Below are 109,677 nucleotides of genomic sequence, written 5' to 3'. Positions count from 1 at the left end.
CCGCGTGGGTGGATGCGCTGCAGGCCCGGGGCCTTCCGGCCCAGCCGCTGGCGCTGATGGCCATAGGCCCCTGCCGCGATGCGGCCACGCAACAGGCCTTGCAGGCCGCCCGCAACGCGCTGCGCGAAGGCCCGGGCTACCGCGCCGTGATGTTCGTCAGCGGCAACGCCGTCCAGCATTTCTTCGGCACCGACCCCGCACGGCTTCCGGCCTCCACCCGCGCCTGGACGCCCGGCCCCGGCACCGCCCAGGCGCTGCTGGCCCTGGGCATTGCGCCAGCACAGATCGACGGCCCGCCACCGGACGCCGCCCAGTTCGAATCCGAAACGCTATGGCAGCGCGTGCATGACCAGATCCATGCGGGCGACCGCGTGCTCATCGTGCGTGGCGACAGCCAGGCAGGAGCGCCCAGGACCGTGCCGGCCACGGCAGGCGCCGGCCGCGATTGGCTGGCCGCCCGACTGCGCGAGGCAGGTGCCCAGGTCGAAATGCTGGCCGTCTACCAGCGCGAACTGCCTGCCTGGGATGCAGCCCAGACGGCACTGGCACGCCTGGCGGCCGAAGATGGCACGCTGTGGCTGCTCAGCAGCGCCGAATCCGTTGCCAACCTGCAACAGCTCCTGCCGGGCCAATCGTGGCAAAAAGCGCGAGCGCTCGCTACGCACGAGCGAATCGCTGCCCAGGCAAGACACATGGGATTCGGAGATGTCAAGCAATGCCGGCCCGCTCTGGAGGACGTGGTTGCGTCGATAGAATCGTCGCCATGAGTTCCGACGCAGCGCAAGACCGCCCCACCCCGCAGGACCTAACGCCCGCATCCTCCGCAGCAGCCTTCGCAGCCGGCTCCGCCCAAAGCAGCCCCGCTGCAGACCTGCGCGGCGGCTCCTCGGCCCTGGTCTACGGCGTGGGCGCCGTGGCCGTCGCGGCGCTCATTGCCTGCGGCATGCTGTGGCAGCGCCTGGGCAATATCCAGGAACAGCTGGCGCGCCAGTCCGCGCAGTCCGGCTCCCAGTCGGTCGAGGCCCGCACCCTGGCGCGCGATGCCCAGGACCTGGCCCGCGATAGCGCGGCGCGCACCTCGGTCATGGAGGCGCGCATTGCCGAGCTGTCTCTGCAGCGCACCCAGCTCGACGAACTCCTGCAAAGCATGTCGCGCTCGCGCGACGAAAACCTGGTGGTGGACATCGAATCCTCCATCCGCCTGGCACAGCAGCAGGCCGAGCTGTCCGGCAGCCTGCAGCCGCTGGTGGCCACGCTCAAGAACGCCCGCCAGCGCATTGAACGCGCCGCCCAGCCCCGGCTGGCCCCGGTCATGCGCGCGCTGGACCGCGACCTGGAACGGCTGGCCCGCATGAGCGTGACCGACACCGCCGGCCTGCTCACGCGCATCGAGGACCTGGTGCGCCTGGTCGACGAAATGCCCCTGCTCAACGCCGTGGCCCAGCCCCGCGCCAGCCGCCATCGCGGCGTGGCCGGCCAGGCGGCCCGCCAGCCCGAGCCCGCCCCCATCGAGGGCAGCCCCACCGAATGGCGCTGGTGGCAATCCTGGGGCGAGCGCGGCTGGACGGCCGTGCGCGAAGAAGCCCAGGACCTGCTGCGCGTCAGCCGCATAGACCACCCGGACGCCATCCTGCTGGCGCCGGAACAGGCCTATTTCCTGCGCGAGAACCTCAAGCTCAAGCTGCTGAACTCGCGCCTGGCCCTGCTGTCGCGCCAGTGGGATGCGGCGCGGGCCGACCTGGCCGCTTCCGGGATGGCCGTGAACAAGTACTTTGATCCTGCCGCGCGGCGCACCCAGATCGTGCAGGCCCAGCTGCAGCAGATCCAGGCCAATCTGCGCACCACCGAACAGCCTGCGCTGCAGGAAACCCTGGCGGCGCTGGCAACAGCGGCCGCAGGCCGCTGAGCAGCCGGGAGACAGACGAATGCGCGCTGCACTGTGGTTGATCGGTTTGTTCGGCATGGCCGTTGCGGCCGCCTTGTTCGCGGGCTCCAACCAGGGCACGGTGACCCTGTTCTGGGCGCCCTACCGCCTGGACCTGTCACTGAACCTGGCCATTGCCATCATCGTGCTGGCCTTCGTGCTGCTGTATGCCGCGCTGCGCGCGCTGGCCGCGCTGCTGCAGATGCCGCACCAGGCGCGGCGCTGGCGCAGCCAGCAGAAAGAGCGCGCCATGCACCACAGCCTGCTGGAAGCCCTGTCGCACCAGCAGGCCGGCCGCTTCCTGCGCGCACGCAAGTCCGCGCTGGCGGCCCTGGCCATGGAAGAGTCCCTGGCCGAGACCCATGCCGCCGTGCCGCACGGCATGCGGCTGCGCGCCGCCGCCCACATGGTGGCCGCCGATGCCTCCCATGCACTGCAGGACCGCCAGCAGCGCGACCACCATTGGCGTGAGGTCCTGGCCAACGCACCGGCCCAGGGCAACGCCCAGGAGCAGGAAATGCGCGAAGGCGCACAGATGCGCGCCGCGCGCTGGGCCCTGGACGACCGCGACGCATCCGACGCACTGCGCCGCCTGGCCGAACTGCCCCAGGGCGCGGCACGCCGCACGATCGCGCTGCGCATCCGCCTGAAGGCCTCGCGCCTGGCAGGCCAGACATCGACGGCGCTGGACACGGCACGCCTGCTGGCCAAGCACCGCGCCTTCTCGCCCGCGGCCGCCGCCAGCGTGGTGCGCGGCCTGGTACTGGAGAGCATCAACGAGGCACGCGACACCACGCAGCTGCAGCACTTCTGGCTGTCGCTGGACACGGAAGAGCGCGCCATGCCCGAGATTGCGCTGCCGGCCGCATCGCGCCTCATGGCCCTGGGCGGCGAGGCCGCGCAGGCCCGTGCCTGGCTGCTGCCCGTGTGGGAGCGCCTGCTGTCCCACGCAGGCCCGCGCAGCGAATCCCACCTGCCGCGCCTGGTCCAGGTGCTGGAGCCCTGCCTGGACGGCCTGGACGGCGCCTGGCTGGCTCGCATCGAGGCGGCCAGCAACGCCCATCCGCGCGAAGCCCGCCTGCAATACCTGGCCGGCATGGCATGCGTGCAGCGCCAGCTCTGGGGCAAGGCCCAGCAGCTGTTGCTGCGCGCAGCCCCCCACCTGCAGGAAAGCGCACTGCGCACCCGCGCCTGGCAGCGCCTGGCCCTGATGGCCGAGCACCGCGGCGATGCCGATGCAGCGGCTGCCGCCTGGAAGCAGGCAGCGCAGGCCGTGGTCGTGCTGCCCGCCGATCCGACCCGGCCCTGAGCCCTCCGCGCGGCACGGCGAGCCTTCATCTTTTTTGAATCGAGCCGTCAATACCGCTGAACTCTTTTGGATTTGCCGCTTCCTACACTGCACGTTGTCCGCAGTGCACGAAGTCCACGCAGAGCGCACCGCACCCTTTCTTGCCATCCAGGGCCCCTTTGCAGGGGCCCTGAACGGTTCCAAAGCCTGCCGCCATCCATGACAGAGTCCTCAGCCCGCGCCAACGCGCCAGCAAAATCCTCCTCCAAAGCCACGCGCTACAACGGCGTGGCCATGGCTGCCCACTGGCTGCTGGCACTGGGCCTGATCGCCGCCCTGGCCCTGGGCTGGTACATGACAGGCCTGCCGTTCTCGCCCTCGCGCCTGAAGCTCTACAACTGGCACAAGTGGCTGGGCGTCACGCTGTTGACGCTGAGCCTGCTGCGCCTGGTCTGGCGCATCACCCATCGCCCGCCCGAGCTGCCCGCCGCCGTGGCCCGCGCCATGCCCCAATGGCAGCACTGGGCCCACAACGGCACCCACCACGCCATGTACCTGCTGTTCTTTGCCGTGCCCCTGCTGGGCTGGGCCTACAGCTCGGCGGCCGGCTTTCCCATCGTCTTCCTCGGCGTGCTGCCCCTGCCCGACTTCGTGAGCGCAAGCCCCGAGCTGGCGGAGACCCTCAAGCCCCTGCACGGCTGGGCGGCCTGGGCCCTGGTCGCGCTGATCGCCATGCATGTGGGCGCCGCCCTCAAGCACCAGTTCATCGACCGCGACGGCCTCATCTCCCGCATGCTGCCGGGCCGCGCCTGAGTTTTCTCCCCCAGCCAGGGCCTGCGCACCGCGCTGCGCGCGCCCCAGCCATCCCCGATCGAATGTTTCCCGACCCCCAAAGGAGTCCTGCCATGCGCTTTTCCGCCACGCTGACCACCATTGCCCTGGCCGCTGCGGCCCTGACCTCCCAGGCGGCCCTGGCCGAGCAAAAGCTCGTTCCCGCCCAGAGCGCCGTGAACTTCACGGCCAAGCAGATGGGCGTGCCCCTGCAGGGCCACTTCAAGAAATTCGACGCCCAGGTCCAGTTCGACACGGCCAAGCCCGACACCAGCAAGATCCGCTTCACCGTGGACACCGGCAGCGCCACCATGGGCGCCAAGGAAACCGACGCCGAGCTGCCCAAGGCCGATTGGTTCAATGTCGCCAAATTCCCCCAGGCCGTCTTCGACTCCACCGCCGTCAAGGCGCTGGGCGGCGGCAAGTACCAGGTGGACGGCAAGCTCAGCATCAAGGGCCAGGTCCAGAACGTGAGCATTCCCGTGCAACTGGCACAGTCCGGCACCACGACCACGGCCACCGGCACGCTGCCGCTCAAGCGCCTGCAGTTCAAGATCGGCGAAGGCGAATGGGGCGATACCTCCATGGTGGCCGACGAGGTCCAGGTGCAATTCAAGCTGGCCCTGACCGGCGTGGGCAAGCTGTAAGCGGCACTCTTGCCCAGGATTGGCCGTTTTCTTTTCCGTTTCGTGCAACCCCAACCTAGGAGTTCTTTCATGCGCACTTCCGTGTTTGCCCTGGCCATTGCCGGCCTGTTCGCCACCGCTGCCCAGGCGGCTCCCGCAACCTACGCCATCGACCCGACGCACACCTTCGCCACGTTCGAGATCGACCACAACGGTGCCTCGACCAACCGCGTGCGCTTCGACAAGAAGAGCGGCACCGTGGAATTCGACCGTGACGCCAAGGCCGGCAAGGTCGAAGTCGTGCTGGAAATGGACTCGCTGAGCTCGGGCACCGCCGCCTTCGACAAGCATCTCAAGAGCGCCGACATCTTCAACGTGGCCAAGTTCCCCCAGGCCAAGTTCGTCTCCGACAAGTTCGTCTTCGACGGCGACAAGCTCAAGGAAGTCACCGGCCAGCTGACCATCCTGGACAAGACCCAGCCCGTGACCATCAAGGCCAACAAGTTCACCTGCTACCCCAACGCCATGCTGCAAAAGCGCGAGACCTGCGGCGGCGACTTCGAGGCCGTGATCGACCGCACCGCCTTCGGCGTGAACTACGGCGTGGACTACGGCTTCCCCAAGCAAGTGCGCCTGGTGATGTCCATCGAAGCGGTCAAGCAGCAGTAAAACGGTATTCGCCGCAGTGCCTTTCGGGGCGATGCGACCCAAAGCCCGTGATCCGGAAGCCGGTCACGGGCTTTTTTGCGTGGCGGGCCGGGCCTGCCACCTCCTGACCACGCCCGCCAGCCTGCGCACCCCTTGCTCGATGGCCTGCGGCTGCAGGCTCGCATAGCCCAGGACCAGCCCGGCGCAGGACTGGCGGCGATGGGCGTCACCGGCCGCATAGAGCGGCGAGATGGGGCGCACGCCCACGCCGCGCTCTCGCGCCAGACGCACCAGGGCAATCTCATCGCGCTGGTGCACGGCAGGCACCCAGGCCACCACATGCAGGCCCGAGGCCGAACCTTCGACCTGCACCGCGCCCGGCAGGTGCCGCTCCAGCGCCTGCAGCAATGCCGCCCGCCGGCCTTCGTTGCGGCGGCGGGCGGCGCGCACATGGCGCTCGTAGCTGCCGTCCTCGATCAGCGCGGCCAGCACCAGCTGGTCCAGGCGCGGCGCATGCCGGTCGGCCAGCCGCCGGGCTTCCCGGAACACGGGCACCAGGGACGGCGGCAGCACCAGGTAGCCCATGCGCATTTGTGGGGACAAGGCCTTGGAGAAAGTGCCGACATGGATGACGCAACCCACCTCGTCAATGGACTGCAGGGCGTCGATGGGGCGCAGCCCGTAGCGGAATTCGCCGTCGTAGTCGTCCTCCAGAATCCAGGCACCCGTGGCGCGCGCCCAGGCCAGCAGTTGCTGCCTGCGGCCTATGGGCAGCACGCCGCCCAGCGGAAACTGGTGCGAGGGCGTGACATAGGCCAGCCGCGCCTGGCGCCCGGCCAGCGCCGAGGTATCCAGGCCCTGTTCATCGACGGCCATTTCCTGCAGGCATGCGCCCTGGGCCTCGAACACGCGGCGCGCCATCAGGTAGCAGGGCTCTTCCATCAGCACGGTCTCGCCCGGATCGACCAGCACGCGCGCGCACAGGTCGATGGCCTGCTGCGAGCCCTGCACCACCACTATCTGATCGGCCGAACAGACAAGCCCCCGCGCCCTTCGCAGATAGCCTTGCAGCGCCATGCGCAGCGCCGGCTCGCCTTCGGGCGCGTCGTAGGACAGGGAAGACTGGCGCTGCACGATGGCGCGGTTGTAGGCGCGCCGCCAGGCCAGCGTGGGAAAGTCGTCAAAGGCCAGGGCGCCGTAGAGAAAGTCGATCACGGCAGGCCCTTCATCCCAGGCGCGAGCGGGCTGGGCCTGCGCCAGCGCATCCACGCGCCGTCCATAGGAAGACAGGCGGGATCGGCAATCCTGCGCCGCAGCCGCAATGCGGGGCGCGCGGCTGCGCTGCTCCGCGCCAGCTGCCACGCGCGCCCGGGCGCCCTGTGCAGTCTCCAGATAGCCCTCGGCCGCAAGCTGCTCGTAGGCCGCCGTGACGGTGGTGCGCGACACACCCAGGTCCAGCGCCAGCGCGCGGGTGGAAGGCAGGCGCGCGCCCACGGCCAGGCTGCCGTCGGCCATCTGGGATTTCAGCCATTCGTGGATGCGGCGGGCGCTGGGCGCAGCCCCGGTATCGGCGGCGAAATGGGACTTCAACTGGTCTTCCAAAAAATCACGAAACTGGATTTTTCATTGTGCCAGGGATGGTGGATAGTCCTGTTTCCCCCGATGCCGGTCCACCGTTGCACCAAGCTCCATGTACACGCCCGCCCATTTCTCCCTCATCGATTCCGGCAGCCTGCACGGCCTGATCCGCAGCCACCCCCTGGGCACGCTCGTCACCCAGGCCAACGGCGTGCTGGACGCCAACCACCTGCCGTTCCTGCTGGATGCGGACCCAGGGGAGATGGGCACGCTGAGCGCCCATGTGGCCCGCGCCAATCCCATCTGGCAGCAGTGCCGCGACGGCGCCGAGGTGCTGGTCGTCTTCCGTGGTGCCGAAGGCTATATCTCGCCCAGCTGGTATCCAAGCAAGCACGAGACGCACCGCCTGGTGCCCACCTGGAACTACGAGGCCGTGCATGTGCACGGGCAAATCAGCATCCATGACGACGAGAGATTCGTGCGCGGCCTGGTCGGCCGGCTCACCCGGGTCCATGAGGCATCGCAGGCCCAGCCCTGGAAGATGTCCGACTCGCCGCGTGAATTCATCGACGGCATGCTGCAGGCCATCCTCGGCCTGCAGATCCGCATCACCCGCCTGGAGGGCAAGGCCAAGCTCAGCCAGAACCGGCAGGCCCGCGACCTGGAAGGCGCCATCGGCGCGCTGCGCGAGCGCGGACAGGAGCCGCTGGCCGGCGCCATGGATGCGGCGCCGCGCATCTAGCGCCAGCCACCCTCACACAGGTTGCCAACCATCGATGTACACCTCCACCTTCACCTTCGCGCCGGGCGCATACGACGCGCAGTTCCATGCCCTTGACGGCCGGATCGCCGAGATCGCCCGCGCCATCCCCGGCTACCTGGGCGAAGAGGCCTGGGAGAACCCCGCCACAGGCCTGGTCTCCAACGTCTACTACTGGCAGACCTGGGAGGCGCTGCAAGAGCTGATGCGCCACCCTGCGCATATCGAGGCCAAGCGGCAGCAGGCGCGCTGGCTCAAGGGCTACCAGGTGGTGATCGCCCAGGTGGTGGGCAGCTACGGCGATGGCGGGATAGCGCACCCGCTGGCCACCGCTGCGCAAGGCACTGCGCACCCGGCTCGCTGACCGGACCCGCTTTTGGCCCGATGATGGCGGCCATGCGATGGCGTTTTGATCCTGTTTCCCTGGTGTGGGCGGTGGCCCTGTTTGTCCTGCTCGTGCTGCTGGCCACCGTCGGCGCACGCTGGGGCTGGGTGCGCAGCTTCTTCGGCGACGTGTTGGCCGTGGCCTGGGTCTATGCCGTGTTCAAGACCGTGATCGCCGCGCGCGTGCTGACGCTGGCATCGGCCGCACTGTGCGTGGGCCTGCTGGTGGAGCTGGGCCAGTTCCTGGCATCGACCTTCCAGTTGCACATTCCCAACCGAGCGCTGCGCATCGTGCTGGGCAGCACGGCCGACTGGTGGGATGTGCTGGCCTATGCGATGGGTTTTGCAGCCGTGCTGGCGGTGGAGGCTGCGTTCCGTGGCCGCAGAGCCAGGCCTGTGCTCTGATCAGGCCCTTACAGCGCAGCCGCCGGCCTTGAGCACCCGCTTCGTCGAGGCCGGATACCGCTCCAGCTTGTCCGCCGGCCGGCGCGGCCTGGCCACCAGCTCGCCACCGCAGTTGGGGCAGGCGCCGTGCAGCACATGATCCGCACAGCCGGCACAGAACGTGCACTCGAAGGTGCAGATGCGGGCCTCGGCAGACTCTGGCGGCAGGTCCTTGTCGCAGCATTCGCAGTTGGGTCGAAGCTCAAGCATCGGTGCACTCCGGGTGTGGTCCATGAAGACTGGCATCCTAGTGGATGTGCTCTGCCGGGGAGCGGTCCTCGCGCTCCATCTGCAGCGTCGTATGGTGCAGGTCGAAGCCGGCCTGCAGCCTGTCCTCGATATCGCGACGCACCTGCTCGCCGTCCGCGCCGGGCAGCAGCACCACATGGCCGGTCAGCATGGGCTTGCTCTGCGTGACCGCCCACAGGTGGACATCGTGGATCGCTGCCACGCCCGCCGTGCCCGCAATCGTCTCGCGCACCGCCTGCAGGCTCATCCCCGAGGGCACGCCTTCCAGCAGGATGTTGATGCACTCGCGCAACAGGGTCCAGGTCCGCGGGAACACCATGAAGCCGATGCCCACGGCCACCGCCGAGTCGATCCACCGCCAGCCCGTCAGCCAGATCAGCGCAGCACCGGCGAGCACGCCGACCGAGCCCAGCATGTCAGCCCACACCTCCAGGTACGCGCCCTTCACGTTCAGGCTCTCGTCCTTGCCGCCCGACAGCAGGCGCATGGAGATCAGATTGATCACCAGGCCCGCGGCCGCCACCGCCATCATGCCCAGGGACTGGATTTCCGCAGGTGCCGACAGCCGGCGGTAGGCCTCATACAGGATGTAGAAGGCCACGCCCAGCAGCACCAGCGCATTGACGGCGGCGGCCAGGATCTCGAAGCGCGCATAGCCGTAGGTGCGCAGCAGGTCGGCTGCCTTGCGGCCGGCGCGTATGGCCACCAGGGCCAGCAGCAGCGCCATCGCGTCGGTCAGCATGTGCATGGCGTCGGAGATCAGGGCCAGGCTGCCCGTGACCATGCCGCCGATGATCTCCACCACCATGAAGGTGCCGGTCAATCCGAAGGCAAACCAGAGACGGGATTCCGGCAGGGCGCGCACGTCGCCGTGCTGATGGCTGTCGCTCATGAGATTCCTTGACTTGAAAACGGTTGTGAACAGAGGGCCGCCGCATCCATGGCGACCATGGCAAGCGGGGGATCGGACCTCGATGAGAAAGCGTGAAGTGACTTGAAGGTCAAGTGCTGGCGGCAACTCGGCACCGCAGGTGGCCCGGACACCGCAGCGCGCATATCCCTGCATCCATCGCAACATTTCATTTAGGTAAATTGATTACGAATAGTAGAATCAAGATATCCACCAAGGAGACATTCGATGAACACAAGCGCCCGTCCCGACCTGTCCACACTGCCACCGCCCGCCGCCGTGCAGCAGCTGCACCACTACGCCTACAAGGCCCGCGATGCCGAGGAGACCCGCCACTTCTACGAGGACATCCTGGGCCTGCCGCTCTACCACATCATCCAGAGCGACTACGTGCCCAGCACGGGCGAGTACTGCCCCTACACGCACTTCTTCTTCCGCCTGAAGGATGGGTCGTTCATCGCCTTCTTCGACATCGGCGACGACGAAAAGGCCCTGCCCTCGCCCAACACGCCGCTGTGGATCAACCACATCGCCTTCCGCGTGGACACCGTCGAGGAACTGGAGAACACCAAGGCCCGCCTGGTGGCGCATGGCATCGAGGTGCTGGGCGTGACCGACCACCACATCTTCAAGAGCATCTATTTCTTCGATCCCAACGGCATCCGCCTGGAGCTGTCGGCCCAGCTGGCCGACGAAGTGCAGATGGCGCGCGAAAGCACCACCGCCCACGCCCGCCTGAACGAGTGGACGGCACGCAAGGAGCAATGGCGCAAGGAACGCGCCGAAGGCAAGGCCGCCCAGCCGCTCAAGCCCCAGAGCAACGACCGGCCCGAGTTCGTCCCCGACGCAGCGGCCTGAATAAGACCCGGCGAACAGGCAGGCGGACGGGGTCGGTAGAATCCCCGTCAAACCGTCATCCATTTCGCATATGCAGACGGCATCCCTTCAACGGATGCCGTTTTCATTTGCCAAACGCCATTCGCACAATTCCCCGCAAGCAAGCCATGAGCGACACCATTGCCCAGCCAGGCCTCGACAGCCTGTCCAAATCGTTTGAACCCGCAGCCATCGAGGCCCAATGGGGCCCCGAATGGGAAAAGCGCGGCTACGGCGCAGCCGGCGTGCGCGGCACGGGCCAGGCAGATGCATCCCAGCCCTCGTTCTCCATCCAGCTGCCGCCGCCCAATGTGACGGGCACGCTGCACATGGGCCATGCGTTCAACCAGACCATCATGGACAGCCTCACGCGCTACCACCGCATGAAGGGCCACAACACGGTCTGGGTGCCCGGCACCGACCACGCGGGCATCGCCACCCAGATCGTGGTGGAGCGCCAGCTGCAGGAGCAGGGCATCGCCAGCCGCCACGACATGGGCGCGACGCCTCCCGAGGCGCGCAAGAACTTCGTGAGCAAGGTCTGGGAATGGAAGAACCAGAGCGGCAACACCATCACCGGCCAGATGCGCCGCATGGGCGACAGCGTGGACTGGAGCCGCGAGTACTTCACCATGGACGACAAGCTGTCGTCCATCGTCAACGAGACCTTCGTGCGCCTGTACCAGCAGGGCCTGATCTACCGTGGCAAGCGCCTGGTGAACTGGGACCCCAAGCTGATGTCCGCCGTCTCCGACCTCGAGGTCGAGAACGAGGAAAAGGACGGCTCGCTGTGGCACATCGCCTATCCGCTGGCCGACGGCTCGGGCCAGCTCGTGGTGGCCACCACGCGCCCGGAAACCATGCTGGGCGACGCAGCCCTGATGGTGCACCCCGAGGACGAGCGCTACCAGGCGCTGATCGGCAAGACCGTGATCCTGCCCCTGGTGGGCCGCGAGATCCCCATCATTGCCGACGACTACGTGGACCGCGAGTTCGGCACGGGCGTGGTCAAGGTCACGCCTGCGCATGACAACAACGACTACGCCGTGGGCCAGCGCCACGGCCTGCCGATGATCTGCGTGCTGACGCTCACGGCCACCATCAACGACGAGGCGCCCGAGAAGTACCGCGGCATGGACCGCTTCGTGGCGCGCAAGGCCATCGTGGCCGACCTGGACGCGGCCGGCCTGCTGGTCGAGACCAAGAAGCACAAGCTCATGGTGCCCATCTGCACGCGCACGGGCCAGGTGATCGAGCCCATGCTGACCGACCAGTGGTTCGTGGCCATGAACAAGGTCGGCGAAGGCGATGCCACGGGCAAGTCCATCGCGCAGAAGGCCATCGATGCCGTCTCCAGCGGCCAGGTGCAGTTCGTGCCCGAGAACTGGGTCAACACCTACAACCAGTGGATGAACAACATCCAGGACTGGTGCATCTCGCGCCAGCTGTGGTGGGGCCACCAGATTCCCGCCTGGTACGACGAGGACGGCAAGGTCTACGTGGCCCGCACCGAGGAAGAAGCCCAGGCCCAGGCCCCCGGCAAGACGCTCACGCGCGACGAGGACGTGCTGGACACCTGGTACTCCTCGGCCCTGGTGCCGTTCTCCACCATGGGCTGGCCGAACCAGACCGAGGCGGCCGACGATGACTACAACCTCTACCTGCCCAGCTCGGTGCTGGTCACGGGCTACGACATCATCTTCTTCTGGGTCGCCCGGATGATCATGATGACCACGCACTTCACGGGCCGCGTGCCCTTCCGCCATGTCTACATGCATGGCCTGGTGCGTGACGCCCAGGGCAAGAAGATGAGCAAGTCCGAGGGCAACGTGCTCGACCCCGTGGACCTGATCGACGGCATCGACCTGGACACCCTGCTGGACAAGCGCACCCAGGGCCTGCGCCGCCCCGAGACCGCCCCCCAGGTGCGCAAGAACACGCAAAAGGAATTCCCCGAGGGCATTCCCGCCTACGGCGCCGATGCGCTGCGCTTCACCTTCGCGGCCCTGGCCTCGCTGGGCCGCTCCATCAACTTCGACAGCAAGCGCTGCGAGGGCTACCGCAACTTCTGCAACAAGCTGTGGAACGCCAGCCGCTTCGTGCTGATGAACTGCGAAGGCCATGACTGCGGCCTGCTGCCCCACACCAAGGAGCAATGCCAGGCCGGCGGCGAGTTCGCGGGCTACATGCAGTTCAGCCAGCCCGACCGCTGGATCACCTCGCAGCTGCAGAAGGTCGAGGCCGAAGTGGCCAAGGGCTTTGCCGAATTCCGCCTGGACAACGTGGCCAACGCGCTGTACGACTTCGTCTGGAACGAGTTCTGCGACTGGTACCTGGAAATCGCCAAGGTGCAGATCCAGACCGGCAGCGAGGCCCAGCAGCGCGCCACGCGCCGCACGCTGATCCGCACGCTGGAGGCCATCCTGCGCCTGGCCCACCCCATCATCCCGTTCGTGACCGAAGCCCTGTGGCAGAAGGTCGCCCCGGTCGCCGGCCTGCCCGGCGAGTCCGTGGCCGTGGCCCGCTACCCCGAGGCCCAGCCCGAGAAGATCGACGAAGCCGCCATCGCCTACGTGGGCCGCATCAAGCAGATGATCGACGCCTGCCGCACGCTGCGCGGCGAGATGGGCGTGTCGCCCGCACAGCGCCTGCCGCTGCTGGCCGTGGCCAGCTCGGACGACGAGGCGCAGTTCCTGCGCACCAACGCCGCCGTGCTTCAGAACCTGGCCAAGCTCAGCGAAGTCAAGGTGTTCGACGACGAAGCCGCCTGGGCCGAGGCCGCCCAGGCCGCGCCCGTCTGCGTGGTGGGCGAGGCGCGCCTGGCGCTGTTCGTGGAGATCGACGTGGCGGCCGAAAAGGCCCGCCTGTCCAAGGAAGCCGCACGCCTGGAAGGCGAAATCACCAAGGCCAATGCCAAGCTGGGCAACGAGGCCTTCGTGGCCAAGGCGCCCCCGGCTGTCATCGACCAGGAAAAGAAGCGCGTGGCCGACTTCGGCGCAACGCTGATCCGCATCCAGGAACAACTCGCCCGCCTGGGTTGAAAGATCCGTTTATGAGCACCCAGACCCGTGTCCGCAAAGCCGTGTTTCCCGTTGCCGGGCTCGGCACGCGCTTTCTGCCCGCCACCAAGGCCTCTCCCAAGGAGATGCTGCCCGTGGTGGACAAGCCGCTGATCCAGTACGCAGTGGAAGAGGCCTACGAGGCCGGCATCCGCGACATGATCTTCGTCACCGGCCGCAGCAAGCGCGCCATCGAGGACCATTTCGACACCGCCTACGAGCTGGAAAACGAACTGGAGAACGCCGGCAAGCAGGCCATGCTGGAGCTGGTGCGCAGCATCAGCCCCGCCGACATGAACTGCCTGTTCGTGCGCCAGCCGCGCTCCCTGGGCCTGGGCCACGCCGTGCTGTGCGCCGAGCCGCTGGTGGGCAATGAGCCCTTTGCCGTGCTGCTGGCCGACGACCTGATGGTGGGCGAGTCCGGCGGCCCGGGCGTGATGGCCCAGATGACCTCGGCTTTCCAGAAACAGGGCCGCTCCCTGCTGGCCGTGCAGGAAGTGCCGCTGGAGCAGACCAAGCGCTACGGCATCGTGGCCGGCGAGCCGGCCGGCGGCGCGCTGATGCGCATCGAGAAGATCGTCGAAAAGCCCGCGCCCGAGAAGGCGCCCTCGCGCATGGGCGTGGCCGGCCGCTATGTGCTGACACCGGCCATCTTCGAGGAGATCCGCAACCAGCCCAAGGGCGTGGGCGGCGAGATCCAGCTGACCGACGCCATCGAACGCCTGATGGCCCATGAAGCCGTCTACGCCTTCCAGTACCAGGGCAAGCGCTACGACTGCGGCAGCAAGGAAGGCTTTTTGCAGGCCACGGTGGAGCTGGCGCTGCAGCATGAGGACGTGGGCGCGAGCTTCCGCGAATACCTGCAGGGCCTGAGCATCTGAGGCCGGGCCCCAGGGCCGCCCCTGCCCCATGCAAAAGGCCTGCGAAAGCAGGCCTTTTTCTTTGGAGCGAGCCGCGTGCAGCCGCTCAGCGCCGGCGCAGGATGTGGATGAACTCCGCGCCCACGGTCTGCTGCTCCACCAGCTCATTGCCGGTCTGCTTGGCGAAGGCCTGGAAGTCGCGCAGCGATCCGGTATCCGTGGCCACCACCTTGAGCAGCTGGCCGCTGTCCAGTTCGGCCAGCGCCTTCTTGGCCTTGAGAATGGGCAGCGGGCAGTTGAGCCCGCGCGTGTCGATTTCCTTGTGAATTTCCATCGGATGCACCTCTTGAGCCTGGGATTCTAGGCGGCATCGCGGCTGAGGCCGGCAGCAGTGTCTTGATCGGCGCGACTCGCTTCAGCCTCCTGGGCCTGCTCGGCACGCTTCCAGAAGTCACGGATCACAGGATCATGCCCCCGGCTGCGCAGCCACTTGGCCAGCGCCATGCCGGTGCCCGAAGGCCAGGCCTGGACTTTCTCGGGCTCCAGCAGGCGGTATTCCAGCAGCTCGGGCGACAGCCGCACCTGGCCGCTGGCGCGCACATGGAAGGCGATGATCACCTGGTTCATGCGCAGGAACTCATGCACGCTGATCAGCTCCAGCGACTCGGCCTTCAGGCCGGTTTCCTCCTCCACCTCGCGCGCCACGCCCTCCTCGGGCGACTCGCCGGCTTCCATGAAGCCCGTGATCAGGCCGAAGACCTTCTCGGGCCAGGCCGCATTGCGCGCCAGCAGCACCTTGCCGTCCAGCTCCACGATGGCGGCCAGCACGGGCGTGGGATTGTTCCAGTGCGTCCAGCCGCACTCGGGGCAGCGCAGGCGCGATACATCGCCGCCGTCCTCGGCCTGGATCACCCACTGCAGGGGGGTGGCGCAGTGCGTGCAATAGCGGGTTTCATAGTGCATGGGGCTGTTCCTGGTTTTTTGCTGTCCTGGCTCAATGCAAACAGGAAGGCCCGCCGGAAGGCGGGCCTGTCGCTGTATCAGGCGGGGAAGACGCCCGTGGACAGATAGCGGTCGCCGCGGTCGCAGACCACGAAGACGATGGTGGCGTTGTTCTCGCGCTCGGCAATCTGCTGGGCCACCCAGCAGGCGCCCGCAGCCGAGATGCCGGCAAAGATGCCTTCCTCGCGCGCCAGGCGGCGCGCCATGTCCTCGGCATCGTCCTGGCCCACGAGCACGGTCTCGTCGATCAGCGAGGCGTCGTAGATCTTGGGCATGTATTCCTCGGGCCACTTGCGGATGCCGGGGATGCGCGAGCCTTCGGCCGGCTGGGCGCCCACGATGCGGATGGCAGGGTTCTTTTCCTTGAGGAACTTCGCCACGCCGGTGATCGTGCCCGTGGTGCCCATGGCGCTCACGAAATGGGTGATCTCGCCGCCGGTCTGCTCCCACAGCTCGGGGCCGGTGGTCTCGTAGTGGATACGCGGGTTGTCGGGGTTGCCGAACTGGTCGAGCACCACGCCCTTGCCCTGGGCCACCATCTGGTCGGCCAGGTCGCGCGCATATTCCATGCCGCCGCTCTTGGGCGTGAGGATCAGCTCGGCGCCATAGGCCTTCATCGTCTGGGCACGCTCGATGGACAGGTCCTCGGGCATGATCAGCACCATCCGGTAGCCCTTGATCGTGGCGGCCATGGCCAGCGCAATGCCGGTATTGCCCGAGGTGGCCTCGATCAGCGTGTCGCCGGGCTTGATGTCGCCGCGCTCTTCGGCGCGGCGGATCATCGACAGGGCCGGCCTGTCCTTGACAGAACCGGCCGGGTTGTTGCCTTCCAGCTTGCCCAGCACCACGTTGCCACGTTCCTGGCGAGACTGCGCACCGATGCGCTGCAATGCCACCAGGGGCGTGCGGCCGATGGCGTCTTCGATGGTCGGATAAATTTTCATAGCCTCACACTGTGCCATAATTCGCCCCTGCGCTAAGTAGCCCGGGTGGTGAAATTGGTAGACGCAGGGGACTCAAAATCCCCCGCCGCAAGGCGTGCCGGTTCGATTCCGGCCCCGGGCACCAGAGATTACGTAGCCGAAAAAGCAGTCCGCTGCTTTTTCGGCTATTTCTTTTCCGGCCGCTGTCTTCACAGTGTCCGCACACCCCTCCTTCCTGCACCAGCCCTTTTCAGCGGCTGCACTGCAATTCAAGGCCTCCAGCCTGACCAGATCCTGCGTCCTCATGCCTTGGGCGGGATAGCCCCTGCGCGCTTTCACCCGCACACCGCCCAACCTGTGTACAACTTTGGCATCAAGTCACCTCCAAGGCGGAAACGGACTGCAATCAGGCGCATGTCCAGCCCGCCCCGAATCGCCCCCACCGCGGCCTGCCCCCTAGCCTTGCCCAGTGCGCGAAATCCGGCACCTTCCCTCTGAAAACCGGTATCTGCACCATCGCCATGCAGCCAATTTCCGGCGCGGGCACCAGCCCGGTGCGCCCGCTGCAAAAGCCTGGTGATGCCCATGAAAAAAGCCACCCTGGGGTGGCTTTATTTCTCCACAGAACCCTTGAACAACCCTGTGGATATTCAGTGAACAGCAAGTGAACGAGGCGTCCAAGTGCTTGCATTCACTGGCCGCAAGCTAGGCTGCCTGCAAATCAGGCAGCCCCTGAATCCAAGGGAAAACCCTTGAAACCGGGGTCACCTGCCGCGCCGCGCCTCAGGCATCGGAGCGGCGGATCTGGGCGCGGCCCGCCGCCGTGATGTGCCATTGATGGCTGCTGTCCACTTCGACCAGTCCACGCTCGCGCAGCCTCTTGGACAGATGCTCGCGCGCCGCGCTTTCCAGCGACACGGGCTCGCCCATTTCCAGCTTCTTGAGCACTTCGAGTTCATCCACCGTCGGCTCGTACACGGGTGCGTGATATATGGTTTCGGCCATCGCTACTCCTTCGCTATTCAAAGTCTCATGCCCCGGCACTGCCCAAGGCATGGGTCCCAACATAGCGTTGGCCGGGACGCCACGCAATCGGTGTCCGCACCTTTTTTCGCGATGTGGGCGATGATGGCACGCTTTGCGGCGGCGTCCCACAGGTGCCAGGGCACTGCCCTGTCCGGGAAACGGGCAGCCCGCTCTCTTGCCGCCGCCCTCTGCTCTCCGCTCTTGCCATCTGCTCCAGGGATTCAGGTTTTCATGTTGTACGCCATCACCGCCTTGTTCGCCTTCCAGTTGCTGGGAGAGGCCATCGTCCAGCTCACGGGGCTGCCGCTTCCGGGAGCGCTTATGGGCACGCTGCTGCTGCTGGCGGCGCTGCTGCTGCACGGCCGCCTGCCCGAGTCGCTGGAGAAGGCCGCCGGCGTGCTGCTGCAGAACATGATGCTGCTGTTCATTCCCGTCATTGCAGGCGTGATGCTGGAGTTCGACCGGCTGTCGCGCGAATGGCAGCCCTTCGTGATCGCCTGCGTGGCGGGTGCAGCCATTACCTTCCTGGCCACGGCCTTCACCTTCCGCTGGTGCCTGGAGCGCCAGCGCGCCCGCGAGGCGGCCGCCAGCCAGGGAGACAAGGCATGAACGCGCTCACCACCCACTGGCACAGCGCCTGGCAGTCGCTGTCCGGCAATGCCTCCACCGCCCACCTGCCCTGGCTGGTGCTGACCATGGCCGTCTACCTGGCGGCCATGGCGCTGTACCGCCGAAGCGGCAACCATCCGCTCCTGATTCCCGTGTTCACGGCCGTCGTCGTCATCGTGGGCGTGCTGCTGGCCACGGGCACCTCCTATGCCAGCTACCGCAGCGGCGTCTCGCTGCTGGGACTGCTGATCGGCCCGGCCACCGTCGCGCTGGCAATTCCGCTGTACGCCCAGCGCGAGCGCATCCGCGCGCTGTGGCTGCCCATCAGCGTGGCGCTGGCCGTGGGCTGCGTGGTGGCGTTGCTGTCGGCACTGCTGATCGGCTGGAGCCTGGGAGCGACGGTGCAGACGCTGGTGGCGCTGGCGCCCAAGTCGGCCACCATTCCCATCGCCCTACCCATGGCCGAGCGCTTTGGCGGGCCGGCCTCGCTGGCGGCCGTGGCCGTGGCCATCACCGGCATTGCGGGCACGATGATGGCGCCGCTGCTGATCCGCCTGGTGCGCAGCGATGACCCGGCCGTGCAGGGTTTTGCCCTGGGACTTACGGCCCACGCCATCGGCACGGCACGCGCGCTGCAGGTGAATCCGACCATGGGCGCCTTCTCGGCCCTGGCCATGGGCCTGAACGGCGTGGCCACGGCCGTGGTCATGCCGCTGTGCCTGGCCGTGCTGCCCTGGTTTTGAGCGCGATTGCGGGTTTTCCCCAGAGACACCCCCACAAGCCTGTGGACAAGCGCCGCCAGCAGCAAGGATAAGTCAGTTAAGTGACTGTCATCGTTGAACAATCCAAGGCCTGCTTAATTTTCAGGCAGGCCGGTGCTCCCTGGCGCGCTGCTGCAGCCATGAAGAGAACACGCGCAGGGCGGGCGCGGGCTGGGCATCGGGCGCCAGGGCCGGGGTGACCAGGTAGTAGGCACGGTTGCCGCGCAGCGGCTGGGGGCAGGCAATGATGAGGTCGCCGCGCGCCAGTTCCTGCTCGATCAGCATGGGTGGCATCAGCGCCACGCCCAGGCCCTGGCTGGCCGCCACGGCCAGCATGGAGAAGAGCTCCAGCCGCATGCCGTCCAGCGCGCGCGGCGCGGCCACGCCCATGGCATCGAACCACTGCTGCCAGCCGTAGGGCCGCGTGCTTTGCTGCAGCAGCGGCATCCGGGCCACGATGTCCGCCCCCACAGGCAGCCAGGCCCGGCCCGGCTCGCGCGCCTGGGCCGTGGCCAGCAGTTGCGGGCTGCACACGGGCACCACCTCTTCGTCCATCAGCCATTGCGCCTGCACACCGGGCCAGCGTGCCACCTGCTCGGGCGTGCCTGCATAGAGCGCAGCGTCGAACACGGTATCGGCAAACAGGAAGGGCCGCGTCTGCACATCGATGTGCACGGTGACCTCGGGATGCTCGCGCGCCAGCTGCGGCAGGCGCGGCAGCAGCCAGCGCGTGGCGAAGGTGGGCACGGCCGCCAGGTTGAGCGGGCCTCCCTCGCCCTGGTGGGCCATGATGTCCAGCGTGTCGCGCTCCAGGCCGTGCAGCCAGCGCGAGACCTGCTGGGCGTACTGCGTGCCGGCCTCCGTCAGCAGCACGCCGTGGCGCGTGCGCCGGAACAGCTGCACGCCCAGGAACTCCTCCAGCGCAATGATCTGGCGCGATACCGCGCTTTGCGTGAGCGACAGCTCCTGCGCCGCACGCGTGTAGCTGATGTGGCGGGCGGCCGACTCGAAGCAGGCAAGGGCTTGGGTGGATGGCAGGGCTCTACGCATATCTCATGAATTCAATGCACTTCAGAGCCTCACATCATAGGGAATAACCCGCAACAACCCATTCATACATGCGTTTTGCGCATTCATGGATGAACAAACATCGTTTGCGCCACGCGCAGGCCCGCTTCTAAGATGCGTCGCAACAACGCTCCATGGCCACAGCCTGCCCGGCTTTGGCATATGGCAGCGACCCGCCCTTGACCTCTTTGTTTTTTGGAGAAACCACGCCATGGCCCGCAACAGCTTCCAATGGGATGACCCCTTCCAGCTCGACCAGCAACTGAGCGAAGACGAGCGCATGATCCGCGACGCGGCCCATGCCTACTGCCAGGAGAAGCTGGCACCCCGCGTGCTGGAAATGTTCCGCCATGAAAAGACCGACGTGAGCATCTTCCGCGAGATGGGCGAGCTGGGCCTGCTGGGCCCCACCATCCCCACGCAGTACGGCGGCGCGGGCCTGAACTATGTCAGCTACGGCCTGGTGGCGCGCGAGATCGAGCGCGTGGACTCGGGCTACCGCTCCATGGCCAGCGTGCAAAGCTCGCTGGTGATGGTGCCCATCAATGAATTCGGCACCGAAGACCAGAAGAACAGGTACCTGCCCAAGCTGGCCAGCGGCGAGTTCATCGGCTGCTTCGGCCTGACCGAACCCGACCACGGCTCCGACCCCGGCAGCATGTCCAGCCGCGCCTACAAGGTGGACGGCGGCTACCGCCTCAAGGGCAACAAGATGTGGATCACCAACAGCCCCGTGGCCGACGTGTTCGTGGTCTGGGCCAAGGAAGTGACCGAGGACGGCCATGTGGGCGAGATCCGCGGCTTCATCCTGGACAAGGGCATGAAGGGCCTGTCGGCCCCGGCCATCCACGGCAAGGTGGGCCTGCGCGCCTCCATCACGGGCGAGATCGTGATGGACGATGTCTTCGTTCCCGAGGAAAACGCCTTCCCCGAGGTGCGCGGCCTCAAGGGCCCCTTCACCTGCCTGAACAGCGCACGCTTCGGCATTGCCTGGGGCGCCCTGGGCGCAGCCGAGTTCTGCTGGCACACGGCGCGCCAGTACACGCTGGACCGCAAGCAGTTCGGCCGCCCCCTGGCCGCCAACCAGCTGGTGCAGAAGAAGCTGGCCGACATGCAGACCGAGATCACCCTGGGCCTGCAGGCCGCGCTGCGCGTGGGCCGCATGAAGGACGAGCACCAGAACGTGATCGAGATCACCTCGCTGATCAAGCGCAACAACTGCGGCAAGTCGCTGGACATTGCCCGCATGGCGCGCGACATGATGGGCGGCAACGGCATCAGCGACGAGTTCGGCGTGGCCCGCCACCTGGTCAACCTGGAAGTGGTCAACACCTACGAAGGCACGCACGATGTGCATGCGCTGATCCTGGGCCGGGCTCAGACCGGCATCGCAGCTTTTGCCAACTGACCCCCTGAGGCGCTTCGCGCCTTCCCCCTTCTCGCTTCGTGGAGGGGGACGACGCCCTCGCCGCGAGGCGGCTCTTGCTCGGCGTCCCTGGCCTGTTCCACGCCCATGTCACACGCTATGGGTGACGGAAGCTCAAGCCCTGAGCTGAACTACCAGCGGCATCGGGCGCGCTCATATTTCTTCCCTCTCATGTCCTCCACATCCTCCGCGCCGGCCGCATTGGCTGGCATCAAGGTGCTTGATCTTTCCCGCGTGCTGGCCGGGCCCTGGTGCACGCAGACACTGGCCGACCTGGGCGCCGATGTGATCAAGGTCGAGCGGCCCGTGGCCGGCGATGACACGCGCCACTGGGGGCCTCCGTTCCTGCCGCGCGACGATGGGCAGGCCACGCAGGAGGCCAGTTATTTCACGGCCTGCAACCGCAACAAGCGCTCGGTCACCATCGACATGTCCACCCCCGATGGGCAGCAGCTGATTCGCCAGATGGCGGCCGGGGCCGACGTGCTGGTGGAGAACTTCAAGGTCGGTGGCCTGGCCCAGTACGGGCTGGACTACGAAAGCCTCAAGACACTTAATCCGCGCCTGGTCTATTGCTCGGTCACGGGTTTCGGCCAGACCGGCCCGTATGCCGAGCGCGCGGGCTACGACCTCATGGTGCAGGCCATGTGCGGGCTGATGAGCATCACCGGCCATGCCGACGAGGCGCCCGGAGGCGGCCCGCTGAAGGTGGGCGTGGCCGTGATCGACGTGTTCACGGGCCTGTATGCCAGCAATGCCATCCTGGCCGCGCTGCATGCGCGCCAGGCCTCGGGCCGGGGCCAGCACATCGACATGGCCCTGCTCGACGTGGGCATGGCCGTGCTGGCCAACCAGGCCGCCGGCTTTCTGGCCACGGGCGAATCGCCGGGCCGCGCCGGCAACATCCACCCCAGCCTGGCGCCCTACCAGGACTTCGCCACGGCCAACGGCAACGTGCTGCTGGCCATTGGCAATGACGGGCAGTTCGCGCGCTTTTGCGCCGCCGTCGGCGAAGCCGGCTGGGCGCAGGACGAGCGCTTTGCCACCAACACCGCGCGCGTGCGCAACCGCCAGGCGCTGCTGGAGCGGATGGTGCCCCTCATGAAGACACGCGGCACGGCCGAATGGATTGCGCTGCTGGAAGACAAGGCCGTGCCCTGCGGCCCCATCAACACCATCGCCCAGGCCTTCGACGACCCGCAGGTGCGCGCACGCGGCATACGCGTCGAGCTGCCGCGCGAGGCCGGCGACGGCATCTCGCGCATCGCCGGCGTGGCCAGCCCCATGCGCCTGAGCGATACCCCGCCCGTGCTGCGCAGCGCACCGCCCTCCCTGGGCCAGCACACCGATGAAGTACTGGGCGAGCTGGGCATTGCGCCCATGGCCATCCAGGCGCTGCGCTCGCGCGGCGTGGTCTGATCGCCTGCGCCAGGCAACACCGCCTCCTCCACATCTTTTTCCTCAAGCACCGCCATACGAATGTCTTAAAAAAACCCAGCCTTCCCACCCGTCGGTGCCTCACAACAAACGCTCACAACATCCATTCAAGGAGACAACACCATGACTCACACCACTCGCATCGCGCTCGCCGGCATCCTCGGCGCCCTCGCGCTGTCGGGCGCAGCCCATGCCCAGGGCTACCCTGCCAAACCCATCAAGCTGCTCGTGCCCTTCGCGGCCGGCGGCACCACCGACCTGATCGCGCGCATCGTGGCCGAGCCGCTGGGCCGCGCCCTGGGCCAGCCCGTGGTGGTCGAGAACAAGGGCGGCGGCGGCGGCAGCATCGGCGCGGCCGAGACGGCGCGCGCCCAGCCCGACGGCTACAGCCTGGGCATCGCCACCGTGTCCACCACGGCCACCAACCCGGCGATCAATCCCAAGATCCCGTACAACGTGCTGACCGACTTCACGCCTATCGTGAACATCGCGGCCACGCCCAACATCATTGCGGCCCACCCCAAGTTCGCGGGCAAGAACTACCAGGAGTTCCTGGCCGAGGTGAAGAAGAACCCCGGCAAGTACTCCTACGCCTCGCCCGGCAACGGCAGCATCACCCATCTGATGATGGAGATGTTCAAGCTGTCCACGGGCACCGACATCACCCACGTGCCCTACCGTGGCAGCGGCCCCGCGCTGAACGACGCCGTGGCCGGCCAGGTTCCGCTGATCTTCGACAACCTGCCCTCCGCCCTGGGCTTCGTCAAGGAAAAGCGCCTGGTGCCCATCGTGGTGGCCGCGCCTCAGCGCCTGGCAGCGCTGCCCGATGTGCCCACCTTCAAGGAAGTGGGCCTGGCCCCCGTCAACCGCATGGCCTACTACGGCATCGTCGGCCCCAAGAACCTGCCGCGCGACATCGTGGACAAGGTCAATGCCGCCACGCGCAAGGTGCTGCAGGACCCCGCCATCAAGAAGCGCATCGAGGAAACCGGCTCGCTGATCGTGGCCGACACGCCCGAGCATTTCTTTGAAGAGATCAAGGCCGAACTGGCGGTCTACAAGGACGTGGTGCAAAAGCAGAACCTGACGATGGATTGAGCCAGCGCGTCACCCGCCGACCATCCCCGCCACGGCGGGGATTTTTGCTGGAGGGCTCGAAGGCGGGAGCCGCCAAGCGACATCCCAGCAACCTGCCTGCTTACCTGTCTTTTGCCCTGCGAGATACAATGTATCTCACCCATTTTTGCAGAAGCACACCATGGCAACCACCACCATGATCCACGTGCGCGTGGATGAAGAGATCAAGGCACAGGCCGCCGAAACCCTGGCCGGCATGGGCTTGACGGTGTCGGATGCCGTACGTGTCTTCCTGATGCGCGTGGTGGCCGACCAGCAATTGCCCTTCGACCTCAGGGCACCCAACGCCGAGACGCGCGCAGCCATGCAGGAGGCACGCGCCATGCGCAAGGCACGCTTTGCCACCGCGGACGATTTGCTCCATGACCTCGAAAAAGGCAGCGAGCAGTAAGCGCGCAGTCCTTCCCCGCGCATCGGACCGGACCAAGGCTTTCGCCAAGGACTGGGTCCGGCTGTCGCATTCCGGCCGCCATGACATGAAGCGGTTGAAGGAGGCCATGCTGCTGCTGATTGCCAACGACGCCCCCCTGGAGCCTCAGTGGCTTGACCATGCCCTCACCGGCGACTGGGCCGATCACAGGGAGTGCCACGTGGGGGGCGATTTCCTGCTGATCTACCGGCTCGATGGCCAGGGCGCCAACGAATCGATCATTTTCGTGCGAGCCGGCACGCACGCCGAGCTGTTCGACTAAGACACGCCCAGCAACGCCTCGCACACCTCACACAGGCGCCCGGCCAGACGCCGGCCCGGCGCCGACAACTGGGCCCGCGCATGCAGTGCCACTTCCACATCAGGCACGGGGGCGAAGCCGGCCATGCCGTCGAGCAGGCGGTGGCCGGGCCGGACCAGCCGGCGCGGAAGCAGGCTGATGCCCAGGCCCTGCTCCACGGCGGCTTCCAGGCTGGCCAGGCTGGCGCTCATATAGGCCAGGCGCCAGCGCCGGCCGGCGGCATCCAGCGCATGCGTCATCTCGCTGCGGTACAGGCCGCCCTGTGGAAACACCACCAGAGGCAAGGGATCCATCCCGTGGCAGGGATGCAGCGCACTGTCTATCCAGGCCAGCGGTTCAGGCCAGCGCGCCATGCCGGGCGTGCTGCCGCTGCGCTGCTTGACGATGGCCAGGTCCAGCTCGCCGGACTGGAACTGCTGCCATATCGCCTGCGACAGCCCGCTGGTCAGCTCCAGGCGCAACTGCGGCTGGCTGCGCGCCAGCGCGCCCAAGGCGGGCATCAAGGCATTGCCGGCAAAGTCCTCTGGTACGCCGATGCGCAGCACGGCTTCGGTGGCGTCAGCCAACTGCTCCACGGCCTCGTCCATGAGCGCGAGGATGCGCTGCGCATAGGCCAGCAGGCGCTCTCCTTCCAGCGTGCATTCCACATGGCGCCCGCTGCGGTCCAGCAGCGTGCAGCCCATTTGCTCCTCCAGCCTGCGGATCTGCTGGCTGACCGTGGACTGGGTCAGGTGCACGCCCTGCGCCGCGCGCGTGAAGCTGCCGGTTTCGGCCACGGCGCAGAAGCTGCGCAGCAGGGTGGGGTCTATGGAAGAGGGCTGCATGGGGCTTGGGCGAATTTCAGTGGCTTTGTCACTGCCTGGCATTTGATCATTTAATTTTCCAATTGATGGCCCCCGTCCTAGACTGCGGCCTCAGCTCCCGATTGCCCAGCCATCCCCATGCAAGAACAAGAACACATCCGCCTGCTGCGCCATGCCGTGCAGCTGGCGCACGACAACCGCCTGCGGGGCGGCCGGCCCTTCGGCGCCCTGCTCGCGCGCGAGGGGCAGATCCTGTCCACGGGCGTCAACGAGATCGTGCAAAGCCATGACCCCAGCGCCCACGCAGAAATGCAGGCGCTGCGCGCGGGCACGCGCGCCCAGGCCAACGCCAGCCTGGCCGGCTGCACCATCTACGCCAGCGGCCACCCCTGCCCCATGTGCCTGGCGGCGCTGGTGATGGCCGGGGCCGAGCAGGTTTTCTTCGCCTTCGACAACGCGGATGCCCAGCCGTATGGCCTGTCCAGCGAGGGCGCCTACCAGCGGCTGCGCATGCCGCTGCAGCCGCCACCGCTGCCCCTGACGCGGCTGGACACGGGCATCACGGCGGCCCAACTGTACGGCAACGCCCCCTGGGCCTGAAGCCATGTCGTCCATTGCGCCTGCGCACACCGAGACCCCTGCCGCAGCACACGCCATTCCAACGGCACTGTGGCTGGCCACCGTCGTGCTGGTCACGCTGAACCTGCGCCCGTTTCTCACGGCCATCGGCCCGCTGGGACCGCAGATCCAGTCCGCCACCGGCATGGCTCTGTCCACGCTGTCCTGGCTGACCCTGCTGCCCATGGCGTTGATGGGCCTGGGCGCCTGGCTGGCCCCGGCCGCGCTTCAGCGCCTGGGTCCGCGCCGCGCCGTGGTCGGCTCCTTGGCGGTGATTGCGCTGGGCTGTGCGCTGCGCGTGGCGGGCTCCAGTGCGGCCACCCTGCTGGCCACGGCCGCGCTGTGCGGCGCTGGCGTCGCCCTGGTGCAAGGCGTGCTGCCGGGCCTGATCAAGCGCCAGTCGCCCGCACGCATGGCCCAGATGATGGGGCTGTACTCGGCCGCGCTCATGGGCGGCGGCGCCCTGGGCGCCCAGATTTCGCCGCTGGCCGTGCAATGGGGACTGGACTGGCGCCTTGCGCTGGCGCTGTGGACTGCGCCCGCCCTGCTGGCATTGGCGCTGGCGCGGCATGCGCTGCGTGCGTTGCCGGCTCCGGCGCCCATGGCAGGGGCCAACGCCACGCAAGACACCGGCTGGCTGCGCCGGCGCCCACGCACCTGGATGCTGATGGCCTGCTTCGGCCTCATCAACGGCGGCTATGCGGCCATGGTGGCCTGGCTTGCACCCTTCTACCAGACGCACGGCTGGAGCCCCGCGCAAAGCGGCGGCCTGGTCGCCCTGCTGTCGGTGGCACAGGCCGGCGCCGCGCTGGGACTGCCCGTGCTGGCCGCGCGCCATGCCGACCGGCGGCCATGGCTGGGGTTCACGCTGCTGTGCCAGATCATCGGCCTGGCCGCGCTGGCCTGGTGGCCTGATGCGGCGCCGCTGCTCAACATCGTCATCCTCGGCATCGGCCTGGGTGGCTGCTTCGCGCTGATGATGGTGGTGGCGCTCGACCATCTTCCCCACCCCACGCAGGCCGGGGCGCTCAATGCGCTGATGCAGGGCGGCGGCTTTCTGATTGCGGCGCTGGCGCCCTATGTGATCGCCCGGCTGCACCAGTTCACGGGCGGATTCGGCGCCGGCTGGCTGGCACAGATGGCCGCCGTGCTCGTGGTCTGCGTACTGGTGTCCCGCCTGGCACCGCAGCGCTACGCCCAGGCCATGCGGGCACCCGGCGGCTGACCCGCTTCAGTGCGCCGTTGCCTGGAAGCCGGCAGACCAGCGCACGAAGGCCCAGACGCACCAGGCCAGGCCCAGCGCCACCAGGCCGCCGCCGATCCAGCCGATGTTCTGCATGCCCGCATGCATGCTGACCTGGCTGCCCAGCAGCGCGCCGCCGCCAATGCCGATGTTGAAGATGCCCGAGAACATGGACATGCCCACATCGGTGGCGTCGGCTGCCAGCTTGAGCACCTGGGACTGCATGGCCAGGGCGAAGCAGATCATGGCGACACCCCAGACCGAGCTCATCACATAGAGCGAGGCCTCATGGCCCGAGGCCGGCACCAGCATCAGCAGGCTGGCCGACAGCACGCCAATGGCAGCCAGCAGAAAGCCGCGCGGATGGCGCAGGCCCCACCAGCTGAACATCACGCTGCCCACGATGCCCATGCCGCCGTACAGCAGCAGCACGGCCGTGGTCACCTTGCCCTCGAAGCCCGCGATGTCCTGCACGAAGGGCTCGATATAGCTGTAGGCCGTGAACTGCCCGGTGATCACGACCACCAGCAGGATGTAGATGGACAGCAGCGCCGGACGGCGCAGCAGCATGGGCACGCTGGCCAGGTTGCCCGCGTTCTCGCTGGGCAGGCGCGGCAGCAGCCGGGCCAGGGCCACCATGACGATGGCGGCCACCCCGCCCACGGCCAGGAACGTCGTGCGCCAGCCCAGCCATTCGCCCACGATGCGGCCCAGCGGAATGCCCAGCACCATGGCCATGGAGGTGCCGGTGGCCAGCAGGCTCAGCGCCACGGCCTTCCTTCCGGGCGGCGCCACGCGCACGGCCAGCGAGGCCGTGATGGACCAGAACACCGCATGCGACAGCGCGATGCCGATGCGGCTGACCATGAGCGAGGCAAAGCTCCAGGCCACGCCCGACAGCACATGGCTGGCCACGAACAGCGCGAACACGCCCATCAGCAGCTTGCGCCGCTCCACATTGCGCGTGAGCAGCATGAAGGGCAGCGAGGCCAGGGCCACGATCCAGGCATAGATGGTCAGCATCAGCCCGACCTGCTCGGTGGGCATGCCAAAGCTCGCGCCAATGCTGCTGAGCAGGCCCACGGGCACGAACTCGGTGGTATTGAAGACGAAGGCGCCCAGCGCCAGCGCGATCACGCTGAGCCAGGCCTGGGCGGCCGTGGGTGTGGATGACGCGGAAACGGAGCCGGCCGCAGCGGAGACGGAAGGGGGCATGGGGAACGTGGGGCCTTTTTTGTTGCAGCGCAATATTGTGCTGCGCCATGCGACCGCCTGATGTCAGCTGCCGCGCAGGCCCCAGTGCCGCCAGGGGGACTCAGGCCGGAGGCAGGTGGCAGACGGCCTCGATGTTGTGGCCGTCGGGGTCGAGCACGAAGGCCGCGTAATAGTCGTCATGGTAGTGCGGTCGCAGGCCGGGCTCGCCATTGCAGCGCCCGCCTGCGGCCAGGGCGGCCGCGTGGAAATCATCGACCATGTTGCGGTTGTCCACGCGAAAGGCCACATGGATGGGCGGCTGGTTGGGCTCGCCGCCGGTGATCCAGAAATCAGGCTTGGGCGGCTCGCCAAAGCCGGCCGTGTCGCCGTGGCCGGTGAGCTCGGCGGACAGCTCCATCAGGATCTCGTAGCCCAGGGGAGCCAGCGCCCGCGCATAAAACTCCCGGCTGCGGTCGAAGTCCGATACGAGGATTCCCGTGTGGTCGATCATGGCGGCGCTCCTGCCTGTTCGTGACAGGCACCAGCATGCCATGGAGGCCGCCTGCGCACCAGCCGGGAGCCCCCGGTGCTCAGTAAGCGACGGTAAAGCGCTCGCGCAGGTGCAGGCCCTTGTCCAGCGCATCCACCAGGGCCACGGCCAGATCGGCGGCCGAGATGGTGCCGGGCTGGCCGTCGGCCTGCATCAACGGCTCATCCTTGCCCGTGCGGTACTGGCCCGTGCGCTCGCCATGGTCACCCAGGTGCAGGGCAATCGGCGGGCTCAGCATCGTCCAGTCCAGGCCCTGCTCCTTTTGCAGATCGTTGAGGGCATCGCGCGCAGCCGAGGCGCCGGGCTTGATGGCGGCCGGGAACTCGGGCGTGTCCACCAGTTGCCTGCCGGGCGCGATGTAGAGGCTGCCCGCACCGCCCACCACCAGATAGCGCTTGACGCCAGCCGCCTTGGTGCCCGCCACGATGGCGCGCGAGCCGCGCATGAAATCCTCATAGATGTCGGGATTGCCCCAGCCCGCGTTGTAGGCGCTGACCACGGCGTCCGCGCCTGCCACGGCCCGCTGCACGGCGGCGGCATCCAGCACATCGGCCTGCACGGCGTGCAGATGCGGCTGGGCCGCCAGCCTGGCGGGGTCGCGCACCAGGGCCACGACCTCGTGGCCGCGCTGCAGCAGCTCCTTCAATACCGCCGAACCCACAAAGCCGGTTGCGCCAATGAGTGCCACTTTCATCTTCATTCCTTTGCGGCGCCTGGGCGCCTGTTCACGATGGCATTGAGATTACGCCGTTCACAATCACTGCGGAAGACAGCAGTTTTCACCAACAGCTTGAAGCACCACTTCACAATACAGCCCATGGACGACTACAAACGCATGGCCGTTTTCGCCGCCGTGGTGCAGCACGGATCGATGAGCGCCGCCGCGCGCGCCCTGGGCATGAGCCCCTCGGCCGTGAGCCAGCAGGTGCGCCAGCTCGAGCGCGACGGCGGCGTCACCCTGCTGCACCGCTCCACCCGGCAGATCGCCCTCACCGACACGGGCGAGCGCTACTACCAGCAGTGCGCCGCCATGGCACAGGCCGCCAGCCAGGCGCGGGCCGAGCTGGCCGCCGCGCGCGACGAGCCCGGCGGCGAACTGCGCCTGTCGGCCACCGTGGGCTTTGCGCGCCATATCGCGCCGGCCCTGGGCAGCTGGCTGGCCCGGCATCCGGCACTGCGCCTGCACCTGGATGTGGACGATGCGCCCATCGACCTCATCCAAAGCCGCATCGACCTGGCGCTGCGCTTTGGCCGGCTGGCCGACTCGGGCTGGGCGGCCCGGCGCCTGGGCGCCATGCGCAACTGGCTGTGCGCCTCGCCCGCATGGATACAGGAGCACGGCGGCGGCGCGGCCTGGCGCCACCCGGCACCGCTGGCCAGCGCGCGCTGGCTGGGCCTTGCGCGCGAAGGCCAGGGCCAGGCCCTGCGGGCCGAGGCACGCCACCCGGCCACGGGCGAGACCTACAGCCTGCAGGTGCAGCCCCATGTGGCCAGCAACAACCAACTGTCCCTCCAGCAGATGTGCGAGGCCGGCCTGGGCCTGGCCCTGCTGGGCAGCATGGACGTTGCCGACGCGGTGGCCGAAGGACGCCTGGTGCGCCTGCTGCCCGACTGGGACTTCGGCGGCCTGGACATCTGGGCCGTCACCCCCCAGCGCCAGGCCCAGCCCGCCAAGGTGCGCCAGGCCATTGCCGCGCTGCAGGCCTATCTGGCGCAGTTGCCCGGCGTGGTCGATGCGCCGGCGCAGGCCCCGGCCGAGGTCCCGGGCCGATAAAAAAAGCCCGCACAAGGCGGGCATGAAAACGAAGGGAGGACAGGCTCTCAGTCGAGGGCCGTCTTCTGGCCGTTCTTGAACACGCTCAGCGTGTACGAAGGGTTCTTCATCTCGCCGTTCTTCTCGAAAGCGATCTTGGAGGTCACGCCCGAGTAGTCGGCCTTCTGCAGGAAGGGAATATAGACCTTGGGGTCCCAGGAGTTGGCGCGCTTCATGGCGTCGGCCAGCATCATGGTGGCGTCGTAGAAGTACGGGCTGTAGACCTGGAACTGGCCGGGGTACTTGGCGTCGTAGCGCTTCTTCCATTCCGTGCCGCCAGGCATCTTGGCCAGCGAGGCGCCGCCGTCGGCGCAGATCACGTTGTCCAGCGGCTTGGCGCCGGCGGCCACCTTGGCCAGCTCGGGCACGCACAGGCCGTCGCCGCCGAAGTACTTGGCATCGTTCATGCCCAGCTGGGCCATCTGGCGCAGCATGGGGCCGGCCTGGCCATACATGCCGCCGTAGAAGATGCCTTCGGGCTTCTTGGCCTTGATCGAGGTCAGGATGGCCATGAAGTCCGTGGCCTTGTCGTTCGTGAACTCCGAGGCCACGACCTTCACGCCCAGCTTTTCCGCATCCTTCTTGAACACATTGGCCAGGCCCTGGCCGTAGGCCGTGCGGTCATCGATGATGGCCACGGTCTTGAGCTTGAGCGTTTCGGCCGCGTACTTGGCCAGCGCCGCGCCCAGCGCGTTGTCATTGGCAATCACGCGGTAGGTGGTGTTCCAGCCGGGCTTGGTCAGGTCGGGGTTGGTGGCCGCGCCCGTGATCATGGGAATGCCGCAGTCCTGGAAGACCTTGGACGAGGGGATGGCCACGCCCGAGTTGAGGAAGGCCACGGCGCCGGCGACCTTGTCGTCGCACAGCTTCTGCGAAGCGGCCGTGCCCTGCTTGGGATCGGCCACATCGTCTTCGGCCACCAGCTGGAACTTGACCTTCTTGCCGGCGATCTCCATGCCCTTGGCATTGAGGTCGTCAATGGCCATGCGCACGCCGTTCTCGTTGTCCTTGCCGAAATTGGCCTGGGGTCCGGACACGGGGCCGATGTGGCCGATGCGGATCACCTGCTCCTGGGCCATGGCCACGCCACCCATGCCGGCCACGACGGCCGCAATACACAACTTCCGGGACATCTTCATCGCGCACTCCTCAGTTGAAACAGGCCGTCACGTTATTCCCGTCATCGCGGCTTGGCAATGGCGCGTCACGCCGCGTGACGGGACCGCGACACTCGGCCCCAACTCAGTGTTTACGAGAATCCATCCCCAACCAAAGCTGTGCTGGGAGGCTGGCCGGCTCACGCCGCGCGCGCCTGGCCCAGTGCCTGTACCTGTGCCAGCTGGTCCAGCGCCGCCAGGCAGGCATGCGCCACTTCCACGCCCTTCTTCACGAAGTGGGCACGGAAGAACTCCACATGGTCGCCATGTTCGTGGAAATCGCGCGGCGTGAGCACGGCCGAGAACACCGGCACTTCGGTATCGAGCTGCACGCGCATCAGGCCGTCGATCACGGCCGAGGACACGAACTCGTGGCGATAGATGCCGCCGTTGACCACCAGCGCGCAGGCGATGACCGCGTCGAAACGGCCGCTGTCGGCCAGCTTCTTGGCCAGCAGCGGGATCTCGAAGGCGCCGGGCACGTTGAAGTGGCTGATGTTCTGCGCGGCCACTCCCTGGGCCTGCAGCTCGGCCGCCATGGAGTCTCGCGCCTGGTGCACGACATCGGTATGCCAGCTCGCGCAGATCACGGCCACGCGGCTGCGGCCCGCGACGGCCTTCCACGGCGTGCCCGAGGCCGTGCCGTGTGCGGAGAAGTTCAAGGAGACAGGAGTCTGATTCATGGTGCTCTTTCGAGATGAGACAAATGAATCAGGGCGCGCGCCATGGCGCCGCATGGCGCGGCACAGCCCATGGGACAACCATGGGCATGGCGCCTGCCATGCAGGTGCTGCGCGATCTCTTTCATCCGGACTGTGACCGTCGGCTCTGGCATCTCACCAGATCTGCTGACCCCGGCCGGCCTTGCGGCTAGCCGGGCGCTCGCGGGCTGCTGGACACATGCCGAAAGACAGATCCAGATACCGCCGGTGGGGAATTTCACCCCGCCCTGAGAACGCTGCTTTGCGGCGCACGGACTGCGCGCCGCCAAAGACAGCGGCCATTCTAGTCCCGCGCAGATGCCATTGCGGCGATCGGGGCGACCGCAGCCATTGCGCGCTGTGCCTGCGGATTTCATCTGGAAGCACCTACAGTGCATGGACCAATTGCTATCAAAATAGAAGTCCCGCTGTCGCCGTCGTTGCCTCGTCAGGACGATCCAGGTCAACCATCGAGGCCTGTCAAACGTCATATGAAGAGATCCAGACAGGAAACACGCCTTTGCCCGGACACCACACCATGACCCGAACCAACGCCTCCCCCACGCAGCAGCGCCCGCAGCCTGGCCTGCGCCCCCTGCGCCTGCTGGCCGGCCTTGGCCTTGCAGCCCTGGTCACCGCCTGCGCCGTGCCGCCCGATGGCTATTCGGACATGGGCTCCGGCTACCCCAGCTATCCCAGCTACCCGTCCTATCCCAGCTATCCGTCGGGCGGCGTCGTCTACCCCTCGTATCCCACGCAGCCCGCCTATCCGGACAACGGCTGGTACGAGCGCCAGCGCCTGCAGCGCGAACGTGAGCGCCTGCAGTACGAGCGCGAGCGCATCCAGCAGGAACGCAACCGCGATGCCTGGCGTGACCGCCAACAACGTGAGCGTGAAATGCGCGAGCGCGACCGGGACCGTGACCGCCAGGCCCAGGACCGCGACCGCCAGTTGCGCGAGCGCATGCAGGAGCAGCAGCGCCGCGAAGCCGAGCGCCAGCAGCGGGAGCGCGAACGCGACCAGGGCCAGCAGCAGCGCGAGCGCGAACGCCAGCAACGGGACCGGGAGCAGCAGCAGCGTGACCGCGAGCAGCAGCAACGCGCCATCGAGCGCATGCAGCGCGAAAGCCAGGGCGGTGGCAACCCCTACCCCACCCAGGATCCGCGCCACTGGCGCTGAACGGCTGACCGGCGGCATTTCCAGCCCCTGGGCGCCGCACCATAATCGGCAATACACCGCATCCCTGTGCCGCTTGTGATGGGAAAGGAAACCGCCATGCACCGTACCCAAGACCTTTGCCAGCGCCCTGCGCTTGTGTCGATGCTTGTAACGCTGGTGGCGGCGCTCATCGCAGGCCCGGCCTCGGCCCAGGTCATCCGCTGCACGGACGCCAAGACCGGCCGCGTCACCTACACCAACAGCAGTTGCAAGGACGGCGAAAACCGCGTGCAGGTGCAGGAAGCCCCCAGCCCCGAAGAGCTGGAGCGCGAGCGCGCGCAGTCCGCCGCCGCCATAGAGCGCAAGAACCAGCAACTGGCCCGCGAAGAGGCCGAGCGCCGCATGCGTGCCCAGCAGCAGGAGCGCGAGGCACGCAGCCGGCGCGAGCGCGAGAACTCGGCCCAGCGCGACGGCGGCGACTCCCCGGCCTGCCAGCAGGCGCGCCGCCGCCTGGACACCATCCTGGCCGAGGCCAATCCCGATCCCGCCACCTGGGGCCCGCGCAGCCAGGCCGCCCAGCAGCAGATGGAGATGGCCTGCCTGGGCCCCAAGGCCTATGAACAGCTGCAGCAATCGCGCGCATTGCAGCCCAATGCCATCAACCGGCCGTGGATCGTCGGACGCCCCGTGCCGCCGCAGCCGCTGCCGCCTTCGGCCCCCATCTCGCACTGCAACGTGTTCCGCTGCTACGACACCAACGGCGGCATCCACCCGCGCTGATTCAGGCGCGCAGCCCCTGCTCCACGGTCGGGTAGCGCAATCTCAGGCCCAGCTCCTCCTTCAGGCGCTGGTTGCGCAGGCGGCGTGACTCCCCCATGAAGCTCAGCAGGCTGGCCGGCAGCTCGCGCTGCGCCTGCTCGCGCGTGATGCGTGCGGGGCGCGGCAGTCCATAGAGATCGGCCGCAAGGTCGAAGTAGTCGCCCATGCGCAGCTGCGTATCGTCGCTGGCGTGGTAGATGCGCTGCGGCCGGCCGAGCCACAGCGCCCGCACGCAGGCGCGGGCCAGGTCGTCGGCATGGATGTGGTTGGTATAGACATCCTCTGCGGCGCACAGCAGGGGTGTCCCTCGCAGCAGGCGCCCGCGCGGCGTGCCGTTTTCCCGGTCCGGCGCATAGATGCCCGGGATGCGCAGAATGCTGGCGCGCAGGCCGCCGCGCCCGGCAAAGCGCACGGCTCGCTCGGCGTTCACGCGGCGCTGGGCACGCGCCGTGGCCGGTGCGGGCGGGCGGCTTTCGTCGATCCAGGCGCCCTCGCAGTTGCCATAGACGCCGGAGGTCGAGCCATAGACCAGGCTGGCCGGCCGGCCGCGAAGGCGCAGCACGCGCAGCAAAGCCGTGGTGCGCGGGTCCAGCCACCAGCCATCTTCGCCGGCAGGCGGATTGGGCGGCGGCGCCAGGTGGACGACGCGCGTGGCCAGGCCGGCCAGACGGCGCAGCGTGGCAGGCGCGTCCAGATCGCCCAGCAGCGGCGTGATGCCGCGCCCGCGCAGATCCTGCAGGCGCTCGGCGCCACGCGTCAGGGCCAGCACGCGCGGGCCCCGTCGTGCGGCACCCGAACGGGCGACGGGCGCGCCCGCCAATGCACCAGCCACGCGCAGCCCCACGTCGCCGCAGCCGACGATGAGCACGCGTTCGCGTCGAAAGCGCGCCGGCAGCGCGCCCAATGGGTTTTGGTTTGAGGGCAAAATCCTGGCCTGTTGCGAGGGCGGCCACCCGCGCGCCGCCGGTCGCGGCAGCGGCATGTCCGTCCGGGAAAGAAGATCGCCGGCGCGCTCCACGCGCCGCCAGCGCCCCCGAGGATACCGAGAACATGACCGAGATAGCCAACGCTTCCCACGAAATCACCGTACAGCCCAGCGGCCGCGCCTTCGCCACGCAGGGCAGCGAGACCATCCTGGCCGCCGCCATCCGCTGCGGCGTGGGCCTGCCCTATGGCTGCAAGGACGGTGCCTGCGGCTCCTGCAAGTGCAAGAAGCTGCTCGGCGAGGTCACCCATGGCGCCCACTCGGAAAAAGCGTTGACCGCCCAGGAAGAGGCCGACGGCTATGTGCTGACCTGCTGCGCCACGCCCAGCACCTCGGTGGTGCTGGAGTCGCGCCAGGTGACCGATGCCAGCGCCTTCCCGATCAAGAAGATGCCCGTGCGCGTGGCCACGCTGGAGAAGAAGTCGCACGACGTGATGCAGGTGCGCCTGCAGCTGCCCGCTGCAGACAAGTTCCGCTACCACGCAGGCCAGTACGTGGAATTCATCCTGCGCGACGGCGCCCGCCGCGCCTACTCCATGGCCACGGCCCCCCATGTGCAGGACACGGCACCGGGGCTGGAGCTGCACATCCGCCACATGCCGGGCGGCAAGTTCACCGACCACGTGTTCGGCGCCATGAAGGAAAAGGAAATCCTGCGCGTGGAGGGCCCGTTCGGCAGCTTCTTCCTGCGCGAGGACAGCGACAAGCCCCTCATCTTCCTGGCTTCGGGAACGGGCTTCGCCCCCATCAAGGCACTGCTGGAGCACATCCGCCACAAGGGCATCACCCGCTCCGTCACCCTGTACTGGGGAGGACGCCGGCCCGACGACCTCTACCTCGACGCCTGGGTGCGCGAGCAGGCCGAGGCCATGCCCCAGCTGTGCTATGTGCCCGTGGTCTCCGACGCGCTGCCGGAAGACGGCTGGAACGGCCGCACGGGCTTCGTGCACCAGGCCGTGCTGGACGACTTTGCCAACTTGTCCGGCCATCAGGTCTATGCCTGCGGTGCGCCCATCGTGGTCGATTCGGCACGCCATGCCTATGTGGAGCAACGCGGCCTGCCGGCGGAAGAGTTCTACGCGGACGCGTTCACCTCCGAGGCCGACAAGGCTTCCTGAGTGCGCAGAAGGTGGCACGGATCAAGCAATACGCAGAAAAACTGCTTCCCATACCTGCGCGCAGCCAGGTGTCGCAATTTTTTTGCACAATAGCGCCCCTATGAACCGTAGAAACAGCCTTCTCTCGGTCATGGCGGCCGCTGCTGCCCTGGCCTCCCCGCTTGCCCTGGCGCAAGAGCCCATCCGCCTGATCGTGCCCTATGCGCCCGGCGGTCCGCTGGACATCACCGCGCGCGCGCTGGCCGAGCGGGTGCGTGACTCCCTGGGAGTGGTGATCATCGACAACAAGGCCGGCGCCGGCGGCAACATCGGCGCCGACGCCATTGCCCGCGCCACGCCGGACGGCATGACCATCGGCCTGGCCGCCACGGCCACCCATGCCGTCAATCCCTGGCTGTACACCAAGATGCCCTACGACGCGGGCAAGGACTTCGCGGGCATCACCCAGATGGTGCGCGTGCCCAACGTGCTGGTGATGAATGCGGCCCGTGCCGAGCAGCTCAAGATCCACAGCGTGGCCGACCTGATCGCCTACGCCAAGTCCCACCCCGGCAAGCTCAACTACGGCAGCGGCGGCAACGGCAGCGCAGGCCACCTGGCCGGCGAAATGCTCAAGCAAAAAGCCGGCATCTTCGCCCTGCACGTGCCCTACCGTGGCGCCAACCCGGCCCAGCTGGCCCTGCTGTCGGGCGAGGTGGACTTCAACATCGACAACCTGGCTGCCGCTGCACCCAATATCCGCTCGGGCAAGCTCAAGGCGCTGGCCGTGACCTCGCTGAACCCCACCACGCTGCTGCCCGGCGTGCCCGCGCTGTCCAAGACCTTCCCCGGCTTTGCCATCGATACCTGGTGGGGCCTGGTCGCCCCGGCCGGCACGCCCAAGCCCGTGCTGGACAAGCTGAGCCGGGCCTTTGCCGACGCACTGGCCGCGCCCGAGACCAAGACCCGCTTCGAGACCCTGATGGCCGAGCCCGTGTCCTCCACGCCCGCCGAGTTCGACAGGTTCATGGCGGCCGAGCGCGCCAAGTACCAGGCCATCGTCAAGGCCTCCGGAGCGAAGGTGGACTGAGCCGATCCACCGCGTCCCGCCTGGCAAAAAGCCGCAGCCGCCCTCAGGGCGCTGCGGCTTTTTCATTCAGGCCACTGTCGGGATTCAGGCTTGCCGGAGATGCCAGCCAGGCTTGTGCGCCAGGCAGATGCCCTGCCCCGCCACGGCCTGCAGCTGCGCGGGCGTGACGCGCTCAGGCGCGATCTCGGCCAGCGGCACGAGCACGAAGGCGCGCTCGTGCATGCGCGGGTGCGGCACGCTCAGGCGCGGCAGCGCGATGCGCTCGTCGCCCCACAGCTCGATGTCCAGGTCCAGCGTGCGCGGCGCATTGCGGTAGGGGCGCTCGCGCCCGGCCGCCAGTTCGATGGCCTGCAGCGCATCGAGCAGCGCCAGCGGCTGCAGCGTGGTGCGCACGGCGGCCACGGCGTTCAGATAGTCGGGACCGCTGGAATCGATGGGCGCCGTGCTGTAGAGCGAGGAGACGGCCAGCAGGCGCGTGCCCGTCAGGCCGCCGATGGCCTTCAAGGCCTGGCCCAGGGCCTGGCCGCAGTCACCGAGGTTGGCACCCAGGCCGATGGCGACCCAGTGGCCTGGCTCAGTCATCGCCGCCCATGCCGCCATCGCCCCCGCCCTGGGGCTTGCGGCGGCGGCGCCGCCGCTTCTTGGGCGCTGCAGCCTCCTCGCCGCCAGCCTGTGCCGGTGCGGGATCCTCAGGCTGCACGCCTTCCGCCAGGTTCACGCCATCGCGCGGCTGGCGGACCTTGGGCACGCGGTGCACCTTGGGTTCGGCGCTGCGCTGGCGGGCGCGCTGCTCGTCGCGCGCCTGGGCGATCAGGTCGTCGCGGCGCGCGTCGTCGGCATTCTGGAACTCCTGCCACCAGCTGGCCAGGCTTTCCTCGACCTCGCCGATGTCGGCGCGCAGCCGCATGAAGTCGAAGCCCGCGCGAAAGCGCGGCTGGGCCACCAGGCTGAACGGCGTGGCGCCCGTGCGCTTGTCGAAGCGCGGCTGCATGACCCAGATCTCGCGCATGTCGGCGGCCAGCTTGCCGCGTCCCGAGACATCGCCGATGCGCTGGTCGAACACTTCGTCGATGGATTCCTGCAGCGCGGGAAACGGGTGCTGGCGCTGGTTCAGGCGGCGCTCCCAGCCGGTCTTCACGTCATGCCACAGCACGCAGGCCAGCAGGAAGCTGGGCGCCACGGGCTTGCCTTCCTCGACACGGCGATCGGTATCGGTCAGAGCGGCCTGCACGAAGGGCTGCTCGGCACGCTCGACCACCACATCCAGCAGCGAGTAGATGCCGCGCGCCAGGCCCAGGCCGCGCAATTGCTCAACCGAAGCCAGCGCATGGCCGGTCTGCAGCAGCTTGAGCATTTCATCGAACAGGCGGCTTTGCGGCACATCGGCCAGCAGCGGCTCGCACTCCACCAGGGGCTTGGCCGTCTTGGGCTCGAGCTTGAAGCCCTTGCCCGCCAGCTTGGCGGCGAAGCGCACGGCGCGGATGATGCGCACCGGATCTTCACGGTAGCGCGTGGCCGGGTCGCCGATCATGCGCAGCATGCGCTTCTTGGCGTCGTCGATGCCCTTGTGATAGTCGACCACGATCTGCGTGCGCGGGTCGTAGTACATGGCGTTGATGGTGAAGTCGCGGCGCGTGGCGTCCTGGTCCTGCGGGCCCCAGACGTTGTCGCGCAGCACGCGGCCGCTGGCGTCCACCGCATGGTGCATGCCGGCGAGCTGGGCCTTGCTGGTGCGCTCGTTGCCGCTCACGGCCTCGGCCGCGCTGTTGTCCAGGAAGGCGCGGAAGGTGGAGACTTCGATGACCTCGTTCTCGCGCCCGCGGCCATACACCACGTGCACGATGCGAAAGCGCTTGCCGATGATGAAGGCGCGGCGGAACAGGCCCTTGACCTGCTCGGGCGTGGCATTGGTGGCCACGTCGAAGTCCTTGGGGCGCAGGCCCAGCAGCAGGTCGCGCACGGCGCCGCCGACGATGTAGGCCTCGTAGCCGGCGTCCTGCAGCGTCTCGACCACGTCGATGGCACGCCGGTCCACCAGGTTGGGGTCGATGCCGTGCACCTGCACGGGCACTTCCTGGCGCTTGCCGAAGGGCGACTTGCGCGCCCGTGGGGCGGCCGAGGCCTTGCCCAGCAGCTTGTCGATGATGTTCTTGATCATGGTGCTTCGCCAAACAGGTCCAGAATGCGCCAGCCACGTTCCTGGGCCAGGGCGCGCAGCCGTGCGTCGGGGTTGGTGGCCACGGGATGGTCCACGCGCTCGAGCAGGGGCACGTCGTTCCAGGAGTCGCTGTAGAAGAAGCTCTCCACGCCGCCCCAGTCCAGGCCACGCGCATCCAGCCACTGCTGCATGCGCTGGACCTTGCCGTCGCGCATGCTGGGCGTGCCACGGATCTCGCCCGTGAACCAGCCCTGGGCGTCGCGCTCCAGTTCCACGGCAATCAGCTCCTGCACGCCCAGTGCGGCGGCGATGGGGCGCGTCACGAACTCGTTGGTGGCCGTGACGATGATGATCTGGTCGCCCGCCTGCTGGTGCGTGCGCAGCAGCCCCAGTGCCTGGGGACGGATGGCGGGGGTGATCACCTCGCGCATGAAGCGCTCGTGCGCCTCGGCGGCCTGCTGCGCGCCACGGGCGCAGAAGGCCTCGGTGGCAAAGCGCACATAGTCGTGCACGTCGAGCGTGCCCGCTTGGTAGTGCGCGAAGAACTCGGCATTGCGGCGGCCGAACTCGACCGGATCGGTCCAGCCGATGCGCGTCGTGAACTCGCCCCACTCATAGTCCGAATCGAGCGGCAGCAGCGTGTGGTCCAGGTCGAACAACGCCAGCCGGGGCCGGAGTTGCTTCTGATCAGAGGTCATGCATATCCTAAAAAAATGGGTCCCGCGCTGCCCTTGCAACGCAGGCTCCGCCGGCTCCCGCAGTCCCTGCCCACAAGAAAATGCGGGCTCATTCGGTTTCCAGCATCGTCTTGAGCAACGGAATGGTGATGGCGCGCTTGTTGCGCAGCGCAAAGCCGTCGAGCATGTCGAGCAGCTGCATCAGGCTGCCCAGGTCACGCGAGAAGCGCTTGAGCATGTAGTCCATCACATCGTCGCCCAGAAAAACGCCACGGGCATCGGCCTCCTGGCGCAGCACCGCGCGGCGCGCGGTTTCGTCGAGCAGCTGCAGCTGGAACACATGGCCCCAGCCCAGCCGCGTGCGCAGATCCTCGCGCAGCTTGAGGTCTGCCGGCGGCAGCGGGCCGGCCCCCAGCACCCAGCGCGGCGAGCCCGTGGCCGGGCTCGTCGCATTCACAAACCAGTTGAAGGCCCGCGCCTGCTGCAGCGGAGTGTAGATGTCCACATCGTCCATCAGCACCGCCGCCCAGCGCTCGTCGAAGGGCGGCGGGAACAGGGTGGAGGCATCCATCCAGCCCACCATGGCACCCTGCTCGCGCAGGGCCTCGCGCACGGCCTTGAGCAGATGGGTCTTGCCCGAGCCCGATTCGCCCCAAAGATAAGTGGGCACTGGCGTGCGGGCCGTCTGCATGCGGCCATCGCCCACCCAATGGCGCAAATGATCGATCACCGCGGCATTGGGGCCGACGAAAAAGCGCGACAGCGTCGGGCTCGACGCCATGCTGATATCCAGAGCCAGCTGCTTCATCTGCGACATACGCGCAGCGCCCCCTTTCCTGTGTCCAGGCGGGTCCATGCGGCAAAAGCAGGCAAAGGAATCGGCAACGGCATTGGGTTGATAGCAAAGACAGGCCCGCCCTGCCGCAGCGCTGCGGCAAGGCGGGCGACGCCGGGGCGTTCCCGGGCGCAACAGGGATTTTAGTCTGCGCGGCGCACGGCACGGCGGCAGCCGGCCCGCTTGTGCAACGAAAGCCCCCTCGAAGCCCACTGGCGCGCGCGCCTGCCGGCGGCCGGCGCCGTAGAATCCCGGGGTTCCAGCCCGGCCTCGGGCCTACCGCACCGTACCCATCCATGAGCTCTTCTGCCCCCTCCTCTACCCCGATCTCCTACAAAGACGCCGGCGTCGACATCGTCGCTGGCGACGCGCTGGTCGAGCGCATCAAGCCGCTGGCCAAGAAGACCATGCGCGAAGGCGTGATGGCCGGCATCGGAGGCTTCGGCGCACTGTTCGAGGTGCCCAAGCGCTACAAGGAGCCCGTGCTGGTCTCGGGCACCGACGGCGTGGGCACCAAGCTCAAGCTGGCCTTCGAGTGGAACATGCACGACACCGTCGGCATCGACCTGGTGGCCATGAGCGTCAACGACGTGCTGGTCCAGGGCGCCGAGCCCCTGTTCTTCCTCGACTACTTCGCCTGCGGCAAGCTGGACGTGGACACGGCCGCTGCCGTGGTCGGCGGCATTGCGCGCGGCTGCGAGCTGTCGGGCTGCGCACTGATCGGCGGTGAAACCGCCGAAATGCCCGGCATGTACCCGGCCGGCGAATACGATCTGGCCGGCTTTGCCGTCGGCGCCGTCGAAAAGTCCAAGATCCTCACGGGCCAGAGCGTTGCTGCTGGCGACGTGGTGCTGGGACTGGCCTCGGCCGGCGTGCACTCCAACGGTTTCTCCCTGGTGCGCAAGTGCATCGAGCGCGCCGAAGCCCAGGGCAGCCTGCCCGAATCGCTGGACGGCAAGCCGTTCAAGCAGGCCATCATGGAACCCACGCGCCTGTACGTGAAGAACGTGCTGGCCGCACTGGAGCAGCACCCCATCAAGGCGCTGGCCCACATCACGGGCGGCGGCCTGCTGGAGAACATCCCCCGCGTGCTGCCCGAAGGCCTGGCCGCCCACCTGGATGCCGGCAGCTGGCCCCAGACCGAGCTGTTCGCCTGGCTGCAGAAGACGGCCGGCATCGACGCCGTGGAAATGAACCGCACCTTCAACAACGGCATCGGCATGGTCGTTGTCGTGCCCGCCGAGGCTGCCGAAGCCACGGCCGCCACGCTCGCGAAGCTGGGCGAGACGGTCCACACCATCGGACGCATCGCCGCACGCGGCGAGGGCGAGCCTGTCGAGGTCCGCTGACCACGGGCCCGCAGCGCATGACCCAGCACCTGCCCTCGCCCATCATCTCCCCGCAGCCCGCGCCCACGCGCGGCGTGACGCTGTCCAGCTATGTGCTGATGGCCGGCGCCCTGCTGCTGATCATGTGGCAGGGGCTGCTGCCGGGCATGCTGTGCGTCTGCGTGGGCTTTCTGGTCACGCGCGCGCTTGCCGGGCTGCTGTCACGCGCCCAGCCCAAGTCCCGGCGCGGCTCGCTGCCGCGCTGGACGCAACTGGTGGCAGCCACCATCGTCATTCTTGCGCCGCTGGCCCTGCTCAGCGGCGCGCTGTCGCACACGCGCACCTACATCACCGACGCGCCGCAGCAGTACCGCGAGCTGCTCGACTATCTGGCGCACACGGTGCTGGAGCTGCGTGACAAGCTTCCGGCCGACATGGCCGACCAGTTGCCGGACGGCGCACAGGAAATCCAGCACCTGCTGGCCAGCTACCTGGCCGCCAAGGCCGGCGCCCTGGCCCATGCGGGCCGCGCCTGGCTCACCGGCCTGCTCTATGCCTACGTGGGCCTGATCATCGGCGCCCTGGCCGCCGTGCGGCCCATGGTCACGCGCCGCCCGCCCCTGGTGGCAGCGCTGCGCGAGCGCATCCGGCTCATGGGACTGGCCTTCCGCCAGATCGTGGCGGCCCAGTTCTGGATTGCGGCCTTCAACACCTTCCTGACGGCCATCTTCCTTCTGGGCGTGCTGCCGCACTGGAACCTGACCCTGCCCTACACGCCAGCCCTGATCACGCTGACCTTCATTGCAGGCCTGGTGCCCATCGTGGGCAACCTGCTGTGCAATGCGGTGATCACCATCGTGGGCCTGTCGGTGTCCCCTGTGGCCGCCGCCGCCTGCCTGGGCTTTCTGATCCTGATCCACAAGGCCGAGTACGTGATCAACGCCAAGGTCGTGGGCCAGCGCACGCACATGGGCGTATGGGAGCTGCTGGCGGTGATGTTCGTGGCCGAATCGGTGTTCGGCCCTGCAGGCCTGGTGGCGGCTCCGCTGTTCTACGCCTATCTCAAGAAAGAGCTGGAAGCCGTCCGGCTGGTCTGATCAGCCCACGCGCGGGCGGCTACAGCCCTCTCAGCCGCCGGATCACCTCGCGCACGGCCACGGCCTGCGCGCCCTGCTGGGACTGCAGGAAGCGCTCCAGGTCTTCAAGCGCACGCTCGGTCACCCCCCATTGCGCATAGGCCAGCCCCCGGTCCCGCAGGATCTCGGGCATGTCGGGCCGCAGCACGGCCAGCCGGTTGAGCACGGCCACCAGCAACGGCCAGTCGCGCCGGGCATGGTGGATCTCCTGCAGGTTGCGCAGCATGCGCTCCAGAACGTCGCGCGGCGAGGCGCCCTGCAGGTACATGCCCAGCGGAGCGGCCTCTTCGGCCGACAGGCCCGCGCTCTGCCAGAAAGGCTCCAGCCGCTCGGCCAGGCTGTTGGCCGAAAAGGACTCGCCACTCAACGGGTCCATCACCACCTGCCCCTGGGGCAGGCGCATCTTGACCAGGAAATGGCCGGGAAAGCTCACGCCCTGCGCCGGCAGATCGATGGCCGCAGCCAGCTCCAGCCAGATCAGCGCCACACTGATGGGAATGCCGCGCCGCGTCTGAAGCACATGGTGGATGTAGCTGTTGGCGGGGTCGTAGTAGTCGTTGAGATTGCCGCCAAAGCCCAGCTCGCCGTAGAAGAACTGGTTGAGTCCGCGCAGGCACTGCAGCGGATCGGTTTCGCCAGCCAGGCGCTGGACCAGGCGCACCTGCAGCCGGTCCAGTTCGGCGCTGGCCGCCTGCAGGTCGAGATCGGGCACGGCATCCTGGGCGATGCTGATTGCCGCCTCCATCAGCGGCAGGTGTTCATCGCTTTGCACCAGCGCTGCAAAGTATTGCAGGGCCGTTGGCGTGTCGTCGTAGCTCCAGCTCATGATGCCTTGTGAATTTGCAGCGCCCAGGCCTGCAATTATGCGGGTTCGGGCTAGCGCCGCAGCAGTGCCCGCAGCTTGAGCCCGGCTGCCCACAGCGCGCCAAAGTACAGCAGGGCCGAGGCCGCCATCAGGCCGGCAAGCAGGCCCACGCGCTGCCATCCGTTGGCACGCAGCGCAATCCAGTCGAAATGCTGGCTTCCCCAGGTCAGCAGCACGGCCAGCAGACTGCTGGCCGCAATCACCTGCAAGGCCAGCCGCCCCCAGCCGGGCTTGGGACGGTAGACGCCCCGGCGCAGCAGCCCCCACAGCAGCCAGCCCGCATTGACCAGGGCCGCCAGGCCGATGGACAGCGCCAGACCCGTATGCGCCATGAAGGGCACCAGCACCAGGTTGAGCAGCTGGGTGATGATCAGCACCACGATGGCGATCTTGACGGGCGTGCGGATGTCCTGGCTTGCGTAGTAGCCGGGCGCCAGCACCTTGATGGCCACCAGGCCCACCAGGCCGGCGCCGTAGCCCACCAGCGCCAGCGCGATCTGGCCCACATCGCTGCCCTGCAGCGCGCCACGGTGGAACAGCGTGGCCACGAGCGGCTCGGCGAAAGTGAGCAGCCCCACCGCGCAGGGCACGGAAAACAGCACCACCAGGCGCAGCCCCCAGTCCAGCATGGCCGAGTAGCGCTCCGAGTCGTCGGCCGCCTTGGCCGCGGCCAGCTGGGGCGTGAGCACCACGCCCAGCGCCACGCCCAGCAGCGCCGTCGGAAATTCCATGAGCCGGTCGGCATAGAACAGCCAGGTCACGCTGCCCGGTTGCAGATAGGAGGCGATCTGGGTGTTGATCATCAGCGAGACCTGGGCCACGCCCACGCCCAGCAGCGCCGGCGCCATCAGCCGGAGGATGCGGCGCACGCCGGCCTCTTGCCAGGCCTGGCGCAAGGCGGCTGGAGAAAACCCGATGCGGGGCAGCAGGCCCAGGCCTGCCAGCGCCGGCAGCTGTACCGCCAGCTGCAGCACGCCGCCCAGCATCACACCGCCGGCCATGGCATAGATGGGCTCTATGCCGCGCGCCTGCAGCCAGGGTGCACCCCAGAAGGCGGCGGCAATCATGGCCAGGTTCAGCAGCACGGGCGTGGCGGCCGAGACGGCAAAGCGCCGCCAGGTATTGAGCACGCCGGACGACAGCGCCACCAGCGACATGAAGCCGATGTAGGGGAACATCCAGCGCGTCATCAGCACGGCTGCGTCATAGCCTTCGGGCGACTGGCGCAGGCCGCTGGCCAGCAGCCAGACCAGCAGCGGCGCGCCGACCACGCCCAGCACGCAGGTCACGAGCAGCACCCAGAACAGCAGCGTGGCCACATGGGAGATCAGCCTGCGCGTGGCCTCCTCCCCCTCCTTGGCCTTGCTGGCGGCCAGCACCGGCACGAAGGCCTGGCTGAAGGCGCCTTCGGCGAACAGGCGCCGAAAGAGATTGGGAATCCTGAACGCGACATTGAACGCATCGGTCAGCGCATTGGCTCCGAACATGGAGGCCATGAGCAGATCGCGCACCAGCCCGGTGATACGGGAGGCCAGCGTCAGCAGGGAAACGGTGGAGGCGGCTTTGAACAGTGACACCGTGGGGAGTGTATGCGCTGGCACGGCCACCGCAGTTGCGTGCCCGGGCGGGCCGGACGGCTCTTGCACTCCGTTGCAACAGGCCCGATTGCGCGGCCTGGGGCCCACAGGCCCTGGAGGGACTGCATGCTATACTCCCGCGCTTCGCCGACAACATCCTCAGACACTAGGAATACATATCATGGCATCCAAGCCCGTAAAGAAGAACCCCCGCCTGGCATCCGGCCGCAAGCGCGCCCGCCAGGACGTCAAGCTCAACGCAGCCAACACTTCGCTGCGCTCCAAGTACCGCACCGCCGTCAAGAAGGTCGAGAAGGCCGTTCTGACTGGCGACAAGGCCAAGGCAACCGAACTGTTTGCCGCAGCCCAATCCGTTCTGGACACGATCGCCGACAAGGGCATCTTCCACAAGAACAAGGCCGCTCGCGACAAGAGCCGCCTGTCCGCCAAGGTCAAGGCCCTGGCAGCCCCCGCCGCCTAATCCACTTAGGCAACCGCACGGATGGCCCCGGCCATCTGCCGTTTGTAACGGGTGCGCTGTCAGCGAACGAGAAAACCGCCTTCGGGCGGTTTTTTTGTGCCTGGACAAAAGCGCCGCCATCGGCAATCGCACCGAAGGAAAAGCCCGGCTCCAGCAAAGCGCAGTCGAAAAAAAACGCACCCCAGGCGCGCTTCACATCGGGCGGGAACCGACCCCGCAAAAAAAGAAGCCGGCCTCAGCGGGCCGGCTCGTCCGGTATCAGGCAGGCTTCGGCAACCTGCAGGTTGTTGTCCTTGGCGAAATTCAGGCAGAAATCCCAGGCCATGGGCTCGTAGTCGCGCAGGTCGCGATGCACGACCACGCACTTGACGCCGTTGAGCGTTGTGGGAACACACCAGGGCGAGTAGCTCAGGTGGCTGCCGCGCTGGGCACCACCGGGGCGGAACTGGCTCATGACGCCTGCCAGCCGCTCGGCCCAGTCGCTGGGCCGGAAAGTCTTGCCTTCGTGGGTGATGCCCTGGATGAACAGTTCTTTGCTGGAGGGAGAGACCATCAGGATGCGCACCAAAATACGACTTGCGCAACAAGGAGCAAAACAGGCGGCTTGCCAAGGGGCCCAGCACCTTGCCACTTCCTGTTTGCGCAAGTCCTTCAAAAAAGCCAGAGCCCGCAGACAGGATCGCTGCCGGCAGGCCAAGCGGGCATTTTATCTCTTATATAAGAGCTGGGCCGTTGTGCAGCGCACTAACCAAGTGTGGCGTAGGTTCATTGCATGGCTGTGATGCGCAAACCGCAACGGTAGGCCATTGCGCGGCCCCTAGAATCGGGCTTCGCTGTTTTTCAGGCATCTGCGGCGGCAACGCCCGGATGCCGTTTACTTTCCAGCTCAGGAGATTTTTGCAATGACCGCTTTCATCGAGGCTGCCTCGCCCCACGTGATGAACACCTATGGCCGCGTACCGATCGCTCTGGAGCGAGGCCAGGGCTGCCGCGTGTGGGACGTCAACGGCAAGCAGTACCTCGATGCGCTGGGCGGCATTGCAGTGAACACGCTGGGCCACAACCACCCCAAGCTGGTGCCTGCGCTGCAGGACCAGGTGGCCAAGCTCATCCACACCTCCAACTACTACCATGTGCCCGGCCAGGAAACGCTGGCCAAGCTGCTGACCGAGCGCGCGAAGATGACCAATGTCTTCTTCTGCAGCACGGGCCTGGAGGCCAACGAGGCCGCCATCAAGATCGCGCGCAAGTACGGCGTGGACAAGGGCATCGCCAAGCCGGTGATCGTGGTCTACGAGCATGCCTTCCACGGCCGCTCCATCGCCACCATGACGGCCACGGGCAACCCCAAGGTGCGCGACGGCTTCGGCCCGCTGCTCGACGGCTTCCTGCGCGTGCCGGTCAATGACTTCGAGGCGCTGCAGCAGGCCACGGCCGGCAACCCCGACGTGGTTGCCGTGATGATGGAGCCCATCCAGGGCGAAGGCGGCCTGCACCCCATGCGCATCGAGTACATGCAGCAGGTGCGCGTCTTGTGCGATGCCAACGGCTGGCTGATGATGTTCGACGAAGTCCAGGCAGGCATGGGCCGCACGGGCAAGTGGTTCGCCCACCAGTGGGCCGGCATCGTCCCCGACGTGATGACCCTGGCCAAGGGCCTGGGCTCGGGCGTGCCCATCGGCGCCGTCGTCGCCCATGGCAAGGCGGCCACCGTGCTGCAGCCGGGCAACCACGGCTCCACCTTCGGCGGCAATCCGCTGGCCATGCGTGCGGGCATCGAAACCATCCGCATCATGGAAGAAGACGGCCTGCTGGCCCATGCCACCAAGGTGGGAGACCGCCTGAAGTCCACGCTGCAAAAGGAGCTGGCCGACGTCAAGGGCGTGGTCGATGTTCGCGGCCAGGGCCTGATCATCGGCATCGAGCTGAACAAGCCCTGCGGCGCCCTGCTGGGCCGTGGCGCCGAAGCCGGCCTGCTGTTCAGCGTGACCGCCGACACCGTGGTGCGCCTGGTGCCGCCGCTGATCATGACCGAGGCCGAGGCCGACGAAGTGGTCGCCAAGCTCAAGCCCCTGATCGTGCAATTCCTGTCCGAATGAGGACCTGCCTATGACTGCCATCAAGCACTATCTGCAGTTTTCCGACTTCACGGCCGACGAGTACGCCTATGTGCTCGAGCGCGCGGCCCTGATCAAGAAGAAGTTCAAGAACTACGAAAAGCACCACACGCTCAGCGACCGCACGCTGGCCATGATCTTCGAGAAGGCCAGCACGCGCACCCGCGTGAGCTTCGAGGCCGGCATGTACCAGCTCGGCGGCTCGGTGGTCCACCTGACCACGGGCGACAGCCAACTGGGCCGCGCCGAGCCCATCGAGGACAGCGCGCGCGTCATCAGCCGCATGACCGACCTGGTGATGATCCGCACCTACGGCCAGGACAAGATCGTGCGCTTTGCCGAGTACTCGCGCGTGCCCGTCATCAACGGCCTGACCAACGAGTTCCACCCCTGCCAGATCCTGGCCGACATCTTCACCTTCATCGAGCACCGCGGCTCGATCCAGGGCAAGACTGTCGCCTGGGTCGGCGACGGCAACAACATGGCCAACACCTGGCTGCAGGCTGCCGACCTGCTGGGCTTCACCGTCCACGTCAGCACGCCGGGCGGCTACGAAGTGGACGAGAAGCTGGCCTTTGGCGGCAAGGCGCCGCGCGAGGGCTGCTACAAGGTCTTCAAGGACCCGCTGGATGCCTGCAAGGGCGCCGACCTGGTGACCACCGACGTGTGGACCAGCATGGGCTACGAGGCCGAGAACGAGGCCCGCAAGAAGGCCTTCGCCGACTGGTGCGTGGATGCCGAGATGATGGCCGCCGCGCGTGCCGACGCCCTGTTCATGCACTGCCTGCCCGCCCACCGTGGCGAGGAAGTGCAGGCCGAGGTCATCGACGGGCCGCAGTCCGTGGTCTGGGATGAGGCAGAGAACCGGATGCACGTGCAAAAGGCACTGATGGAGTACCTGCTGCTGGGCCGCCAGCCGGGCTGATCACGCCCACTCCTTTGGCCCAGGCGCATTCCCTCACACCCATGCACCTGAGCCACGAACACTCCAGACACCGCCTGCAGGCCAAGCGCCCCCAGGCGGTGTTTCCGTTGGGCGGCTGCGCATTGCGCCATCCGCACATTGCACGCCATACGCGCGTGCCCTCGTTCTTCGGGCCGCGCCGGCATTTCGCGGCCCGGGTGCGTGCGCTGTTCGTGCGCATCCACACCTTCTATCTGAAGTTCCTCCAGGGCCATACCTAGGGCCGCACCCCCTCTTCCCAGCCTTATGCGCCGCCCCGGGCACCGGGCGCGGCAAGCCTGTGCGTGCCCTGCTGTCTCCCGAAGAAGAACTTCCATGTCCGAAGCCCTGCATCCCTGCCTGAACTGCGGCGTCTGCTGCGAACACTTCCGTGTCGAATTTTCCGTCTACGAGCTGCGCTCCATGGGCGGCACCGTTCCCGATGAACTGGCCCATGAGGTCCACGGCAACCGCTGGCGCATGAACGGCACCGAGCGCCGCCCCGTGCGCTGCACGGCCCTCACGGGCCGCTGCGGCGAACAGGTGGCATGCAGCATCTACGAGCAGCGCTCATCGACCTGCCGGGAATTCGAGATGGGCACGGACCGCTGCAACGCTGCGCGCCTGGCGCATGGCCTGCCTGCGCTGGATGACGGCGCCCGCATCTGGCTGGCCGCTGCCTGAGCGTGCAACCGGCCGGCGGCCCGGCGACCGGCCTGTCGACCGACCTGGCGCTATGGCTGGCGCCTGTCCGGTGCGCAGCTGTCTCCGCCGCAGGCGCTGCAGCCGCCGCAGCCGCCCCCGTCCTTGGGCGCCAGCGACGGATGCAGCTGACCGGCCTTCAGCCGCCAACGCGCCGGCAGGTAGCGCCAGACCAGGGACACGGCCGCCACCACCACGATCACGCCCACGATGATGTTTTGCCACATGCTCAATGCCCTCCTCAGCCCGCGCCCAGCGCGAGGGCCACGCGGTAGGTGATGAAGCTGGCCAGGTAGGCCAGCGCGAACAGGTAGCCCGTCATCAGCAGCGGATAGCGCCAGCCATTGGTCTCGCGCCGCACGGCCGCCAGCGTGGAAATGCACTGGGGCGCGAACACGAACCAGGCCAGCAGCGACAGCGCCGTGGCCAGGGACCAGGTATGGGCGATCAGCGGCCCCAGCTGCTCGGCCATGGCCTCGTCGCTGGCAGCGGACAGTGCATAGACCGTGCCCATGGCACTGACGGCCACTTCGCGCGCGGCCATGCCGGGCACCAGGGCGATGGCGATCTGCCAGTTGAAGCCGATCGGCGCCAGCACCACCTCCAGCCAGCCGCCGATGCGGCCTGCAAAGCTGTAGCGGATGGCCGCTTCGGTGACGCCATCGGGCGGCGCCGGGTAGCTGGCCAGGAACCACAGCACGATGCTCACGGTCAGGATGATGCCGCCGACGCGGCGCAGGAAGATCATGGCGCGCTCGTACAGGCCCAGGGCCAGGCTGCGCGGGCTGGGCCAGCGGTAGGAGGGCAGCTCCATCAGCAGCGGCGTGGGGCCGGCGCTGCGGCCCACCAGCTTGGCCACGCCGGCCACGGCCATGGCGCTGGCGATGCCGGCCACGTACAGCGCAAACAGCACCAGGCCCTGCAAATTGAAGATGCCGCCCACCGTGCGCTCGGGAATGAAGGCGCTGATCAGCAGCGCATAGACCGGCAGGCGCGCCGAGCAGGTCATCAGCGGCGCGATCATGATGGTCACCAGGCGGTCGCGCCAGCTGGTGATGGAGCGCGTGGCCATGATGCCGGGCACGGCGCAGGCGAAGCTGGACAGCAGCGGAATGAAGGAGCGGCCCGACAGGCCGACCTTGCCCATGATGCGGTCCAGCAAAAAGGCGGCACGCGGCAGGTAGCCCGAATCCTCGAGTGCAAGGATGAACAGGAACAGGATCAGGATCTGCGGCAGGAAGACCAGCACGGCGCCCGTGCCGGCGATCACGCCATCGGCCAGCAGGCTGCGCAGCGCGCCTTCGGGCATGTGCTCGTTGACCAGGGCCGAGACGGCCGAAACGCCGCCCTCGATGCCATCCATCAGCGGCTGCGCCCAGCTGAACACGGCCTGGAACATCAGGAACAGCGTGGCCGCCAGCAGCAGCATGCCCCACAGCGGGTGCAGCACCACGGCATCGATGCGGTCGTCGCGCCGGGTATCCACCACGGGCTCCTTGACGCAGTCGGCCATGATGCGGGCCACCTGCTGGTGCAGGGCCAGCACCTGCTCGCGCGCATCGCCCGGGCGGGCCGGGGCCTGCAGCTGCGGCGCCGCCAGGGCGCGGGCTTCGGGGCCGTCCAGCCATTGCAGCAGTTCGCGCGCGCCGTCCTGGCGCACGCCCACCGTGGACAGCACGGGCATGCCCAGGGCGCGTGACAGCGCCTCGCGGTCGATATCGATGCCCTGGCGCCTGGCCATGTCGCTCATGTTGAGCACCAGCAGCATGGGCAGGCCCAGGCGCTGGGCCTCCAGCACCAGGCGCAGGTTCAGGCGCAGATGGGTGGCGTCGGTGACGCAGACCAGCAGTTCGGGCGGCGCCTCGCGCGCATGGCGACCCGAGACGATGTCGCGCGTGATGCGCTCATCCTCGCTGTGCGCATGCAGGCTGTAGATGCCCGGCAGGTCCAGCACGCGCACGCGCCGGCCGCTGGCCGTGCTCAGCCAGCCTTCCTTGCGCTCAACGGTCACGCCCGCGTAGTTGGCCACCTTCTGGCGTGCGCCGGTCAGCAGGTTGAACAGCGCCGTCTTGCCGCAGTTGGGATTGCCCAGCAGGGCCAGGCGCAGTGCGGAATCACCGCTGCCGCCGCCGCCCTGGGCAGGCTGCAGCGGCTGAATGAGTTTGGGAGAGGACGACGCGCTCATGCCACCGCCTCCGGCGCCACGCGCACCAGGGCCGCCTCATGGCGGCGCAAAGCGAACGTGGTCTGGCCCACGCGCACGGCCAGCGGGTCGTCGCCCGGAAAGCCCGCGGCCAGGATGCGCACGGGCTCGCCGGGCAGAAAGCCGATCTCCATGAGCCGCAGCAGCAGTTCCTGCTCGCTGGCATCGCGTGCGGCATGGAGCTCGACCACGCGCGCCGATACCTGGCGGGGCAGGGCATCAAGGGTGATGGCCGTGGTGGCAGCAACGGCGGCAACGGCAGCAGAGGAGGACATGGGAGGCGCGGACAGCGTGGACGGAGCCGCAGCGTCCGTCGCGGGGTTCATCGAATGCATGGCGTGTTGTATCAATTGATTTTTATTCTCATTTTGATTTTGATCGAACCCGGGCGGCGGGACCGCGCATGGTATCGGAGTGCGGGACAGGGTTTTGCGTTCCCGGCTTTGCCCCCTGGCGGGCCCAGGCGAGCGGCGCGCGGCACAATGGCGGCCGACGCCGACACGGCCTTTGCGCACTCCCCTCCCCACGCCATGACCCATCCCTGCCTGAGCTGCGGCGCCTGCTGCGCATCGTTTCGCGTGGACTTTTCCGTGCACGAGTCGCAGGCGCAGGGCGGCCGCGTGCCAGCCGGGCTGGCCGAGGAAGTCACCGACCACACCTGCCGCATGCGCGGAACCGACTGGGCGCGTCCCCGCTGCGCGGCCCTGGTCGGCAAGGTGGGCGAGAAGGCCCATTGCGGCATCTATGAATGGCGCCCCTCGCCCTGCCGCGAGTTCGCCGCCGGCAGCGATGCCTGCAACCGCGTGCGCGTGCGCCATGGCATGCAGGCGCTGGACAGCGGCCTGCTCTAGCAGCCTGCCAGGCGCCACCAGCCGTCATTCCACCGGCAGCCCCGCCAGCTGTCCCTTGAATTCCTGCAGCGAGAAATGCGTGTGCACCTGGCGCACGCCGGGCAGCCGGTGCAGGCGGCTGAGCAGCAGATCGGAATAGGCGTCGAGATCGCGCGCCACGACGACCAGCAGGAAGTCCTCCGGCCCCGAGATGCCGTGGAACATCACGACCTCGGGAATGGCGCAGACCGCTTCCTGGAAATGGCGCGAGGACTCCTCGTTCTGGTGGTCTATGCCCACCATCACGAAGGCCAGCACGCCAAAACCTATGGCGCGCCGGCTCAGCGCGGCGTGGTAGCCGGTGATCACGCCCTCGTCCTCCAGCCGCTTGATGCGCCGCCATGACGGTGACTGCGACAAATGCACACGCTGCGCCAGCTCACCCGAGGTCAGCCGCGCGTTGTCCTGCAGGGCGCGGATCAGCAGCCGGTCCGTTCTGTCGATGTCGATTGGCATAAACCACCTATGAATTCATGTTTCACAGAATAACTTATCCAAGATCAAGTCGATTTAGGGATAACTACTAAACGCCCCGCGAAGGCCGTCCATAGCATCCGCCTCCGAAGCCCCCCACAGCAACGGAGACAACAACCCATGCCAGCCTTCGAAGACATCGTCCAGCGCGAAGCCGGACTCAAACAGCAGCTGTCCGCCGGACAGATGACCATGATCGCCATCGGCGGTGCCGTCGGCACCGGCCTGTTCCTGGGCAGCGGCTTTGCCATCGGCTTTGCCGGGCCCAGCGTGCTGATCAGCTATGCCATCGGCGCAGTGATCTCGCTGCTGCTCATGGGCTGCCTGGCCGAGATGACGGTGGCCCACCCGACCTCGGGCTCGTTCGGCGCCTATGCCGAGCACTACATCAGCCCGATGGCCGGCTTCATGGTCCGCTATGCCTACTGGGCCTGCGTGGTGCTGGCCGTGGGCACCGAGGTGACGGCCGTGGGCCTGTACATGGGCTACTGGTTCCCCGAGGTGCCGCGCTGGGCCTGGGTGGTGATCTTCTCGGGCGCGCTCATCGGCGTGAACATGATGAGCGTCAAGGCCTTCGGCGCCGTGGAGTACAGCTTCTCCATGATCAAGATCATCGCCATCGCGGCCTTCATCGTGGTCGGCGCCTGGGTGGTGTTCGGCGCCCGTCCGGACGGCGTGGGCTTTGCCAACTACGTCAACAACGGCGGCTTCTTCCCCAACGGCCTGTGGGGGACCTGGGTGGGCGTGATCATCGCCATCTTCAGCTACCTGAGCATCGAGATGATCGCGGTAGCCGCCGGCGAGGCCAAGGACCCGCAGCGCGCCGTCACCAGCGCCTTCCGCTCCACCATGGTGCGCCTGGTGGTGTTCTACCTGGCCACGATCGCGCTGATGCTGGCCATCGTGCCGTGGTCGGCCGCCGGCAAGGAGGGCAGCCCCTTCGTCAAGGTGATGGAGATCATCGGCCTGCCCGGCGCGGCCAGCGTGGTCAATTTCGTGGTGCTGGTGGCCGCCCTGTCGGCCATGAACAGCCAGCTGTACATCACCACCCGCATGATGTTCAGCCTCTCGCGCGCCGGCCATGCGCCCGCCGTGCTGGGCCGCGTGAACTCGCGCGGCGTGCCGCTGCCGGCGCTGCTGCTGTCCTGCCTGGGCATTGCCGTGGCCACGCTGTTCAACATCATCAATCCCGAGCAGTCCTTCATGCTGATGATGGCCGTGGCCATGTTCGGCGCCATGTTCACGTGGTTCATGATTTTCGTGACCCACCTGTTCTTCCGCATCCACTGGGTGCGCCAGGGCAACAAGCCGCTGGCCTTTCGCATGTGGGGCTTTCCGGTGCTGACGCTGCTGGGCGCGGCGCTGATGCTGGCCGCCCTGGTGTCCACGCTGTTCACCGACGTGTTCCGCCTGACCGTGCTCACGGGCCTGCCCTTTTTGCTGCTGCTGGCCGCCGTCTACGCCATCTGGTATCGCCGGCCGGCCGGCCAGCCCTCCCCTCAGACCCCAACCCAGACCCCAACATCCACCCAAGCCCAGGTTCCCGCCCGGTGACATCCGGCCTCCCGTTTCTCTCTCTGCCTTAGACACATGACGACTCTTGCCCCCCTCGATACCGCCCGCGCCTCGATGTTCAGCCACGTCCCGCCCTACCCCGGAGATCCCATCCTGTCGCTGATGGAGGCCTTCCAGCAGGACCCACGCGCCGACAAGGTCAGCCTGAGCATCGGCCTGTATTTCGACGAGGCCGGCCGCCTGCCCGTGCTGGACTGCGTGCGCCAGGCCGGCGATGCCCTGGCCCGCGAGCAAAGCCCCAGCGGCTACCTGCCCATCGAAGGCATTGCTCCCTACCGCCAGCTGGTGCAGGACCTGGTGTTCGGCGCCGGTCATGAGGCCGTGCGCAGCCAGCGCATCGCCACCGTGCAGACCCTGGGCGGCTCGGGCGCGCTCAAGCTGGGCGCGGACTTCATCCAGCACTATTTCCCCGGCGCCGAGGTCTGGCTCAGCGATCCCACCTGGGACAACCACCTGGCCATCTTCCAGGGCGCGGGACTGCGCACCCACAGCTATCCCTACTACGACGCGGCCACGGGCAGCCTGCGCTTCGACGCCATGCTGCAGACGCTGCGCGAACTGCCCTCGGGCAGCGTGGTGCTGCTGCATGCCAGCTGCCACAACCCCACGGGCGTGGACCTGTCGCGCGAGCAGTGGCAGCAACTGATCCCGGTGATCGTGGAGCGCGGCCTGATCCCCTTCGTGGACATGGCCTACCAGGGCTTTGGCGATGGGCTCGATGAAGACGCCTGGTCCGTGCGCGCCCTGGCCGATGCGGGCGCCCAGGCCTTCGTGGCCAATTCGTTTTCCAAGAACTTCTCGCTGTATGGCGAACGCGTGGGCGGCCTCAGCGTGGTCTGCAACGACGCGTCCACGGCCGGCAATGTGCTGGGCCAGCTCAAGGCCACGGTGCGCAGCAACTATTCCTCGCCACCCACCCGTGGCGCACGCCTGGTGCAGCAGGTGCTGGCATCGCCCGAGCTGAGCGCCCAATGGGCGCAGGAGCTGGCGCAGATGCGCGGGCGCATCAAGGACATGCGCGCCCAGCTGCACGGCGCGCTGCATGAACGCTTTGGCGAGCGGCGCGACTTCGGCTTCCTGCTGACCCAGCGCGGCATGTTCAGCTACACAGGCATCACCGAGCCCCAGGTCCGCCGCCTGCGCGACGAGCATGGCGTGTACCTGATCCGCTCGGGCCGCATGTGCATGTCGGGCCTGTCCGGCGCCAACGTGCAGTACGTGGCCGACGCCATTGCCACGGTGCTGGAGTCGCCGCAATGAGCGGCTGCCCCGTCCATGGCGGCCTGACCGAGCGCATCGTCGCCGAGGAAAGGGCGCAGCTGGATTTCAGCCAGTCCATGAGCTATGGCGACTACCTGCAGCTGGACGCCATCCTGGGCGCACAGCAACTGCTGTCGCCCACGCATGACGAGTTGCTGTTCATCATCCAGCACCAGACCAGCGAGCTGTGGATGAAGCTGATGCTGCACGAGCTGGGCGCGGCCACGGCCGCCGTGGCGGCCGACCGCCATGCAGATGCCTTCAAGATGCTGGCCCGCGTGAGCCGCATCATGGAGCAGTTGGTCGGCGCCTGGTCCGTGCTGGCCACCATGACGCCTACCGAGTACACGGCCATGCGCCCGTATCTCGCCAGCTCCAGCGGCTTCCAGAGCTACCAGTACCGCTGCATCGAGTTCGCGCTGGGCAACAAGAACGCCGCCATGCTCCAGCCCCATGCCCACCGCCCGGACCTGCTGGCGCGGGTGGAGGCTGCATGGCGCGCACCTTCCCTGTACGACGAGGCCCTGCGCCTGCTGGCACGCCAGGGGTTGGCCATTCCTGCCGGGCACCTGGAACGCGACTGGACCCAGCCCTACACGGCCAGCCCCGAGGTCGAGGCCGCCTGGGCGCAGGTCTACCGCGACCCGCAGTCGCACTGGGACCTGTACCAGCTCGGCGAAAAGCTCGCCGACATCGAGGACGCCTTCCGCCTGTGGCGCTTTCGCCATGTGACCACGGTGGAGCGCGTCATCGGCTTCAAGCGCGGCACGGGCGGCACCGGCGGCGTCAGCTATCTGCGCAAGATGCTGGACGTGGTGCTGTTCCCCGAAATCTGGTCCGTGAGAACCGCGCTGTAAGGCCTTCCGCCTGACAACAACCACCAAGAACCAAGACACCATGAAGCAAATCATCGACGTGGGACTGCCGCCGCTCAAGCAGCCCTTCTCCTGGGCCGTCAAGGCCAGCGGCCAGATGCTGTTCACGGCCCACGGCCCCGTGCGGCCCGACGGCAGCATCGACACCGGCCCCATCGAACAGCAGGCGCGCCTGACCTTCACCAACCTGCGCAACGCGCTGCAGGCCGCAGGCGGCACGCTGGCGCATGTGACCCAGGTGCTGATCTACATGACCGACGTGGCCGACATGCCGGCCATCGACGCCGTGTACCGCGAGTTCTTCGAGGCGCCGTATCCCAACCGCTCCAGCATGGGGATTTCGGCGCTGGTGGTGCCGGGCATGAAGCTGGAGATCGTGGCCTACGCCATGCTCCCCTAGAGGCTGTGACGGACATGCCGGCGCCCCGCAATTGCGTTCAATACAGGGGCGGCGTGCGGGACGAGACTGCGTGCCTTGTGCAGTCCTGCGTCCGCGCGAAATCTCATGTCCTCCTCGCTGCTCGCCATGGGCGTCTTCACCCTCGTCGGCGCCATCACGCCCGGCCCCGTCAATGTGCTGGCCCTGCGCCACGGCGCAGCGCGCTCGCGCCTGGTCTCTGCCGCCTATGTGCTGGGCGCCAGCGCCAGCTATGCGGCCGTGGTCTGGGTCATGGGCCAGGGCGCACAGTGGCTGCTGCAGACGCTGCCGCAACTGTCTGCGGCCGCACAGTGGCTGTGCGCCGCCTATCTGCTGTGGCTGGCCTGGCGGCTGGCCAACGCGCCTGTGGGCCAGGCCGGTGCGCAGCAGCAGGCCGGATCGCAGCGCACGCTGCAGGCCTTGCTGCAAGCGCTGTTGCAGGGCACGGCCGTGCAGACGCTCAACCCCAAGGCCTGGCTGGTGGCGCTGGCCGGCGTGGGCCTGTTCGTGCTGCCCCATGCGAATGCGCCGTGGGCGCTGCTGCAGTTTTGCGCCATCTCGCTGCTGGCCTGCCTGGTTGGGGTCGGCAGCTGGGCGCTGCTAGGGCAGCTGCTTTCGGGCTGGCTGCGCACCGAACGCCGCCAGCGCCTGTTCCACCGCCTGCTGGCCCTGCTGCTGGTCGCCAGCGTGGCGGCCATGCTGGCATGATGGCTGGCCGCCATGACTTCAGCCTCTCCCCACCGATTCCACCGCCATCCGGCCGCCCCCTGGGCCGAGCTGCGCGACAGTGCGCGCTCGCCGCATTGCTTTCGGCTGCACATGCATGCCGAGTACTCGATCGGCATCGTGGACGCGGGCCGTACCGTGTTCCACCATGCCCACGGCCCGCAGCCCGTGGAGGCGGGCGGCGTGGTGCTGATCGAGCCCGGCGCCTGGCATGCCTGCAATCCCGACCCCGGCGCGCCATGGTCCTACCGCATGCTGTTTGTCGAAGCCGACTGGCTGCACGCGCGGCTGGGCGTGGCCGCGCTGCGCTTTCCCCGGCGCACGCTCACGGATGCGGACATCGCCCGCCTGGTGGATGGCCTGTGCCGCCCCGTCGATGGCGCGGCCGCCGCCGACCGCCTGGCCCTGGGCCTGGAGCACCTGCTGGACCGCTGTGCCCAGCCCGCAGCCTTGCCCCTGCCCGGCGATGCGGCGGCCCTGGCCCCCGCGCTGCAGCGCCTGCATGCAGGACCCGATGCAGGCCTGACCGTGCAGTCCCTGGCCCAGGAATGCGGCATGAGCGCCACGCGCTTCATCCGCCGCTTCAAGGCGGCCACGGGCATGACGCCCGGCAGCTACCGCCTGAACCTGCGCATCAACGGCGCGCGCCGCCTGCTGGCCACGGGGGCGGCGCTGTCCGATGCGGCCTATGCCATGGGCTTTGCCGACCAGGCCCACCTGCAGCGCGCCTTCAAGGCCCACCATGCGCTGACGCCGGGCTGCTACGCACGCGGAGCCTGAGCCGGACCCTCCCATGGTTTTGCAGCGGCCAGCCCGGGGCCGGCGGTGAAAGCGCAGATACTTACGCCTTCCGCTTTCAGCCCCCAACCGCCGCGCACCATGGCCGCCTTCCAAGACATTCAGCAACGAGAAACCGGCCTGCGCCAGCAGCTGTCCGCCGCCCAGATGGTGATGATCGCCATCGGAGGCGCCATCGGCACCGGCCTTTTCATGGGCAGCGCCTTCGCCATCGGATTCGCCGGCCCCAGCGTGCTGGTCAGCTACGCCATCGGCGCGCTGATCTCGCTGCTGCTCATGGGCTGCCTGGCCGAGATGACGGTGGCCCATCCGACCTCGGGCTCGTTCGGCGCCTATGCCGAGCACTACATCAGCCCGATGGCCGGCTTCATGGTCCGCTATGCCTACTGGGCCGCCGTGGTGCTGGCCGTGGGCATGGAGGTGACGGCCATAGGCATCTACATGGGCTACTGGTTCCCCGACGTGCCGCGCTGGATCTGGGTGGTGGTGTTCTCGGGCGCGCTGGTGGCCGTCAACGCCAGCAGCGTCAAGGCCTTCGGCCAGGTGGAGTACGGCTTTTCCATGGTCAAGATCATCGCCATCGTGGCCTTCATCCTGATCGGCGCCTGGGTGGTGTTCGGCTCGCAGCCCCAGGGCATCGGCTTTTTCAACTACACGGCCGATGGCGGCTTCTTCCCCAAGGGCCTGTGGGGCACCTGGGTGGCCGTGATCATCGCCATCTTCAGCTACCTGAGCCTGGAGGCCGTGGCCGTGGCGGCTGGCGAGGCCGAGGACCCCAAGCGCGCCATCACCCGGGCCTTTCGCACCACCATGGCGCGCCTGGTGATCTTCTACCTGCTGACGCTGGCGCTGATGCTGGCCATCGTGCCCTGGCAGCAGGCCGGCACGGACAAGAGCCCCTTCGTGAAGGTGATGGAGATCATCGGCATCCCGGGCGCTGCCAGCATCATCAACTTCGTGGTGCTGGTGGCCGCGCTGTCGGCCATGAACAGCCAGCTGTATGTGACCTCGCGCATGATGTTCAGCCTGTCGCGCGGCGGCTATGCTCCCTCGGTGTTCGGGCGGCTGAACAGCCGCGGCGTGCCCGTGGCGGCGATTGCCATCTCCTGCCTGGGCATTGCCGTGGCCGTGGCCGTGAACCTGTGGAAGCCCGAAGGCTCGCTGCTGTGGATGATGTCCGTGTCCATGTTCGGCGCCATGTTCACCTGGTTCATGATCTTCGTGACCCATCTGTTTTTCCGCGCGCGCTGGTCGCGCGAGCATCCAGGCCAGCGCCTGCAGTTCCGCATGTGGGGCTATCCGCTGTTCACGCTGGCCGGCGCCGCGCTGATGCTGGGCGTGATCGTCACCACCTATTTCACCGAGGTCTTCCACATGACGCTGCTCACGGGCCTGCCCTTCCTGGGCCTGCTGGCCCTGGTGTATGCGCTGTGGTACCGGCCGCGCGCACAGGCCGCCCGAACCGCCCCGAAGGAGTGAAACCATGACCCGCAGACTCTGGGACATCTCCCCGGCCGTGCAGGCCGCCAGCCCCGTCTTTCCCGGCGACACGGCCTACAGCCAGCAATGGTGCGCCACCATCGGGCCGGGCTGCCCGGTCAATGTCAGCGCCATCACGCTGTCGCCCCATGTGGGAGCGCATGCCGATGCACCGCTGCACTATGACGCGGACGGCGCCAGCATCGGCCATGTGGACCTGGACGCCTTCCTCGGCCCCTGCCGCGTGATCCACGCCATCGGCAAGGGACCGCTGGTCGAATGGGAGCACATCGCCCACGCCGTGGAGCATCTTCCGGCACGCGTGCTGGTGCGCACCTACGAGCGCGCCCCCACCACCTGGGACCAGGAACTGGCCGCCTATGCACCGGCCACGGTCGAGCGGCTGGCCGACCTGGGCGTGAAGCTCATCGGCATTGACACGGCCAGCATCGACCCGGCCAGCAGCAAGAGCCTGGACAGCCACCAGGTGATCCGCCGGCGCGGCCTGCGCGTACTGGAGAACCTGGTGCTGGACGAGGTGGCCGAGGGCGACTACGAGCTCATCGCCCTGCCGCTCAAGCTGGTCGAGGCCGATGCCTCGCCCGTGCGCGCCGTGCTGCGTGCCCTGGCCTGATTCCCGGGCCGCACCTTTCGCCTTTCGCCTTTTCCATACCCAAGGAGACCCCGTGACGAGCCTGCAAGACTGCCTCACCCTCGATGCGCAAGACCCGCTGCGCGCCCTGCGCGACCAATTCACGCTGCCCGAAGGCGTGATCTACCTTGACGGCAATTCGCTGGGCGCCAGCCCCCGCGCCGCCGCCGCGCGCGTGGCCGAGGTGGTGCAGCAGGAATGGGCCCAGGGCCTGATCCGCTCGTGGAATGACGCCGGCTGGATCAGCCTGCCCCAGCGCCTGGGCGACCAGTTCGCCCCCTGGCTGGGCGTGGGCGCGGGCGAGCTGGTGTTCACCGACACGGCCTCCATCAACCTCTACAAGGTGCTGACGGCGGCGGCCCGCATCGCGCGCGAGGACGCGCCGCAACGCAAGCGCCTGATCAGCGAGCGCAGCAACTTCCCCACCGACCTCTACATCGCCCAGTCGGTCTGCCAGGAATACGGCCTGGAGCTGGTGCTGCTCGAACCCGAGGAAATTGCCAGCGCGCTGACCGACGAGGTGGCCATCTGCATGCTCACCCATGTCAACTACCGCACGGGCGCCATGCACGACATGGCTGCCGTGACGGCTGCCGCGCAGGGCAAGGGCATTCTCTGCGTCTGGGACCTGTGCCACAGCGCGGGCGCCGTGCCTGTCGATCTCAAGGGCGCGAATGCCGACTTCGCCATCGGCTGCAGCTACAAGTACCTCAACGGCGGCCCCGGTGCGCCGGCCTTTGTCTGGGCCCATCCACGCCTGATCAACCGCTTCTGGCAGCCGCTGTCGGGCTGGTTCGGCCATGCCGAGCCTTTCAAGTTCGTGCCGGACTACCACCCGGCCCAGGGCATACAGCGCTACCTGTGCGGCACCCAGCCCATGGTCAGCCTGAGCGTGCTGCAGTGCGGCCTGGACGTGTTCACTGCCGTGGAGCCGCTGGGCGGCATGGACGCGCTGCGCAAGAAGTCGCTGTCGCTGACCGACCTGTTCATCGCCCTGGTCGAGGAACGCTGCCAGGGCCACGGCCTGGGCCTGGCCACGCCGCGCGAGCACGGCCGGCGCGGCTCCCAGGTCTGCCTCACGCGCGAGGAAGGGCTGGGCGTGGACGGCAAGGACAGCGGCGCCTATGCCATCGTGCAGGCGCTGATCGCGCGCGGCGTGATCGGCGACTTCCGCAAGGGCGACGGCACGGGCCTGCACAAGGACATCCTGCGCTTCGGCTTCACGCCGCTGTACGTGGGATTCGAAGATGTCTGGCATGCCGTGGAGCACCTGCGCCAGGTGCTGGAATCGGGCGAATGGCGCAAGCCGGAGTTCAACCGCGTCAATGCGGTGACCTGAAGCCTGGAGCCAGCCCTTCAGAACGCCGTGGACGACAGCGAGGCCCAGAGATGGGCCGCGACCAGGGCGCGCCAGGGCGCGAAGTCCCGCAGCCACAACTCGGTCTGCGCGGCGTCCACGGATTCCGTCTCCAGCAGCCGCGCCAGGGCGCGGCGCACGGCCACATCGCCGTGCAACGGGCCGTCCAGGTGGCCATAGCCGCGCAGCAGCATGTAGTTCACGGTCCACGGGCCGACGCCCTTGAGGGCCAGCAGCCGCCGGCTGATCTCGCTGGCGGGCAGCTCGGGCATGGCGGCCCAATCGTCCAGCGGCAGTTCGCCCGCCTGCACGGCATGCGCCAGCAGGCGCAGCGTATGGGTCTTGCTCCGGGAAAAGCCGGCCGCGCGCAGGTCGTCCTCGCTCAGCTGCGCCACCTGCGCGGCCTCCGGCATGCACCACAGCTGCTGCGGCGCGTCGGCATGGCCATCGTGCAGCGCCACCGGCTGGCCGGCTGCGGCGATCAGGCGGCGGCGCAGCGACACGGCTGCCGCCACGCTGATCTGCTGCCCGGTGACGGCCCAGCTCAGCGCCTCCCAGGGCGTGCAGGCCGCGGGCACATGCAGGCCAGGCTGGCGCGCCAGCAGCGGTCCCAGCCGCTCATGGCGGCCAAAGCGGCGCTCGAACTCCCCCACATCCTGGGACAGTCCGAACATGCGCCGCAGCATGGCGGCCAGCACATCGTCCATGCCGGTGATTGCGCCCGCATCGGCGGGCAGGCGCCATCGGGCCTGGACCACGGCCGCCTCTTCGCACTGCTGCCTCAGCTCCAGGGTGAGCAGCGTGGGAAGGCCTTTCCACATCAGGCCCTTGTGCATGCGGATGGTGCCGCCATCCTGCAGATCGCATTCGGACAGGCGCTGGGCATCGCGCCGGTGAAAGCCCCAGAACTCGGTCATGCGGTAGCCGGCCGGCAGCGTCAGTTGCTGCTGCGCCTGATAGGTCTGGCCGGTGCCACGCCCTTGCCCTGGCCCTTGTCCTTGCCCGCTCATGCGCTTCCTGCCTGGCGCAGCGGTGCGTGCCCAGCGTCCTTGCCAGCCGCCTCCTGCGCCTGGCGCGCCTCGCGCAGCAGCAGGGCGCGCTTGCGCTCCACGCCCCAGCGGTAGCCGGAGATGCTGCCGTCATTGCGCACCACGCGGTGGCAGGGCACGGCCACGGCAATGGGGTTGGCCGCGACGGCGCTGGCCACGGCCCGGGCACCCGTGGGCATGCCCAGGCGCAGGGCCAGTTCCGAATAGCTCAGGGTCTGGCCGGCGGGAATGGCGCACAGCGCCTGCCATACGCGCTGCTGGAAGGCCGTGCCCTGCACATCCAGCGGCAGTGCCAGGCCCCGGCGCGGCTGCTCGACCAGGGCCACGACCTGGGCCACGGTGTGCTCGAATCCGGCATCGCCGCCCACCAGTTCGGCCAGCGGAAAGCGCTGCTGCAGGTCCTGGACCAGGGCCTCGGCATCGTCGCCCAGCAGCACGCAGCACACGCCGCGATCGGTGCTGGCCACCAGGATGCTGCCCAGCGTGCATTCGGCCACCGCAAAGCGGATGGTCTGGCGCATGCCGCCGCGCCGGTAGTCACCGGGCGCCATGCCCAGCATGGCGCCTGCGTCGCGGTAGAAACTGCTGCTGGCCGCATAGCCGCTGAGGTAGGCGGCATCGGTGACCGAGTCGCTCTGGCCTGGCTGCAGCGCCTGGCGCAGCGCACGCGCGCGGTGCGCCTTGGCATAGGCCTTGGGCGTGAGGCCCGTGGCCTGCTTGAACAATCGGTGCAGCTGCCAGGGGCTCAGCCCCGAGCGTTCTGCCAGCGCGCCCAGGGCGGGGGGCGGCTCCTCGGTCTCCAGCCAGCGGCAGCATCGGGCCACCAGGGCAGCGGGGTTGGCAGGGGCATCGCTGGCTTGATTCATGGCTTGGTGGGACACGGCATGTCTTTCAGGATCATCGGATGCCCTACTCTACGCAGCCCGGCGCGGGCGCGCATCCCGCTTCTTGCAAGCCGCAGGATTGCTGCGCGGGATTCGGTTACGCTGCGCCCTGCATTTTCCGCATCGAGACTTGCGAGACTCCCACATGACCACCGAACACTCCGGCTGTCCCATGAACAGCCCCGGCCGCACCGAATCCATCGTCAAAGAGGAGCGCGCCCAGCTGGACTTCAGCCAGTCCATGAGCTATGGCGACTACCTGCACCTGGACCAGATCCTCACGGCACAGCACCCGCTGTCGCCCGCGCATGACGAGATGCTGTTCATCATCCAGCACCAGACCAGCGAGCTGTGGATGAAGCTGATGCTGCATGAGGTCCGAGCCGCCACGGCCGCCATCGCAGGCGGCACGCGCGCCGACGCCTTCAAGATGCTGGCCCGCGTGAGCCGCATCATGGAGCAACTGGTCAGCGCCTGGACCGTGCTGTCCACCATGACGCCGCCCGAGTACACGGCCATGCGTCCCTACCTGGCCAACTCCAGCGGCTTCCAGAGCTACCAGTACCGCTGCATCGAGTTCTCCCTGGGCAACAAGAATGCCGCCATGCTCCAGCCCCATGCCCACCGGCCCGATCTGCTGGCCCAGGTGGAGGCGGCATGGCGCTCGCCCTCGCTCTACGACGTGTCCCTGCAACTGCTGGCGCGCGAGGGCATCGAGGTGCCCGCCGACCGGCTGGAGCGCGACTGGACCCAGCCCTACGAGGCCAGCGAAGGCGTCAAGCAGGCCTGGATCACGGTCTACCGCGATCCCCACCAGCACTGGGACCTGTACCAGCTCGGCGAAAAGCTGGCCGACATCGAGGACGCCTTCCGCCTGTGGCGCTTCCGCCATCTGACGACTGTGGAGCGCGTCATCGGCTTCAAGCGCGGCACGGGCGGCACCGGCGGCGTCAGCTACCTGCGCAAGATGCTGGACGTGGTGCTGTTCCCCGAAATCTGGGCGCTGCGCACCGAGCTATAAGAACTGGCGGGCGCCACCGACGGCAGACCGCTGCGGTGGCGACAGCGCGCATGCGCGCAAACGGGTAAGCTGCGGCGCCAGGAGAAATACCGTGTCCGCAGCGCCGCAACAGCCCCCACACAACAACACACACACAGAGGCTTCGCAGACCTCCACCGCAGCACCGCCGCCACGCAGCCAGCTGCTGTGGGCCATGCTGCTGGCCCTGCTCTCGGCCTTTGCGCTGAGCCAGGCCTTTCGCACCACGACCTCGGTCATGGCGACCGACCTGCAGCAGGATTTCGGGCTTACGGCCCAGTCGCTGGGGGCCTTTGCGGGCCTGTTCGGACTGTCCTTCGGCGTGGCCCAGTTGCTCATGGGCATCGGCATGGATCTCTACGGCCTGCGCCGCACGGTGCTGCTGTCGTTTCCGCTGGCGATCGCGGGGTCGGCACTGTCCGCCGCCGCACCCAATTACGGCTGGCTGATGGTGGGCCAGTTGCTGATCGGCGTGGGCTGCTCGCCGGCCTTCCTGGCCTGCACCATGTTCATCTCGCGCCACTTTCCCGTGGACCGCTTCGCCTTTCTGTCGGGCGTGGGCATGGGCGTGGGCGGCTTGGGGCTGCTGTTCACAGGCACGCCGCTGGCCTGGCTGGTCCAGCATTTCGGCTGGCGCTCGGGCTTTGCGCTGCTGGCCGTGATGTCGGCCCTGTCGTGGCTGCTGATCTGGTGGCGCGTGCACGAGCCCGCCCGCCGCGGAGCACAGACCGCCGCACGGGAAAGCTGGGGCGTGGCGGCACGCCGCATGGCCGAGCTGTTCACGCTGCCGCACACGCTGGGTATCGTCCTGCTGGCCATGGCCTGCTATGCATCGTTTCTGGCGCTGCGCGGCCTGTGGCTGGGGCCGCTGCTCATCCATCGCTATGGCTTTTCGCTGGTGGAAAGCGGCAATGTGGCGCTGGTCGTATCGATGATCTCGCTGTTCAGCCCCGCGATTTTCGGGCGCATGGATCCCGGCCCAGGGCGGCGCCGGCGCTGGCTCACCAATTACTCGCTGCTCATGGGCAGCCTGTTCATGCTCATGGCCTTTTTGCACCATGGCTGGACCAATGTGGCGCTGATCTTCGCCATGGGCCTGCTGTCGGGCTATTCGGTGCTGCAGTACGCCGATGTGCGCGCTTCCTACCCGCCCGAGATGACCGGCCGCGCGCTGTCGCTGTTCACCATGGCCATGTTCCTGGGCGTGGCCCTGGTGCAATGGTTCACGGGCTGGGTGGCGGCCTGGGCCGAGGCCTGGGGCGTGGAGCCCTACAAGGCCGTGATGATCTCGATTGCGGCCACCCTCGTCGGTGCGTCAACCGCGTTCCGTTTCCTGCCCTCCTCGCCGCTGCTGCGCCAGGCATCCGCCGCCTAGCGGCCGGAGTCTGTGCCTCTACAAGGCGTTGGCGGCCGAGCCATCGCCACGGTACAGCCAAGGCAGATCCATCAGCCGGGAGCCCAGCAGGCGCAGTGACAGGTCACGCCCCCAGCGCACCGGACCCGTGGCATGGAAGATGCGGCCGTTGCGCTGCGAGCGCGCCTGCACGCGCGCATTGCGCTGCCAGCGATTGAGCGCGTAGCGGCGCAGGCGCATGTTCACATCCAGGTCATGCATGGACAGGGCGCGCTGCAGCTCCGCTGCATCTTCAATCGCCATGCCGGCGCCCTGGGCCAGATAGGGTCGCATGGGGTGGGCGGCATCGCCCAGCAGCGCCACCACGCCGCGCGCCATCTGCGCGGCCGATTGCACGGGCGGGCGATCGCCCACCGGCCACAGCCGCCAGTCACCGCCAGCGGCAGGCACATGCTGGACCAGGTCCAGCAGCTGCGGGCAGCTGCCCTGCAGCACCCGCACCAGATCATCGAGATTGCCCGCGTGGTCCCAGTTCGCCAGGTCCTCGGGCGCCGAGCCCTGGACGATGACCACCAGGTTCTGCAGCTCGCCCCGGCGCACGGGGTACTGGATGGCATGCATGCGCGAGCCCAGCCAGGCCGTGACATCAGTGGCACGCAGCCGCTTGGGCAACTGGGCCTGGTGCACCAGGGCGCGGTAGGCCAGGTGCCCGGTGACACGCGGCGGGCCGTCGCCCAGCAGCTGCTGGCGCAGGACGCTGCGCACGCCGTCGGCAGCGACCAGGGCATCGCCTTCGATCAGCTTGCCGGCCTGGGTTCGCACGGTGACCACGCCGTCCGTTTCGGAAAAGCCTTCAATGGGCTGGCCCAGGTTCAGGTGCATGCCCGGATAAGTCTGAGCGGCTTCCTTCAGCAGCTGCTGCAGATCGGCCCGGTGGATGGTGGCGTAGGCAGCGCCGTAGCGATGCACGGCCTCGCTGCCCAGAGGCATGTGCCCCAGTTCCTGCCCTGTGGCGGCGCTGCGCACCCGCAGGCTGTCCGGCAGCGCCACCACCTGCTGCAGCGGCTTTTGCAGGCCCCAGGCCTGCAGGCGGCGCACCACATTCGGCCCCAGCTGGATTCCAGCCCCCACTTCGCTGAGCACGCGAGCCTGTTCGAAAAGACGCACTTCCCAGCCCGCCCGCGATGCACCAATCGCGGCAGCCAGGCCACCAATGCCGCCGCCGGCAATCAACACCTGCTTGTTCATGCGCGTATTGTGCCCCTGCCTTCGCCCATGGTGGCTGGTGCCTGGATATTCAAGTCGGCCACCACTGAAGAAAATCAAAAAATCATCGGATTTGTCTGAAACACGCATGCATCCGCCATGCGTTGAGACGCCAAGACCCGGAAACACCCACCTCGCATGCTCCAAACTGCCGCAAGGTGCATCACTGGCACCGTGCATTTTGCGTTACCGCCAGGAATCGGCCCTGGCATCGCCGCCGCGCAATGTCCGTGCACAGGCCCACGCTTTGCACAGCGCATGATAGTCATTCTCAACCGAGTCAATTTTTGACAAATGGCCGTGCCAATGAAAAAAGCCCGCACAAGGCGGGCTCTTTCAACATGCGCGATGGAAAAATCAGATGACGAACTTTTCGCGGTCCTGATTCTGAATCCACTTCGGCGGCTTGCCGCGTCCGGTCCAGGTCTGGCCAGTGGCGGGATCACGGTACTTGGGCGCCACCTTGGTGCCCGTTGCACCCGCATTGCCGCGACCACGAGCCGAAGGAAAGACGTCATCCGCAGTCAGGCCATATTCGGCAATCAAATTGCGAACCTTGCCCACGGCGTCAGACAGTTCACGCTTGCGCGCTTCCTGGATCTGTTGCTCCAGTTCCTGTCGCTGCTTCAGCAATTCCTTGTAAGAGCTCATGGTGTGCGCCTTGAAAGTTGTTTAAGAGCTTTCATTATAAAAACATAATCGCCCTACAGGGCAAGACGCATGTAAGCAAAATCCACAATATCGCAGTTGCCTATTGCAGCGAGGAGCCTTCGGATAATTCCGAAATGGCAAGCACCTTGTCAATGCGTTTGCCATCGAGATCAATCACCTCGAAGATCCAGCCCGCGCAGCTGATCCGCTCTCCCAGAACCGGCAAATGACCGCTTTCCGCCATGAGAAGGCCGGCAACGGTGTTGTATCGGCCACGGTGCTCATCGGGCAGGTCACGAATATCGAGGCGCGCCTTCAGCTCCGATATGGGCATCAGCCCGTCCAATAACCAGGAGCCATCCCCACGCTGCATGGCCCATGCTTCCGTTTCGGTCACAGGCTGTAACTCGCCGGTAATCGCCTCCAGCAAATCGCGCGGCGTCATGATGCCCTGCACCACGCCATATTCATCCACCACGAACACCATGCGCCCGGATCGGGCACGCAATTGCTCCAGCAGTTCCATGGCGCTGAGCGTCTCGGGCAGGAACGAGGCCGGCAGCACATGCTCGTAGAGCGTGGAGCCCGCCGCATCGGGACCCAATGCCAGCAGGCGCGCCACGCTGATGATGCCGACCACGTCATCAAGGGAATTGCGGCACACCGGATACCAGGAATGGCCGCCCTTTGCGTGGTCATCGGCCGAGGCCTGCAATGCCTCGGTGACGGTCATGTCGGCATCCAGCCATTGCACATCGCCGCGCGGCACCATGATCGACGTCAGCGAGCGGTCATCGAGATGGAAGACGTTCTGCACCATCTGATGTTCGCTGGCCTCGATGACGCCGGCATCGCGGCCCTCGGCAAGGCTGGCCGCGATCTCCTCCTCGGTCACGGAGCGTGCCGCCGATTCATTGATGCGCAGCAAGGTCAGCATGGCGCGGGTGGAGAAGGCCAGCAGCCGCACAAAAGGCTTGGCTGCCGACGCCACCCACGTCATGGGCCGCGAGACCACGATGGCCACGGTTTCGGGATAGAGCTGGCCGATGCGCTTGGGCACCAGCTCGCCGAAAACGATGGTGACGAAGGTGATCACGGTCACGACGACTGCCGTTGCCGAAATGCTGGCTGCGCGCTCTGGAACGCCCAGGCCCAGCAGCCATGCGGCCAGTCCGTCGCTGAAGGCCGCCTCACCCAGGATACCGTTGAGCAGGCCGATGGAGGTGATGCCCACCTGCACCGAAGAAAGAAATTGCGTGGGGTTGTCGAGCAAGGCCAGTGCCGCCACCGCCCCCTTGTCGCCTGTTTCAGCCAGTGCCACCAACCGAGCCTTGCGGCTGGAGGCCAGTGCCAATTCGGACATTGCAAACACCCCATTGAGCAGCGTAAGCAACGCGATCAGCAGAAAATCCATGGTTCGTATATCAGAAAGAAGACCATGGCACTTTACTGTATCGGTGATATCCAGGGATGCCACGACGCCTTTGAGCGCCTGCTGCAACGCGTGGATTTCTCCGCCAGCCGCGATACCTTGTACATCCTCGGCGACCTGGTGAATCGCGGCCCGGCATCGGACAAGGTACTGCGCACCTGCATGGCCGCCGGCGACTCCATGCGCGCCCTGCTGGGCAACCATGACCTGCACCTGCTGGCCGCCGCCCACGGCGTGCGCCGCAACAGCCGCCGCGACACCTTGGCCCAGGTGCTGCAAGCGCCCGATCGTGACCAGCTGCTGGACTGGCTGCGACAGCAGCCGCTGGCGCGCAGCCACCGCACGGTGCATGGCGATGAGCTGCTGATGGTCCACGCAGGCGTGCTGCCGCAGTGGACCGCCCAGGAAGTGATGGACCTTGCAGGCGAGGTGCACACGGTACTTCGCAGCGCACAATTGCCGGATTTCCTGCAAGCCATGTACGGCAACCAGCCCGATCGCTGGTCGCCGGATCTGCAGGGCTGGGAACGGCTGCGTGTCATCGTCAACGCGCTGACCCGGCTGCGTTTTTGCAGCGCTCAGGGGGTCATGGATTTCGACAGCACGGAGTCGGCAGAGCAGGCGGCGCCAGGACTCATGCCCTGGTTCGATGTGCCGGGCCGCGCCACGGCGGGCGTGCCCATTGCCTTTGGCCACTGGTCCACGCTGGGCCATATCAACCGGCCCGATCTGGTGGCGCTGGACACGGGCTGCGTCTGGGGTGGCTGCCTGAGCATGATGCGCTTCGGCGACCATCTGGCGGACAGGGAGCTGATCCAGGTGGATTGCCCGCAGGCCCAGGCCCCAGGCTGATCGGGAGCAGCCCGTGCACCCATGAAAAAACGCCTGCAAGGCAGGCGTTATTCGGGAGGCAGGCCGCGTGTGCGGCGCTCAGACCTCGGAGGTGGCGACGGGCGCGGCGGGCGCGACCGGTGCCTTGAACAGCGCCGCCAGCTTGCGCTTGGGCTTGATGTTGCCGCCGGCCTTGGGCGCAGCGCGCTGGCTTTCCCAGTTGGCGTCGGCGCTGGCCGAAGGCTCATAGGGCTTGTCGAAGAAGGGGTCGGAATGCGCCGGGCGCTGGGCCATGCGCGAGCCGCGATGGCCGAAGCCCGTGCTGCCCCGTGCTGCATCGGCACCGCGATCGCCACGCTCGCCACCGCGATCCCGTTCACGACCGTACCCGCCGCCAGCGCCTTGGCGCGGCAGCTCGTCGAAACGGTGACCACGCGGTGCGCTGCCGCGGAAATCTTCCATGGGGCAGGTTTCGACGTTGATCTTCTTCTTGATGAGCTTCTCGATCTCGCCCACCAGGCGCGCATCGTGGCTGGTCACCAGGGTCACGGCAATGCCGGAGGCGCCTGCGCGGCCCGTGCGGCCGATGCGGTGCACATAGTCTTCGGCGTTGAAGGGCACGTCGTAGTTGAAGACGGCCGGCACGTCCTTGATGTCCAGGCCGCGGGCCGCGACATCGGTACACACCAGCAGATCGACCTCGCCGCGCTTGAAGGCTTCAAGCGCCTTCAGGCGCTCGTCCTGGCTCTTGTCGCCGTGCAGCGCCGTTGCGCGCAAACCGTCGCGCTCCAGCGCCCGCGTCAGGCGGGCGCAGCCCAGCTTGCTGTTGGAAAAGACGAAGGCCTGGCGGATCTCGCGCTGCTTGAGCAGCGAACGCAGCGCATAGCGCTTGTCGTCGTCGCTGACGCTGTAGAAGCGCTGCTCCACCGTGGACGCCGTCTCGTTGGGACGGGCCACTTCGATGGTGACGGGGTCTTGCAGGTAGCTGCCGGCCAGGCGCTTGATCTCGGGCGAGAAGGTGGCGCTGAACAGCAAGGTGGTGCGTGTCTTGGGCAGATGGGACAGGATGCGCTGCAGGTCGGGCAGGAAGCCGATGTCCAGCATGCGGTCCGCCTCGTCGAGCACCACGTACTCGACCTGGTTGAGCACCACGTTCTTGGCTTCGATATGGTCAAGCAGCCGGCCCGGCGTGGCCACCAGCACCTCGACGCCCTTTTTCAGTTCCAGCGTCTGCGGTTTCATGTCCATGCCACCGAACACCACGGTGCTGCGCAGCTTGGTGTACTTGGCGTACTGGGCGATCTGCTGAGCCACCTGGTCCGCCAGTTCGCGCGTGGGCAAAAGCACCAACGCCCGCACGGGGTGCCGTGCAGGCGAAGCGGAGGCATTTTCGTGGCGCATCAGCCGCTGCAGCAACGGCAGCGAGAACGCTGCCGTCTTGCCCGTGCCGGTCTGGGCTGCGCCCATGACATCCTTGCCGGTCAGAACAACCGGAATGGCCTGCGCCTGGATGGGCGTCATGGACTCGTAGCCCATGTCGGCCACGGCGCGCGCCAGGGACTCGGCCAGTTGGAGATTGGAGAAAGAGCTTGTCATTGAGGACGCTATTGTCGCACCTAGCGCGATTTGTGCGTTGCAATAACGCCAATTGGCACCTGGACAAGCATGGCGTTGCGTGAGCGCAACCCGCAAAAACCCGGTACGAGGGCCCGCTATGCGGGCATTTTTTCATCGCCGGGCCGCCGCCTCGAGATGGGAAAGCGCCCCTCGGGGGGCATTTTTCAAAGCGAAGCGGCCGAGAAAGTGTCGCAGGACTTGACGCTGCCGGTGCGCAGACCGGTGCTGAACCAGCGCTGGCGCTGGGCACTGGTGCCATGCGTGAAACTGTCGGGCACGACGGCGCCGCCACCGGCGCGCTGCAGGGCGTCGTCGCCGATCTTGGAAGCGGCATTCATGGCCGACTCCACATCGCCCTGCTCCAGGATCTGGCGTGCGCTTTGCGCGCGGTTCGCCCAGACGCCCGCCAGGCAATCGGCCTGCAGCTCCAGCTTGACCGACAGCTGGTTGTATTCGACCTTGCTGACGCGGCCCCGCGCACGGTCCACCTGGGCGCTGATGCCCAGCAGGTTCTGCACGTGGTGGCCCACCTCATGGGCAATCACATAGGCCTGGGCAAAGTCGCCGGGGGCGCCCAGCTGGTTCTTGAGCGTCTCGTAGAAGCCCAGGTCGATATAGACCTTCTGGTCGGCAGGGCAGTAGAACGGCCCCATGGCGGACTGGCCCGTGCCGCAGGCCGTGGGCGTGGCGCCGCGGAACAGCACGAGCTTGGGATCGGCATATTGGGCGCCGCCCTGGCGGAACACCTCGCGCCACACATCCTCGGTATCGGCCAGCACGGTGGAGACGAAGCGGGCGAGCTGGTCGTCGGCCGGCGGCTTGTGGGCCGGCCCCTGGGGCTGCTGCACCTGCACCGGCGCGCCGCCGCTGAGCGCCCCCAGGATGGTCAGCGGATTGATGCCCAGCACCCAGCCACCGACCAGGGCGATGACGATGGTGCCGATGCCGATGCTGCGCCCGCCAAAGACGGGACCACCACCGCCACCACCACCGTCATCACGGCGGTCCTCCACATTGTCCGACTCGCGGTTGCCTTCCCATCTCATGGTGTTCGCTCCTGGATCTGTGCTGCGGCCTGCAGCATCGGGCGGCGATATTACGTCGGAACCTGCGGGGCCGCAGCGTCCGCAGTCCCGGCAATGATACGGCGTGTATCAGCGCACGGGCTGCACCGCCATGGGGGCAGTGACGGGCGGCGCCTGGCTGCGCAGTACCTGCTCGCGCGCCACCAGCACCATGCCGGCCAGCAGCGCGGCGACGATGCACAGGCCGACGACGACCGCCAGGCCCAGCCCCCATCCGCCGCGCCTGCGCCGCTCGCGTGCAGGCTCGCCGGGCCTGCGGGGCGCAGGTGCCTGTTCGCTGGGAGGCTCCTCGCGCTGCCACGGTTCGGGCGCGGGCCCGCGCCGCTGCTGCTCGTAGCGCGGGGCCGATTCCTTGCGGGCAGCTTCGGGCCGCGCCGAACCGTCCCAGCTGGGCTCCTCGCGCGGATAAGAAGGCTTTTGTGACATAGGCGACATCGTAGTGCCTGCGCAGGCCTGCGCGGGCCTGGGTGCACCACCGGACACATCGCGCATTGGCCTGCGCGCGCCTACTGTGTACAGTCGCGGCCATGAGCCATTCCAGCACGCACTCCTCCGCCGCCCTAGACGCGCAGGCCACGGCCGCCCTGCTGCCCTGGAAGGAGCTGGCCGAAGAGATCGCGGCTGTACTGCTGCAGCCCCGGGCAGTGCAGGTGCCGCCGCGCATCGTGATGCCACTGCCCGCAGGAGGCAGCCTGTTTTGCATGCCCGCCACCGATGGGCAGGTGGCCATGACCAAGCTGATCAGCCTCACGCCCGGCAATGCCGGCACGCCGCGCGCCACCATCCAGGGCGATGTGGTGGTCTTCGATGTGGCCACGGGCGAGCGCCGCCTGATCCTGGACGGCCCCACGGTCACGGCGCGGCGCACGGCCGCCGTATCGCTGCTGGCCGCGCAAAGGCTGGCTCCCAATCCGCAGGGCCCGCTGCTGATCGTGGGCGCCGGCGTGCAGGGCCTGGCCCATATGCAGGCCTTTGCAGCAGGCCTGGGCGTGCGCGAGGTCCAGGTGGCATCGCGCAGCGCCGAAAGCGCCCAGTCACTGGTCAGCCAGGCGCATGCCATGGGCCTGCAGGCCAGTGCCGTGCAGGATCTGGAGGCCGCCGCGCGCCATTGCCCGCTGATCGTGACCTGCACGCCGGCCCGCGCCGTGGTGCTGCATGCAGCCCCGCGCGCCGATGCCTTTGTATCGGCCGTGGGCGCCTTCACGCCGCAGATGGTGGAGCTGGCGCCCAGCCTGTGCCTGGACCTTGCGCAGGCGGGCCGCGTCGTCGTCGATACCGCAGATGCGCTGCACGAAGCGGGTGATCTGCTGCAGGCGGGCATGGACGTGGCCGCCCTGCCCACGCTGGAGCAGGTGGTGCGCGAGCAATGGCTGCGCCCGCAGGTGCCGGTGCTGTTCAAATCCTGCGGATGGGGGGGCTGGGACCTTGCGGCCACCCGCCTGGCAATGCGCCGGGCTGCGCTTCAGAACAGTTGACGACGGATTTCTGCGTTGAACGAGCTTTCTCCCCCGGATTCCCCCGCCCCGCCCCCAAGCACCGAGCCCGGCCGCTGGCAGCGCCTGGGCCTGCGCACGCAACTGGCCCTGGTCTTCGGCTCGCTGCTGGTGGGCGTGACGGTGCTGATGTCACTGGCCTTCGGCGAACTGCTGCGCTGGCGCATGGAGCGCGAGGTCAGCGCCTCGCTGCATGCCATGGCCTCCAACGCGGCGCGGCAGTTGTCTGAAGGGCTGTTCAGCCGTGCCCATACCGTGGAGGTGCTGGCCGCTTCGCCGGAGCTGTGGGTGCAAGGGCTGGATTCCCCGGGCGTGGGAGCGCTGCTCAACCGCGCCCGTTCGCTGACGCCGTCCAACCTCTGGATAGGCGTGGCTGACGCCGAGGGCACGGTGCGCAGCGCCACCGACCAGTTGCTGGTGGGCCACGATGTCAGCGACCGGCCCTGGTTCGAGCCGGGGCTGCAGCGCGTGCATGTGGGCGACGTGCGTGCCTCCTCGCCGCGCATGGCCGCGCTGCTTGCGCCCCCGGCCGACGGCGCGCCGCGCCGGTTCATGGACTTTGCAGCGCCCATCCGCGTGGGCGGACTCACGCAGGGCGTGCTGTGCATGCACAGCAGCTGGGAATGGGTGCGAGAGACCATGCAGACCTTGCAGCAGGCCGACAGCGGGGATCGCCAGATCGGCCTCTTCATCTTTGACCGCCACGGCAAGATCATCCACGCCCCGGGCGACAGCCTGGAGCCGCTGCAGGCGCTGGACCAGCGCCTGCCGGTGGCCCATACCGTGTCTGCCGATACGTCCGATGCCACGCTGCTGCCCGTGCAGGTGGCGCGCTGGCAGGACAGCCCGCAGAGCTTTCTGACGGCCACCGTGCCGCTGCAGGCCCACAACCGGGTGACGGCCATGGGCTGGCACATCGTGGCCCGCCAGCCGCACGACAGCGCCTATGCGCCCGCGCGCCAGGCCATGCACCAGGTGCTGGCCGGCGGCCTGGCGGCGGCGCTGGTGGCCGCCGTCATCGCCTGGCTGGTGGCACGCAGGCTCAGCCAGGACCTCAAGCGCCTGGCCCGCGCGGCCAACGGCATCGATGGCAGCGGCGCGGCGCCGGACATTCCGCAGCTGCACAGCAGCCGCGAAGTGCACCGCCTCTCGCAGGCGCTGCGCGGCAGCATTGCCCAGCTGCGCTCGGCCAACGAGGCCATGGAGCGCCAGGTGCGCGAGCGCACCCTGCAGCTGCAGCAGGCCAATGCCGAGCTGGAGCACCAGGCGCGCAGCGATCCGCTCACGGGCCTGCTCAACCGCCGGGGCTTCGATTTCCAGCTGGACTTCGCCATGGCGCTGGCGCGCCGCAGCGGCCGCCCCTTGAGCGTGCTCGTCATCGACGTGGACCACTTCAAGCGCATCAACGACCAGCATGGCCATGACATGGGCGACGCCGTGCTGCGCACCCTGGCGCGCGCCTTCCGCATGCGGCTGCGCGAGTCCGACGTGCTGGCCCGCATGGGGGGCGAGGAATTCCTGGCCCTGCTGCCCGACACCACGGCCGACGCGGCCGTGGCCATTGCAGAGCAACTGCGCGAACTGCTGGCCTCCACGCCCATGGCCCACGGCGAGCCCGTCACCGCCAGCGTGGGCGTGGCCACGCTGCGCGGCACCACGGACACGGCCGCCGCCATGCTGCGCCGTGGCGACGAAGCGCTGTACGAGGCCAAGGGCGCAGGCCGCAACAACGTGCAGCTTCAGCGCTGAGACGGCCCCGCGCCGCTTTCTGCCCCCTCGGCTTGCCGCCTGCCGCAAAACACCAGTGCGGGAAAAAACATCACACTAATACTCAAATTGAGCATATTATTCGCAGCCATCACCAGACCTTTTCCACAGTCCCGGACGGCCACCATGCAGCTCAAATCCGTGCAGTACGACAAGCCCCATTTCTCCCACGCCGGCCAGTGCGGCATCGGCGAGGCATGGGCCCGCATTCCCCCTGAACTGGACCGCGCCCAGCGCCTTCGGACCACCGAGCGCATACGCGCCCTGCTGCACGAGCGCGATGCCGTGCTCGTGGCCCACTACTACGTGGATGGCGAACTGCAGGACCTGGCGCGCGAGACCGGCGGCTGCGTGGGCGATTCGCTGGAGATGGCGCGCTTCGGCGCCCAGCACCAGGCCAGCACCCTGGTCGTGGCCGGCGTGCGCTTCATGGGAGAGACCGCCAAGATCCTCAGCCCGGAAAAGCGCGTGCTCATGCCCGACGACGACGCCAGCTGCTCGCTGGACCTGGGCTGCCCGGCAGACGAGTTCAGCGCCTTTTGCGACGCCCACCCGGACCGCACGGTCGTGGTCTACGCCAATACCAGCGCGGCGGTGAAGGCGCGCGCCGACTGGGTGGTCACATCGTCGGTGGGACAGGACATCGTGGCCCACCTGCACGCCTGCGGCGAGAAGATCCTCTGGGCGCCCGACCGCCACCTGGGCGCCCACATCCAGCGCCAGACCGGCGCCGACATGCTGCTGTGGCATGGCTCCTGCCTGGTCCATGACGAGTTCAAGGCCGACGAACTGGCCGCCATGGCACTGGAGTATCCGCAGGCCGCCATCCTCGTGCATCCCGAGTCGCCGGCCGCCGTGGCCGCCCAGGCGGACGTGGTGGGCTCCACCACCCAGCTCATCAACGCGGCTGGCCGGCTGCCCACCGACACCTTCATCGTCGCCACCGACCAGGGCATCCTGCACGACATGCGCATGCGCTACCCGGGCAAGACCTTCCTGCCCGCGCCCACGGCCGGCCAGGGCGCCACCTGCAAGAGCTGCGCCATGTGCCCGTGGATGGCGATGAACAGCCTGCAGGGCGTGGAGCTGGCCCTGGAGCAGGGCCTGTGCGCCATCGAGGTGGACCCCGCCATCGCCCAGGCCGCGCGCCGGCCCATCGAACGCATGCTGGCTTTCGCGGCCGGCCACCGCCAGCCCGTGCGCGCCAGCGGCGACCTTGCGCGCGATGCGGCGCTCTTCCAGCACTTCGGTCCCGCCTGAGGACAGCGCCATGACACAGCCTTGCACAGACGTACTCATCATCGGCGCCGGCCTGGCCGGCATGGCCGCTGCCCTGTCGCTGCCGCCGCATCTGCGCGTGGCCCTGCTCAGCAAGGGCGCGGCCGAGGAATGCGCCAGCGCCTGGGCCCAGGGCGGCATTGCCGCCGTGCTGGATGCACAGGACAGCATCGACGAACACCTGGCGGACACCCTGGTCGCGGGCGCAGGCCAGTGCGATGCGCAGGCCGTGCGCGCCATCCTTGAGCAGGCGCCCGACGCCATCGATTGGCTGGTGGCCCACGGCGTGCCTTTCACGCGTGACGACAGCGGTGGCCTGCACCTCACGCGCGAGGGCGGCCACGGCCGCCGCCGCATCGTGCATGCCGCCGACTGCACCGGCCAGGCCGTGCACGCCGCCCTGCTGCGCGCCTGCCGGGAGCGCGCGAACATCGATTTGCATGAACACACCAGCGCGCTGGACCTGCTGACCGAAGGACAGCCTGCGCACTGCACAGGCGCGCTGGTGCGCCTGCCCGATGGCCGCCAGCAGCGCTGGCATGCCGCGCATACCGTGCTGGCCACGGGCGGGCTGGGGCAGGTCTATCCAACCACCACCAACCCGGCCACCGCCACGGGCGATGGCGTGGCCATGGCCTGGCGCGCGGGCTGCCGCGTGGGTGATCTGGAGTTCATGCAGTTCCATCCCACAGCCCTGCAGGTGGGCGGCCGCGCGGCCGGCCTGGTCTCCGAGGCATTGCGTGGCGAAGGCGCCCTGCTGCGCCTGCCGGACGGCACGCGCTTCATGCCTGCCCATGACGAGCGGGCCGAACTGGCGCCGCGCGACATCGTGGCCCGGGCCATCCGGCACGAGATGGACCGCCATGGCCTGGCCTTCGTGCACCTGGACATCAGCCACAGGCCCCGCGCCTGGCTGCAGTCGCATTTCCCGGGCGTGATGGCCCTGTGCGCCAGCCATGGCATCGACATTGCGACGCAGCCGATTCCCGTGGCCCCCTGCGCCCACTACGCCTGCGGCGGCGTGCTGGCCGATATCGACGGGCGCACGGATGTCGATGGCCTGCACGCCATCGGCGAGGTGGCGCGCACCGGACTGCACGGCGCCAACCGGCTGGCCAGCAATTCGCTGCTCGAATGCGTGGTGATGGGCCGCGCGGCCGCCCGGGCCATCGCGCAGCAGCCGGCTGCCGCCCCGGCGCCGGCCCGGCCGACCGAAACCCTGCAGGCCGGCGCACAGGAGCAGGACACGGCCGCCGTCGCGCAGGAGTTGCGCCAGCTCATGCAGGACTGCGTGGGCATACAGCGCAGCGACCAGGGCCTGGCACAGGCCGTGCAGCGCATTGCGGCATGGCGGGAAAGGCTGGCACCTGCCGCAGGCCATGCGCTGCGCAACCAGCTCGATGTCTGCTGGCTCATGGCCACGGCTGCCGCCGCACGGCGCGAGAGCTGCGGCGCGCATTCGCGCATCGACGCCACACCGGCGCTGGTGGAATGAAGAATGACCCCCACGCTCCCCAAGGGGGCCGCTTTTCATCTTGGGGCGGCCCAGCGATGAAAAATGTCCGCTGTCAAGTCTTTCTTGCAGACATGCAGCGGTGCGAAAGGGCTTATGGGGCAATAGGTTAGCCTAGATTCAGGCTGCGGCGCGCTCTTGCTGCATTTCTAGCTAGGTGCCACATGGGTGCTTCGCGGTGGCAAACGCAGGGGCGCCGCAGCGGGCAAGATCGCATAGCCATCTATGCCCCGGCTGGTCGCAATCCATTCCCAAAAACGGAAGCGCAGCCCGAGGCTGCGCTTTCATCGTGAGCGGATGGTGGATGCGCCCGCATCGTCAACCCGGCTTCGGCGGTGCGGCCTTGTTCCCACTTCCCTTCCTGAATCCCCGATCCCCCGCCATGAACGCCTCCAGCATGTGCGGGATCAGCGTCACCGCATCGACCGCCTCGCCATACGCCTGTGCGTGCAGCGCGGCGTAACGGTCGAGGTCGGCTTTCAGGCTGGCCGGGCAGGTGAACGTCAGCTTCGTGCTACCGCTGGACGGCAACGGGCCGAGGCGGAGTTTTCGGGCGGTACTCATCGCGCACCTTCAAGCTGATAGAACATGGGTTGGTAAGGACGCAACACGAGGTCGCGCGCCACGATCACCCGAACCGGCAAGCCCGGCCGTGCCGTCAGCGTCGGCTGGATGTTCATGTTGCGCCGGGTGATCTCCTGCCCGACCTGATTGATGCTGTCCTGCGCGCTGTCGCGCCCGGCGATCACGATGCGGTTGCCGTCCTGCCGGTTCTCCGGCGCGGCCAGCTCGGCGCCGACGCCCAGCAGCGTCGTCAGCACCGCACCGGCAAAGATGCGCTTCCAGTGCCAGTCCACGTCGTCTTCCAGGCCCGCGTAGCCGGCCGGGTCGGTGCCCACGAGATTGTCGAGTGTCAGCGAGGACGTGTCCGGCAGGATGACGCGGTTCCACACCACCTGCACGCGGCTCTGCCCGTAGCTGACCTGGCTGTTGTATCTGCCGAGGATGCGCGATCCCTGCGGGATCAGCAGGAACTTGCCCGTGGCCGTGTCATAGACCGGCTCCGTGACGGTGGCGATCACATCGCCCGGAAGATCGGACTTGATGCCCGTCACCAGCGCGCCTGCGATCACCGTACCGGCCATCACCTGATACGGCGACGCCGGCAGCGCCAAATTGCCGGAATTGCGGGTTTCCGTAGAACCGGCTTTCAGGAACGCCTCTTTCTGCTCTTGCCGGTTCTGCACGGCGGTCGGGTCGGCAGGCTGGGCCGCCGTCGAGGCAGGCCCGGCAGCGAGCGGGTCGAAAGCCGCGAGTGTGCTGGCACCGCTCGCACCCGGCGCCGCCTGCGCCACCGTGGCGGCCGCCTGGCCTTGGCCGCCCGAGCGGAAGAACACCGACGAAGCCGCAGCGGCCTCCGCTTCCTTGCGCAAGGCGTCATTCGGATCATGGCCGGGGGCCGTGTAAGCGGCCATGGCCGGCTGCTGCGAGTTCACGATGGCCGGGCCGAGATCGCCCGGCAGCGGCGGCCCCAACTCGGGCACCTTCCGCAGCTTCGAGTAGTCGGAAGGCAGGCCATCCAGCCCCTCGGACTTCGATACGCGATCGACGTTGTAAAGCTCGGTCTGTTCGCCCGCGTCGCGCCGGTGCGGCTGCAATGACCAGATCGTGGCCCCGAGCACGGCGACCGACAGGCCGCCGACGAGGATGGCCAGCGTGCGCCGGTTCAGGCGCGTGACCGGGCGCGGCTGTGCGCGCAGCGCCACTGCCTCGGGCGCTACCTTGCCCGCCTGTGGCGTGGCGAGGTCGGGAGTGTCGTCCTGGCTCATGGTCAGTTCCTCCGCGTGCCGTCCGTGCGTTCGATGCGCACCACGTCGCCCTTGTCGCCTCCCAGGCGCAGTTCGGCCGCGCCGAACAGGCGATCCACGATGTAGTACGGCGGCCGAAAGCGGTAGTTCACCAGTTGCCCATCGCCCTGTGCGCCAATGACGAACAGCGGCGGCAACTCGCCCTGGGCGATGCCGGGCGGGAACTGGATATAGACCTTCTCCCCGTCGTCGAAGGCGCGCAGCGGCTTCCACGGCGGATTGCTGCCGCTGACCGTGTAGCGGAAACGGATCTTCTCCAGCGAGAGCCCGGTATCGACCGGCGCGACGGCGCTGGCCGCCTGTGCCTGACGCTGCAAGGCCAGCATCTTGTCCTTCGGATACTCCCAGGACACCGACGCCATCCATGTCTTTTCGGTCGAAGTCAGCTCCATCAGGTACGTCCTGCGGCTGGTGGTGATGACCAGATTGGTCTTGAGGCCCGAGCGGATCGGTTTGACCATCACGTTGACGCGCAGCGCTTCGCCGCTGCCGCTCGATGTGTCCCCGACGATCCAGCGCACCGTGTCGCCAGCGGCCACCGTCACCAGCTCCTCGCCCGGCTGGAGCGCGATCACGGTCACGCGGCCCACGGCCGCATAGACCTGATACAGCGCGCCATCCGTGAAGGGCCAGACCTGAATCGCATTGACGTAGCCCTCGCGCGTGGGCGCGACTCGCGCCTCGGTATTGGCCCGTGAGACGCGCACCTTCTCGTCGGCCGGCTCCGGCACCGGCTTGGCTTCTTCGCCCTCGGGCGCCGGCTTCAATTGCGCCGGCATTGGCAGCACCTCGGGCACGGCGACCGCCTCCACAGGTGCGGGCGGCTCCGGCAGCTTCTGCGCCTGCACCGGCTCATCGAGCGAGATGGTCGGCGGCGGCTTGCCCTGCGTGGCGCAGCCCGCCAGGGCAAGCAGGATCACCGGCAAAACTGATTTACGGAAAAGATCATTCATGGTTTTGCTCCTTCGGAAGAATCCAGTTCGCGGCTCCACGACAGGCCGTTGACGTAGATGCCTAGGGGGTTCTTGCGCAGGCGCTGTTCGGTGCGCGGGGTCTGCTGCACGATGGAAATCACCGCGTTCCAGCGTTCGGTGCCGGCAGGAGCGCCATTGACGAAGCGTTGTTCCGTCCAGCGCACGTTGAACGAGGCATCGCTCGCGCGGGTCACGCTGGTGATCTGCACCGTCACCGACTCCTTGCCGATGCGCGCGAACGGATCGTTCACGCGGGCGTACTCGTTGAGCACCACGGCGCCTTTGTCGGTGGTGTAGTCGTAGGCGTCCAGCCAGTTCTGCCGCACCACGATGGGGTCGATGGACAGCGAGCGCACCAGGCCAATGAAGCGGCCCAGGTGGTAGGCCACCTGGGCATCGCTGGGCTTGTACGGCGTGGCGGCCTCGCCCACGGCGCGCACCTGGCCCGCGTTGTCCACCTCCACCACGTAGGGCGTCACGATGGACTGCGCGGAACGCCACACGAGGCCGCCGGCCATCAGCACCGCCAGCGTCAGGCAGCCAAAAGCCATCAGGCGCCAGCTCCTGGCCTGCACGCGGGACGAACCGATACGTTCGTCCCACACCTGCGCGGCGGACTGGTAAGGGGTCGCAGGCTGCGGCGTATCGGCGTAGCGCACCTGCGGTCGTTTGAATCGCATGGTTGTTCTCCTTGAAGATCAGGAATCGGAATCGCGCAGACTCGGCCCCTGGCTGGAGCTGCCGCCGTCGCCCCCGCGCAGCGCGTGGGCGGCGGTGGTTGCGGCATGGGTGAGTTGCTGGCGGCGATGCAGGCGTTTGGCCCAGGCGGGTTGCTCTTGCGGCGCGGTGGAGGGCGTATCACCACCAGACGCTGGGCCGCCCGATGCGGCGGCTGTACCGCCTCCCGCCGAAGTCGTGCCTTCCTGGCGGAAAGCTGCGGCGGTACGTTCCTTCATCGAACGCGCGCCATCGGCCACCTTCTGCCCGGCTGCCTGAGCGCCTGTCTTGGCGACATTGCCGAAGCCCGCAGCGGCACCCTTGAGGCCACCGCCTGCCGAAGCAGAACCGGCCTGGAACGCCGACCGCGCGCTGCTGGCGGCTCCAGCAGCAGCCCGCGCGCCGCTGCCGGCCAGCCTTGCGGCTGCGGGCGCCATGCGCGCTCCAGCGGCTACCGCGCCGCCAACGCCCGTGGCTGCGGCGCCGACGGCAACGGCAGCGCCCGCAGCGCCCAGCGCAGCACCGGCCATCGCACCAGCGCCAAGCTGCGGCCCGCCAGACACCAGCCCAGTTGCAATGCCTGGCCCGAAGATGCCCAAGGCCAGCAGGGTCAGCGAGGCCAGCATCACGACCAAGGAGTGGTCGATGGATGGCTCGGCGGGATGTACCTGAAACTCGGCGAACAGCCCCGAGCCGATGCCCACGATGACCGCGAGCACCAACACCTTGATGCCGGACGACACCACGTTGCCCAGTACCTTTTCGGCGAGGAACGCGGTCTTGTTCCAGAGTGCGAACGGCACGAGCACGAAGCCCGCGAGCGTGGTCAGCTTGAACTCGATCAGCGTGATGAAAAGCTGGATCGCCAGCACGAAGAAGCACAGGATGACGATCAGCCACGCGAGGAACATCACGACGATCGGCGTGATGTTCACGAACACCTCGGGGAAGCCCGCCATATTGCCGATCTGCTCAAGGATCGGCGCCCCGGCGTCGATGCCGACCTTGGCCAGCCGCCCAGGGTGCAGGAAGTTCTCCATGCTCAAGGTCGAGCCGCTGGCCGTCAGGCCGAGCCCGGCGAAGGAGCGAAACAGGATGCCGGCCAGCGTGTTGAAGTTGCCGATGATGTAGGCGAAGGCACCGACATAGAGCACCTTGCGGATCAGCTTGGCGAACACGTCTTCGCCCTGGCCGACCGCATGGCCCATCGCCCAGAACAGCCCGGCGATCGTCATGTCGATGATGATCAGCGTGGCGGTCAGAAACGCCACCTCGCCATGCAGCAGCCCGAAGCCCGAGTCGATGTAGCGCGAGAAGGTATCGAGGAAGCGGTCAATCACCGTCACGTCATTCATGGCGAGTCCTCCTGCCCAGGTTCTTTGGCATCGGCGGGTTCATCGAAGCTGGGCGGAATCGGCGGCAGGTCGGCCAGCGTCTGGTACTCGCCCGGCCCGGCCTGGCCGGAGAGAAAGCGCCGCAGGTCGGCCTGGGCCACCTGCGCGCAAAACGCGCCTTCGTGCGCGCCCGCGCGGCACTGCGCGCGCAGCGTGTGCAACCGGGATGGATCGGTGGCCAGTGAAGCCACCGACAGCGGCTGAAAGCAGCCGGACAGCAGGAACGCGAGAGCGAACACGACAGGCGCGTACTTCATGGCCGCACCTCGTCAGTGGTTGTAGAAATCGACGGATTGCGGCGTGTACGGCGTGCCACTCCCCAGGAAGCGGCGCGTCACCTCGCGTCCGCGCTCCGTGGCTGCCGCCTGCCGCGCCAGTTCCAGCGCGGCAGCGCGATCCTGCGTGATCTGGAGCCGCTGCGACTGGATGGATTGCTTGGCCTGCAAGGCCAGCAACTGGTTCATGGCTTGCATCGCTTGCAGCGCACCTTGGGCCGACTGGCTCTTGCCCACGAGGTCGGCCAGCGCGCTTTCGTCTTCGCCCAGGTTCTGCGACACCTGGGCCTGCATCTGCATCGTGGTCTGCAAGCCGTTGAGCGTGTTCTTCCACCGCTCCTGCGTGTCGCGGTACATCTGGTCGCCGCTCACCGTGGCGGCGTACTGCTCGGGGTACAGGCGCTGAAACTCCCGATCCAGATTGGTCACGTCGTAGGCCAGGCCGCGCGCCTGGTCGATCAGCCGCTGCGTGGTCGCCAGATTGGCGCGCAACTGGCCGACCACGCTGGACGGCAGGCTGGCCAGGTTGCGCGCCTGGTTCATCAGCATCTGCGCTTCGTTCTGGAGCTGCTGGATCTGGTTGTTGATCTGCTCCAGCGTGCGGATCGCGGTCAGCGTGTTCTGCACGAGGTTCGTGGGATCGACCACGACCCATTGCGCATGGGCGGTGGCGGTGCAAAGCATGGCCGCGATGGCGGCGGCAATAAGACGCTTCTTCATGGCAGGTTCTCCAGGGGTTGGTCAGCAAGGGAACCCGGCGCGAGGCCGGGGAACGAGGGCAACAGATCGGCCGCCCAATCAAGGCCGCGATGGCGCAGCCACGCGCCCGCGAAGCCGGGCACGCCGGCGTCCAGCAGCACGCGGTCTATGTCGCGCTGGTCTTGTGGCGTAGATGCGCCCGCAAACGCCAGCGCCGCCGGCCCCAGGTCGAGGTCGAACAGGCGGTTGCCGAGGCGGGATTGGTAGTAGTAGTCGCGCTTGGGCTGTGCGGTGGCGACGATTTCGATCTGCCGCCTGTTGAGGCCGAAGCCTTCGTAGATCGTGCGAATCTGCGGCTCGGTGGCCTGCGGGTTGGGCAAGAAAATCCGACTCGCGCAGCTCTCGATGATCGCGGGCGCGATGCTCGAATCCTTGATGTCGGCGAGGCTCTGCGTGGCGAAGATGACGCTGACGTTCTTCTTGCGAAGCGTCTTGAGCCACTGGCGGATACGCGCGGCAAACACCGGGTCGTCGAGGAACAGCCACGCTTCGTCGAGGATTAGCAGCGTGGGCGCACCGTCGAAGCGTTCGTCGAAACGCGCAAAGAGGTAATGCAGCACGGCCATGACGGCGGCCTTGCTGTGCATCAGCTCCTCCATCTCGAAGCACTGCACGTCGGCCATGCCGAGACGGTCATGGTCGGCATCCAGTAGCTTGCCGTGCGCGCCGCCGAGCACATACGGCGCGAGCGCCTGGCGCAGCGCGTTGGACTGCAAGAGGACGGAAAGCCCGGTCATCGTGCGCTGCCCCATCGGCGCACCGGCAAGGCTTCCCAGCGCCGACCAGATGGCGGCCTTCTCGTCAGGGCCGACCGGCACCCCTTCGTGCAGCAAGCGGCCTTCGATCCATTCGGCGGCCCAGGTGCGGTAGCCCTCGCGGTCGATACGTGCCAGTGGCTGGAAGGCGATTTCGCCATCCGTGCCCAGGTCGTAGTGTTCGCCGCCCAGGCCGAGGATGGTGGCCCGCATGGAGCGGCCCATGTCGAAGGCGAAGATGCGCGAGCCGCGATAGCGGCGAAATTGCATCGCCAACGTGGCGAGCAAGACCGACTTGCCCATGCCAGTCGGCCCCGCGACCAGCGTGTGGCCCACGTCGCCGATGTGCGTCACCAGCCGGAACGGCGTCGCGCCATCGGTGCGCGTGACGATCAGCGGCGGGCCATCGAGGTGGTCGTTCTTCTCCGGCCCGGCCCATACCGCCGACACCGGCATCATGTGCGCCAGGTTCAGCGTCGAGACGATGGGCTGGCGCACGTTGGCGTAAGCGTTGCCTGGAATGGATGACAGCCACGCATCCACGGCGTTGAGCGTTTCCGGGATGGTGACGAAGCCGCGCCCTTGGATGACCCGCTCCACCATGCGCAGCTTCTCGTCGGCTACGGCCGGGTCGGCATCGAGCACCGTCACCGTGGCGGTGAGATAGCCGAAGGCGACTTGATCGCTGCCCAGTTCCTGCAAGGCGGCATCGGCGTCGGTCGCTTTGTTGCTGGCGTCGGTATCGACCAGCGGGCTTTCCTGCTGGAAGATCGTTTCGCGCAGCAGCGCGATGACGTTCTTCCTTTTTGCAAACCACTGGCGGCGCAAGCGGGTGAGTTCTTTTTCCGCCTCGGATTTGTCCAGGCAGAGAAAGCGTGTGCTCCAGCGATACGCAAAGCCCAGGCGGTTGAGGTCGTCCAGAATCCCCGGCCAGGTCGAGGTCGGAAAGCCCCGCACCGATACCACGCGCAGGTGCTGGTCGCCCAGCATGGGCGCCAGGCCACCGACCAGCGCGGAGTCGGTCAGCAGCGCGTCGATGTGGAACGGCACCTCGGGCACGCCGACGCGGTAGCGCCGCGTCGAGATGGTGGCGTGCAGGTAGGTCAGCGTCTGGCTGTCGTCCAGCCAGGCAATCTCCGGCGTCACGCCATCGAGCAGGTCGAAGACGCGATCGGTTTCCGCCACGAAGGCATCGAGCCGGCCGCGCCAGTCCACGCCTTCGGTGGGCCGGTTCTCATACAGCATTCCCGCCGCGCGGGTGCGAGATTCCTCCGGCGGTAGATATTGCAGCGTGAAGTGGTAGATGCTCTCAAAATGGCTGTCCGACTCCTCGAATGCCGCACGTCGCTCCTCATCCACCATCCAGGACAGTGGTTCGGGAAAGGAGGACTGCGGATAGCTCGAAGCCTGCACCCGCTCGGCCTCGATATAGAAGGCCCAGCCAGACCCGGTGCGGCGAAGCGCGTTGTTCTGCCGTGCCGACGTGGCAATCAGTTCGCCCTGTGTGGCACTGTCCAAGTCAGGGCCGCGAAACTGGAACGATCGTTGAAACGAACCGTCTTTGTTCAGCACAACACCTGGCGCGACCAGCCCGGCCCAGGGCAGCCAGTCGGCCAGCAAGGCCGGGCGCTGGCGGTATTCGGCGAGGTTCAGCATCGTGGCATCCCCCTCACACGTCCAGCAGCGGGCGGTGCTTGATGTGCCGCGCGAACACGGCCATGAACTGCGGATCGACGCGCGCGCCCCACACCGCCAGCGAATGGCCGACGATCCAGAGCACCACGCCAGGAATCCACAGTTGCAGGCCCAGCCCGACAGCGGCGGCCAGCGTGCCGTTCGCAATGGCGACCGTTCGCGGCGCACCGCCCAGCAAGATCGGCTCGGTCAGCGAGCGGTGCAACGGCACCTCGAACCCGGCCGCGAAGGTATCGGGCATGCTCATACGACAGCCCCGCCCGAGAACGAAAAGAACGACAGGAAGAAGCTGGAAGCCGCGAAGGCGATGGACAGGCCGAAGACGATCTGGATCAGCTTGCGGAATCCGCCCGACGTGTCGCCGAAAGCGAGCGCGAGGCCCGTGGCGATGATGATGATGACCGCGACGATGCGCGCCACCGGCCCCTGGATGGATTCGAGTATGGATTGCAGCGGGCCTTCCCACGGCATCGAGGAACCGGCGGCCTGCGCGGTGCCTGCCAGGAACAGCAGCAGCGCGGCCAGCAGCAGCCCGTGCCCCGCAGGGCGGGCAAGGCTGCGCAGCCGCGCGAGGCCCGACAGGTGCGAAAGCGGATTTACGGAAAGACGGAAAGCAGGAACGATCATCTGCGTCATGGCAGTTCTCCAAGTGAGTCAGGGGATCGGGAGGTCGCCGCAGCGGGTGCGGCATCGGGGTTTGGCGACAACTCGGGAAACGGCGTGTCCAGCGCGTCCGCACCCCAATCCGCCAATTGGTAGCCAACGCCGTCGAAGCCGACGACGCGGGCGATGCTCTCGATGCGGCGCTTGCGCCCGCGCCCGGCGATGTGGATCACCACGTTGACCGCCTCGGCGATCAGCGCACGGGGCGGATTCACCGCCACTTCGAGAATCAGTTGCTCCAGGCGCAGCAGCGCGCCCAGCGCGGAGCCGGCGTGGATCGTGGCGATGCCGCCGGGATGACCCGTGCCCCACACCTTGATGAGATCCAGCGCCTCGGCGCCGCGCACCTCGCCGACGACGACGCGATCAGGCCGCAGGCGCATGGACGAGCGCACCAGCTCGGTCATGGACACGACGCTGGCGCGCGTGCGCAGCGGCACATGGTCGCGGGCCGCGCATTGCAACTCGATGGTGTCTTCGAGCACCAGCACTCGGTCGCCGGTAGCGGCAATCTCGGCCAGCAGCGCATTGGCGAGCGTGGTCTTGCCGCTGCTCGTGGCTCCCGCGATCAGGACGTTCTGGCGCTCGCGCACGGCGCGAACGAGAAAGCCCGCCTGCTCGGCGGTCACCATTCCGTCCTCGATGTAGCGCGACAGAGGAATGACGCCGATGGCGCGCTTGCGCAGCGCGAAGGCCGGCCCCGGCGCAGCGGGCGGCAAGATGCCCTCGAAGCGTTCGCCGGTTTCGGGCAACTCGGCGGACAGCAGCGGTTGCCCGCGATGGACTTCTGCGCCGACGTGGGCCGCGACCAAGCGAATGATTCGCTCGCCGTCCGTCTCCGGCAACTCCACGCCCATCGGCGCGCGCCCACTGGAAAGCCGATCCACCCAAAGGGTGCGATCAGGGTTCAGCATCACCTCCACCACGTCCGGGTCTTCGAGCGCGGCGACGATCAGCGGCCCCATCGCCGTGCGCAGCATTTGGATGCGCCGGTCGAGCGACGTGGTGCTCATGGGCTGCGGAACGGCGCTCATGACGCACGCTCCTGCGCTTGCGTGGCTGCCGCCGCGTCTTCCATCCGCATTGGGTCGGGATGCAGTTCCTCCACCACGTCGCGCACTAGGCTGCGGCCCCGCAGCAGGTGGCGGCCAAGCTGCTCGGTGAACTGCTCGAAGCGCGCTTTGCCCTGCGCGCGTGCCGCGTCTTGGTGCGCCTCTGCAACCGGCGTGCTCACGGTCAGGTAGTAGCGGATGAACAGCGCCAGCGCTTCGATGGCGATGTTCTGGTCGCGCTCCATGCGATCGGCTTGGCGCGACAGGCGATCAAGCCGCTTGGCAAGGGCCGCCTCGCGCTGGTCGGCGGTATCGGGCGACAGCCACGATGCGAGTGCCGCCGCGACGATGGACGACTTGGACACGCCTTTCTTGGCAGCCAGTTCGTCGAGCCGCTTGGCGTGCTCGGGCTGGATAAAGAGGTTCAGGCGGTAATGGCTCATAGCTCGATTCCGTCGTTGGGGTCGAGGGAAGCCAGCCGGGCGCTGCGCTGCATGGCCGGATCAAGCTGGCGCGGAAGGGGAAGCGGCAGGTCGTCGTCGTCATCGAGCAGCGCGAGGTCGGCTGTGGACGCGGCCAGCTCGGGGTCGTAGGCGACGGTTTCGGAAAGCTCGGGCTGGCGGCGCAGGCCGCCGTCATCCGTGGAACCCAGGCCATCGGCGGATGCCGTGGCCAGCGCAGCGGGCACGGCGGGAATCGCCAACCCGCTCCAGTCGTCGGGCCGCAATGGCGGCGCGTCGGCGTACTGTCCTTCCGCCAGCGCGGGCGGCAGCAGCACGCGGCGCTTGAAATTGGCGTCCGCGTAGTAGCGCAGCTTCTTCGCCTTGATCGGTGCCACGCTGGACACCATCACCACGGCCTCGTCAGGCGGAAGCTGCATCACCTCGCCCGGCGTCAGCAGCGGGCGGGCCGTCTCCTGCCGCGACACCATCAGGTGGCCCAGCCACGGCGCGAGCCGATGGCCCGCGTAGTTGCGCTGCGCGCGCAGCTCGGTAGCGGTGCCGAGCGTTTCGGAAATGCGCTTGGCCGTGCGCTCGTCGTTCGTGGCGAAGGTCACGCGCACATGGCAGTTGTCCAGAATCGAATGGTTCTGGCCATAGGCTTTGTCGATCTGGTTGAGCGACTGCGCGATGAGGAAGCTGCGGATGCCGTAGCCCGCCATGAAGGCCAGCGCCGTCTCGAAGAAGTCGAGCCGCCCCAGCGCCGGGAACTCATCGAGCATCAGCAGCAGCTTGTGGCGGCGCTGAATGCCGTCGGAGCCGTCGAGCGACTCGGTGAGGCGCCGGCCGATCTGGTTGAGGATCAGGCGAATGAGCGGCTTCGTCCGCGAAATGTCCGAAGGCGGCACCACGAGGTACAGCGATACCGGATGCTCGGCAGCGATCAGGTCAGCGATGCGCCAGTCGCAACGCGAGGTGACTTCGGCCACCGTGGGATCGCGGTACAGGCCGAGGAACGACATGGCCGTGGACAGCACGCCCGAGCGTTCGTTATCGCTCTTGTTGAGGACTTCGCGCGCAGCGGATGCCACCACGGGATGTGGGCCACCACCTTCCTCGTTCACGAGGTGCGGCGTAGTCATCATCCGATGCAAGGTCAGCTCGAACGGACTGGCCGGGTCGGAGAGGAAGTTGGCGACGCCGCGCAGAGTCTTGTCTTCGCCTGCGTAGAGCACATGCAGGATGGCCCCGACCAGCAGCGCGTGCGAGGTTTTTTCCCAATGGTTTCGCTTCTCTAGCGCCCCTTCGGGGTCAACGAGGATGTCAGCGATGTTCTGCACGTCGCGCACCTCATGCGCGCCGCGCCGTACCTCCAGCAGCGGGTTATAGGCCGCTGACTTCGCATCGGTCGGGTTGAACAGCAGGCAATGCGAGAAGCGCGAGCGCCAGCCGGCGGTGATCTGCCAGTTCTCGCCCTTGATGTCGTGGATGACGGCCGAGGCCGGCCAGGAAAGCAGCGTCGGCACCACCAGACCGACGCCTTTGCCCGAGCGCGTGGGCGCAAAGGTCAGGACGTGTTCCGGGCCTTCGTGGCGCAGGTACTGGCGATCGTGCTGGCCGAGGAACACCCCGGCCGGCTGTGTGAGGCCGGCTCTACGAATGTCCTCCGCGTTCGCCCAGCGTGCCGAGCCGTAGGTCGTAACCAGCCGCGATTGGCGCGAGCGCCAGATCGACATACCGATGGCGACCACCACCGCCAGCAGGCCGCTGCCGCCCGCGATGGCGCCGCCGGTATCGAACACGCGGGGCGCGTAGGCATCGAAGAAGAACCACCACTCGAACAGTTTCCACGGGTGGTAGATCGGCGTGCCAAGAAGATCGAACCAGGGCGAGCCAAGGCGTAGTTGATAGCCAAGGGTTGCTGCTGTCCATTGTGTGGCGCTCCACACCCCAGCGATCACGATGCCGAATACCACGGCGATCTGACCAAACAGCACGTTCGTCCCTTGCATAACCTCGCCTCCGATCACGGCACACAGAGGTGCCGCAGCACTGAGGATCAAGGCGTTCGCGCAGGTCGGTCAAAGGCCGATGTGGCGGCAATTTAGGCCCAAAAAGTCAGATTTCCTTTAGAGGCGAAAGCAATAAAAACGCCGCAAGCGCGAGCGCATTGCGGCGTAGTGAGGTAACAGCGAGAACTTCGTCGCAGCGATGCGACCGAGAGATAACCTACTTGGATTTCTGCTCGGGCCGATCACCGAAAAATCGCCGTTTGGCGGCTTCGGCAGCACGCAGACATAGTTCGTCGCCAACCTTCGCGCGGTCTTCCTTGCATTGACGTTGAATCTCTTTGATGCGTTCGGGATTGGCTACGAGCGCATCCACGGTTTCCGAAGGTTGAGAAGGACCGCATGCAGGCAGTGCAGTGACCAATATCAGCAATATCACTTTGTTCATAGCCTTATTCCTACTATCGGTCGCGTGGAAGGTCTTCGGGGATGCCGAGTTCATCAGCCGCATCAATAAAATCTACTCGTTCGATAAATCGAGCCAGCATTTCTGACGGCTCCGTATCGCGGCGCAGCAGATAGGTCATGAGCATAGTCGGCTTGCCCGCCAAGCGCCGGGCCACGACTCCCGGCTCGCGGCTGGAAGCAATATGCGCCTCGCCCGCCAAGCCCAATGCTAAGCCAGCGGAGACTAAAGTCATCATCACGTCGAAGGTCGCCACGCGCTGCGCGATCAGCGGCTCTTGTCCGCATGTGCGTAGGAACCGATCGACCTGGCGTGCGTGGCCTTCGCACACTGCTGGGTCGCCCAGCGCCAGCGGATGGCGCAGCACCTCCTTCAGCGGGATCTGTTTGAAGGCAAGCACCGGATGGCGGGCTGGTACCGCAACCATCAATTCGTCTTCCCATGCAGGAGTGACGATGATGCCATCACCTGCATCCTCTGCCATCGAGAAGCCCGCGTCATACAGGTCGCTATGAAGCCCCTTGATCTGCTGATCCAGGGGCACCTCGAACAATCGGATTTCCACCTCGGGGTCTTCTTCGCGGCTGCGCGCCAGCAATGCCGGCAGGCGCGAAGGCGTGACGCCATCGGACAAGGCAATACGCAACTGGCCGCAAAAGCCGTTGGCGGCGGACTTAACACTATCGCGGGCCTGCTCCAGCACTGTAAAGACTCGCTGAACGTGCTCCAGAAACAGCCGTCCAGCGCGGGTCAGTTGTGTGCTGCGAGTGGTGCGGACAAACAGGCGTGCGCCGAGTTCTTCCTCCAACTCCTTGATGGTGCGAGATAACGGAGATTGGTCGATGTGCAACCGCTCGGCAGCGCGGGCAAAGTGAAGCTCCTCTGCTACAGCGAGGAAACATCGTAGATGACGAAGCTCCACAAACTAATCTCCTAATAAGTGTTATTTGAACCTACACATTGAATCTTCTGTCCGGGGTAGTCACTGAAGGCCATGCGCCTATCCGAATCGGACAGGCGCTGGGACTTCTTTCTGACGCCATTGGGAGGCATCAGCAGATCGCGTGAATTACCCGCCGTGATCCTGTTCAAGCAGCGAGCTGAGGGGAGCAACTTCATTGCTGGTGATGGTGACCATCAGCCCATCCTTCGTGACTACAGACGAACCAATCTTCTGGTGCACAGCACGCCCAAAGCAATCCTCTTGCGCCATGCGTCCATCTTTGAAGAAGTACAGCGTCCCTCCATTGTTCAGTGGGATCATTTCTTTGGCGGCATGAGCAGCCGCATCACCGGCAAACGCGGGCGCAGCGAGAACACTCAGCAGGGCAACAACAAGAATGCGTGACTTCATGATTAGCTTCTTAAAATTGACGACGAGAGAATTCCGCCGCACCGCTAATTTAGAAGCCTGGTCTCGTCAAAGCGCTGACGTCGCCATTACATCGCGCTCATGCTTCGTCATGGAATCGAAATCAAGAGATCACACCTGCGTCGGAGACAGAATGCCAAGCCAGGCGACGCTTGCCATGACAAGCACCGCAAGAGTTGCTTCCGCAGACAAACTTCGCCTCAGCTTGGCGACAGCCGTGCCTGTATTGCCTGATTCAAGCGAGGCCTGGAGGCCGGGACTCAACCTGTATCGATTCGCCGCTGCCAGCGCGAGCATACCCCCGACCAGCGCCAACTTCAGCAACAGCAACCGCCCGTAGAGCGTCGAGAACAGTGGCCCGATCGAGGGCCCAACGATCAGTAGGTAGTTGAGGATTCCGCTCGCCGTAAGCACGATCACGATCAGCGTGCCGATGCGGGCAAAGCCGTTGGACGTGCGACTCAGCAGTCGCAGCATGCTTTGTGGTGCATCGAGTGCTCGGTCGCTCCTCAACGTCGCCAGCAGCAGGAACGCTACGATGGCGCCGACCCAGGCTCCGGCAGTCCACAGATGCGCGATGTCATTGCCGAGGTGAAAGTATCCGCGCAGCCCGTCATCCATGGCCCCGTGCCCCACCCAGGCGAGCGTTGCCAGGGCCGTACCGCTCGAGGCTGCCAAGCCCACGAAGCGCAGCGTCGGATTGAGCCTTAGCACGGCCAACAGCACGCACAGCAGCAGCGCCATGATGCGCACGCACCATGAGATCCCCATGTGCGTCCCCGTGATGAGCATTTCGAAGACGTGCGTCGTCAGCTCCGCATAGCTCTGGGCACCCGACATCGCCTTGGCCAGGACGGTCAGCGCCCAAACCGAGAGCACGATTCCGAGAGCCGCGGCAGCACCGACCAAGGTCCTGAAGCGATGTGCAACCGCCGAGGATCGCTCGTCGCGGCCCAGCGCGTACAGAGCGAACAAGGCGACGCCAAAAGCCGCCGCCAAGTCCAGGTACAGCGCCAGGCGCAATGCGATGGTCAACCAATCCCCGGCCATCGGCTTACTTGACCTTGAAGCTCACATTGCCCGTGATCGGATGCGTGTCTGAGGAAACGGCACGCCATTCAACGCGGTAGTCGCCGGCGCGCAGCGGCTGCGCAGGTGTGATCACCATGGTCTTTCCGTCGCCGGCAGCAGCCACGCTGGCGTTGATCTTCATGTTGCCGTGGTTGGGCATGCCCGGCATGCCTGTCATCACAAGGTTAGCCGCCGAAAACTGCGGCACGAGCGTCTCGGTGAATTTCAGCTCGATGGTCGCCGGGGCATCGACTTCGGACTTGTCGGCGGGCGTGGAAGACACCAGCGCGGGATGCGCGAAAGCGGCGGTCGCGAACAGGCTGGCGGCGATCGGCGTGATGAGTTTGGCAATCAGTGCAGAGCGGGTCATGGAAGTTCCTATCTTGGTGTTGAAAGGTTGGGGGATTGAGCGAACACGGACTGCACGCGGCTCGATGGAGCGCAGTCCGATCAGATGGTTGTGTGGCGCGATAGCGACCTCCTGGTTCAGTTCTTGACCGGTCATTGCCCTCGGGGCCCGGCACCACGCAGGCGCAAGGCGTTGCCGACCACCGACGCCGAACTGAGGCTCATGGCCAGAGCCGCGATCAAGGGGGACAGCAGCCAGCCCGTGAAGGGATAGAGCACGCCGGCAGCAACCGGGATGCCGAGCGCGTTGTAGAGAAAAGCGAACACGAGGTTTTGCTTCATGTTGCGCACCGTGTCGACCGAAAGCGTGCGCGCCACGGCGATGCCCCGAAGGTCACCCTTGACCAGGGTCACCTGCGCGCTGTTCATCGCCACGTCGGTGCCCGTGCCCATGGCGATGCCCACGTCCGCCTTGGCCAGAGCCGGTGCATCGTTGATGCCGTCACCCGCCATGGCGACGACACGGCCTTCCTTCTGCAGACGCTCGATCAACTGCAGCTTGTCGGCCGGCTTGACCTCGCCATGGACCTCGTCGATGCCCAGGCGGGCACCCACCGCCTTGGCGGTGGTATGTCCATCACCGGTGGCCATGATGACGCGCAGGCCGGCCGCCTTGAGCGCGGCCAAAGCCTCAGGGGTGCTGTCCTTGACCGGATCGGACACGGCCAGCAGGCCGGCAAGCTGACCGTCGACCGCCAGGTACATGACGCTCGCGCCCTCGCTGCGCAGCGCCTCCGCCTGCGGCACCAGTGGATCAACCGAAACACCCGCCTGCTGCATCAGCACCGTGTTGCCCAGCGCCAACTGGCGCTGCTCGACCTTGCCTCGCACGCCGATGCCGGTCCCCGATTCGAAGCCTTGCGGCTTGGCGAGTTGCAACCCCTGGGCCCGGGCAGCCTGCACGATGGCGTCGGCCAAGGGGTGCTCGCTGCCCTGGTCCAGGCTGGCCGCCAGGCGAAGCACCTCCTGGTCGGTGAAGCCAGCAACGGCGACGGCTCGGTCGAAGGCGGGACGACCTTGCGTCAGGGTGCCCGTCTTGTCGATGACCAGCGTATCGACCTTGCGCAGGTTCTCGATCGCCGCGGCATCTCGGAACAACACGCCCTGCGTGGCGCCGCGGCCGGTGGCCACCATGATGGACATCGGTGTGGCCAAGCCCAGCGCGCACGGGCAAGCGATGATGAGGACCGCAACGGCATTGATCAGCCCATACACCCAGGCCGGTTGCGGCCCGTAGAACCCCCAGACGAAGAGCGTCGTCAACGCGATGGCGACCACGACCATCACGAAGTAGCCCGCGACGAGGTCGGCCATGCGTTGCATGGGCGCCTTGGAGCGCTGAGCTTGGGCAACCATCTGCACGATCTGCGAGAGCACGGTGTCAGAACCGATGCGCTCCGACCGCATGACCAGTGCACCACTGGTGTTGAGTGTGGCGCCGATCACCTTGTCGCCCGCGCGCTTGCTCACCGGCAGCGGCTCGCCGGTCAGCATGGACTCGTCGACCGCGCTACTGCCCTCGTGCACCACGCCGTCGACGGGCACCTTCTCGCCGGGGCGGATGCGCAGCAAATCGCCCACGTGCACATGGCTGAGCGGCACATCCTCCTCGCGCCCATCAGCGCCGATGCGGCGCGCGGTCTTGGGCGCCAGTCCCAGCAGCGACTTGATTGCCGCAGAGGTCTGCGAGCGGGCCTTGAGTTCCAGCACCTGGCCCAGCAGGGTCAGCGAGATGATGACGGCCGCGGCCTCGAAGTACACCCCGACGCGGCCCATGGAGAAGAACGAAGCCGGAAACACCTGTGGTGCCACGGTCGCTACCACGCTGTAGAGGAAGGCGGCTCCCGTACCCAGGCCGATGAGGGTCCACATGTTCGGGCTGCGGTGCACCACCGACTGCCAGCCGCGCGAGAAGAAGGGCCAACCCGCCCACAGCACGATCGGCAGCGACAGCACCAGCTCGACCCAACTCTGCGTGGCCATGTCCATCAGATGCAACCGCTCGCCCGCCATGGCGAGCGCCAGCACCACGAGCGTCAACGGCAGCGTCCACCAGAACCGGCGAGAGAAGTCGCGAAGCTCGGGGTTGTCATCGTCCAGGTCGGGCAACAGCGGCTCCAGCGCCATGCCGCACCTCGGGCAGGTACCAGGGTGGTCCTGGCGAATCTCCGGATGCATCGGGCAGGTGTAGACCGAGCCCGGCGCTGCGGCGGGCGTTGGCGCGGCCTGCGCCATCGGATCCTTTGCCGTGTGCACGTAGCGCAGCGGCTGCGTGTCGAACTTGTTCTTGCAGCCGGCGCTGCAGAAGAAGTAGGTGCGCTCTTCGCGGCTGGAACGGTGCGGTGACTGCGACGCGACCGCCATGCCGCAGACGGGATCCCGTTCTCCGGCCTCGGGCTTCGAGGCATCCGATGAACTTGCGCCGTCGTTCTTGGGCAGGTCGGCACTGTGCTCGTGGTCCTCGTGGTGCGCATGTGGGCGGGAGCCCGACGCGTCCTTAGGCGCGTCGTGAGGGGGATGTCCATGACCTGACGATGGGAGGGAAGAGTTCATGTTGTGTGCTGGCCTCGCCTAAGTTCAAGCGGCGCGATAAGCGCGAAGGGTTCGTCCGACATCCTCAAATACCGTGGAGCGCCGCACTCACACCTCATAGAAAAGACGCGCGGGCGTGCAGCTTCGCTTCGTTCATCGCTGCTCGCCGCCGGAAGCCGGGACCGCGTTCGACGCTTCCTTGCCTTCCCGCGACGGCTCGGTGTTGTTGTCGTCGGCGCGGTGACCGTGGCCTCGGTGCATGAAGAGGTGCATCAGCGGACATGCCGCAAGCAGCAGGAATGGCAGATAGCCTGCGATATGCGTCAAGTGCCCCTTCAGCAGGAAGTACGCAGCGACGGCCGCGATTGGCACCAAGATCAGGAAAGCCAGGCCGTAGCGCGACCGCCAGAATTGGGGGCGGCCGCTGGGTGTCTGCGTGTGCGCATGGTGCATAAAAAGCTCTCCCGGATCCGTGTTCAGCGATGCGACTGGAAGACCGTGCTCTTGCCGTCCGCCGTCAACAGCAACACGTCGTAGGCGTCCTTGCGGTCACCGTACACGGGACCGTCCATGCCGGGCGAGCCGACCGGCATGCCTGGTGCGGCCAGGCCGATGGCCCGCGGTGCTTCCCGCAGTAGACGACGGATGTCTGCGGCCGGGACATGGCCCTCGATGGCGTATCGCCCGATCTGCGCCGTGTGACAGGAGCCGAACTTCTGCGCGATGCCCAGGCGCGCTCGCGCGGCGTTGTTGCCGCTATCGAAAACCTGCACCTCGAACCCAGCCTGCTCCATGTGCGTGATCCAGTCCTTGCAGCAGCCGCAGCTCGGGTCCTTCCAGACCTTGGCCGTCAGCCGCTCCTGGGCCAGGACGGGGCCCGCCAGCAGCAAGGCAAGGACGCCCGCGATGGCGGCTCGGCGCTTCGCTTCGACCGGACGCTGCGTGTGCTGTGTTGTCGTGTTCATGCTTTGCCCACTCCTCACGTCGACGTGTTACCAACTAAAACCAGAAGCGCACACCGGCCACCCAGCGTGTTTGCAGGGGGCGGCCGCCCGAGGCGCGCACGTAGTCGGCGGTCTGGCCGAAGCTGCCCGCGCGCTCCACGCCGATGTAGGGCGCGAACTGGCGGCTGAACTCGTAGCGCAGTCGCAGGCCCGCGGACGCTTCGGCGAGGCCCTTGCCGATGCGCCGCTCTGGATCGTCCTTGCCGTAGAACTGCAGCTCGGCGCGCGGCTCGAGCACCAAGCGCTGGGTCAGCAGCATCTCGTAGCTGCCCTCCAGGCGCAGCGCGGTCCTGCCGCCGCTGCCCACGTAGGCGGTCGCGTCCAACTCGAACCAGTACGGCGCGAGTCCCTGGATGCCGAAGGCCAGCCACTGGCGGCTTGGTCCCTCGCCGGTGTCCAGGCGGACGCCCAGTTGCGTGTCCCAGAAGGTGGAGACCGCATGGCCCCACAGCAGTTCGGTGCGCGCCTCTTCGAACTTGCCGCCCGCCACGTCGCCCTCGGCCTTGAGCACCGCCCGATTGAAGGCGTTCCCATACCAGGCTTGCAGGCCGTAGGCCGTGTCATTGCCGCCATTGCGCGTGAAGCGACGCTCCAGGGTTTCGGCCCGTAGCGAGAAGAAGGCGTGCTCGTCGGCCAGCATGAGCCGTGGCACGCCCGGCACGGCGTAGTCACCCGATCCCAGCTTGAGGCCATTGGAGTAGGCGTGCGGATCGCGCGCATCGGGCGGGGCCGAGCCGCCTTGCATGCGCATGTTGCCGTGGTCCATGGCCGGTGCGGCGGTCGCGGAGGAGGCGCCACTGGCGGGCGCACCATGCCCGGCATGAGGATCGGTCGCCGCGGCAGCGGCAGGCGTGGCCGGCGCAGAGGGCGAAGACGGCGCGCCGCTGGCGGGAGCCCCGTGTCCGGCATGCGGGTCAGCGGCGGCAGGATTCGCGGTTGCGGCAGGTGCGACTGCTGGCGCGGGTGTGGCGCGGGGAGCGGCTTGACCATGGGCGCTGTGGTCGTTCTGCGCCCGGGCTTGTGTGGCCACGCCGACAAGGGCCATGAGCGCGATGGACAGTGCGCGAAGGGGGAGTGCTTGGGACATTCTGGATCTTCCTTGTGCTGGGCTCAGGACACCACGACTTCGCGGAACATGCCGGCATCCATGTGGAACATCAGATGGCAATGCCAGGCCCAGCGTCCGAGCGCGTCGGCCGTCACAAGGAAACTGATGCGTTGCGCGGGCTGCACCGGCAGGGTGTGCCGGCGGGCGAGGAAGCGGCCATCCGGGCTCTCCAGCTCGCTCCACAAACCGTGCAGGTGCATGGGATGGGTCATCATCGTGTCGTTGTGCAAGATGACCCGCAGGCGCTCGCCGTAGCGAAAATGGACCGGCGTGGACTTGCCGAACTCCAGTCCGTCCAGAGACCAGGAATAGCGCTCCATGTTGCCCGTCAGGTGCAACTCGACCTCACGGCCGGGGCCCCGTTTGTCCAGCGGACCCGATGGCGTGTGCAGATCCGCGAGGGTCAGGACACGCCTCCCGTTGTTGCGCAGGCCGATGCCGGGGTCATCCAGGTTGGTGCGCGCCATGTCGACCCGCATGTCCGTGCTCGCGCCGTATTCGGTGCGCGCGTGGCGCGCCGTGGTGCTTGGCACAGCCAGCGCGCCCGCGGCATGCTGGCTGTGGTCCATGGCCATGCCGCCGTGGTTCATGGCGCCATGGTTCATCCCGCCCATCGCGCCGTGGTTCATGCCAGTCATCGGGGTCGCGGCCATGCCGGCCATGCCGGCCATGCCAGCCATGCCAGCCATTCCCGTCATGCCGGTCATTCCCGTCATGCCGGCATCCTGGCCCGAAGCGCCGTGGTCCATGCCGCCCATCATGTCGCCCATGCCGAGCCATTCCACCGGATCCAAGGCAGGCACCGGCGCCTGCAGGCCCTCGCGCACTGCCAAGGTGGCACGCGCATACCCGGTGCGCTCCATGGCCTGCGCGAAGATCGTGTAGGCGTCGTCGCGTGGCTGAACGATGACGTCGATGGTCTCGCCCGGGCCGAAGCGGAATTCGTCGACCGTCACGGGCTCCACATCCACGCCATCGACGTGCACGACGGTGAGCTTGAGCCCAGGGATGCGTACGTCGTAGAAGGTGTTACCCGCGCCGTTGACCATGCGCAGGCGCACGCGTTCGCCCGGACGGAACAGGCCCGTCCAGTTGCCCGCCGGGGTCGTGCCGTTGGCGAGGTAGGTCAGGGTCGCGGAGGACAGATCGGCGAGATCGGTCGGGTTCATCCGCATTTCGTTCCACATCTTGCGCTTGCCGAGCGCAGCAGCCATGCCATCGCGCGAAACGTCGCGGAAGAAGTCGATGACGGTGGGCTGGTTGAAGTTCAGGTAATCGCTCTGGGACTTGAGCTTGGCGAAGATCCGCATCGGGTCTTCGTCGGTCCAGTCCGAGAACACGAGCACATGCTCGCGGTCGGCGTGGATGGTCTGGGGCCCGGCCGGATCGATGATGATCGCCCCATACATGCCGGTGAGCTCTTGCATGCCGGAGTGCGAGTGGTACCAATACGAACCGCTTTGCTCGACTTTGAATTGGTAGGTGAAGGTCTCGCCCGGCGCAATGCCGTCGAAGCTGATGCCGGGCACGCCGTCCATCTGGTAGGGCAGGATGATGCCGTGCCAGTGGATGGAGGTGGACTCGCGCAGCTTGTTGGTCACGCGGATGGTGACCGTTTCTCCTTCGCGCCAGCGCAGCGTTGGCGCGGGAATAGTGCCGTTGATCGTGGTTGCGATACCGGGCTTGCCTGTGAAATTGACGGGCGACTCAGCCACCACCAAATCGAACTCGTTGCCGCTCAGAACGCGAGGCCCCCCGACCGTTCCAGGGCCCTGCTGCGCAAACGCCTTGAGCGCGGGTGTCGACAGGCCAGCCATGACGCCACCGGCGGCCAAGCCCTGTACGAACCGCCGCCGGGACAAGCCCGGGGGCATGATTAGAAAAGGCGAGCGCGGCATAGGGTGGGATCCTCCAGGGGGTCAACGACAGTCGTCCTTGCCCGGACCCGGCCAGCCCGCTGGTCTCAGGGTCCAACGCACAAGGTTCGACGCATGGAGGACATCCTAAGGAGGGGGCGTTTTCCAACCCATGACCCGTCCATTACTTTCATGTAATGGTTGTGTCATCCTTCGGGAAGGGGCAGAGCGGTACATTGCCCGGTAGTGGGCGCAAAAGTCCCACGCGGCCCCTCTCACCGCAACGATTCTGTAAGGAAAGCCATGAAGATGCTGGTCGTCGAGGACGAAGCCAAGACGGCGGACTATGTGCGCCAAGGCCTGCAGGAGGCAGGCTTCATCGTGGACTTGGCCCGCACCGGCCTGGAGGGCCATCACCTGGCCATGAGCGAGTCCTACGATTTGATCGTTCTGGATGTCATGCTGCCGGACGTCGATGGCTGGCGCATCGTGCGCTCGCTGCGGGCGGCGGGCAAACAGGTCCCGGTGCTGTTCCTGACAGCGCGCGGCAGCGTGGACGATCGGGTCAAGGGCTTGGAACTTGGCGCCGATGACTACCTGGTTAAGCCGTTCGCGTTTTCGGAGTTACTGGCGCGCGTGCGCACGCTGCTGCGACGCGGCACTGCGCCGAGCCAACCCGACCGCATTCAGATTGTCGACCTGGAGCTCGATCTGGCACGCCGACGCGCCACACGGGCCGGCAAGCGTATCGCGCTGACCGTCAAGGAGTTCGCCTTATTGGAGCTGCTGGCACGTCGCCAGGGAGAAGTGCTGCCGCGCTCGCTGATTGCGTCCCAGGTGTGGGACATGAACTATGACAGTGACACCAATGTGATCGACGTGGCGATCCGCCGGCTGCGCGCGAAGATCGACGATGCGTTCAACCCCAAGCTGATCCACACCGTGCGCGGCATGGGCTACACGCTCGACACCGATGACGGCCTCTAAACCTGAGACGTCGGCCATTGGCCACGCCAAGCAGGTCAGGCCGACCCGGCGGCGCAGTCCCGCTTCGCTCGCCCTGCGCGTGACGGCATTGATCGGCGCGGCCATCACCTTGGTGTTCCTCTGTTTCCAGTGGGCCATCGTCCGATCGTTGGAGCATCACTTTGCGCAACAGGACGCGCATGAACTGGACGCGGTCATCTCGGCCCTGGCCGAGCCCTTGCGTCAGGGCGACGACATGGACCGCGACGCGCTGGGGCAGCAACTTGCCAATGCGGTGGCGGGGCACCACGGGATGAGCTACGCCGTCTACGACCAGACAGGCAACACCATCTACGCCACGGCGGGTCCTGACCTGTCCAAGATGAACCTGGCCCCCAAGCCTCTGGCGCAGATCGACGCCGAGGAGTTGGCGGTGTGGCAGGATCGTCAGCGGTCCTACCGGGGCGTTGCGTTCGAATTTGCAGCAGGCCCTACTTCGGATGCGCCACGCTACCGCATCCTCGCTGCCATGGACATCGGCTTCCACCTGGAATTCCTCGGGGAGTTCCAGCGCATGCTGCGTTGGGTGACCTTCATGGTCCTGTGCATTGCGCTGCTGGCCGCTTGGCTGGCGGTCCACTGGGGGCATCTGCCGATCCGCAAGGTCAACGAGAAAATCCGTGCCATCCGTTCGTCCAAACTGGACGTGCGACTCGACCCACGCGACGTGCCGATCGAGCTGTCAGAGTTGGTGTTCGCCTTCAACGACATGCTGGCGCGCATCGAGGAAGGCTTTGCCCGCTTGTCGCACTTCTCTGCCGACATTGCGCATGAGCTGCGCACCCCGGTGACCAACCTCGTGACACAGACCCATGTGGTGTTGGGGCAGCCCCGTAGCGCCGAAGAGTACCGGGAGATCCTGTACTCCCATCTGGAGGAGTTCGATCGCATGAGTCGCATGATCGCGGACATGCTGTTTCTCGCGCAGACCGAGAACGATCCACGCAACATCCGCATGAGCCAGGTCGACCTGAGTGCGCTGGTCCGGGGCTTGTTCGACTACTACGAGGCCCTCGCCGACGATCGACACATCACGCTCAGCCTCAAGGGCGCGGTCGAGCCGGTCCTGGCGGATCGCGAGATGTTGTCGCGGGCCATCGGCAACCTTCTTTCCAATGCCATTCGCTACACGCCGCGCGAGGCTCGGATCATCGTCACGCTCAAACAGGACGACCAGGGAACGGTCATTCGCGTCGAGAACCCGGGTGAGCGGATATCGGACGCCGATCTGCCCAAGCTCTTCGATCGCTTCTACCGCGCCGACCCTGCCCGCCAGCGCAAGTCCGCGGGGGCCGGCCTCGGACTGGCGATCGTCAAATCAATTGCCGAAGCTCATGGTGGACATGTGCAGGCAACGTCCAACGATACAGCGACTAAATTTGATCTAACGCTGCCTCGCATCGCTTAGGTTGGCCTCCCGCCATTGCGGGAGAATGCAGATCGTGGATGGGCGCAGTTTCGGCTCGTCGGAAGCAGGTGCTCGTCAGGTGATGGACATGCCTTTCTGTCGTCCGATCTCCCATGACACGCCACCGCCGCGTACAGTGGCAGCAAGTTGCTGACCTAGCCGTTGCTCGATCACTGGTTTCCACGGCACTAGGCTGAATCCCATGCCGTCATCGAGCATCGCGTAGCGACCGCTGGCCAGCATGACGGAGCGCCGGTAGATGCCGGCCACACGCTGCCCGTCGGCCACCGGGTGATGCTCCAGGCCGGTGTCGGCGGCAATGTCCTTCGCGGCCTGCGCTAGCTCCCGATTGCGCAGTGTGCCCAGCAGGTTCCGGGCGACGATCACGCGCTGCCCGCGCCGCTCGGCCATTCCCTGTTCGGCCAGGAAGTCGGCGCGCTGCTGCATCGCCTGCTTGGCCTCGCCACCAAAGCCCAGGTCGCCCAAGCCCGAGCCACCACCGATCAATTGCTGGTCGAGCCAGGTGGCCCCGATCACGCGAGCCTGCCGCTCGATGGGCAGATGCGATTTCAGTTCCACAGCCACGCCGCCAAGGCGCTGCGCGTCGTGGCGGCGGCCCTGTTCGGCTAGGTCGTCCGGCATCTTCCATAGTCCCTCGGCCACGCGCTCCACGATGCCGGCGCGGCGCAAGGCTTCCAGCCGGCGGACGTGGGCCGCGACGACTTCCTGCGGATCGCGGCCGGGCTTGGCCCGGCCTTGCTCAATCGCAAGGTGATGATCGGTGCGGTACAGGCCATCGCTCGCCAGCGCGGCGATGTTCTTGTCGGCCGCGCGCACATCGGCTGCCCCCTTTACCTCCACCACGGCGCCAATCGGGTAGTTCGCCAGCTCGTCGCGGGCGTTGAGCGCGACGTAGTGGGCCTTGCCGTCCACGCCGTCGATGACCAGATAGCCCCGGTCGCGCAGCTCGTCGGCAAGCCCCTTCGCGGCCACGCGGCCGAGGATGGTTTGGCCATCGTCGCCCGGCTCGAACACCGCCAGCTCGCGCGGCTCGCCGCGCATGGCCCGCTGCATGGTGCGGATGATGTCGCCGCGCTCGCCCAGGGCGCGTAGGGTCTTTTCGGCGTCGGCATGGACAGCCCAGGTGCCCGGCTGTATCTCATCGGCCAAGCCCAGGCGCTGCAAGCGTTGCAGGCGGCCGATCAGCAGCAGGCGCTGGCGTTGCAATCTCGGCTCGTTGAGGCATTCGACATGCACCAGGCCATCGTCGCCCAGCTCGCGCTTGAGCGTGCGATCCAGGCTCGTCCACCGTTCTTGCTCCACCTCGCGCCGCAAGGTCTGCTGGATCTCCAGCTCGGTGCGCGGCCCGAGCCATTCGGTCGCCAGTTCGGCGGCGCGATGGCGGAAGCCATCGGCGATGTAGTTGCCGGCGATGATGAGGTCTTTGCCGGTGTCGTCGCGCCCGCGCACGATCAGGTGGGTATGCGCGTTGTCGGTGTTCCAGTGATCGACGGCCACCCACTCCAGCCGTGTGCCCAGGTCGGCCTCCATTCGGCCCATCAGGTGCCGCGTGTAGGTGCGCAGGTCTTCCAGCTCGGCGCCATCCTCGGGCGAGAGGATGAACCGAAAGTGATGCCGGTCGTCGACGCAGCGTTCCTTGAAGGCGTCGAGGTCGGCGGCATCGGTCTGCGGCCCGTAGGCTTGACCCGGCTCGCCATCGCGGCCCACACCGTCGCGCTCAATGTAGCGCAGGTGCTTGGCGAGCGACTGCGGGCTGGCCCGCTGCTGATTGACCAGCAGCGTCTTGATAGTCACGCGCCGCGACACGGGCGTGAGCTTCGCTCCGACGAAGCGCGCCGCCGTGTGGCCGCGCCCCAGGCGCGAGCCGGGCCGCTGGCCGGTGCCCCTCCCGGAGCCGCTGGCAGCGCCAGGACGACGCACCGACGACTTGCCGCTGCTGGCCTTGCCTGCCTGCTTGAGCACCTTGGAAACGAAGCCCTGGCCCCGGTTCTTCGGGGCGCTGGGGCGGATGCGGAAATCGTCGTCGCGGCGGTCGGTCATGGCTGCGCTCCCTGCAAGCTCTGGCGTGTCCTGTCGTGCGAAGCACACGCACATGCCAGCATTGGCGCGAGCCTCGCGCTCCACGCGGCACGGCGGCGAAGCCGCTCCGTGCTGCGCCAACCCCACGTGCAGACTGGCTTTGCGGGCCGACAGGTGCCGCTCCCTTTTGTCTTGCCTTCCGCATTTGCCTCCCGCATCCGCTCCCGGCAATCGCGGCCCGGTGGCGCTGCTGCACCAGCAGCCAGCGCGCCGGCGAACGCGGATACGGCCGCAGGCCGGGCGCGTTCGAGGCAAGACGCCTGCACGTTGGACGGCTGCGCCGGAGACAGCGCGAAGTGCGGTGCGAATGCACCCGCACTGCACGCGCGACGACACGGCGACGACCAGCAGGACGACACGCCCGATGGCACGATGAGATGCATGGCAACGTGCAGCGAATCGACGGCCATCATGGGCGGGATTCCAGCCAGATCGGATGCGCGACGCCGATCACGGCGGATGCGCTGACCGGCCCGAAATACCGGCTGTCGAACGACGCCGGGTTGGTCACGCTCAAGAGGAACAGTTCGCCAGGCCGAAGCTGGCGGCACTGCCGCCAGGAAGGCAGCGGACGGCCCAGCCGGTCGGCGGGCAGCACGGCGGCCACCGGCACGCCGTCGATCCAGACCAGCGCATCAAACACGCACACCGTTTGCGGCGCGACGGCGCCCACGCGCTTGAGCAGCGGCACGCGCGCCGGCAGGTAGCGGCGCTGCGCGGCCAGCGCGGCGGTGTCTGCCGGCAACGTGGTCAAGACGATGCTGCCAACGGACAAAGGCTGGTGCAGCGAGTCGGTACGCTGGTGGAGCGGTTCCACGCGATACCAGCCGACCGCCACGCTGTCGGACGGGTTGTAGATGATGCGCGGCAGCGGATGCACGAAGGACGCCCAGGCCAGCGCAGCGAGGCCGCAGGCAGACAGGCACGCGAGCACGATGCGAGCGCGCAGGCGTGAGCGAGGACGCGGCGCGGTGCCGACAGTCGAAACGGCGGTCATGGCAGCGCCCTCCCGATGAGCCATCCGGCGTGCCGCTCGGCGGTGTATTCGGGCAGCGGCAGGCGCGCAGCGAGCCGGTTGGCGAGCGTGCGCCAGTACGCGGGTGAAGCGGCGGATGGCGCGATCCCCAGCGCCTCGATGGCGTCGATGCGCTCCAGCACGGCGCGCACCTGGTTCTCGCCCTCGGTGTGCAGCAGCAGGCGTGCGCCCGGCTGCACACCGGGGATGCGCTGCGCCGCGTCCAGCGGCGTGCAAGCCTGCATCACCATGAGCTGCCAGCGAACAGTGCCGTAGTCGGTGGACTGCCAGCGAATGCGGCAGAACATGGCATTCGGCATGAATACGGCGAGACTGCGCCAGCGGTCGAGCCGCAGCGTGCGCGCCGGTTCGCCGAAGCGCAGGTAGAGCTTGAAACGGTGCTCCAGGAAGGCCAGCGAAACGCGCGTTAGCGGCGTTGATGTTGGCCCCGTCGCGTGTGCTAGGAGTGGCGGCGACGGTGCAGCCGTGGCCGCGAAGGCAACAGGCGCGGGGGCAGACGAAGCGGATGCGGTCATGGTGTGTTCTCCCTGCGTTGTTCTGGAAACTCGCGCTCCAGCAGGCCGCGCAGCAGTTCGGCCACCGTCACGCCTTGCGTGAACGCCGACACCTTGATGCGCGCCCGCATTGCGGGCGTGATGTCGAGCGTCAGGCGTGCGGTGTAGAGGTCGCCCTTGCCCAGCGCATCGGCGTCGCCCTGGCGAATCCACGCCTCGGCGTGCGGATTCGCGGGCGGACGCGCGCCGATGCCGACGCGCTTTGTCGTGCGCTTGCTGGCGGGGCTGCTCATGTCGGCCACCGCAGCAGTTCGTCCACCAGTGCGGTGATTTCGCGCGCGGCGACGCTGTCCGGCGCCGTCTCGCGTGCCAGCCGGCCAGCAGCCACGCTGTCGGCGAACACGATGCGTTGATGCACTTCCGCGCGCAGCGCAGGAAGCGGCTGCTCGGCCAGCGCGCCGCGTGCTTCGCGTCCGATCACCGTGGTGCTCACGCGCCGGTTGATGACGAAGGCCGCGCGCAGCGCAGGCCGAAACACCTGCGCCTCGCGGATCAGCGCCACCATCTCGGCGCTGGCCCACAGGTCGTAGGGGCTGGGCTGCACCGGGATCAGCACGCGCTCGG

The 109,677-nt window shown here is 67.4% G+C and carries 113 protein-coding genes, 1 tRNA gene, 1 pseudogene and 1 riboswitch (1 of these 116 only partly in view); of the genes and pseudogenes, 53 read left to right on the top strand and 62 right to left on the bottom strand.

Features of this window, described 5'->3' with window-relative positions; all coding sequences use genetic code 11:
- The 6 genes from DTS01S_RS18290 to DTS01S_RS18265 form a co-directional block, all read left to right on the top strand.
- A protein-coding gene (locus DTS01S_RS18290; protein WP_034365390.1) for a uroporphyrinogen-III synthase crosses the window boundary here: on the top strand, positions 1-767 show its 3' portion. It extends 43 nt beyond the left edge of the window; only the last 767 of its 810 coding nucleotides appear in the window; its start codon lies off the left edge, out of view; its stop codon occupies positions 765-767.
- The gene (locus DTS01S_RS18285; protein WP_034399587.1) at positions 764-1,906 is read left to right on the top strand and encodes a uroporphyrinogen-III C-methyltransferase; all 1,143 of its coding nucleotides are present in this window, start codon (positions 764-766) and stop codon (positions 1,904-1,906) included. Before DTS01S_RS18290 ends, DTS01S_RS18285 begins: the two co-directional genes overlap by 4 nt.
- Positions 1,907-1,925: 19 nt before the next feature.
- Positions 1,926-3,233, top strand: coding sequence for a heme biosynthesis HemY N-terminal domain-containing protein (locus tag DTS01S_RS18280; protein ID WP_016452499.1), 1,308 nt, complete (start codon positions 1,926-1,928; stop codon positions 3,231-3,233).
- Positions 3,234-3,431: 198 nt separating this feature from the next.
- A complete protein-coding gene (locus DTS01S_RS18275; protein ID WP_016452500.1) occupies positions 3,432-4,025 on the top strand; it encodes a cytochrome b in 594 nt (197 codons plus the stop codon).
- Between the two features lie 92 nt (positions 4,026-4,117).
- A complete protein-coding gene (locus DTS01S_RS18270) occupies positions 4,118-4,690 on the top strand; it encodes a YceI family protein (protein WP_016448944.1) in 573 nt (190 codons plus the stop codon).
- Between the two features lie 69 nt (positions 4,691-4,759).
- Positions 4,760-5,338 (top strand): YceI family protein, encoded by a 579-nt coding sequence (locus DTS01S_RS18265; protein WP_016448945.1) that lies wholly within the window; start codon positions 4,760-4,762, stop codon positions 5,336-5,338.
- A gap of 63 nt (positions 5,339-5,401) precedes the next feature.
- On the opposite strand, the gene pdxR is transcribed toward DTS01S_RS18265, so the two are convergent.
- The gene (pdxR, locus tag DTS01S_RS18260) at positions 5,402-6,907 is read right to left on the bottom strand and encodes a MocR-like pyridoxine biosynthesis transcription factor PdxR (RefSeq protein WP_061288292.1); all 1,506 of its coding nucleotides are present in this window, start codon (positions 6,905-6,907) and stop codon (positions 5,402-5,404) included.
- 100 nt (positions 6,908-7,007) lie between these two features.
- Between pdxR and DTS01S_RS18255 the strand changes: the two genes are divergently transcribed.
- From DTS01S_RS18255 to DTS01S_RS18245, 3 genes are read left to right on the top strand one after another with little or no spacing between them, the layout of a single operon-like run.
- Positions 7,008-7,637: an FMN-binding negative transcriptional regulator gene (locus DTS01S_RS18255; RefSeq protein WP_061288279.1), complete on the top strand. Its 630-nt coding sequence runs from the start codon at positions 7,008-7,010 to the stop codon at positions 7,635-7,637.
- A 34-nt stretch (positions 7,638-7,671) separates the two neighbouring features.
- Positions 7,672-8,019, top strand: a complete 348-nt coding sequence (locus tag DTS01S_RS18250) for an antibiotic biosynthesis monooxygenase family protein (protein ID WP_017407075.1) — start codon at positions 7,672-7,674, stop codon at positions 8,017-8,019.
- Positions 8,020-8,039: 20 nt separating this feature from the next.
- On the top strand, positions 8,040-8,444 hold the full coding sequence (locus DTS01S_RS18245; RefSeq protein ID WP_017407074.1) for a ribosomal maturation YjgA family protein: 405 nt from the start codon (positions 8,040-8,042) through the stop codon (positions 8,442-8,444).
- Here the strand turns inward: DTS01S_RS18245 and DTS01S_RS18240 are convergent, their stop codons facing one another.
- Together DTS01S_RS18240 and DTS01S_RS18235 are read right to left on the bottom strand one after the other, a co-directional pair.
- Positions 8,445-8,693: a DUF1272 domain-containing protein gene (locus DTS01S_RS18240; RefSeq protein ID WP_012204142.1), complete on the bottom strand. Its 249-nt coding sequence runs from the start codon at positions 8,691-8,693 to the stop codon at positions 8,445-8,447.
- A 37-nt stretch (positions 8,694-8,730) separates the two neighbouring features.
- Positions 8,731-9,624 (bottom strand): cation diffusion facilitator family transporter, encoded by an 894-nt coding sequence (locus DTS01S_RS18235; protein ID WP_017407073.1) that lies wholly within the window; start codon positions 9,622-9,624, stop codon positions 8,731-8,733.
- Positions 9,625-9,870: 246 nt separating this feature from the next.
- On the opposite strand from DTS01S_RS18235, the gene DTS01S_RS18230 reads away from it, so the two are divergent.
- The 3 genes from DTS01S_RS18230 to galU all read left to right on the top strand — a co-directional run bounded on the left by DTS01S_RS18230 (position 9,871) and on the right by galU (position 14,458).
- Entirely contained in the window at positions 9,871-10,500 is a 630-nt protein-coding gene (locus DTS01S_RS18230) for a VOC family protein (RefSeq protein ID WP_012204140.1), read from the top strand.
- A gap of 146 nt (positions 10,501-10,646) precedes the next feature.
- Positions 10,647-13,559, top strand: a complete 2,913-nt coding sequence (locus tag DTS01S_RS18225) for a valine--tRNA ligase (protein WP_017407072.1) — start codon at positions 10,647-10,649, stop codon at positions 13,557-13,559.
- 11 nt (positions 13,560-13,570) lie between these two features.
- Complete coding sequence (gene galU / locus DTS01S_RS18220; RefSeq protein WP_016448953.1) at positions 13,571-14,458, top strand: UTP--glucose-1-phosphate uridylyltransferase GalU; 888 nt, start codon at positions 13,571-13,573, stop codon at positions 14,456-14,458.
- Between the two features lie 85 nt (positions 14,459-14,543).
- Here the strand turns inward: galU and DTS01S_RS18215 are convergent, their stop codons facing one another.
- From DTS01S_RS18215 to cysM, 3 genes are all read right to left on the bottom strand, one after another.
- Positions 14,544-14,771, bottom strand: a complete 228-nt coding sequence (locus tag DTS01S_RS18215; protein ID WP_012204137.1) for a sulfurtransferase TusA family protein — start codon at positions 14,769-14,771, stop codon at positions 14,544-14,546.
- A gap of 26 nt (positions 14,772-14,797) precedes the next feature.
- Positions 14,798-15,400: an NUDIX hydrolase gene (locus tag DTS01S_RS18210; RefSeq protein WP_017407071.1), complete on the bottom strand. Its 603-nt coding sequence runs from the start codon at positions 15,398-15,400 to the stop codon at positions 14,798-14,800.
- Between the two features lie 77 nt (positions 15,401-15,477).
- On the bottom strand, positions 15,478-16,383 hold the full coding sequence (gene cysM, locus DTS01S_RS18205; protein WP_017407070.1) for a cysteine synthase CysM: 906 nt from the start codon (positions 16,381-16,383) through the stop codon (positions 15,478-15,480).
- A gap of 39 nt (positions 16,384-16,422) precedes the next feature.
- Between cysM and DTS01S_RS18200 the strand changes: the two genes are divergently transcribed.
- Positions 16,423-16,507 (top strand) — tRNA-Leu (locus tag DTS01S_RS18200).
- Positions 16,508-17,145: 638 nt separating this feature from the next.
- Here DTS01S_RS18200 and DTS01S_RS18195 read toward each other — a convergent pair.
- Positions 17,146-17,367, bottom strand: coding sequence for a hypothetical protein (locus DTS01S_RS18195; protein WP_017407069.1), 222 nt, complete (start codon positions 17,365-17,367; stop codon positions 17,146-17,148).
- Between the two features lie 252 nt (positions 17,368-17,619).
- Here DTS01S_RS18195 and DTS01S_RS18190 point away from each other — a divergent pair, with 252 nt between their 5' ends.
- Together DTS01S_RS18190 and DTS01S_RS18185 are read left to right on the top strand one after the other, a co-directional pair.
- Entirely contained in the window at positions 17,620-17,997 is a 378-nt protein-coding gene (locus DTS01S_RS18190; RefSeq protein ID WP_017407068.1) for a CidA/LrgA family protein, read from the top strand.
- Positions 17,994-18,740 carry an LrgB family protein gene (locus DTS01S_RS18185; protein WP_016448958.1) on the top strand — a complete coding sequence of 249 codons (747 nt, stop codon included), beginning with the start codon at positions 17,994-17,996 and terminating at the stop codon, positions 18,738-18,740. The genes DTS01S_RS18190 and DTS01S_RS18185 overlap by 4 nt, the downstream gene beginning before the upstream one ends.
- A gap of 120 nt (positions 18,741-18,860) precedes the next feature.
- Here DTS01S_RS18185 and DTS01S_RS18180 read toward each other — a convergent pair whose 3' ends face one another.
- The gene (locus DTS01S_RS18180) at positions 18,861-19,808 is read right to left on the bottom strand and encodes a LysR substrate-binding domain-containing protein (RefSeq protein ID WP_012204131.1); all 948 of its coding nucleotides are present in this window, start codon (positions 19,806-19,808) and stop codon (positions 18,861-18,863) included.
- A 229-nt stretch (positions 19,809-20,037) separates the two neighbouring features.
- Here DTS01S_RS18180 and DTS01S_RS18175 point away from each other — a divergent pair, with 229 nt between their 5' ends.
- The 5 genes from DTS01S_RS18175 (at position 20,038) to DTS01S_RS18155 (ending at position 24,518) form a co-directional block, all read left to right on the top strand.
- Positions 20,038-21,234, top strand: coding sequence for an acyl-CoA dehydrogenase (locus DTS01S_RS18175; RefSeq protein ID WP_016448959.1), 1,197 nt, complete (start codon positions 20,038-20,040; stop codon positions 21,232-21,234).
- A 189-nt stretch (positions 21,235-21,423) separates the two neighbouring features.
- Complete coding sequence (locus DTS01S_RS18170) at positions 21,424-22,671, top strand: CaiB/BaiF CoA transferase family protein (protein WP_017405623.1); 1,248 nt, start codon at positions 21,424-21,426, stop codon at positions 22,669-22,671.
- 141 nt (positions 22,672-22,812) lie between these two features.
- Positions 22,813-23,787, top strand: coding sequence for a tripartite tricarboxylate transporter substrate binding protein BugE (locus DTS01S_RS18165; protein WP_017405624.1), 975 nt, complete (start codon positions 22,813-22,815; stop codon positions 23,785-23,787).
- 160 nt (positions 23,788-23,947) lie between these two features.
- Complete coding sequence (locus DTS01S_RS18160; RefSeq protein WP_061288290.1) at positions 23,948-24,217, top strand: type II toxin-antitoxin system RelB/DinJ family antitoxin; 270 nt, start codon at positions 23,948-23,950, stop codon at positions 24,215-24,217.
- Entirely contained in the window at positions 24,189-24,518 is a 330-nt protein-coding gene (locus DTS01S_RS18155; RefSeq protein WP_026062230.1) for a type II toxin-antitoxin system YafQ family toxin, read from the top strand. Before DTS01S_RS18160 ends, DTS01S_RS18155 begins: the two co-directional genes overlap by 29 nt.
- Here the strand turns inward: DTS01S_RS18155 and DTS01S_RS18150 are convergent.
- Positions 24,515-25,381 carry a LysR family transcriptional regulator gene (locus tag DTS01S_RS18150; protein ID WP_061288277.1) on the bottom strand — a complete coding sequence of 289 codons (867 nt, stop codon included), beginning with the start codon at positions 25,379-25,381 and terminating at the stop codon, positions 24,515-24,517. The genes DTS01S_RS18155 and DTS01S_RS18150 overlap by 4 nt on opposite strands.
- Positions 25,382-25,498: 117 nt before the next feature.
- On the opposite strand from DTS01S_RS18150, the gene DTS01S_RS18145 reads away from it, so the two are divergent.
- Both DTS01S_RS18145 and DTS01S_RS18140 read left to right on the top strand, forming a co-directional pair.
- On the top strand, positions 25,499-25,960 hold the full coding sequence (locus DTS01S_RS18145; RefSeq protein ID WP_017404867.1) for a nucleoside deaminase: 462 nt from the start codon (positions 25,499-25,501) through the stop codon (positions 25,958-25,960).
- Positions 25,961-25,964: 4 nt separating this feature from the next.
- On the top strand, positions 25,965-27,203 hold the full coding sequence (locus DTS01S_RS18140; RefSeq protein WP_017404868.1) for a cyanate transporter: 1,239 nt from the start codon (positions 25,965-25,967) through the stop codon (positions 27,201-27,203).
- A 6-nt stretch (positions 27,204-27,209) separates the two neighbouring features.
- On the opposite strand, the gene DTS01S_RS18135 is transcribed toward DTS01S_RS18140, so the two are convergent.
- The 3 genes from DTS01S_RS18135 to DTS01S_RS18125 form a co-directional block, all read right to left on the bottom strand.
- Positions 27,210-28,436 (bottom strand): sugar transporter, encoded by a 1,227-nt coding sequence (locus DTS01S_RS18135; RefSeq protein WP_016452582.1) that lies wholly within the window; start codon positions 28,434-28,436, stop codon positions 27,210-27,212.
- Between the two features lie 100 nt (positions 28,437-28,536).
- Complete coding sequence (locus tag DTS01S_RS18130) at positions 28,537-28,926, bottom strand: VOC family protein (protein ID WP_016448965.1); 390 nt, start codon at positions 28,924-28,926, stop codon at positions 28,537-28,539.
- Positions 28,927-29,005: 79 nt separating this feature from the next.
- Positions 29,006-29,659, bottom strand: a complete 654-nt coding sequence (locus DTS01S_RS18125; RefSeq protein ID WP_016448966.1) for an NAD(P)-dependent oxidoreductase — start codon at positions 29,657-29,659, stop codon at positions 29,006-29,008.
- 123 nt (positions 29,660-29,782) lie between these two features.
- Between DTS01S_RS18125 and DTS01S_RS18120 the strand changes: the two genes are divergently transcribed.
- A complete protein-coding gene (locus tag DTS01S_RS18120) occupies positions 29,783-30,739 on the top strand; it encodes a LysR family transcriptional regulator (protein WP_016448967.1) in 957 nt (318 codons plus the stop codon).
- A gap of 47 nt (positions 30,740-30,786) precedes the next feature.
- On the opposite strand, the gene DTS01S_RS18115 is transcribed toward DTS01S_RS18120, so the two are convergent.
- Together DTS01S_RS18115 and DTS01S_RS18110 are read right to left on the bottom strand one after the other, a co-directional pair.
- On the bottom strand, positions 30,787-31,917 hold the full coding sequence (locus tag DTS01S_RS18115) for a branched-chain amino acid ABC transporter substrate-binding protein (protein ID WP_016448968.1): 1,131 nt from the start codon (positions 31,915-31,917) through the stop codon (positions 30,787-30,789).
- A gap of 158 nt (positions 31,918-32,075) precedes the next feature.
- A complete protein-coding gene (locus tag DTS01S_RS18110) occupies positions 32,076-32,618 on the bottom strand; it encodes a 6,7-dimethyl-8-ribityllumazine synthase (protein ID WP_016448969.1) in 543 nt (180 codons plus the stop codon).
- 109 nt (positions 32,619-32,727) lie between these two features.
- Positions 32,728-32,896, bottom strand: a riboswitch (FMN riboswitch).
- Between the two features lie 278 nt (positions 32,897-33,174).
- Between DTS01S_RS18110 and DTS01S_RS18105 the strand changes: the two genes are divergently transcribed.
- Both DTS01S_RS18105 and DTS01S_RS18100 read left to right on the top strand, forming a co-directional pair.
- Entirely contained in the window at positions 33,175-33,816 is a 642-nt protein-coding gene (locus DTS01S_RS18105; protein ID WP_016448970.1) for a hypothetical protein, read from the top strand.
- A 96-nt stretch (positions 33,817-33,912) separates the two neighbouring features.
- Complete coding sequence (locus DTS01S_RS18100; RefSeq protein ID WP_026062231.1) at positions 33,913-34,575, top strand: DUF4124 domain-containing protein; 663 nt, start codon at positions 33,913-33,915, stop codon at positions 34,573-34,575.
- Position 34,576: 1 nt separating this feature from the next.
- On the opposite strand, the gene DTS01S_RS18095 is transcribed toward DTS01S_RS18100, so the two are convergent.
- Positions 34,577-35,596, bottom strand: a complete 1,020-nt coding sequence (locus tag DTS01S_RS18095) for an SDR family oxidoreductase (protein WP_016448972.1) — start codon at positions 35,594-35,596, stop codon at positions 34,577-34,579.
- Between the two features lie 68 nt (positions 35,597-35,664).
- Between DTS01S_RS18095 and DTS01S_RS18090 the strand changes: the two genes are divergently transcribed.
- Complete coding sequence (locus DTS01S_RS18090) at positions 35,665-36,717, top strand: CDP-6-deoxy-delta-3,4-glucoseen reductase (protein ID WP_061288275.1); 1,053 nt, start codon at positions 35,665-35,667, stop codon at positions 36,715-36,717.
- 100 nt (positions 36,718-36,817) lie between these two features.
- Positions 36,818-37,786, top strand: a complete 969-nt coding sequence (locus tag DTS01S_RS18085) for a Bug family tripartite tricarboxylate transporter substrate binding protein (protein ID WP_026062233.1) — start codon at positions 36,818-36,820, stop codon at positions 37,784-37,786.
- 84 nt (positions 37,787-37,870) lie between these two features.
- Here the strand turns inward: DTS01S_RS18085 and folK are convergent, their stop codons facing one another.
- From folK to hda, 4 genes are all read right to left on the bottom strand, one after another.
- Positions 37,871-38,386, bottom strand: coding sequence for a 2-amino-4-hydroxy-6-hydroxymethyldihydropteridine diphosphokinase (gene folK / locus DTS01S_RS18080; protein ID WP_016452586.1), 516 nt, complete (start codon positions 38,384-38,386; stop codon positions 37,871-37,873).
- The gene (gene pcnB / locus DTS01S_RS18075) at positions 38,361-39,944 is read right to left on the bottom strand and encodes a polynucleotide adenylyltransferase PcnB (RefSeq protein WP_017404874.1); all 1,584 of its coding nucleotides are present in this window, start codon (positions 39,942-39,944) and stop codon (positions 38,361-38,363) included. The genes folK and pcnB overlap by 26 nt, the downstream gene beginning before the upstream one ends.
- The gene (locus DTS01S_RS18070; protein ID WP_026062234.1) at positions 39,941-40,642 is read right to left on the bottom strand and encodes a histidinol-phosphatase; all 702 of its coding nucleotides are present in this window, start codon (positions 40,640-40,642) and stop codon (positions 39,941-39,943) included. The genes pcnB and DTS01S_RS18070 overlap by 4 nt, the downstream gene beginning before the upstream one ends.
- An 88-nt stretch (positions 40,643-40,730) precedes the next feature.
- Complete coding sequence (hda, locus tag DTS01S_RS18065; RefSeq protein WP_026062235.1) at positions 40,731-41,429, bottom strand: DnaA regulatory inactivator Hda; 699 nt, start codon at positions 41,427-41,429, stop codon at positions 40,731-40,733.
- 323 nt (positions 41,430-41,752) lie between these two features.
- On the opposite strand from hda, the gene purM reads away from it, so the two are divergent.
- The gene (purM, locus tag DTS01S_RS18060) at positions 41,753-42,805 is read left to right on the top strand and encodes a phosphoribosylformylglycinamidine cyclo-ligase (protein WP_017406901.1); all 1,053 of its coding nucleotides are present in this window, start codon (positions 41,753-41,755) and stop codon (positions 42,803-42,805) included.
- 17 nt (positions 42,806-42,822) lie between these two features.
- Positions 42,823-43,881 carry an AI-2E family transporter gene (locus DTS01S_RS18055; protein WP_016448979.1) on the top strand — a complete coding sequence of 353 codons (1,059 nt, stop codon included), beginning with the start codon at positions 42,823-42,825 and terminating at the stop codon, positions 43,879-43,881.
- A 19-nt stretch (positions 43,882-43,900) separates the two neighbouring features.
- Here DTS01S_RS18055 and DTS01S_RS18050 read toward each other — a convergent pair whose 3' ends face one another.
- Together DTS01S_RS18050 and murJ are read right to left on the bottom strand one after the other, a co-directional pair.
- A complete protein-coding gene (locus DTS01S_RS18050; RefSeq protein WP_016448980.1) occupies positions 43,901-44,746 on the bottom strand; it encodes a SirB1 family protein in 846 nt (281 codons plus the stop codon).
- A gap of 50 nt (positions 44,747-44,796) precedes the next feature.
- The gene (murJ, locus tag DTS01S_RS18045; RefSeq protein ID WP_061288273.1) at positions 44,797-46,362 is read right to left on the bottom strand and encodes a murein biosynthesis integral membrane protein MurJ; all 1,566 of its coding nucleotides are present in this window, start codon (positions 46,360-46,362) and stop codon (positions 44,797-44,799) included.
- 181 nt (positions 46,363-46,543) lie between these two features.
- On the opposite strand from murJ, the gene rpsT reads away from it, so the two are divergent.
- Positions 46,544-46,843 (top strand): 30S ribosomal protein S20, encoded by a 300-nt coding sequence (rpsT, locus tag DTS01S_RS18040; RefSeq protein WP_016448982.1) that lies wholly within the window; start codon positions 46,544-46,546, stop codon positions 46,841-46,843.
- 235 nt (positions 46,844-47,078) lie between these two features.
- On the opposite strand, the gene DTS01S_RS18035 is transcribed toward rpsT, so the two are convergent.
- Positions 47,079-47,396, bottom strand: a complete 318-nt coding sequence (locus DTS01S_RS18035) for a DUF3579 domain-containing protein (protein WP_012204103.1) — start codon at positions 47,394-47,396, stop codon at positions 47,079-47,081.
- Positions 47,397-47,745: 349 nt separating this feature from the next.
- On the opposite strand from DTS01S_RS18035, the gene DTS01S_RS18030 reads away from it, so the two are divergent.
- From DTS01S_RS18030 to DTS01S_RS18015, 4 genes are all read left to right on the top strand, one after another.
- Positions 47,746-48,942, top strand: coding sequence for an aspartate aminotransferase family protein (locus tag DTS01S_RS18030; RefSeq protein ID WP_017406899.1), 1,197 nt, complete (start codon positions 47,746-47,748; stop codon positions 48,940-48,942).
- Positions 48,943-48,952: 10 nt separating this feature from the next.
- On the top strand, positions 48,953-49,885 hold the full coding sequence (gene argF, locus DTS01S_RS18025; RefSeq protein ID WP_016448984.1) for an ornithine carbamoyltransferase: 933 nt from the start codon (positions 48,953-48,955) through the stop codon (positions 49,883-49,885).
- Positions 49,886-49,926: 41 nt separating this feature from the next.
- Positions 49,927-50,145 (top strand): hypothetical protein, encoded by a 219-nt coding sequence (locus DTS01S_RS18020; RefSeq protein WP_016448985.1) that lies wholly within the window; start codon positions 49,927-49,929, stop codon positions 50,143-50,145.
- A 94-nt stretch (positions 50,146-50,239) separates the two neighbouring features.
- On the top strand, positions 50,240-50,587 hold the full coding sequence (locus DTS01S_RS18015; protein ID WP_016448986.1) for a YkgJ family cysteine cluster protein: 348 nt from the start codon (positions 50,240-50,242) through the stop codon (positions 50,585-50,587).
- Positions 50,588-50,637: 50 nt separating this feature from the next.
- On the opposite strand, the gene DTS01S_RS18010 is transcribed toward DTS01S_RS18015, so the two are convergent.
- From DTS01S_RS18010 to DTS01S_RS18000, 3 genes are read right to left on the bottom strand one after another with little or no spacing between them, the layout of a single operon-like run.
- Entirely contained in the window at positions 50,638-50,832 is a 195-nt protein-coding gene (locus DTS01S_RS18010; protein ID WP_016448987.1) for a hypothetical protein, read from the bottom strand.
- Positions 50,833-50,846: 14 nt separating this feature from the next.
- Positions 50,847-52,790, bottom strand: coding sequence for a ferrous iron transporter B (gene feoB, locus DTS01S_RS18005; protein WP_061288271.1), 1,944 nt, complete (start codon positions 52,788-52,790; stop codon positions 50,847-50,849).
- Positions 52,787-53,143, bottom strand: a complete 357-nt coding sequence (locus DTS01S_RS18000; RefSeq protein ID WP_016448989.1) for a FeoA family protein — start codon at positions 53,141-53,143, stop codon at positions 52,787-52,789. Before DTS01S_RS18000 ends, feoB begins: the two co-directional genes overlap by 4 nt.
- 195 nt (positions 53,144-53,338) lie before the next feature.
- On the opposite strand from DTS01S_RS18000, the gene DTS01S_RS17995 reads away from it, so the two are divergent.
- A complete protein-coding gene (locus DTS01S_RS17995; RefSeq protein WP_026062772.1) occupies positions 53,339-53,659 on the top strand; it encodes a YkgJ family cysteine cluster protein in 321 nt (106 codons plus the stop codon).
- Between the two features lie 24 nt (positions 53,660-53,683).
- Here the strand turns inward: DTS01S_RS17995 and DTS01S_RS17990 are convergent, their stop codons facing one another.
- Positions 53,684-54,154 (bottom strand): Lrp/AsnC family transcriptional regulator, encoded by a 471-nt coding sequence (locus DTS01S_RS17990; protein ID WP_016448991.1) that lies wholly within the window; start codon positions 54,152-54,154, stop codon positions 53,684-53,686.
- Between the two features lie 138 nt (positions 54,155-54,292).
- On the opposite strand from DTS01S_RS17990, the gene DTS01S_RS17985 reads away from it, so the two are divergent.
- The 9 genes from DTS01S_RS17985 to kynU all read left to right on the top strand — a co-directional run bounded on the left by DTS01S_RS17985 (position 54,293) and on the right by kynU (position 63,294).
- The gene (locus DTS01S_RS17985) at positions 54,293-55,726 is read left to right on the top strand and encodes an amino acid permease (RefSeq protein ID WP_034365342.1); all 1,434 of its coding nucleotides are present in this window, start codon (positions 54,293-54,295) and stop codon (positions 55,724-55,726) included.
- 75 nt (positions 55,727-55,801) lie between these two features.
- The gene (locus DTS01S_RS17980; protein WP_017407661.1) at positions 55,802-57,007 is read left to right on the top strand and encodes an amino acid aminotransferase; all 1,206 of its coding nucleotides are present in this window, start codon (positions 55,802-55,804) and stop codon (positions 57,005-57,007) included.
- Complete coding sequence (gene kynA, locus DTS01S_RS17975; RefSeq protein ID WP_061288268.1) at positions 57,004-57,864, top strand: tryptophan 2,3-dioxygenase; 861 nt, start codon at positions 57,004-57,006, stop codon at positions 57,862-57,864. Before DTS01S_RS17980 ends, kynA (DTS01S_RS17975) begins: the two co-directional genes overlap by 4 nt.
- Before the next feature lie 40 nt (positions 57,865-57,904).
- Positions 57,905-58,282 carry a RidA family protein gene (locus DTS01S_RS17970; protein ID WP_013803668.1) on the top strand — a complete coding sequence of 126 codons (378 nt, stop codon included), beginning with the start codon at positions 57,905-57,907 and terminating at the stop codon, positions 58,280-58,282.
- Between the two features lie 105 nt (positions 58,283-58,387).
- Complete coding sequence (locus tag DTS01S_RS17965) at positions 58,388-59,008, top strand: LysE family translocator (RefSeq protein WP_034365336.1); 621 nt, start codon at positions 58,388-58,390, stop codon at positions 59,006-59,008.
- Between the two features lie 12 nt (positions 59,009-59,020).
- Positions 59,021-59,806 carry a helix-turn-helix domain-containing protein gene (locus DTS01S_RS17960; RefSeq protein WP_026062931.1) on the top strand — a complete coding sequence of 262 codons (786 nt, stop codon included), beginning with the start codon at positions 59,021-59,023 and terminating at the stop codon, positions 59,804-59,806.
- A gap of 99 nt (positions 59,807-59,905) precedes the next feature.
- On the top strand, positions 59,906-61,303 hold the full coding sequence (locus DTS01S_RS17955; RefSeq protein ID WP_016448996.1) for an amino acid permease: 1,398 nt from the start codon (positions 59,906-59,908) through the stop codon (positions 61,301-61,303).
- Between the two features lie 4 nt (positions 61,304-61,307).
- Positions 61,308-61,937, top strand: coding sequence for an arylformamidase (gene kynB / locus DTS01S_RS17950; protein WP_026062937.1), 630 nt, complete (start codon positions 61,308-61,310; stop codon positions 61,935-61,937).
- 52 nt (positions 61,938-61,989) lie between these two features.
- Positions 61,990-63,294, top strand: coding sequence for a kynureninase (gene kynU / locus DTS01S_RS17945; RefSeq protein ID WP_017407566.1), 1,305 nt, complete (start codon positions 61,990-61,992; stop codon positions 63,292-63,294).
- 17 nt (positions 63,295-63,311) lie between these two features.
- Here kynU and DTS01S_RS17940 read toward each other — a convergent pair whose 3' ends face one another.
- Together DTS01S_RS17940 and ada are read right to left on the bottom strand one after the other, a co-directional pair.
- Positions 63,312-64,322: a DNA-3-methyladenine glycosylase family protein gene (locus DTS01S_RS17940; RefSeq protein WP_017407565.1), complete on the bottom strand. Its 1,011-nt coding sequence runs from the start codon at positions 64,320-64,322 to the stop codon at positions 63,312-63,314.
- Complete coding sequence (gene ada, locus DTS01S_RS17935) at positions 64,319-65,227, bottom strand: bifunctional DNA-binding transcriptional regulator/O6-methylguanine-DNA methyltransferase Ada (protein ID WP_017407564.1); 909 nt, start codon at positions 65,225-65,227, stop codon at positions 64,319-64,321. Before ada ends, DTS01S_RS17940 begins: the two co-directional genes overlap by 4 nt.
- 163 nt (positions 65,228-65,390) lie before the next feature.
- Here ada and kynA (DTS01S_RS17930) point away from each other — a divergent pair, with 163 nt between their 5' ends.
- Positions 65,391-66,266 (top strand): tryptophan 2,3-dioxygenase, encoded by an 876-nt coding sequence (kynA, locus tag DTS01S_RS17930; RefSeq protein WP_034365327.1) that lies wholly within the window; start codon positions 65,391-65,393, stop codon positions 66,264-66,266.
- A 91-nt stretch (positions 66,267-66,357) separates the two neighbouring features.
- The gene (locus tag DTS01S_RS17925; RefSeq protein ID WP_026062157.1) at positions 66,358-67,659 is read left to right on the top strand and encodes an MFS transporter; all 1,302 of its coding nucleotides are present in this window, start codon (positions 66,358-66,360) and stop codon (positions 67,657-67,659) included.
- An 18-nt stretch (positions 67,660-67,677) separates the two neighbouring features.
- Here the strand turns inward: DTS01S_RS17925 and DTS01S_RS17920 are convergent, their stop codons facing one another.
- The 3 genes from DTS01S_RS17920 to DTS01S_RS17910 all read right to left on the bottom strand — a co-directional run bounded on the left by DTS01S_RS17920 (position 67,678) and on the right by DTS01S_RS17910 (position 70,969).
- Complete coding sequence (locus DTS01S_RS17920; protein ID WP_017404493.1) at positions 67,678-68,886, bottom strand: FAD-dependent monooxygenase; 1,209 nt, start codon at positions 68,884-68,886, stop codon at positions 67,678-67,680.
- Positions 68,887-69,261: 375 nt separating this feature from the next.
- Complete coding sequence (locus DTS01S_RS17915) at positions 69,262-69,555, bottom strand: H-NS histone family protein (RefSeq protein WP_016449004.1); 294 nt, start codon at positions 69,553-69,555, stop codon at positions 69,262-69,264.
- Positions 69,556-69,655: 100 nt separating this feature from the next.
- Positions 69,656-70,969 (bottom strand): hemolysin family protein, encoded by a 1,314-nt coding sequence (locus DTS01S_RS17910; RefSeq protein WP_016449005.1) that lies wholly within the window; start codon positions 70,967-70,969, stop codon positions 69,656-69,658.
- 24 nt (positions 70,970-70,993) lie between these two features.
- Between DTS01S_RS17910 and DTS01S_RS17905 the strand changes: the two genes are divergently transcribed.
- Positions 70,994-71,839 (top strand): symmetrical bis(5'-nucleosyl)-tetraphosphatase, encoded by an 846-nt coding sequence (locus DTS01S_RS17905; protein ID WP_016449006.1) that lies wholly within the window; start codon positions 70,994-70,996, stop codon positions 71,837-71,839.
- A gap of 78 nt (positions 71,840-71,917) precedes the next feature.
- On the opposite strand, the gene DTS01S_RS17900 is transcribed toward DTS01S_RS17905, so the two are convergent.
- The 3 genes from DTS01S_RS17900 to DTS01S_RS17890 all read right to left on the bottom strand — a co-directional run bounded on the left by DTS01S_RS17900 (position 71,918) and on the right by DTS01S_RS17890 (position 74,946).
- The gene (locus DTS01S_RS17900; protein WP_016449007.1) at positions 71,918-73,414 is read right to left on the bottom strand and encodes a DEAD/DEAH box helicase; all 1,497 of its coding nucleotides are present in this window, start codon (positions 73,412-73,414) and stop codon (positions 71,918-71,920) included.
- A 185-nt stretch (positions 73,415-73,599) separates the two neighbouring features.
- The gene (ypfJ, locus tag DTS01S_RS17895; protein WP_017404492.1) at positions 73,600-74,481 is read right to left on the bottom strand and encodes a KPN_02809 family neutral zinc metallopeptidase; all 882 of its coding nucleotides are present in this window, start codon (positions 74,479-74,481) and stop codon (positions 73,600-73,602) included.
- Positions 74,482-74,589: 108 nt separating this feature from the next.
- A complete protein-coding gene (locus tag DTS01S_RS17890) occupies positions 74,590-74,946 on the bottom strand; it encodes a hypothetical protein (RefSeq protein ID WP_017404491.1) in 357 nt (118 codons plus the stop codon).
- Positions 74,947-75,047: 101 nt separating this feature from the next.
- Here DTS01S_RS17890 and DTS01S_RS17885 point away from each other — a divergent pair, with 101 nt between their 5' ends.
- The 4 genes from DTS01S_RS17885 (at position 75,048) to nadB (ending at position 80,553) form a co-directional block, all read left to right on the top strand.
- Complete coding sequence (locus tag DTS01S_RS17885) at positions 75,048-75,995, top strand: delta(1)-pyrroline-2-carboxylate reductase family protein (protein WP_016449010.1); 948 nt, start codon at positions 75,048-75,050, stop codon at positions 75,993-75,995.
- A gap of 15 nt (positions 75,996-76,010) precedes the next feature.
- Positions 76,011-77,762: a sensor domain-containing diguanylate cyclase gene (locus DTS01S_RS17880; RefSeq protein WP_016449011.1), complete on the top strand. Its 1,752-nt coding sequence runs from the start codon at positions 76,011-76,013 to the stop codon at positions 77,760-77,762.
- A 144-nt stretch (positions 77,763-77,906) separates the two neighbouring features.
- Positions 77,907-79,040 (top strand): quinolinate synthase NadA, encoded by a 1,134-nt coding sequence (gene nadA / locus DTS01S_RS17875; RefSeq protein ID WP_017405637.1) that lies wholly within the window; start codon positions 77,907-77,909, stop codon positions 79,038-79,040.
- 10 nt (positions 79,041-79,050) lie between these two features.
- Positions 79,051-80,553, top strand: coding sequence for an L-aspartate oxidase (gene nadB, locus DTS01S_RS17870; RefSeq protein WP_061288266.1), 1,503 nt, complete (start codon positions 79,051-79,053; stop codon positions 80,551-80,553).
- Between the two features lie 336 nt (positions 80,554-80,889).
- Here nadB and DTS01S_RS17865 read toward each other — a convergent pair whose 3' ends face one another.
- From DTS01S_RS17865 to DTS01S_RS17760, 23 genes are all read right to left on the bottom strand, one after another.
- On the bottom strand, positions 80,890-81,135 hold the full coding sequence (locus tag DTS01S_RS17865; protein ID WP_009517047.1) for a DUF2274 domain-containing protein: 246 nt from the start codon (positions 81,133-81,135) through the stop codon (positions 80,890-80,892).
- Positions 81,132-82,400, bottom strand: a complete 1,269-nt coding sequence (locus DTS01S_RS17860; RefSeq protein ID WP_009517046.1) for a TrbI/VirB10 family protein — start codon at positions 82,398-82,400, stop codon at positions 81,132-81,134. The genes DTS01S_RS17865 and DTS01S_RS17860 overlap by 4 nt, the downstream gene beginning before the upstream one ends.
- Positions 82,401-82,402: 2 nt before the next feature.
- Entirely contained in the window at positions 82,403-83,392 is a 990-nt protein-coding gene (trbG, locus tag DTS01S_RS17855) for a P-type conjugative transfer protein TrbG (RefSeq protein WP_009517045.1), read from the bottom strand.
- A complete protein-coding gene (trbF, locus tag DTS01S_RS17850) occupies positions 83,389-84,093 on the bottom strand; it encodes a conjugal transfer protein TrbF (RefSeq protein WP_009517044.1) in 705 nt (234 codons plus the stop codon). Before trbF ends, trbG begins: the two co-directional genes overlap by 4 nt.
- Before the next feature lie 18 nt (positions 84,094-84,111).
- On the bottom strand, positions 84,112-85,485 hold the full coding sequence (trbL, locus tag DTS01S_RS17845) for a P-type conjugative transfer protein TrbL (RefSeq protein WP_009517043.1): 1,374 nt from the start codon (positions 85,483-85,485) through the stop codon (positions 84,112-84,114).
- The gene (locus tag DTS01S_RS17840) at positions 85,482-85,781 is read right to left on the bottom strand and encodes a hypothetical protein (RefSeq protein ID WP_009517042.1); all 300 of its coding nucleotides are present in this window, start codon (positions 85,779-85,781) and stop codon (positions 85,482-85,484) included. The genes trbL and DTS01S_RS17840 overlap by 4 nt, the downstream gene beginning before the upstream one ends.
- A 12-nt stretch (positions 85,782-85,793) precedes the next feature.
- Positions 85,794-86,519 carry a P-type conjugative transfer protein TrbJ gene (trbJ, locus tag DTS01S_RS17835; RefSeq protein WP_009517041.1) on the bottom strand — a complete coding sequence of 242 codons (726 nt, stop codon included), beginning with the start codon at positions 86,517-86,519 and terminating at the stop codon, positions 85,794-85,796.
- The gene (gene trbE / locus DTS01S_RS17830) at positions 86,516-88,969 is read right to left on the bottom strand and encodes a conjugal transfer protein TrbE (protein WP_009517040.1); all 2,454 of its coding nucleotides are present in this window, start codon (positions 88,967-88,969) and stop codon (positions 86,516-86,518) included. Before trbE ends, trbJ begins: the two co-directional genes overlap by 4 nt.
- 13 nt (positions 88,970-88,982) lie before the next feature.
- The gene (locus DTS01S_RS17825) at positions 88,983-89,255 is read right to left on the bottom strand and encodes a VirB3 family type IV secretion system protein (RefSeq protein WP_009517039.1); all 273 of its coding nucleotides are present in this window, start codon (positions 89,253-89,255) and stop codon (positions 88,983-88,985) included.
- Positions 89,252-89,644, bottom strand: a complete 393-nt coding sequence (locus DTS01S_RS17820; RefSeq protein WP_009517038.1) for a TrbC/VirB2 family protein — start codon at positions 89,642-89,644, stop codon at positions 89,252-89,254. Before DTS01S_RS17820 ends, DTS01S_RS17825 begins: the two co-directional genes overlap by 4 nt.
- Positions 89,641-90,705 carry a P-type conjugative transfer ATPase TrbB gene (trbB, locus tag DTS01S_RS17815; RefSeq protein WP_009517037.1) on the bottom strand — a complete coding sequence of 355 codons (1,065 nt, stop codon included), beginning with the start codon at positions 90,703-90,705 and terminating at the stop codon, positions 89,641-89,643. Before trbB ends, DTS01S_RS17820 begins: the two co-directional genes overlap by 4 nt.
- Positions 90,702-91,166 (bottom strand): ribbon-helix-helix protein, CopG family, encoded by a 465-nt coding sequence (locus DTS01S_RS17810; protein WP_009517036.1) that lies wholly within the window; start codon positions 91,164-91,166, stop codon positions 90,702-90,704. The genes trbB and DTS01S_RS17810 overlap by 4 nt, the downstream gene beginning before the upstream one ends.
- Positions 91,163-93,175, bottom strand: a complete 2,013-nt coding sequence (locus DTS01S_RS17805; protein ID WP_009517035.1) for a conjugal transfer protein TraG — start codon at positions 93,173-93,175, stop codon at positions 91,163-91,165. The genes DTS01S_RS17810 and DTS01S_RS17805 overlap by 4 nt, the downstream gene beginning before the upstream one ends.
- Positions 93,176-93,392: 217 nt before the next feature.
- Positions 93,393-93,620, bottom strand: a complete 228-nt coding sequence (locus DTS01S_RS29760) for an EexN family lipoprotein (RefSeq protein WP_016451559.1) — start codon at positions 93,618-93,620, stop codon at positions 93,393-93,395.
- Between the two features lie 13 nt (positions 93,621-93,633).
- Positions 93,634-94,560, bottom strand: coding sequence for a LysR family transcriptional regulator (locus DTS01S_RS17800; RefSeq protein ID WP_009517033.1), 927 nt, complete (start codon positions 94,558-94,560; stop codon positions 93,634-93,636).
- A gap of 147 nt (positions 94,561-94,707) precedes the next feature.
- A complete protein-coding gene (locus DTS01S_RS29755) occupies positions 94,708-94,992 on the bottom strand; it encodes a CopK family periplasmic copper-binding protein (protein ID WP_039878134.1) in 285 nt (94 codons plus the stop codon).
- 129 nt (positions 94,993-95,121) lie between these two features.
- The gene (gene copD / locus DTS01S_RS17790) at positions 95,122-96,060 is read right to left on the bottom strand and encodes a copper homeostasis membrane protein CopD (protein ID WP_009517031.1); all 939 of its coding nucleotides are present in this window, start codon (positions 96,058-96,060) and stop codon (positions 95,122-95,124) included.
- Positions 96,061-96,064: 4 nt separating this feature from the next.
- On the bottom strand, positions 96,065-96,451 hold the full coding sequence (gene copC, locus DTS01S_RS17785; RefSeq protein WP_009517030.1) for a copper homeostasis periplasmic binding protein CopC: 387 nt from the start codon (positions 96,449-96,451) through the stop codon (positions 96,065-96,067).
- A 131-nt stretch (positions 96,452-96,582) separates the two neighbouring features.
- A complete protein-coding gene (locus DTS01S_RS17780; protein ID WP_074931806.1) occupies positions 96,583-99,042 on the bottom strand; it encodes a heavy metal translocating P-type ATPase in 2,460 nt (819 codons plus the stop codon).
- Positions 99,043-99,174: 132 nt separating this feature from the next.
- Positions 99,175-99,474 carry a DUF2933 domain-containing protein gene (locus DTS01S_RS17775; RefSeq protein WP_009517028.1) on the bottom strand — a complete coding sequence of 100 codons (300 nt, stop codon included), beginning with the start codon at positions 99,472-99,474 and terminating at the stop codon, positions 99,175-99,177.
- A gap of 23 nt (positions 99,475-99,497) precedes the next feature.
- Complete coding sequence (locus DTS01S_RS17770) at positions 99,498-99,986, bottom strand: DUF411 domain-containing protein (protein ID WP_009517026.1); 489 nt, start codon at positions 99,984-99,986, stop codon at positions 99,498-99,500.
- 34 nt (positions 99,987-100,020) lie between these two features.
- Positions 100,021-101,112, bottom strand: a complete 1,092-nt coding sequence (locus DTS01S_RS17765) for a copper resistance protein B (RefSeq protein WP_174484801.1) — start codon at positions 101,110-101,112, stop codon at positions 100,021-100,023.
- Positions 101,113-101,135: 23 nt separating this feature from the next.
- Positions 101,136-103,031, bottom strand: a complete 1,896-nt coding sequence (locus DTS01S_RS17760; RefSeq protein WP_074931803.1) for a copper resistance system multicopper oxidase — start codon at positions 103,029-103,031, stop codon at positions 101,136-101,138.
- 261 nt (positions 103,032-103,292) lie between these two features.
- Between DTS01S_RS17760 and DTS01S_RS17755 the strand changes: the two genes are divergently transcribed.
- Together DTS01S_RS17755 and DTS01S_RS17750 are read left to right on the top strand one after the other, a co-directional pair.
- On the top strand, positions 103,293-103,976 hold the full coding sequence (locus DTS01S_RS17755; RefSeq protein ID WP_009517023.1) for a heavy metal response regulator transcription factor: 684 nt from the start codon (positions 103,293-103,295) through the stop codon (positions 103,974-103,976).
- A complete protein-coding gene (locus tag DTS01S_RS17750; RefSeq protein ID WP_074931800.1) occupies positions 103,963-105,423 on the top strand; it encodes a heavy metal sensor histidine kinase in 1,461 nt (486 codons plus the stop codon). Before DTS01S_RS17755 ends, DTS01S_RS17750 begins: the two co-directional genes overlap by 14 nt.
- Positions 105,424-105,498: 75 nt before the next feature.
- Here the strand turns inward: DTS01S_RS17750 and DTS01S_RS17745 are convergent, their stop codons facing one another.
- From DTS01S_RS17745 to DTS01S_RS17725, 5 genes and pseudogenes are all read right to left on the bottom strand, one after another.
- The gene (locus tag DTS01S_RS17745; RefSeq protein ID WP_009517021.1) at positions 105,499-107,484 is read right to left on the bottom strand and encodes a relaxase/mobilization nuclease domain-containing protein; all 1,986 of its coding nucleotides are present in this window, start codon (positions 107,482-107,484) and stop codon (positions 105,499-105,501) included.
- 448 nt (positions 107,485-107,932) lie between these two features.
- Positions 107,933-108,520 (bottom strand): S26 family signal peptidase, encoded by a 588-nt coding sequence (locus DTS01S_RS17740; protein ID WP_012202386.1) that lies wholly within the window; start codon positions 108,518-108,520, stop codon positions 107,933-107,935.
- On the bottom strand, positions 108,517-109,074 hold the full coding sequence (locus DTS01S_RS17735; RefSeq protein ID WP_012202387.1) for a DUF2840 domain-containing protein: 558 nt from the start codon (positions 109,072-109,074) through the stop codon (positions 108,517-108,519). The genes DTS01S_RS17740 and DTS01S_RS17735 overlap by 4 nt, the downstream gene beginning before the upstream one ends.
- Positions 109,071-109,346, bottom strand: coding sequence for a hypothetical protein (locus DTS01S_RS17730; RefSeq protein ID WP_012202388.1), 276 nt, complete (start codon positions 109,344-109,346; stop codon positions 109,071-109,073). Before DTS01S_RS17730 ends, DTS01S_RS17735 begins: the two co-directional genes overlap by 4 nt.
- A pseudogene (locus tag DTS01S_RS17725) lies at positions 109,343-109,677 on the bottom strand (ParA family partition ATPase); the annotation flags it as partial. The gene DTS01S_RS17730 and the pseudogene DTS01S_RS17725, both read right to left, overlap by 4 nt.

Origin of the sequence: Delftia tsuruhatensis NBRC 16741, from assembly GCF_001571325.1 — a bacterium.
GTDB lineage: Bacteria > Pseudomonadota > Gammaproteobacteria > Burkholderiales > Burkholderiaceae_C > Comamonas > Comamonas tsuruhatensis.
This window is presented reverse-complemented; position numbering and strand designations above follow the sequence as displayed.

Bases quoted from the DNA above. Each gene is read 5' to 3' on its own strand.
- trbE (WP_009517040.1), bottom strand. From the start codon at position 88,969: ATGCTGAACCTCGCCGAATACCGCCAGCGCCCGGCCTTGCTGGCCGAC.
- DTS01S_RS17805 (WP_009517035.1), bottom strand. From the start codon at position 93,175: ATGCAAGGGACGAACGTGCTGTTTGGTCAGATCGCCGTGGTATTCGGC.
- DTS01S_RS17770 (WP_009517026.1), bottom strand. From the start codon at position 99,986: ATGAACACGACAACACAGCACACGCAGCGTCCGGTCGAAGCGAAGCGC.
- trbL (WP_009517043.1), bottom strand. From the start codon at position 85,485: ATGAATGACGTGACGGTGATTGACCGCTTCCTCGATACCTTCTCGCGC.
- DTS01S_RS17860 (WP_009517046.1), bottom strand. From the start codon at position 82,400: ATGAGCCAGGACGACACTCCCGACCTCGCCACGCCACAGGCGGGCAAG.
- DTS01S_RS18180 (WP_012204131.1), bottom strand. From the start codon at position 19,808: ATGCGTAGAGCCCTGCCATCCACCCAAGCCCTTGCCTGCTTCGAGTCG.
- DTS01S_RS18230 (WP_012204140.1), top strand. From the start codon at position 9,871: ATGAACACAAGCGCCCGTCCCGACCTGTCCACACTGCCACCGCCCGCC.
- pcnB (WP_017404874.1), bottom strand. From the start codon at position 39,944: ATGATCAAGAACATCATCGACAAGCTGCTGGGCAAGGCCTCGGCCGCC.
- DTS01S_RS17915 (WP_016449004.1), bottom strand. From the start codon at position 69,555: ATGAGCTCTTACAAGGAATTGCTGAAGCAGCGACAGGAACTGGAGCAA.
- DTS01S_RS18270 (WP_016448944.1), top strand. From the start codon at position 4,118: ATGCGCTTTTCCGCCACGCTGACCACCATTGCCCTGGCCGCTGCGGCC.
- DTS01S_RS17740 (WP_012202386.1), bottom strand. From the start codon at position 108,520: ATGACCGCCGTTTCGACTGTCGGCACCGCGCCGCGTCCTCGCTCACGC.
- DTS01S_RS18055 (WP_016448979.1), top strand. From the start codon at position 42,823: ATGACCCAGCACCTGCCCTCGCCCATCATCTCCCCGCAGCCCGCGCCC.
- DTS01S_RS18165 (WP_017405624.1), top strand. From the start codon at position 22,813: ATGACTCACACCACTCGCATCGCGCTCGCCGGCATCCTCGGCGCCCTC.
- cysM (WP_017407070.1), bottom strand. From the start codon at position 16,383: ATGAAAATTTATCCGACCATCGAAGACGCCATCGGCCGCACGCCCCTG.
- DTS01S_RS18000 (WP_016448989.1), bottom strand. From the start codon at position 53,143: ATGCATTCGATGAACCCCGCGACGGACGCTGCGGCTCCGTCCACGCTG.
- trbF (WP_009517044.1), bottom strand. From the start codon at position 84,093: ATGCGATTCAAACGACCGCAGGTGCGCTACGCCGATACGCCGCAGCCT.
- DTS01S_RS18110 (WP_016448969.1), bottom strand. From the start codon at position 32,618: ATGAATCAGACTCCTGTCTCCTTGAACTTCTCCGCACACGGCACGGCC.
- DTS01S_RS18100 (WP_026062231.1), top strand. From the start codon at position 33,913: ATGCACCGTACCCAAGACCTTTGCCAGCGCCCTGCGCTTGTGTCGATG.
- DTS01S_RS17745 (WP_009517021.1), bottom strand. From the start codon at position 107,484: ATGACCGACCGCCGCGACGACGATTTCCGCATCCGCCCCAGCGCCCCG.
- DTS01S_RS17970 (WP_013803668.1), top strand. From the start codon at position 57,905: ATGAAGCAAATCATCGACGTGGGACTGCCGCCGCTCAAGCAGCCCTTC.
- DTS01S_RS17825 (WP_009517039.1), bottom strand. From the start codon at position 89,255: ATGAGCATGCCCGATACCTTCGCGGCCGGGTTCGAGGTGCCGTTGCAC.
- DTS01S_RS17960 (WP_026062931.1), top strand. From the start codon at position 59,021: ATGACTTCAGCCTCTCCCCACCGATTCCACCGCCATCCGGCCGCCCCC.
- DTS01S_RS18030 (WP_017406899.1), top strand. From the start codon at position 47,746: ATGACCGCTTTCATCGAGGCTGCCTCGCCCCACGTGATGAACACCTAT.
- DTS01S_RS17750 (WP_074931800.1), top strand. From the start codon at position 103,963: ATGACGGCCTCTAAACCTGAGACGTCGGCCATTGGCCACGCCAAGCAG.
- DTS01S_RS18135 (WP_016452582.1), bottom strand. From the start codon at position 28,436: ATGCCCCCTTCCGTCTCCGCTGCGGCCGGCTCCGTTTCCGCGTCATCC.
- DTS01S_RS18285 (WP_034399587.1), top strand. From the start codon at position 764: ATGAGTTCCGACGCAGCGCAAGACCGCCCCACCCCGCAGGACCTAACG.
- DTS01S_RS17865 (WP_009517047.1), bottom strand. From the start codon at position 81,135: ATGAGTACCGCCCGAAAACTCCGCCTCGGCCCGTTGCCGTCCAGCGGT.
- DTS01S_RS18090 (WP_061288275.1), top strand. From the start codon at position 35,665: ATGACCGAGATAGCCAACGCTTCCCACGAAATCACCGTACAGCCCAGC.
- DTS01S_RS17775 (WP_009517028.1), bottom strand. From the start codon at position 99,474: ATGCACCATGCGCACACGCAGACACCCAGCGGCCGCCCCCAATTCTGG.
- DTS01S_RS18280 (WP_016452499.1), top strand. From the start codon at position 1,926: ATGCGCGCTGCACTGTGGTTGATCGGTTTGTTCGGCATGGCCGTTGCG.
- DTS01S_RS18275 (WP_016452500.1), top strand. From the start codon at position 3,432: ATGACAGAGTCCTCAGCCCGCGCCAACGCGCCAGCAAAATCCTCCTCC.
- DTS01S_RS29760 (WP_016451559.1), bottom strand. From the start codon at position 93,620: ATGAACAAAGTGATATTGCTGATATTGGTCACTGCACTGCCTGCATGC.
- DTS01S_RS17820 (WP_009517038.1), bottom strand. From the start codon at position 89,644: ATGACGCAGATGATCGTTCCTGCTTTCCGTCTTTCCGTAAATCCGCTT.
- DTS01S_RS18120 (WP_016448967.1), top strand. From the start codon at position 29,783: ATGGACGACTACAAACGCATGGCCGTTTTCGCCGCCGTGGTGCAGCAC.
- DTS01S_RS18115 (WP_016448968.1), bottom strand. From the start codon at position 31,917: ATGAAGATGTCCCGGAAGTTGTGTATTGCGGCCGTCGTGGCCGGCATG.
- DTS01S_RS18215 (WP_012204137.1), bottom strand. From the start codon at position 14,771: ATGGAAATTCACAAGGAAATCGACACGCGCGGGCTCAACTGCCCGCTG.
- DTS01S_RS18255 (WP_061288279.1), top strand. From the start codon at position 7,008: ATGTACACGCCCGCCCATTTCTCCCTCATCGATTCCGGCAGCCTGCAC.
- rpsT (WP_016448982.1), top strand. From the start codon at position 46,544: ATGGCATCCAAGCCCGTAAAGAAGAACCCCCGCCTGGCATCCGGCCGC.
- DTS01S_RS29755 (WP_039878134.1), bottom strand. From the start codon at position 94,992: ATGAAGTCACGCATTCTTGTTGTTGCCCTGCTGAGTGTTCTCGCTGCG.
- DTS01S_RS17900 (WP_016449007.1), bottom strand. From the start codon at position 73,414: ATGACAAGCTCTTTCTCCAATCTCCAACTGGCCGAGTCCCTGGCGCGC.
- argF (WP_016448984.1), top strand. From the start codon at position 48,953: ATGACTGCCATCAAGCACTATCTGCAGTTTTCCGACTTCACGGCCGAC.
- trbJ (WP_009517041.1), bottom strand. From the start codon at position 86,519: ATGAAGAAGCGTCTTATTGCCGCCGCCATCGCGGCCATGCTTTGCACC.
- DTS01S_RS18070 (WP_026062234.1), bottom strand. From the start codon at position 40,642: ATGACCTCTGATCAGAAGCAACTCCGGCCCCGGCTGGCGTTGTTCGAC.
- DTS01S_RS18140 (WP_017404868.1), top strand. From the start codon at position 25,965: ATGTCGTCCATTGCGCCTGCGCACACCGAGACCCCTGCCGCAGCACAC.
- DTS01S_RS18240 (WP_012204142.1), bottom strand. From the start codon at position 8,693: ATGCTTGAGCTTCGACCCAACTGCGAATGCTGCGACAAGGACCTGCCG.
- nadA (WP_017405637.1), top strand. From the start codon at position 77,907: ATGCAGCTCAAATCCGTGCAGTACGACAAGCCCCATTTCTCCCACGCC.
- DTS01S_RS17995 (WP_026062772.1), top strand. From the start codon at position 53,339: ATGACCCATCCCTGCCTGAGCTGCGGCGCCTGCTGCGCATCGTTTCGC.
- purM (WP_017406901.1), top strand. From the start codon at position 41,753: ATGAGCTCTTCTGCCCCCTCCTCTACCCCGATCTCCTACAAAGACGCC.
- kynA (WP_034365327.1), top strand. From the start codon at position 65,391: ATGACCACCGAACACTCCGGCTGTCCCATGAACAGCCCCGGCCGCACC.
- DTS01S_RS18225 (WP_017407072.1), top strand. From the start codon at position 10,647: ATGAGCGACACCATTGCCCAGCCAGGCCTCGACAGCCTGTCCAAATCG.
- trbB (WP_009517037.1), bottom strand. From the start codon at position 90,705: ATGAGCGCCGTTCCGCAGCCCATGAGCACCACGTCGCTCGACCGGCGC.
- DTS01S_RS18175 (WP_016448959.1), top strand. From the start codon at position 20,038: ATGGCCCGCAACAGCTTCCAATGGGATGACCCCTTCCAGCTCGACCAG.
- kynB (WP_026062937.1), top strand. From the start codon at position 61,308: ATGACCCGCAGACTCTGGGACATCTCCCCGGCCGTGCAGGCCGCCAGC.
- hda (WP_026062235.1), bottom strand. From the start codon at position 41,429: ATGAAGCAGCTGGCTCTGGATATCAGCATGGCGTCGAGCCCGACGCTG.
- DTS01S_RS18015 (WP_016448986.1), top strand. From the start codon at position 50,240: ATGTCCGAAGCCCTGCATCCCTGCCTGAACTGCGGCGTCTGCTGCGAA.
- DTS01S_RS17965 (WP_034365336.1), top strand. From the start codon at position 58,388: ATGTCCTCCTCGCTGCTCGCCATGGGCGTCTTCACCCTCGTCGGCGCC.
- DTS01S_RS18085 (WP_026062233.1), top strand. From the start codon at position 36,818: ATGAACCGTAGAAACAGCCTTCTCTCGGTCATGGCGGCCGCTGCTGCC.
- nadB (WP_061288266.1), top strand. From the start codon at position 79,051: ATGACACAGCCTTGCACAGACGTACTCATCATCGGCGCCGGCCTGGCC.
- DTS01S_RS17840 (WP_009517042.1), bottom strand. From the start codon at position 85,781: ATGAAGTACGCGCCTGTCGTGTTCGCTCTCGCGTTCCTGCTGTCCGGC.
- DTS01S_RS17885 (WP_016449010.1), top strand. From the start codon at position 75,048: ATGAGCCATTCCAGCACGCACTCCTCCGCCGCCCTAGACGCGCAGGCC.
- folK (WP_016452586.1), bottom strand. From the start codon at position 38,386: ATGGCGGCATGGGCGGCGATGACTGAGCCAGGCCACTGGGTCGCCATC.
- kynA (WP_061288268.1), top strand. From the start codon at position 57,004: ATGAGCGGCTGCCCCGTCCATGGCGGCCTGACCGAGCGCATCGTCGCC.
- DTS01S_RS17910 (WP_016449005.1), bottom strand. From the start codon at position 70,969: ATGGATTTTCTGCTGATCGCGTTGCTTACGCTGCTCAATGGGGTGTTT.
- DTS01S_RS18170 (WP_017405623.1), top strand. From the start codon at position 21,424: ATGTCCTCCACATCCTCCGCGCCGGCCGCATTGGCTGGCATCAAGGTG.
- DTS01S_RS17905 (WP_016449006.1), top strand. From the start codon at position 70,994: ATGGCACTTTACTGTATCGGTGATATCCAGGGATGCCACGACGCCTTT.
- DTS01S_RS17730 (WP_012202388.1), bottom strand. From the start codon at position 109,346: ATGAGCAGCCCCGCCAGCAAGCGCACGACAAAGCGCGTCGGCATCGGC.
- DTS01S_RS17985 (WP_034365342.1), top strand. From the start codon at position 54,293: ATGCCAGCCTTCGAAGACATCGTCCAGCGCGAAGCCGGACTCAAACAG.
- DTS01S_RS18050 (WP_016448980.1), bottom strand. From the start codon at position 44,746: ATGAGCTGGAGCTACGACGACACGCCAACGGCCCTGCAATACTTTGCA.
- DTS01S_RS18145 (WP_017404867.1), top strand. From the start codon at position 25,499: ATGCAAGAACAAGAACACATCCGCCTGCTGCGCCATGCCGTGCAGCTG.
- DTS01S_RS18095 (WP_016448972.1), bottom strand. From the start codon at position 35,596: ATGCCGCTGCCGCGACCGGCGGCGCGCGGGTGGCCGCCCTCGCAACAG.
- DTS01S_RS18265 (WP_016448945.1), top strand. From the start codon at position 4,760: ATGCGCACTTCCGTGTTTGCCCTGGCCATTGCCGGCCTGTTCGCCACC.
- DTS01S_RS18150 (WP_061288277.1), bottom strand. From the start codon at position 25,381: ATGCAGCCCTCTTCCATAGACCCCACCCTGCTGCGCAGCTTCTGCGCC.
- DTS01S_RS17760 (WP_074931803.1), bottom strand. From the start codon at position 103,031: ATGCCGCGCTCGCCTTTTCTAATCATGCCCCCGGGCTTGTCCCGGCGG.
- DTS01S_RS17780 (WP_074931806.1), bottom strand. From the start codon at position 99,042: ATGAACTCTTCCCTCCCATCGTCAGGTCATGGACATCCCCCTCACGAC.
- DTS01S_RS17765 (WP_174484801.1), bottom strand. From the start codon at position 101,112: ATGTCCCAAGCACTCCCCCTTCGCGCACTGTCCATCGCGCTCATGGCC.
- DTS01S_RS18130 (WP_016448965.1), bottom strand. From the start codon at position 28,926: ATGATCGACCACACGGGAATCCTCGTATCGGACTTCGACCGCAGCCGG.
- DTS01S_RS18035 (WP_012204103.1), bottom strand. From the start codon at position 47,396: ATGGTCTCTCCCTCCAGCAAAGAACTGTTCATCCAGGGCATCACCCAC.
- DTS01S_RS18210 (WP_017407071.1), bottom strand. From the start codon at position 15,400: ATGCACTATGAAACCCGCTATTGCACGCACTGCGCCACCCCCCTGCAG.
- DTS01S_RS18125 (WP_016448966.1), bottom strand. From the start codon at position 29,659: ATGAAAGTGGCACTCATTGGCGCAACCGGCTTTGTGGGTTCGGCGGTA.
- ypfJ (WP_017404492.1), bottom strand. From the start codon at position 74,481: ATGAGATGGGAAGGCAACCGCGAGTCGGACAATGTGGAGGACCGCCGT.
- DTS01S_RS18155 (WP_026062230.1), top strand. From the start codon at position 24,189: ATGACCTCGAAAAAGGCAGCGAGCAGTAAGCGCGCAGTCCTTCCCCGC.
- DTS01S_RS18185 (WP_016448958.1), top strand. From the start codon at position 17,994: ATGAACGCGCTCACCACCCACTGGCACAGCGCCTGGCAGTCGCTGTCC.
- DTS01S_RS18020 (WP_016448985.1), top strand. From the start codon at position 49,927: ATGCACCTGAGCCACGAACACTCCAGACACCGCCTGCAGGCCAAGCGC.
- DTS01S_RS17810 (WP_009517036.1), bottom strand. From the start codon at position 91,166: ATGAGCCATTACCGCCTGAACCTCTTTATCCAGCCCGAGCACGCCAAG.
- copD (WP_009517031.1), bottom strand. From the start codon at position 96,060: ATGGCCGGGGATTGGTTGACCATCGCATTGCGCCTGGCGCTGTACCTG.
- ada (WP_017407564.1), bottom strand. From the start codon at position 65,227: ATGAATCAAGCCAGCGATGCCCCTGCCAACCCCGCTGCCCTGGTGGCC.
- DTS01S_RS17955 (WP_016448996.1), top strand. From the start codon at position 59,906: ATGGCCGCCTTCCAAGACATTCAGCAACGAGAAACCGGCCTGCGCCAG.
- copC (WP_009517030.1), bottom strand. From the start codon at position 96,451: ATGACCCGCTCTGCACTGATTGCCAAACTCATCACGCCGATCGCCGCC.
- DTS01S_RS18105 (WP_016448970.1), top strand. From the start codon at position 33,175: ATGACCCGAACCAACGCCTCCCCCACGCAGCAGCGCCCGCAGCCTGGC.
- DTS01S_RS17890 (WP_017404491.1), bottom strand. From the start codon at position 74,946: ATGTCACAAAAGCCTTCTTATCCGCGCGAGGAGCCCAGCTGGGACGGT.
- DTS01S_RS17980 (WP_017407661.1), top strand. From the start codon at position 55,802: ATGTTCAGCCACGTCCCGCCCTACCCCGGAGATCCCATCCTGTCGCTG.
- DTS01S_RS18160 (WP_061288290.1), top strand. From the start codon at position 23,948: ATGGCAACCACCACCATGATCCACGTGCGCGTGGATGAAGAGATCAAG.
- DTS01S_RS17990 (WP_016448991.1), bottom strand. From the start codon at position 54,154: ATGCCAATCGACATCGACAGAACGGACCGGCTGCTGATCCGCGCCCTG.
- DTS01S_RS17940 (WP_017407565.1), bottom strand. From the start codon at position 64,322: ATGAGCGGGCAAGGACAAGGGCCAGGGCAAGGGCGTGGCACCGGCCAG.
- DTS01S_RS17920 (WP_017404493.1), bottom strand. From the start codon at position 68,886: ATGAACAAGCAGGTGTTGATTGCCGGCGGCGGCATTGGTGGCCTGGCT.
- DTS01S_RS18245 (WP_017407074.1), top strand. From the start codon at position 8,040: ATGATGGCGGCCATGCGATGGCGTTTTGATCCTGTTTCCCTGGTGTGG.
- DTS01S_RS18010 (WP_016448987.1), bottom strand. From the start codon at position 50,832: ATGTGGCAAAACATCATCGTGGGCGTGATCGTGGTGGTGGCGGCCGTG.
- trbG (WP_009517045.1), bottom strand. From the start codon at position 83,392: ATGAATGATCTTTTCCGTAAATCAGTTTTGCCGGTGATCCTGCTTGCC.
- DTS01S_RS18190 (WP_017407068.1), top strand. From the start codon at position 17,620: ATGTTGTACGCCATCACCGCCTTGTTCGCCTTCCAGTTGCTGGGAGAG.
- galU (WP_016448953.1), top strand. From the start codon at position 13,571: ATGAGCACCCAGACCCGTGTCCGCAAAGCCGTGTTTCCCGTTGCCGGG.
- DTS01S_RS17735 (WP_012202387.1), bottom strand. From the start codon at position 109,074: ATGACCGCATCCGCTTCGTCTGCCCCCGCGCCTGTTGCCTTCGCGGCC.
- DTS01S_RS18235 (WP_017407073.1), bottom strand. From the start codon at position 9,624: ATGAGCGACAGCCATCAGCACGGCGACGTGCGCGCCCTGCCGGAATCC.
- DTS01S_RS17755 (WP_009517023.1), top strand. From the start codon at position 103,293: ATGAAGATGCTGGTCGTCGAGGACGAAGCCAAGACGGCGGACTATGTG.
- DTS01S_RS18250 (WP_017407075.1), top strand. From the start codon at position 7,672: ATGTACACCTCCACCTTCACCTTCGCGCCGGGCGCATACGACGCGCAG.
- DTS01S_RS18195 (WP_017407069.1), bottom strand. From the start codon at position 17,367: ATGGCCGAAACCATATATCACGCACCCGTGTACGAGCCGACGGTGGAT.
- feoB (WP_061288271.1), bottom strand. From the start codon at position 52,790: ATGAGCGCGTCGTCCTCTCCCAAACTCATTCAGCCGCTGCAGCCTGCC.